Source organism: Marinobacter sp. SBS5, from assembly GCF_048285575.1.
Classification (GTDB): domain Bacteria; phylum Pseudomonadota; class Gammaproteobacteria; order Pseudomonadales; family Oleiphilaceae; genus Marinobacter.
In genome coordinates this window covers 459,716-575,058 of the sequence record NZ_JBLWAZ010000001.1, presented here as the reverse complement: position 1 = coordinate 575,058, position 115,343 = coordinate 459,716, and the positions used below count along the sequence as shown (strand labels likewise).

Below are 115,343 nucleotides of genomic sequence, written 5' to 3'. Positions count from 1 at the left end.
CCATCACGCCCTCTTCCAGCCCGGCGGTCAAAAAGTCTTTGGCACGGCCTTGCCACTGTTCAGTCAGCACGCAGCCCAGCAACAAACCAGCCCCACGCACTTCTGAGAAAACGCCATAGCGCTCGCCAATCGCCATCATGCCCCGACGCAGTTTTTCAGAACGCTCGTTCACGCCTTTCAGAATCTCAGGCTGACTCACTGTATCAATCACTTTCTGCGCCACAGCACAGGCCAATGCGTTACCGCCATAGGTGCTGCCGTGGGTTCCCACCGCCAAGCTGGCACCCACCTTCGCGGTTGTCAGCATAGCCGCAACAGGGAATCCGCCACCCAAGCCTTTTGCGCTGGTCAGAATATCCGGAATCACGCCGTACATTTCATAAGCGTACAAATGCCCGGTGCGGCCCACACCCGTCTGCACTTCGTCGAAGATCAGCAGCGCGTTGTTGTCGTCACACAGCTGTCGCAAGCCTTTAAGAAACTCTGGATCAGCTGGCATCACGCCACTTTCGCCCTGAATAGGCTCGATCACCACCGCACAGGTTTTCTCTTTGGAGATGAGGGCTTTTACCGAATCCAGATCGTTAAAGTCTGCATGGTGAATACCGCCCGGAGCAGGCTCAAAGCCCTCCAGATACTTCTGCTGGCCACCCACACTCACGGTAAACAAGGTACGGCCGTGGAAGGCGTTTTTGAATGAAATGATTTCGTGCTTTTCCGGGCCGAAGTTGTCCCAAGCATAACGACGGGCCAGCTTGAAAGCCGCTTCGTTTGCTTCGGCGCCGGAGTTCGCAAAGAACACACGCTCTGCGAAGGTATGGTCACACAGGGTTTTCGCCAACCGCAGTGCCGGCTCGTTGGTCATTACATTGGAGAGGTGCCAGACTTTCTCAGACTGTTCCTGAAGCGCACTCAGCAGCCCCGGGTGCGCATGGCCCAGACTGGTCACCGCAATGCCGCCCTGCAGATCCAAAAACTCTCGCCCTTCCTGATCCCAAACGCGGGAGCCCTCACCTCGCACCGGGATGATATTTCCGGGGGCATAGTTGGGCACCATTACTTCGTCAAACAATTCGCGGGATACGGGTTCTTTGTTCATGGATTTCTCTCAGTGACTCATTACTAAGTGACAGGTTGAATCCAATCATAATACGCCTCTGAACGTATAAGAACAGCCCGTTTCAAGCCAACATTCCATAGTTCCCCATCTACCGATTAGACGTTGGTCTATCTAATGCATTTTTTGTTTGAAATGTGACGTATCCGTTACTAAGTTGAAGTTGGTCCAACAAAAACAAATATGTGGAGACAACAACAATGCAGAACAATAAATTGCGAATGGCGATTCGTGCGACGGCGGCTGTGACAGTGCTGGGATTGGCTTCTCAGGCGCAGGCGTTCAGCTTTAATGCTGGTGGTTACGATACGAGTATTTACGGTTATGCACGTTTAAACGCAAGCTATGACATTGATAACAATCAGGCTCTAAGCACACGGTCCGGGTCTTATAGCGGCCTTGCAACGGACGATGGCAAAGATGGACACTTTGGTGCTGATGCGGTTCAGAGCCGTCTTGGCGTAAAAACCGTCACACCTGAAGGCGTCGCGGTTACTGTTGAAGGTGACTTCCGGGGAGGAAGCCTCCGCCTGCGTCACGCTTTTGGTAGCTATAACGGCGTGCTCATGGGGCAAACTTGGTCGAACTTCACCAGCTTCGTGGGCAACACAGCAACTCTGGATTTTGACTCGCTGCCCGGTTTGGCAGGTTATCAGGCGCGCACAGCACAGGCACGATATACCTCTGGCCCTCTGTCAATTGCGCTCGAACAACCAAATAGCTCCATCCTGTCGGCTGGAGGGGTTGACGAAAAGGACAGCATGCCAGCCTTCACCGCCCGAATTGAAGATTCCAATGACGGCATGAGCTACTCTGCGGCGCTTCTCGCCCATCAGGTTGGGTACGACACTGGCAGTGACGATGAAAGCTCCTTTGGCTTTGCAACCTTCGTTGCCGCCAAAATGATGCTGACCGACATGATTACGCTTCAGGGCACACTCTCCTACAGCGATGGCGCCAACAGCTACCTGTATCGCTCTGGTGACAACTTCGGTGCAGCCAGCGCCTACGTTGACGGCAATGGTGACGTAGAAACGATTGCGGGCTACGGTGGCTCGATCGGTGCCGGCATCAACCTTGGCGGTGGTCGCAGCATCAACATCGGCTACGGCATGGTTGAAGTAGATTGGGACGATGCTGAAGATGATGCAGCTGCGGCCGGTTTTGCGGGTGCTCTCGGCGGACAAAGTGAGACCAACTCTGCAGTCATGGCCAACTACAAATGGACTCCGGTCAAGAACGTAATGATGGGCGTTGAATATCAGTTCCTGAAGCGCGAAAACGTTGATGGCTCTGATGGTGATGCGAACCGCCTGCTGTTCGCAGCCCAGTACAACTTCTAACGGGTACTCCTTTAGCGTTAACTCTCCTTTAACCCCGGCTTCCGCCGGGGTTTTTTCGTTCTAGTTTGGTGCAACGTGCCCTGCGATGGCCCTTTCACTTCACTGCCTCACACCAAAACCTCCTCACCAACTTATTAACATCAACGAGTTACGTCTAGCATAAGAGCTGGCACAGCGAATGCAGTGATTCTTATGAAAGCAGCCGGCAGCGCCCCTGCCCTGCTTCAATCTGCTGAAACTTCACGAGGTGTCATCATGAAATTAGCCAAAGACCAAAGTCTGCTGTTCGAACTGACCCAGCCTGCAGAAGCCTATGCCATGCAAGATCTGCACAACTACTTCGATTGGATGTTTTTCGCGAACTGATTGCTCACTAAAAACAAAAGCCGGGTGACCTCGAAAGGCAACCCGGCTTTTTTGACTCTCACAAACTCGCCGTCAGAAGAACGCCTGAATGCCCGTTTGCGCGCGCCCCAATATCAGCGCATGCACGTCATGAGTCCCTTCGTAGGTATTCACCACTTCCAGGTTCACCAAATGGCGGGCAATACCAAACTCGTCGCTGATACCGTTACCCCCCAGCATGTCTCTGGCCAGCCGGGCGATCTCAAGGGCTTTTCCGCAGGAGTTACGCTTCATGATGGAGGTAATCTCCACCGCAGCCGTACCTTCGTCCTTCATTCGGCCCAAACGCAAGCTTCCCTGCAAACCCAGCGCAATCTCGGTCTGCATATCCGCCAGTTTTTTCTGGATCAACTGATTGGCAGCCAGCGGGCGGCCGAACTGTTTGCGATCCAGCACGTATTGCCGTGCCGTATGCCAGCAGTCTTCTGCAGCGCCCAGCGCGCCCCAAGAAATACCATAGCGGGCGGAATCTAGGCAGGTAAACGGGCCTTTCAAGCCCCTTACCTCGGGGAAGGCGTTTTCTTCCGGCACGAACACCTCGTCCATGACGATTTCGCCGGTAATGGACGCTCGCAACCCGACCTTGCCGTGGATCACCGGAGCACTCAGACCTTCCCAGCCCTTTTCCAGCACAAAGCCGCGAATCTTGCCGTCATCGTCTTTGCCCCAGACCACAAACACATCCGCAATTGGGCTGTTGGTGATCCACATCTTACTGCCTGTCAACCGATAACCACCGTCCACCTTGCGCGCACGAGTAGCCATGCTGCCGGGGTCGGAGCCATGATCCGGCTCGGTCAGGCCGAAGCAGCCTATCCACTCTCCCGAAGCGAGCTTGGGCAGGTACTTCTGACGGGTTTCTTCGTTACCGAATTCGTAGATGGGCACCATCACCAAGGAGGATTGCACGCTCATCATGGAACGGTAACCGGAGTCTACACGCTCGATTTCACGAGCCACCAAGCCGTAGCTGACATAGTTCAGGCCGCTACCGCCGTATTGTTCGGGGATGGTAGGGCCCAGCAGACCACTGGCGCCCATTTCCCGAAAGATTTCGGGGTCGGTGTGTTCGTTTCGAAAAGCTTCCTCCACGCGAGGGCGGAGTTTTTGCTCAGCGAACTGGCGGGCGCTGTCGCGCACCATTCGCTCATCGTCGGAAAGCTGCTGATCCAGCAGAAGAGGGTCTTCCCAATTGAAACTTGCTTTGTTGCCCATGGTTTTGTCGCCCACCAAAAACGGATTGTCCTGCCAATGCCTGCCGCTTCAACCATGGCTGATTGAAGCGGCAACAGACAAAGACTACAGCAACAAGGTTCGAATATCCCCAAGCAGCTGCGTGAGCAGGTTGGTGAATCGGGCAGCATCCGCACCGTTCACCGCCCGGTGGTCGTAAGACAATGACAACGGCAGCATCAACCGCGGCTGGAACTCGTTGCCGTCCCACACCGGCTTCATGGCCGCTTTAGACACGCCCAGAATCGCTACCTCCGGGGTGTTCACGATCGGCGTAAAGGCAGTTCCACCAATGCCACCCAGGCTGGTGATGGTGAAGCAAGCACCCTGCATTTCTGCCGGCTTCAGCTGCTTATCCCTCGCCTTCTGTGCCAGCTCGGCGCTTTCTGCCGCTAGGTCCCATAGACCTTTCTGATCTACGTCCCGGATCACCGGTACCATCAGTCCGTGAGGCGTATCCACAGCAATGCCGATATGAATGTACTTCTTGCGCACGACTTCCTTGCGTTCCATATCCAACGACACGTTGAACTGGGGCAGTTCAGCCAGCGCTGCAGCACACGCCTTCAGCAGGAACGGCAGCGGCGTCATTTTCACGCCACGTTTTTCGCCGGCCGCCTTTTGCGCTTTGCGGAAGGCTTCCATTTCGGTGATGTCGGCATCATCAAACTGAGTAACGTGCGGCACGTTCAGCCAGCTGCGCTGCATGTTGTTCGCGGTAGTGAACATCATGCGAGACATACTTTCCCGCTCAATGTCACCGAACTTGCTGAAGTCCGGTAGTTTCACGCTGGGAATGCCGCTACCGCCAGCAACCGATGAACCTTGCTGAACCTGCTGCAGTTGACTCTTCACATAATCGTGCACGTCGTCTTTCAGGATACGGCTCTTCGGACCCGTGCCCTTGATTCGAGTCAGGTCTGCACCCAACTCTCGGGCGAGCTTCCGAACCGCCGGGCCAGCGTGCACCTTGGTGCCAGGCGCAGGAGGTGCGTAAGTTGCACTTTGAGCCGAGCTTTCTTCCTGTTTTTCACGCTTGGAGCCGGACTTGGCCTCGGGCTGGTCCGCACCACCCTTCGATGGAGCCTTCTCTTCTGAGCCAGCAGGCTCTTCCGATTCACCGCCTTCGCCTTCGACAACCAGATCCAGCAAATCATCGCCTTCGGAGAGTTTGTCGCCCTCTTTCACCAGTATCTTGCTCACTTTACCGGCGAAAGGAGACGGTATCTCCATGGTGGCCTTGTCCGACTCCACCGTAACCAGCGGGTCATCCACACCAACCGTGTCGCCTTCCGAGATGTTAATCTCGATGACCGGGATGTCTTCCATGCCGTCAAGCGATGGCACCTTCACCCGCTCCGTGCGAGAGCCACCCGACTGTTTTTTCGGGGCTGGTTTGCTGTCTTCCGATTTGGCTTCCGACTTTTCGTCAGCTTCGGCTTTGCTCGCTTCCTCAGCACTCTCGGCGTCATCTTCCGAGTCGTCCGAGCCCTCACTGGCAACCAGCATACCGACCACATCGCCTTCTTTGATTTTGTCACCGACTTTGGCGGTGATCTTGCTGATCTTGCCGGCTGCGGGTGACGGTAATTCGACCGTCGCCTTGTCGGTTTCAACCGTCAGAATCGGATCTTCTTCCTGTACTGTATCCCCTTCACTGGCGATGATTTCGATCACTTCGACTTCATCAGCACCGCCGAGATCGGGAACTTTAATTTCCTGTTCACTCATAGCGGACTCCTTAGCTGTGCGCCGGGTTCGGTTTGTTGCGATCGATACCGTACTTGCGCATCGCTTCGAGAACCTGCTTCTGGTCGATTTCACCGTCTTTAGCCAAAGCGGCCAACGCATCAACCGTGACGTAGTAACGGTCTACTTCGAAGAAGTTACGAAGCTTCTCGCGGGTATCACTGCGGCCGAAGCCGTCGGTGCCCAACGTCATGTAGGTTGCCGGGATATAAGCCCGCAACTGCTCGGAGTGCAGCTTGATGTAGTCGGTCGATGAAATGACCGGCCCCTTCTGTTTTTCCAAGCACTGGGTAACGTAAGCCTTGCGTGGTTTGTCATCCGGGTGCAGGGCATTCCAACGTTCAACGTGCTGGCCATCTCGAGCCAGTTCGTTGTAGCTGGTCACACTCCAGACATCCGACGCCACACCCCAGTCTTCCTTCAACAACTGAGCCGCTTCGCGCACTTCGTTGAGGATGGCACCGGCGCCCATCAGCTGAACCCGCGGGGCCTTTTTCTTGCCTTTGGCTTCAACGGATTCGAACAGGTACATGCCTTTGATGATGCCTTCTTCACAGCCCTTAGGCATCGCTGGCTGCGCGTAGTTCTCGTTTTCCACGGTGAGGTAGTAGAAAACGTTTTTGTCTTCCTCAAACATTTCCTTCATGCCGTGATGGATCACCACGGCCATCTCATAACCGTAAGCCGGGTCGTAGGCCTTACAGTTCGGAATGGTGTTGGCCAAGACATGGCTGTGACCGTCTTGGTGCTGCAAACCTTCACCGTTCAGCGTGGTCCGCCCAGCGGTGCCACCGATCAGGAAACCACGAGCCTGCATATCGCCCGAGGCCCATGCCAAATCGCCAATACGCTGGAAACCGAACATGGAGTAGAACACGTAGAACGGGATCAGCGGGAAGCTGTTGCTGCTGTACGACGTAGCGGCTGCCATCCAGGTTGCCATGGCACCCGCCTCGTTGATGCCTTCCTGCAGGATCTGGCCCTGCTTGGCCTCGCGGTAGTACATGATCTGGTCTCGGTCCTGAGGTACGTACTTCTGCCCTTCAGAGGTATAGATACCCAGCTGACGGAACATGCCTTCCATACCAAAGGTACGGGCTTCGTCCGGCACAATCGGCACCACACGTTTGCCCACACGCTTGTCTTTAACCAAAGCCCCCAGCAGGCGCACAAACGCCATAGTGGTGGAAATCTCACGGTCACCGGAGCCTTCCAGCACCGCCTTGAAGATATCCAGATCGGGTATCTGCAAAGGCTGGCACTCTTTGTTACGTTTAGGGTAGAAGCCGCCCAGTTCCTGGCGCTTCTTCTTCATGTAAACCAGCTCAGGGCTATCCGGCGCCGGACGGTAGTACGGCACATCTTCCAGCTCTTCGTCCTTCAGTGGCACACCGAAACGGTCCCTGAACGCTTTAAGCGTGTCCAGATCCAGCTTCTTCAGCGAGTGAGCGGTGTTCTGCGCTTCACCCGCGGCACCAAAGCCGTAACCTTTGATGGTGTGGGCCAAAATGACCGTCGGCTTGCCGTTATTCTGGTTCACCGCCCGGTGATAGGCTGCATAGACCTTGTAGGGGTCGTGGCCGCCACGGTTCAGCTTGGCGATGTCTTCATCCGACAAATTCTCAACCAGCTTAGCCAGCTCAGGGTACCTACCGAAAAACTCTTTGCGGGTGGCGGCCGGGCCTTTGAACGCGTAGTTCTGCAGGTCGCCATCGCAAATCTCGTCCATGGCTCGCTGCATGATGCCGTCTTCGTCTTGCTCAAATAGCGGGTCCCACATGCGGCCCCAGACGACTTTAATGACATTCCAGCCGGCACCCCGGAAGACGCCTTCCAGCTCCTGCATGATCTTGCCATTACCCCGAACCGGGCCATCCAGACGCTGGAGGTTGCAGTTCACCACAAAGATCAGATTATCGAGCTTTTCGCGACCGGCTTTGGAGATGCAGCCCAAGGTTTCAGGCTCGTCACACTCGCCGTCACCCAAGAAGCTCCACACCTTCCGGTCGCCCATATCGATGAGTTCGCGGCTGTGCAAATACTTCATCACATGAGCTTGGTAAATGGACTGAATCGGCCCCAGTCCCATGGAGACGGTCGGGAACTGCCAGTAATCTGGCATCAACCATGGGTGCGGATAGGACGATAAGCCTTCGCCGCCGGTTTCTTCACGGTATTTGTCGAGCTGTTCTTCACTAAAACGACCTTCGAGGAACGAGCGCGCGTAGATACCGGGTGCGGCATGCCCCTGGAAATACACCAAGTCTGAATCCCGCTTTTCATCGCCACCGTGGAAGAAATAGTTAAAACCCACGTCATACAATGTGGCTGCAGAGGAAAACGTAGAAATGTGCCCCCCAAGATCGCCAGGGCGCTTATTGGCGCGTACCACCATGGCCATGGCGTTCCAGCGAATCAGTGAGCGAATCCGGCGCTCCATGAACAGGTCGCCCGGCATCCGAGCTTCCTGAGTCACCGGGATCGTGTTGCGGAATGGTGTCGTGATGGAATACGGCAGCTCAGTGCCGTCGCGACTGGCGCGTTCAGAAAGACGCTCCAGAATATACTTAACTCGGTCTATACCTTCATTCTCGATCAGAGATTCCAGTGCATCTAACCATTCTCTGGTCTCAATGGGATCATCATCCTCGTACATCTAACCCTCCCCTGAACCTAACGAATGCAACGTGCGCCACGATCAGCAGCCAGACACGATGCGAAATTGGAAACTGCAGTAACCGGCAGTTTTATTATTGAAATATCAGCTTGCGAGACATGCTGAGCGGCCTGCATGACTTCTCTCAAGCATAGAACAGCTTTCATTTTTTTCCTGCGCGGGCCGGAGCTATAGCTCTATTCGGCACGGCGTTGAAACGGCCTTGAACCGACGCTGATATCGAAACGATCTTCTTGATCAGAAAATTACGTACTTTTTATTAAAATGGAACGCGCTTTCGCGAGAATAATGAAGAAACAGCCGAATGACTCCGCCTTATTTCTGTTTATTTACGTAATAATGACCAAATCACCTCACTAAAACAACACACCCCCGACCAAGGTCTGATACTCTTATTTTTGCAACAAACCTTCGCGTTACTAAATACTTTCCCGCCCCCATACGATCGCGTGCACCTTGCAACTCCGCCCAACCACAGGCTTTTAACCTAAAGTCACCCAATGACAGGCGACCAAATGCAAGGCTCGGATTGATTAGACCTGAAAATAATTTCAGAATTCTGTATAATTTTCGGCCCGTTTTTAGGCAACCACGAAGGTGCTTTAGCCTTCTTTCTTTTTTATTACCCAACAGAGGGCGATCTATGAACTCCATCGTCACCTTTCCTAACCGTATTCCGGTGCAGGAATTCGAAGAACGCCGGTTCAAGGTGTTTACTGACCGCCAGCTCGACAAAATTGAAGCCATTCAGGACCTGCCAGAGGAAACCCTGTTTGAGATGAAGGTTGTGGCTAGCGTACTGCCCTTCCGAGTCAACGAATACGTCATCAACGAGCTGATCAACTGGGACAAGGTACCGAACGACCCCATCTACCAGCTGGTGTTCCCGCAAAAGGGCATGCTGAAGGACGAGCATTACGAACAGATGGCACAATTGCACCGGGATGGCGCAGACAAAAAAGACATTCAGACTCTTGCCAAGCAAATCCGCGATGATCTGAACCCGCACCCAGCCGGCCAAATGGAAATGAACATGCCGGAACTGGACGGTGAAGTACTGGACGGCGCGCAGCACAAGTACCGCGAAACCGTGCTGTTCTTCCCGGCGCAGGGCCAGACTTGCCACTCTTATTGCACCTTCTGCTTCCGCTGGGCGCAGTTTGTGGGCGATAAAGACCTGAAGATGGCCAGCACTGAAGCCGAGAAGTTGCACGGCTACTTGCAGGAACACACCGAAGTGACCGATCTGCTGGTGACCGGCGGCGACCCTATGGTAATGAAAACCAAAAACTTGATTCAGTATCTGGAGCCGTTGCTGCAACCGGAATTCGACCACATACAGACCATCCGCATCGGCACCAAGGCCCTGACCTTCTGGCCCTACCGCTTCGTGACCGACAAAGATGCAGATGAGCTGATCGAACTGTTCGCCAAGCTGGTTGATGCAGGCAAGCACGTAGCCATCATGGCGCACTACAACCACTGGCAGGAAATCACCACCGACATCGCAGAAGAAGCTATTCGCCGCATCCGCGCTACCGGCGCTGAAATCCGCGCGCAGGGCCCGCTGATCAAGCACGTTAACGACAACGCCGACGATTGGGCCAAACTGTGGAAGAAAGAAGTGAAGCTGGGCATCATCCCCTACTACATGTTTGTAGAGCGGGACACCGGCGCCAAGAACTACTTTGAAGTGCCGCTAGCGGAAGCCTACAACATCTACCGCGAGGCCATGAAACAGGTTTCTGGCCTGGCCCGCACTGCCCGAGGCCCCAGCATGAGCGCCGGCCCCGGCAAGGTTGAAATCCAGGGCATCGCCGAAATCCAGGGCGAGAAGGTTTTCGTGCTGCGCTTCCTGCAAGGCCGCAACCCGGATTGGGTACAGCGCCCGTTCTTCGCCAAGTACAGCGAAACAGCCACTTGGCTGCACGAGCTTGAGCCAGCCTTCGGAGAGGAGAAGTTCTTCTTTGAGGATGAGTTTGAGCAGATGAAGAAAGGGAATGGCTGAGGCCACCTCCTGAAGTAGATGTAAAAAGGCCAGATGAAGGAATTCATCTGGCCTTTTACTACAGCCTCAATGCATCAACGTATACAACTTCCTCCGATACGTCCGCACATCCGCATTGTTATTCCCCAGCTTTTCGAACAACTCCACCAACGTCGTCTTGGCCACGCCATCTTTGTAGGTGCTGTCCGCCTGCATTAGCCGTATCAGCAAGTCCATCGCCTCCGCATTCTCCTCTTGCAGCACTTTGTGCAGCGCTAACTGGTGCAGAGCTTCGGGGTCTTTCGGGTTAGCTTCCAGCGCTTTCTCCAAACCTTCGATGGCCGGCAATTCACTGGATTGCTTCAAAAACTTGATGCGGGCTGCCAGCTGTTTGGCTTTGGTTTGCAGTTTCTCTTCCGGCGGCAGGCTTTCCAGCACTTGCTCTGCGGTTTCCAGATCACCCTGCTCGGCTTTTAACTGGGCCAGGTCGATCAGTACGCTTAGATTCTCCGGGTCCTTCTGATTCATTTCCGTCAGAATCGCCAGAGCACCGTCCAGATCGCCCGCTTCCCAAAGCGCGTGGGCTTTTTCGTATGGGTCCTCTGCTGGAGCTTCCACGTGCTTTTCCAGCACTTTGCGGATTTCACTTTCCGGCTGAGCGCCGTTAAAACCGTCTACAGCCTGACCATCTTTCACCAGAATAACCGTCGGCAGGCTGCGCACGCCCAGTGAAGAGGTCAGCTCTTGCTGCTCATCGGCATTCACTTTGGCCAACAAGAAGTTCCCTTGGTATTCATCCGCCAGCTTTTCCAGTATCGGCATCAGCTGCTTGCACGGTGCACACCAGTCCGCCCAGACATCCACGAGAATGGGCGTTTTGGCAGAGGCTTCCATAACCTCCTGCGGGAAGTTGTCCATGGTGGCATCAAAGATATAGGGTGAAGCAGTCATAAAGTTACCCGGTCATAAGGATGTTTAATGGCTTTGGTAATGGGGGCCAGACAATAAAAAATCAAGGCAACTTGAAAACCCCGCCATCGCCGTTACATAGGATAGTAAACACTCACGCCTTTAGAGCGAACGGTATGAACGACGAGAACCGCAAAGACTCCCTGGACGAATTAGAAGACGTGACCGAATACATCGGTAAAGAGGACAATACCAAAGCCCTAGCGCTACCACAGCAAGCCCGACCGCAACGAATGTATGTGTTGCCGGTCACCAACCGGCCCTTCTTTCCGGCACAGGTACAGCCGGTCATGGTTAACGAAGACCCTTGGCAGGAAACCCTGAAACGGGTTGCGGAAACCGACCACAAAACGCTCGGCATCTGCTTTGTTGAAGACACGGCATCTGAATCTGGCGTTCCCGCCAGCGATGAACTGGAAGTGATGGGCTGCGCTGTTCGGGTACATCAGGCGCAACACGAGAACGGCAAGGTTCAGTTTATTGCTCAGGGCCTGCACCGCTTCAAAATCGTGCAATGGCTCCGCCGTCGCCCACCTTATCTCGTAGAAGTCGAATACCCGGAAGAGCCGGAAGAACCCGCTGACGAGCTTAAGGCTTACACTCTGGCCATCATCGGTGCCATCAAGGAACTGCTGCGCACCAACCCGCTTTATGGCGAAGACGTGAAGCAATACCTGTCTCGCTTTGGCCCGGATGACAGCTCACCCCTGGCCGACTTCGGTGCCTCCATGACCAGCGCCCCCGGCCAGGATCTGCAAGAAATTCTGGACACCGTGCCCTTGCTTCGCCGCATGGAGCGGGTGCTGCTGCTCATGCGCAAGGAACAGGAAGTCGCCCGGCTACAGACTGAAATCAACGAGGAAGTGAACGAAAAGGTACAAAAGCACCAACGTGAATTCTTCCTGCGTGAGCAGCTGAAGGTGATTCAGCGTGAACTGGGTATCGCCAAAGACGACAAAACCGCCGACGCGGAGCGTTTCGAAGCACGGATGGCCAAACTAAATCCGCCGGAAGCCGTGCAAGAACGCTTCAAAGATGAAATTCAAAAGTTGCAGATTCTGGAGCAAGGCTCACCGGAATACGGCGTTACCCGCAATTATCTGGACTGGCTTACCCAAGTGCCTTGGGGCGAATACTCACAGGACCACTTCGACTTAGCCGCGGCACGCAAAATTCTGGACCAAGACCATGACGGCCTGGACGATGTAAAAGACCGCATCATCGAGTTTCTTGCTGAGGGCTCTTTCAAGGGTGAAGTGAGCGGTTCCATACTGCTTCTGGTCGGCCCTCCAGGCGTCGGTAAAACCTCGATTGGCCATTCGGTGGCAGACGCCCTAGGCCGCAAGTTCTACCGTTTCAGCGTGGGCGGCATGCGCGATGAAGCCGAAATCAAAGGCCACCGGCGCACCTACATCGGCGCTATGCCGGGTAAGTTTGTACAAGCACTGAAAGAGGCCAAAGTGTCTAACCCAGTCATCATGCTGGATGAGATCGACAAAATTGGCTCCTCGTATCAGGGCGACCCTGCTTCCGCCTTGCTGGAAACCTTGGATCCGGAGCAAAACAAAGAGTTTTTGGACCACTACCTCGATGTACGAATGGATCTGTCCAAGGTACTGTTCATTTGTACCGCGAACCAGTTAGACACCATTCCCCAGCCACTGCTGGACCGGATGGATGTCATTCGGTTGTCTGGCTACATCAGCGAAGAAAAACTCGCCATCGCCAAGCACTTCTTGGTGCCTCGCCTGCTGAAACGCGCAGGGCTGTTGAAGAAACAACTGAACATTTCCGATGCCGCTATCCGCCAGGTCATCGAGGGCTATGCCCGTGAAGCAGGCGTGCGAAACCTCGAAAAACTGCTGCACAAAATCATTCGCAAGGGCATTGTGAAGCTACTGGAAAACCCGGACGAGCCGGTAAGAGTTGGCGTGGGCGACTTGACCACTTATCTCGGCCAGCCGGCCTTCCGAAAAGAGAAGTCCTTGAAAGGCACCGGCGTAGTTACAGGCCTTGCCTGGACCGCCATGGGCGGCGCCACACTGAGCATCGAAGCCTCACGCGTCCACACCAACCACCGAGGCTTCAAGCTGACTGGGCAATTGGGTGATGTCATGCGCGAGTCGGCCGAGATTGCCTACAGCTACGTCGCGTCCAACCTGAAGCGTTTCAAAGGTGACCCGACTTTCTTTGAAAAGTCTTTCGTTCACCTGCATGTGCCGGAAGGCGCAACGCCGAAAGACGGCCCAAGCGCCGGCGTCACCATGGCGACAGCGCTACTCTCCATCGCCCGCCGAGAAGCTCCCCAGCAGAATCTAGCCATGACGGGCGAGCTAACGCTGACGGGGCAGGTACTGCCTGTTGGCGGGATTCGCGAAAAAGTCATTGCCGCCAGAAGGCAGAAAATCAGCAATCTGATTCTGCCCGAGGCAAACCGGGGGGACTACGAAGAGTTGCCGGATTATCTCAAAGAGGGACTAAGCGTGAACTTCGCCAAGAACTACAACGATGTGTTTCAGGTGTGTTTTGGCAACAAGCCAAAGAGTGGGTCTAGCGTGCACTAAACCACGTCACTTCAAGAAGGGGGGCTGTCCTCGTAGGGACAGCCCACTCGCCAAACTCCAGCGACGCAATCATTAAGCTTCGATCGGTACTGGGTGGGGCGTGTGTTTTCTGCCGGAAAAAGATGTCTGAGCGAAGCGAGTTATTTTTCCAAAGAAAACACACGCCCCACCCAGTGCCAGCCCCGAAATTCAGGCCTTTTCCTTCCACCCGTCATCCTTCAATACAGAACCCACTGTCAGAACCGGCGAAGCATCAATGTCATCGGCATCCATCATATGGGCCACGCGCTGCAACGACGACAAAATCATCGTCTGCTCCCACTCTGCCAGATTCTGAAACTTCTCAATAAAATCTTCCTGCAAAGGATTCGGCGCGCGGGCCAGAAGATCGGCGCCACCTTCCGTCAAATGCGCATGCACCTTCCGCTTATCCTTGGTACTCCGCACACGATAAACCAGTTTACGGTGTTCAAGGCGGTCGAGAATAGTTGTTACCGTTGCCTGACTGAGACTGACATTCTCGGCAATCGTACCAATCGTCACCTCACCCAAGTCGCGGATGGTGCGCATGATCAGCAACTGAGGCCCGGTCAGCCCGGCATGCTTGCTCAACCGCTTCGAGTGCAGATCCGTTGCCCGGATAACCCGCCGAAGCGCTACCAACACCTGCTCGTAACTATCCAAAACTTGACTCCCAAGCCATATATTTATACCTCTAACTATTAGAGGTCTTCGAACTCCTCGATGCAAGTGGTGAATATTACCTAGCCTACCGAATGCGTCGCAGCGTTGCGGATACAGACGGCTGAGCGTCGCCGCACGACATTATTTCTAACAGTCACTGTGCTAAGGTCACTCACTATTATTGTTTCACTCACCTATAAAAAGCGGAAACCTTTAATGATCAGGTATTACCTCGCTTTCGTCCTCGCCATCATCGTTGCCGGAAATCTTCACGCGCAGGAACGGGAACTCGGCCCTGAGGAAGAGCTCACAGCCGAAAACTTGGAAGAAAGCATTAAAACGCTGGAAAAACCGATGTACACCCCATTCGTGGAGCTCTACCTGCTCGACGAAACCAAAGCGCTGCGACAAGACATGCAAAACACCCGCGCAGAGCTTATCGAAAAGGTCGTCGAGAAAGAGCTGTCGGTGGCCGACAAATCCATGTCTTATGCCGCCGACACAGTCACCTACTTTTTCTACCTGATTGCCGGCGCCACCTCCATTCTTGTTGTCATCGGCTGGAACTCGATCCGAGACATGCGCCACCAACTCACAGGCCTGGCAGAAGAACGGGTGAATGAGCTAGTAGTGGAATACGAAAAACGCCTGAAAGCGATCGAAGTGCAGTTGCAGCAAAAGTCCGAGATTATTCACCAAAACCAGGCTGAGATTGAGCTGACCAACGAAGTGCATGCGCTTTGGCTAAAAGCCAGTCAGGAAACCTCACAACAGAACAAGATCAACACCTACGACCAGATTCTGGAACTGCGCCCCGACGATGTTGAGGCCCTGAGTTATAAAGCCGACGCCGTTCTCGAGATACAAGAACCGCTTTGGGCCATCAGCCTATGTAACCGCGCTCTCAAGCTGGCACCGGACAATGGCCACGCCCTTTACCAGCTGGCTTGTGCTTTTGCCGAGATTGGCCGCTGGGAAGATGCCGTTGCCAATCTTGCCAAAGCCATAGAGATCTCCGAAGCCTATCGAGACGATGCATCTGTGGACCCTAGCTTTGAACAGCTACATGACCACGAAAACTTTAAAAATCTGGTCTTTATCGATCGCGACGACTCGGAAGGTGCATAAACTCGCAGAAGAAGAGCCTCTACTCACGCATTTGCTTGACAAGGCCTAGGCTGTGGTGTTTCTTAACTCATTGTGAACATAAGAATAACCCTGACACACACAGGAAAAACACGATGAAAATTTCCGCAAAAAAACTCGCTACCGCTGTAAGCGCCTCCGTTGCCCTGATGGCCGCCGGCCAAGCTGCTGCTGATATCAAAATAGGCATCGCAGGCCCTATGACCGGCCCTGTTGCCCAGTATGGTGACATGCAATTCTCAGGCGCCCGCATGGCGATCGAGCGCATTAACGCTGCCGGCGGTGTGATGGGTGAGAAACTGGTCGGTGTCGAAGTCGATGACGTCTGTGACCCCAAACAGGCTGTTACCGTGGCCAACCGCCTGGTCAACGAAGGGGTTCAGTACGTTATTGGCCACCTCTGCTCCAGCTCGACACAACCTGCCTCCGACATCTATGAAGACGAAGGCATTCTGATGATTACTCCGGCTTCTACCAGCCCGGAGATCACTGAACGCGGCTATGAACTGGTCTTCCGTACAATCGGCCTGGATAGCATGCAAGGCCCGGTTGCCGGTAACTACATCGCCAGCCAGAAGCCGGATCGCGTTGCCGTTGTCCACGACAAGCAACAGTACGGTGAAGGCATCGCCACTGCGGTTCGTGACACCTTGAAAAACGCCGGCATCGAAGTGGCCATGTTTGAAGGTATCACCGCAGGCGACAAAGACTTCTCCTCGCTGGTCACCAAGATCAAGCAAGCTGATGTGGATTTCGTCTACTACGGAGGCTACCACCCGGAACTGGGGCTGATCCTACGTCAGGCTCGCCAGACTGATGTCACGGCGAAGTTCATGGGCCCTGAAGGTGTGGGCAATAAAGACATCAACACCATCGCTGGTGAAGCCGCCGAAGGCCTCTACGTTACTCTGCCACCTAGCTTTGATGAAAAGGCCGAAAACCAAGAACTGGTTAAGGCGTTCAAAGACAAAGGCGAAGACCCATCCGGCCCCTTCGTTCTGCCTTCTTACACGGCGGTTCAGCTGATTGCTGAAGGCATCAAACAAGCCGATTCTAAAGACCCGTTTGACGTTGCTGCCGCCTTGCGCGCCAACAGCTTTGAAACTCCGATTGGTACCGTTCAATACGACAAAGCCGGGGACCTGAAGTCCTTCGAGTTTGTTGTCTACGAATGGCACTCTGACGGAAGCAAGACTCCGGCACAGTAAGCCAAATCCTCTACCGAGGTATGAATGAGAGCACCTTCCAACCGCGATCCGGGGGAAGGTGCTTTTCTGGCCGTATGCATTCGGAGCTCCCCAAGCATGCAAGACCTCCTCTATTTTTCACAACAGCTCGTTAACGGGCTCACGATCGGGAGCACTTACGCCCTGATCGCCATCGGCTACACGATGGTTTACGGCATTATCGGCATGATCAACTTCGCTCACGGCGAAATCTACATGATCGGCGCTTACACCGCGCTTATTGCCATTACCGGCCTTGCCACCCTCGGCGTCGCCTGGTTACCTGTAATTTTACTGGTTGCGCTTATTTGCGCGGTGATTGTATCCAGCTCTATGGGCTGGGCCGTTGAACGGGTCGCGTACCGCCCGGTGCGCGGACGACACCGTTTGATTCCGCTCATATCCGCGATCGGTATGTCGATCTTCCTGCAAAATTACGTCCATCTCGCCCAAGGCTCGCGCAACATTGGCTTCCCTGCGCTGATCGACGGCAGCTTTCGTTTTGGTCCTCCTGAAAGCTTCCAGCTTTCGCTTTCTTACATGCAGATCACCATCTTTATCACCACGCTTATCTGCATGACCCTGCTCTCCCTGTTTATCTCACGCTCACGCATCGGACGCGCCTGCCGGGCCGTTTCCCAGGATTTGGGCATGGCGAACCTGCTGGGCATTGATACCAACCGCATCATTTCTGCCACGTTCATCATCGGGGCCTCGTTGGCGGCTGTCGCCGGCCTGTTGCTCGGCATGTATTACGGCTCGATTGACCCACTGTTCGGGTTCATCGCTGGTCTGAAAGCCTTCACCGCCGCGGTACTGGGGGGCATCGGAAGTATTCCAGGCGCTATGCTGGGCGGATTGATCCTCGGGGTTTCAGAGAGCATGACTTCTGGGTACCTGAGCGGTGAATACAAAGACGTTGTTTCGTTCAGCTTGCTGATCCTGATTCTGCTGTTCAAACCCACCGGCCTGCTTGGCAAACCGGAGGTTGAGAAGATCTGATGGCAACACACAATTTAAAGCACGCTTTGTTCTGCGCGATCGTCACAATCGTGATCGCCTACCCGATCCTCGGGCTGAACCTGGTTGCCCAAGGCACCAAGATCGGCCTTGAGGGGGCAACCACAGCAACGGTTATCTCTATACTTTTGGCCGCCGTGGTGGTGTTTCTGTTCCAACTGTTCCGAGATAACATCTTGGGAAGCCTAGGCAACCTGCCCAAAATCAACCCCCTCAGCAACCGCGAGCCCATGCCTGCGGCAAAGCGGGCGAAGCTGGAAAGCTGGGTTCTCACTGGCTTCGTGGTGCTGGCCCTATTCTGGCCGTTTGTTGTTTCAAGGGGCTCGGTGGATCTCGCTACGCTGGTGCTCATCTACGTCATGCTGGCGCTGGGCTTGAACGTGGTGGTTGGCCTAGCCGGCTTGCTGGACCTCGGCTACGTAGCCTTCTATGCCGTTGGCGCCTATACCTTCGCTCTGCTGTACCAATATTTCGGGTTTACCTTCTGGATGGCGTTGCCGGTTGGCGCCTTGCTGGCTGCAACCTTCGGCATGGTCCTCGGGTTTCCGGTACTGCGATTGCGGGGCGATTATCTAGCCATCGTGACACTTGGCTTCGGTGAGATCATCCGTATTCTGCTGAACAACTGGACCGCGGTCACCGGTGGCCCTAACGGCATCGGCGGCATACCCGAGCCCACGCTTTTCGGCATGGAATTCGGGCGCCGCGTGAAAGGCGAAGGTAATACCTCCTTCCATGAGACCTTTAACATTGCCTACAGCGGTGAACACAAGGTTATCTTCCTGTACTTGATCGCGCTCGTACTGGCTGTGATTACGGCGCTGGTTATCCGCCGCCTGATGCGTATGCCGGTTGGCCGCGCTTGGGAAGCACTCAGAGAAGATGAAATTGCGGCTCGCTCCCTCGGCATCAGTCGTACCGCGGTTAAGCTTTCGGCCTTCACCATTGGCGCTTTCTTTGCCGGCTTTGCCGGTACCGTCTTCGCCTCAAAGCAGGGCTTTATCAGCCCGGAATCCTTTGTCTTCCTGGAATCCGCCATCATTCTGGCTATTGTCGTACTGGGCGGCATGGGCTCGCAAATCGGCGTCATCCTCGCGGCGATTGCCGTCACCATTTTGCCGGAACTCGCGCGGGAGTTTTCAGACTTCCGCATGCTGGTCTTCGGGGCTGCCATGGTACTGATGATGGTATGGCGCCCACAGGGCCTTATGCCCATGCGCCGAATTCCCATTGAACTGAAACGGCCGGAGTGACAGGTATGCTAGAAGTACAAGATCTGTCCATGCGTTTCGGCGGCCTACTGGCCGTAGATGGCGTAAATTTGGACGTTCAGAACCATGAAATTGTTTCGGTGATCGGCCCGAACGGAGCCGGAAAAACCACCGTTTTTAACTGTCTCAGTGGGTTCTACAAACCTACCGGCGGCAAGATTCTGTTTGAAGGTAAGGAAGTGCACGGCAAACCGGATTACAAAATATCTCGGCTCGGCATGGTGCGCACCTTCCAGCACGTTCGACTGTTCGGCCAAATGTCGGTGGTTGAAAACCTTCTGGTCGCTCAACACCGCCACCTGAACACCAACCTGCTAGCCGGCCTGATCAAAACACCGGATTACCGCGCCCGCGAGCAACGTTCTCTGGACAAGGCGGCGTATTGGTTGGAACGGGTCGGCCTGCTGGACCTCGCCAACCGGGAAGCCGGCAACCTCGCTTACGGCCAGCAACGCCGACTGGAAATTGCTCGCTGCATGGTCACCGAGCCCAAGCTACTCATGCTGGATGAGCCCGCCGCGGGCCTCAATCCGGCTGAAACGAAAGACCTCAATCAACTGATTGTCAGCCTGAAAGAGGATTACGACGTTTCGGTCCTGCTGATTGAGCACGACATGAGCCTCGTCATGGACATCTCCGACCGAATTACCGTGATTAACCAGGGCCGCCCCCTCGCCAGCGGCACACCCGCGGAAATTCGTCAGAACGACGACGTGATTAAAGCTTATCTGGGCGAGGCCTGAGGAAGAACTATGCTAGTACTGGAAAACGTTCATACTCATTACGGCAAAATCGAGGCGTTGCACGGTGTCTCTGTTGAGGTAAACAAGGGGGAAATCGTTTCGTTGATTGGCGCCAACGGTGCCGGCAAAACCACCCTGCTTATGACGGTATGCGGCAACCCGCAAGCCAGTTCCGGGCGCATTATTCTGGAAGGTAAAGACATCACCCACGATGCCACCTCCAACATCATGCGCTCCGGCATCGCGATTGTGCCCGAAGGCCGCCGGGTGTTCTCGGGCCTAACCGTGGAAGAAAACCTGCACATGGGCGGGTTCTTCAACACCAAGGCGGAGATTCGTAAAAGTCAGGACCACGTTTACGAGCTGTTTCCCCGACTCAAAGAACGGGAAAACCAGCGGGCCGGCACCATGTCAGGCGGTGAGCAGCAAATGCTCGCCATCGGCCGGGCACTGATGAGCAAGCCCAACATGATCATCCTGGATGAGCCGTCTCTGGGACTGGCACCGATCATCATCCAACAGATCTTCGAGATCATCGGCCACTTGCGAGACGAAGGCATTACGGTGTTTCTCGTTGAGCAGAACGCACATCAAGCGCTAAATCTGGCAGACCGGGGCTATGTGCTCGAAACCGGAAAGATCCGGCTGCACGATACAGGCAAGAACTTGCTGAACAATCCGGAGGTTCGGGAGGCGTACCTGGGAGGCTGACATGCGCTCATCAAAAAAGCCGGAGAGGGGTTACCCTGCTCCGGCTTTTTTTTGCTGATCACAAAGCTTATTTAATGCTTCGGATCGTGCCTTTGTAACCTTCAACTTTTACGTCGATGGTGCCAAAGAAACCGTAGCCTTCCTGCTTGATGGTGTAGCGAGGAGCTACAATTACATCAGCACCGGACTCGGTAATGGCGTTGTAGGCTGCTGCGGCTTTCACTTTTTCAGTCAAAGAAGCGCCACCCAGAGACAGCAGAGAACCGCCACCGTTAGCACCGTAGGCTACACCGTCAGCGTATTCGTGCTCGGCACCCAGAGTCAGCAGACCAAACAGCTGAGTAACGGAAGATTCGCCAGTGATTTTTTCGCCAACTTCGATATCAGCTTTAACGTCAGTGGCAACAGCACCGGTCAGGGGCAAAGAAGGGGCACTGGTGTTCAGGGAGCTACAACCAGTCAACGCGCCGGCCATTACAAGGCTTGAGGCAATAAGCAATTTTTTCACAATCATGTCTCCATGTGTCTTTATAGGTCGCCATCTTGGCGGGCGAAACTATACGCAACTCCCTTTTCCATGACAACTTAATATAACCCAGTATTTTATAAACGAATTTGTAATAAGAACCTGTTCATAAAATTAAGCTAAGTTCTTCGTATAGTTTGCGTTTTTCCAAACTTGTCTATACTTACGTGAGCGGTTTACGAGCTGGGCACCAACCCCACGGACCGTTCTCATCTAATAAATGATCAGCCTTACGTTTAGGCGTTTTGTGACGAGAGAAAAACCACAACAAGGAGTGGATAATGAAAAAACTGATCGCAGGTGCAATTCTTCTAGGTGCTTCCTCTATGGCATTTGCCCAGCCTGGCTGTGGTGTTGGCGCCATGATCTGGAAGGGACAGTCCGGCATCGCTCCGCACGTGCTAGCTGCCACCACCAACGGAACCTTTGGTAACCAGACCTTTGGTATGACAACCGGTACTCTGGGTTGCTCTACCAACCAATCTGTTCAATCCATGGCCATGTACATGGACAGCAACATCGACAAGGTTGCCCGTGACATGTCTCGCGGCGCCGGTGAAAACCTGGATACACTTGCCGTTCTTCTAGGCGTAGAAGAAGCGGATCGCGCTGACTTCCGCAAGGTTCTTCAGGACAACTTCGCAGCCATCTTCCCGAACTCCGAAACCACTTCTGGCGAAGCGGTAGACGCTATCGTAGCCCTGCTTGAGCAGAACAAGTCTCTGAGCAAGTACGTGGCGGCCTAATCGCCTAGCCCCGAAGGATTGAACCTGCGCCAAGGATGGCGCACTATCCTTTTCTTCACTCAAACCGGATGTACCAAACACCCATGGGCTACCTCTTGCGCACTGGGCAGGCTGCATTATGGCTTGCTGGCACCTTGGCAACCCACACTGCCTTCGCTTCAAATCTCGAAAACCTGCACGAACACCCCGTTTGGCTCACGCTCGGTCACTACCATGAAAACAGCTGGGGTTCGGGCCACACCAGCCAGGCCGATGATCCCGCGTTTTTCCTAAGCGAAGTTGGAAAATCAGACCCAAAGGCAGAGCTTTCCGCCACGCTGCAGGCAATCCAACAACCCGGTGAAGGTGATGAGCACGCTCGCTGCCGCTTCCCTGCCCGAGATGCCTGGTTAAGAGAACAGCTCGACTTGCCCAATGAACCGGTGAGCTGCCCGGCGTATGAAGACTGGGCAGGCACGCTGAATACCGAAAAGGTCACCCTGGTGTTCGCTGCCTCTTATCTAAACAGCCCGTCTTCGATGTTTGGCCATACCTTCCTTAGACTCGACCCACCGCAGGATGACAACGAAACAGACCTGCTGCTGGCCAACACCGTTTCTTATGCTGCCGACGCCGCTGAGCACGACAGCGAGCTGCTGTTTGCCTATCGTGGCATTTTCGGTGGCTACCCGGGCATTACAGCGATCAAGCCTTATTACGAAATGATCCGCCTGTACAACGACATCGAACACCGGGACTTGTGGGAATACACCCTGAACCTGAGCCAGGCCGAAGTCGACACCATGCTGGCCCACACCTGGGAAATCCAAGACAAAAACTTCGATTATTACTTTTTCGACGAAAACTGCGCCTACCGCTTGCTCGCACTCATTGACGTAGCCCGGCCGGGAACAGACCTTCTAGCGGAAGTAAGCACTCACGCCATACCTTCCGACACAGTACGCTGGGTACGCGACAAAGACCTGGTTGAAAGCATCCATTACCGGCCGTCCGCCGCGACAGCCGTTAGCCACAACCTCAAATCCCTGCCCGATGAGCACCAAACCATTGCAGCCGCGATTGCCAACGGTTACGTAAAACTGAACGACCCGGAAGTCCAAAACCTGCCTTCCGGCGAAAAGGCACGCTTGCTCGACGCCACCTACGACTACGTGCGCTACCAGAGCGAAGCCGACAATTGGCCCCGAGAGATTGCAGCGCCCTTATCGCACCAATTGCTGGTTACCCGCAGTCGAATCGACAACGCCAAACCGATACCACCGGTGGCAGAACCGACCGTCCGAGACGACCAGGGCCACGACACCTTCAGGCTCAGCCTGAGCTCCGGCCAACTGGCTCACAACGAATTCACTGAACTGACCATCCGGCCGGCCTACCATGACATCGTCGATCCACCAGAAGGCTACCGCACCGGCGCCCAACTCCAATTCCTGCGATTGGACGCACGGCTTTACCACGATAACGATGAACTGCAGATCGAACAGATCACCGGCGTTGAAATTCGCTCTTTAAGCCCTCGCAATCAGTTCTTCTCCCCCACCTCCTGGCAAGTCGGCTTTGGCGGCCGCCGGACGGATACTGGAACCGACAGAGTGCTCGCACCCTACCTGGAAGGTGGAGCCGGTGGGAGTTGGAGCCTTGGTGACAACAGCCAAGCCTTCGCCATGGCCACTGCTGACCTCGAAATCGACGACGACATCCGCCGCGGCTACGACTTCGCCCCGGGCGCAGACCTTGGCCTGTTACACCAAAGCCCCCATTTCAGCTTACTCGGCGGGGTCAAAACAAAAGCCTGGATCGTCAGCAGCCAACACCGGCAAGACCAGCTTTACCTGAAAGCCAACTACCACATCGGCCGCGAATTCAGCCTATTCACCGAATTCACCCGAGAAGACCACTTCGACAGGTACCAAAGCACATGGCAGGCAGGCATCCACGCGTACTTCTGAACTCGAAGGCGCTCACCACCCTACTCTTGGCATTCCTGATACTGCTGCAAACCGGTTGCAGCAGTGTCTTCTTCTACCCGAATAACACCACCTACATCACTCCAGACCGGCTTGAACTGGACTACGAAGACGCATTCCTGAACACCGCCGACGGAGAAACCCTCCACAGCTGGTGGCTACCAGCGAAAACCGACGAACCCGCCAAAGGCACCATCTACTACCTCCACGGAAACGCCCAAAACGTAAGCGCTCACATCCTCAACGTCGCCTGGCTGCCAGCCGAAGGCTACAACGTCTTCACCATAGACTACCGAGGCTACGGCCGATCCACCGGAGCCCCGGACATCGAAGGCGCCCTACACGACGTAGAAACCGGCCTACGCTGGCTAGCCGAACACCATACAGATCAACCGCTCTTCCTCCTCGGCCAAAGCCTCGGCGGTGCACTTGGGGTAGCCCTCGCCAGCGAATGGGTGCAACGCAACGAACAACCCGAACTCAACGGCGTCATCCTCGACGGCACCTTCTCCGGCTTCCGCTACATCGCCCGAGAAAAACTCAACAGCTTCTGGCTAACCTGGCCCTTCCAATATCCCCTGAGCTGGACCATCCCCGACGACTACGAAGGCACCGACCGAATTGCAGGTATAGCGCCCGTGCCGGTGATGATCATCCACAGCATCCGGGACGGCATCATCCCATTCCACCACGGCACACGGCTCTATGATGCCGCTGAACAACCCAAAGAATTTCTCCAGACGGATACCCCACACGCAGCCACATTCGTGATTCCTGCGTACCGTGAGGCGGTTCTGGAGTTTATGGGAAAGACGCTTTAACCCAGCGCATATTTAAGACGAGGCCCTACGCTACCACGAAACCACGACCGAAGTTCGCGCGGCTATTGGGGACACCTTTTCAAAAGTCTTGAGGGCCAAGGACGGCCCGAAAGAAGCGCACATGGATGTGCTCGTAGCGTCTTTTGAAAAGGTGTCCCCAATAGCCGCCAGGCACCCAATTCAAACTGCAGAAACGAAAAAACCCGCCAAAAGGCGGGTTTTCTGAAGACAAACCAAGAAATCTTAGTCAGCGAATTCAGTTGCCTGCTCGCCTTCCTTAACTTCCTTCATGGACAGCTTAACGCGGCCACGGTTGTCCACATCCAGAACCTTAACCAGAACTTCCTGACCTTCGCTCAGCTCATCAGTCACGTTCTCGATACGGCGCTCAGAGATCTGGGAAATGTGCACCAGACCATCCTTACCAGGCAGAATGTTCACAAACGCACCGAAGTCTACAATCCGCTCAACACGGCCCTTGTAGATAGCGCCCACTTCGATCTCAGCCGTGATTTCCTTAACACGATTCATCGCCGCCTGAGCCGCTTCACCGTTATCAGCGTAGATCTTCACGTTACCGTCATCATCCAGATCGATAGACGCACCGGTCTCGTCACAGATAGAACGGATTACAGAACCGCCCTTACCGATCACGTCACGGATCTTGTCCGGATGGATCTTGATAGTGGTAATGCTCGGCGCACGATCAGACAACTTAGAACGCGGCTCAGAGATAACTTTGTTCATCTCGTCCAGGATGTGCAAACGCGCAGCCTGTGCCTGCTCAAGAGCAAGTTCCATGATCTCGTCAGTGATACCGTTGATCTTGATATCCATCTGCAGAGCAGTGATACCTTCTTTGGTTCCAGCAACCTTGAAGTCCATATCGCCCAAGTGATCTTCGTCACCCAAGATGTCAGTCAGAACAGCGAACTTCTCGCCTTCCTTAACCAGACCCATCGCGATACCGGCAACCGGTGCCTTGATCGGAACACCAGCGTCCATCAGCGCGAGACTTGAACCACATACGGAAGCCATAGAGCTGGAACCGTTAGATTCAGTGATCTCGGAAACGGAACGGATAGCGTACGGGAATTCTTCGATGGTCGGCATAACCGCCAGAACGCCACGCTTGGCCAAACGACCGTGACCCACTTCACGACGACCCGGAGTACCTACACGGCCGGCTTCGCCGACAGAGTACGGAGGGAAGTTGTAGTGGAACATGAACGGATCTTTACGCTCACCTTCCAGTGCGTCGATAGTCTGAACGTCACGGGTGGTGCCCAGAGTCGTGGTAACGATCGCCTGAGTTTCACCACGGGTGAACAGCGCAGAACCGTGAACAGAAGGCAGAATGCCCACTTCCACTTGGATCGGACGAACCGTCTTGTTGTCACGACCGTCGATACGCGGCTTGCCATCGATAACCTGCTGACGAACAACAGTCTTCTCAACTTTGCCGAAGTACTTCTTCACCAAGTCTGCAGAAGGCTGGCCTTCTTCTTCACCGGCCAGTTTTTCAACGGCAGCGGCTTTGATTTCACCCAGACGCTCGTAACGAGCCATCTTGTCGCGAATGGCATACGCTTCTTCGATCTGACCAACGAAGTCGGCTTTGATCGCGTCCAGCAGTCCGGTGTCTTCCGGCTCTGGCTGCCAATCCCAACGCGGCTTGCCGTTCTCGGCAGCAAACTCTTTGATCGCATTGATCGCAGTCTGCATTTCTTGGTGAGCGTACAGAACGCCACCCAGCATCTGATCTTCAGACAGGCCTTTGGCTTCAGATTCAACCATCAGAACGGCTTCATCAGTACCGGCAACAACCATGTCCAGAAGAGAGGTTTCCAGATCTTCAAACGACGGGTTCAGGAAGTAACCTTTGTCGTTGGTGAAACCAACGCGAGCAGCACCGATCGGGCCGTCAAAAGGAATACCAGAAATAGCCAGTGCTGCAGAAGCGGCCAGCATGGCTGCGATATCCGGATCCTGCTTCTTGTCGGTCGACATAACCGTCAGAATCAACTGCACTTCGTTCATGAAGCCAGTCGGGAACAGAGGACGAATCGGACGGTCGATCAGACGCGACGTCAGAGTTTCTTTCTCGGAAGGACGACCTTCACGCTTGAAGAAACCGCCAGGGATTTTACCCGCAGCGTAAGTCTTCTCGGAGTAGTTAACGGTCAGAGGGAAGAAAGGCTGGCCCGGCTTGGCTTCACGGACACCAACAACGGTACCCAGAACGGACGTATCACCACAGGTAACTACAACAGAACCTGTTGCCTGACGAGCAACGCGGCCGGTTTCCAGTGTGAAGGTGTGTCCACCCATTTCAAATGTTTTCGTACGTGGTTGCAGATCCACAATTTACTCCTGCTTTTCAACTGTTTAATACGTGGCTGATGACTGAATAATTCATCATAGCCCGTGTTTTCCATTTATGCCGCAGCAGTCTGAACTGTGAACCAAAAGGCAGCCCGTCTGAAAGCTAACAGGCTGTCGCAAAAACCCGGCTATGCCCCGGCTTTTCGACAACCTGCTTTCAATATCGGCTTTCCATTACGACAGGGAAAATCCTTTGGTGTCACGGACAAATCAACTGCAGCAAACAGCTATCTGGTTGTCTCACTGACAAGCGCAGACGGCGGGGGAGAAAACTCGGCTGGCCACGGGAAACCCCGGGCCAGCCTTCAGGTCACTAAATCCGATTAGCGACGCAGACCCAAACGCTTGATCAACTCAAGGTAACGGTCAGCGTTTTTACGCTTCAGGTAGTCCAGCAGCTTACGACGCTGGTTTACCATACGGATAAGACCACGGCGGGAATGGTGATCCTGCTTGTTGGCCTTAAAGTGATCCTGCAGCTTGTTGATGTTAGCGGTCAGCAGAGCCACCTGAACTTCAGGGGAACCGGTATCGCTTTCACCTTGCTGAAAATCTGTAACGATTTGAGCTTTCTCGCTGGCAGAAAGTGCCATATTACACCTCATTGTTTGCGATGCTGATAAATCCGGCCGAACCGCGCATCTCTACAGCCCGGCTACACAGCGACAGCTTACCTGCCGTTGTTCTTGACCAGTCGACGAGGCACCAGCACGGTGTCTTCATCTTCCGGTTGAGCTTCAACCAACCCGACAAAAGAATGATCGCCATAAACGCGAACGAAACCTTCAAAGGGCTGACCGGGTATTCTAACTGGTTGCCCGTTCAATATCGATACCAACGCCGGGCCTGAAAGCCTGTGCTCCGGGAACATGGTCAAAGCGCTTTCAGGGGGCAACAACAACCCATCAAGACTTTCACCGCGCTCTCGCATGGCTTCCAGAGTTTCGACATTCTGAACATTTTCAAGGGTGTAACCCGCAGCCAAAGTACGACGCAGCGCCACCACGTGAGCACCGCACCCTAGCTGCTGGCCGATGTCCTCGACTAATGAGCGGATGTACGTACCCTTGGTGCAGGTCACTGCGAGATCGAGCTCGTTGTCACGAACCGCCAACAGCTTTAGCTCATAAATGGTAACGGGCCGCGCCGGACGCTCGATTTCAATGCCTTCACGAGCATACTCATACAGAGGCTTGCCCTGATGCTTGAGCGCGGAATACATGGACGGAACCTGCTGGATATCGCCGCGGAAGTTTTCCAGAACAGCTTCCACGTCGGCTTCCGTCAAAGAGGGAACCGGCTTTTCTTCAACAACAGCGCCTTCCGAATCTCCTGTCTCTGTGCGAACACCTAACCGGGCCGTGGTGATATAGGCCTTATCGCTGTCCAACATCGTCTGGGAAAACTTGGTGGCCTCACCGAAACACAAAGGCAATACGCCAGTGGCTAAGGGATCAAGAGCGCCTGTATGGCCCGCTTTAGCGGCACCGTAAAGGCGCTTGATCTGCTGAAGAATACCGTTAGAGGTGACACCCTGGGGTTTATCGATCACCAGGATGCCATTTACGTCACGACCTTTACGTCTTCGACTCAAGCGTCACGCTCCGAACTGTCCGTGTCAGATTCGTCATTGTCATCCCGAACAACGACAGGCTGATCGCCCACAGCTTCCCGGATCAAACGATCCAGCTTACGGCTGTGGCCAAGCAGACTGTCGAAGTGGAACCGCAGCATAGGCACGACGCGCAATTTCATCGCACGCCCCACGTGGCCACGCAAAAATCCGGATGCCTTATTCAGCACCTTCAGGGACTCCTGAACTTCCGGAGATTGCTCGGTTAGCTCTTCGGTCGACAACAGCGAAACGTAGATATCTGCATAACCCAAGTCACGACTTACTTTGACATCGTTCACCGTGATCATACCAACGCGAGGATCTTTCACCTCACGCTGGATGATCTGGGCCAGCTCACGTTGCATCTGATCGCCAATGCGATCTATGCGGCTGTAATCACGTGCCATCAGGCCCCCGTAGACTCGAGCTGACGTTCAACGCGAACGCGATCGAAGACTTCGATCTGGTCGCCCACTTTCACATCGTAACCCTTAACACCGATACCACATTCCATCCCGTTACGTACTTCTTGTACGTCGTCTTTGAAGCGGCGCAGAGATTCGAGCTCGCCCTCAAAGATCACCACGTTGTCACGCAGTACACGGATCGGTTTGTTGCGGTATACATTACCCTCGGTAACCATACAGCCGGCAACCTGACCGAACTTCGGCGAACGGAATACGTCACGCACATCGGCGATACCCACGATATCTTCGCGGAATTCTGGCTTCAGCATGCCGGTCAGGGCCGCTTTAACGTCATCCAGCATGTTATAGATGATGCTGTAGTAACGAAGATCCAGACCTTCTTTCTCGACCAGTCGCTTAGCCGCAGTATCGGCACGAACGTTAAAGCCGAAGATAACCGCGTTGGTCGCCATGGCTAGGCTGATATCCGTTTCAGCGATACCGCCGACACCGGAAGAAACCACCTTGACCTGAACTTCGTCGTTACCCATATCACGCAAGGCTTTGGTAATCGCCTCAAGAGTACCGCGAACGTCGGTCTTCAGAACAACGTTGAGGGTCTTAACCTCATCCTTGCCCATGTTTTCGAACATGTTCTCAAGCTTGGCCGCTTGCTGACGCTGCAGGCGGTTCTCACGCTCGCGGGTCTGACGAAGTTCGGCCAGTTCTTTAGCCTTCTTCTCGTCGGACACGGCGTAGAACTCGTCACCGGCATCCGGCGTACCGTTCAGGCCCAGAATCTCAACCGGGATTGAAGGGCCTGCCGACTTAACCGGCTTGCCGGCTTCGTTGGTCATGGCGCGAACCTTACCGAAGAAGGAGCCGGCAACAACCATTTCGCCTTGACGCAGGGTACCGTTCTGAACCAGAACCGTCGCAACCGAACCACGGCCACGCTCCAGACTGGATTCAACAACAACACCTTTCGCAGACGCATCTGGAGAAGCTTCAAGCTCAAGTACTTCGGCCTGCAGCAATACAGCTTCAAGCAGACTGTCGATACCAGAACCGGTATGCGCGGAAACCGGCACGAACTGAACATCACCGCCCCAGTCTTCCGGAATAACATCCAGAGCTGACAGTTCGGTTTTGATGCGATCAGGGTCCGCTTCTTCTTTGTCCATCTTGTTGATGGCAACAACCAAAGGAACACCGGCCGACTTGGCGTGTTCTACCGCTTCTTTGGTCTGCGGCATAACGCCGTCATCGGCTGCCACAACCAGAATGACGATATCGGTGCACTGGGCACCACGAGCACGCATCGCCGTGAAGGCTGCGTGGCCCGGTGTATCCAGGAAGGACACCATACCGTGATCGGTTTCAACGTGGTATGCACCAATGTGCTGGGTAATACCACCGGATTCGCCAGCCGCCACTTTGGTGCGACGAATGTAATCAAGCAGGGAGGTTTTACCGTGGTCAACGTGACCCATGACGCTCACAACCGGAGCCCGCTTGATCTTTTCTTTACCTTCGTCCTGATCGGTGATGTTGCTCAGCACTTCTTCTTCAAGCGCGTCATCACTGATGCTTACTGGCTTGTGACCCAACTCTTCAGTCACCAGGATCGCAGTTTCCTGATCCAGAGGCTGGTTGATGGTGGCCATCACGCCCATACCCATCAGAGTCTTGATGACATCAGCGGCTTTAACAGCCATACGCTGGGCGAGATCACCAACAGTGATCGTTTCTGGAATCTGTACTTCTCTAACCATGGGCTTGGTTGGCCTCTCGAAAGCATGACGCTTTTCTTTCGTTTTCTTTTTGGCCCGTAGCTGTTTACGAGGAACGGAATCGTCATCCTCGGAAATCACCAGAGGTTCCTCTGGGCGGCTACGTGGACCGCGATGGCCAGCCTGCTTCTTCTTAGGCTTGCCGTCATCATCATCGCCGCGTTCACGCCCTTTCTCTTTCTTCTTCTTAGGCTTGCGATCCCGACCATCATCTTCTGGCGGAGGCATCGGAATGTCCTCAGGCGCAGTTTCAACGACCGGCTCTGGCTCTTTAGCTTCAGGCGCTTTAGGCGCTTCTGCCACTTCAGCCTGCTCTTTCGGCGCTTCAGTTTCCGGCTGGGCTGGTGTTTGCTCGGCAGCCACTTGCGGCGCTTCTTGTGGAGCAGCCTCTTGTGCAACCGGCTGCTCTACTGGCTCTTCCTGCTTCGGCGCTTCGGCCTCCGGCTCAGGCTGCAGTTCGGCACGCTTGATATATGTACGACGCTTGCGCACTTCCACATTAACTGTTTTCGCTTTACCCGCTTTCAACGTGGTCGTTGTCTTGCGCTTGAGCGTGATCTTCGTCGGCTCTGCTTCGCCATCGCCGTGGCTCTTTCTCAGATAATCCAGCAACTGCTGTTTCTCATCGCTAGACACAGCATCGTTCTCGCTACGGGCTTTAAGCCCGGCTTCAACGATCTGCTTCAGCAAACGATCCACGGGAGCGCCTACATCTGCGGCCAGTTGTTTTACCGTTACATCACTCATACTGGTCCTCCTCTCCCGAATCAGGCCTGATCTTCAAACCAGGGTGCGCGTGCCGTCATAATCAACTGACCTGCACGCTCTTCATCCATACCTTCGATCTCAAGCAGGTCATCAACCGATTGCTCTGCGAGATCTTCCATCGTGCGAACGCCCATACCGGCAAGCTTAAACGCCAGCGCTCGCTCCATGCCGTCCATTTCCAGGAGGTCTTCGGCAGGCTCTGATCCTTCAAGTGCTTCTTCACCAGCCAAGGCCTGATTTAACAGGGCATCTTTGGCGCGCTTACGAAGTTCCGTCACGGTGTCTTCATCCAGACCGTCGATGGCCAACATTTCTTCCATTGGCACGTAGGCCACTTCTTCTATGGAAGAGAAGCCTTCTTCGATCAGGACACTTGCAAACTCTTCATCGACATCAAGATGCTTGGTGAAGTGCTCTAGCAGGCGGCCAAGCTCTTGTTCTTGACGCTCGCCGGCCTCTTCTTCGGTCATCACATTCAGTGTCCAGCCGGTAAGCTCAGTGGCCAAACGAACGTTCTGCCCGTTCCGACCGATGGCCTGGGCGAGGTTGTCTTCAGCAACGGCAACGTCCATGGTGTGGCGATCTTCGTCCATCACAATGGAAGCCACTTCCGCCGGAGCCATGGCGTTGATAACCAGCTGTGCCGGGTTGTCATCCCACAGAACGATGTCTACACGCTCACCGCCCAGCTCGTTAGAAACGGCCTGAACTCGCGAACCGCGCATACCCACACACGCGCCTACCGGATCGATGCGGCGGTCGTTGGTTTTCACGGCAATCTTGGCTCGTGAACCGGGATCACGGGCAGCGCCACGGATCTCGATCAGCTCTTCAGCGATTTCGGGCACTTCAATGCGGAACAACTCAACCAGCATCTGTGCGTCGGAACGGCTCAGGATCAACTGCGGACCACGATGGTCAACGCGAATTTCCAGCAACAGAGCGCGCACACGGTCGCCCATACGGAATGTTTCGCGGGCAATCAGGTGCTCGCGAGGCAACAGAGCTTCAGCGTTGCTGCCCAGATCCACGATCACGTTGTCGCGGGTTACTTTCTTAACCGTACCGGAAACCAGCTCGCCTACACGATCGCGATAGCTATCGACGATTTTGGAGCGCTCGGCTTCACGGACTTTCTGGAAGATAATCTGCTTGGCAGCCTGTGCACCGATACGACCAAAAGCGACAGATTCTGTCTTCTCTTCATACATATCACCCGGCTGCAGCGAGGAATCAATTTCTTCCGCCTCCTGCATGGTCAGTTCGGTGCCCAGTGCGGGAACCGCGTCGTTATCTACCACCAACCAGCGGCGGAAGGTTTCATATTCGCCGGTACGGCGGTCGATGGAAACGCGGATATCCGCCTCTTCATCTTCATAACGCTTTTTGGCAGCAGTGGCGAGCGCAAGCTCGATGGCCTCAAAAATCACGTCCTTGTCGACGCCCTTCTCGTTCGAGACGGTCTCCACTACCAGCAAGATCTCTTTACTCATGCGATTGCCCTGCCTTCAAAATAATCAATACATCTAAGAATTCTTGAATACACTTATTCAAAAACCGGAACGATATTGGCTTTATCAATACTGTCGAACGGCAACAGGTACTCGTGATCATCTACCACGATGACGACCTCATCACCTTCCACACCCTTAATCAGGCCTTGGAATTTTCTGCGCCCCTCAAAAGCCATACGGAGCTTGAGCTGAACTTTATGTCCAACATATGCCTGATAATGCTCAAGACGAAACAACGGACGATCCATCCCCGGAGATGAAACCTCCAGCGTATATTCACTCTGGATGGGATCTTCCACATCCATTACGCCACTGACTTGCCGACTCACTTTTTCGCAGTCTTCAATGCCAATACCGTTTTCGGCGTCATCGATAAAAACCCGAAGCATCGACTGATAGCCACGAGAACGAAATTCGATACCCCAAAACTCATATCCGAGCCCTTCCACTACCGGGCGCAGTATGTCTTCGAGTTGTTTAAGCTTGGCTGACAAGTGTCGCCGCCTCCGTCTTGAGAATTTTCAATGTACAAAAACAAAAAAAGGGCTGTTGATCAGCCCTTTTATGCACTAGGGCCCTTGCGCCAGGCCCCTTAATCAAAAAGCCCCTAAAAATGGGGCTTTTTGTTGCAAGAATTCGCAGAAAGCCAAACCCAAAACGGCTATCTGCCGACAGACACCTGGCCTGCCTGGAAGCCAGGACGAATCACTGACTCCAATATCCGCCGAAGTATAGAGATACGAAGCGGAGCGGTCAAGGACTGACCAAACAAAGACGGCCTGGATAAACCAAGCCGTCTTTGTTGAAAATTGGTGCCCAGGGCCGGACTCGAACCGGCACAGCTCTCGCTACCACCCCCTCAAGATGGCGTGTCTACCAATTTCACCACCTGGGCAAAAACTATTTACTCGAGCTCGGGAAGCCCGCTTTCTTTCGCCTCGCTGTTTGCACCCTCATCCAGAGCTGGAACCTGCTCTGCAGAGGATTCCTGAAGCATCGGGATGCCAGCTTCACCAGCCACTTCAGCGCGCTGCTTGGCGAAAATCGCCAGCGAAAAACTTGTCACAAAAAACACAACCGCCATCAAGGTGGTTACGCGGGTCAGAAAACTGCCACTACCCTGACTACCAAACACCGTCTGGGAAGCACCACCACCAAAGGCAGCACCGGCATCCGCACCTTTGCCCTGCTGAATCAGGACGACACCAACCAGTGCCACGGCGATAACGACGTGAACAACAACTACTAGTGTTTCGATCCAATCCATACAGACTCTCGTATTCGTTTCGGCTTAGTTGCCCGCCGGGAATGACCGACAGATACTAATAAACTCGTCAGCCTTAAGGGAAGCTCCACCTATAAGACCACCATCGATATCGGGCTCTGAAAACAGAGCGGCAGCATTATCCGCTTTTACACTGCCGCCGTAAAGTACCGAAATCTCTTCTGCGGGTGCATCCATCGCTTTCAGGACGCTTCGAATCTCCGCGTGCATCGCTTGGGCATCTTCAGCCGTAGCTGTTTTGCCCGTACCTATAGCCCACACAGGCTCATAAGCCACTACAACTCCTTCCCACTGGTCACCCGCAACACCGGCCAAACCACGCCTGACTTGCTCGGCAACCACTTGCTCGGCCTCGCCAGCTTCACGCTGCTCAAGCGTTTCACCCACACAGAGAACCGCCGTCAAACCGCTCTCGAGCACACGCTCAACCTTGCGGGCCGCCACATCATCACTTTCACCAAAAAGCTGACGACGCTCGGAATGACCTACAAGCACAAAGCCACAGCCCAGATCTTTCGCCATATCGGCAGACACTTCGCCGGTGTAGGCTCCAGACTGCCACTCACTAACGTTCTGCACACCCAAAGCAAGCTTGCCATCGGATTGCTGCTGAACCAGAGGCACGTATGGCGCTGGGGGAATAACAACCACCTCAGCAGCGTCATCCAGCCCGACAGCACGATCACAAATCACGCCAACCAGTTGCTGCACGAGATCTTTCGACCCGTTCATCTTCCAGTTTCCGGCTACAATTTTACGGCGCATATGAACTCTCAAACGTCCTGAGCGTAAGCGAGGGCGAACTATACAGCAGAGATTTCGTCTGCACAACCGCCCCGTTTTGAATCAGGCAGTTGACCGCTCAACCACCTCTGCAAGGCTCTCCGCAACCCGGGCAATTTCGGCCGCATCTTTACCTTCCGCCATCACCCGAATCAACGGCTCGGTGCCCGATGCCCGCAGGAGGATCCGCCCGGAATCTCCGAGATCTGCTTCGGCCTGACGCATGGCACTCACAATGTCGTCCCGGCTAAGGGGGTCAAAGCGCTGCGCGACTTTTACGTTAATCATGGTTTGCGGCAACTTATTCATGCCACTCCGCAGCTCTGACAATGTTTTGCCCGAGTTACCAATGGCCAGAAGCACCTGCAAGGCAGATATCACGCCATCGCCCGTGCCGATGCAATCTCGAATCACCATATGTCCGGAGCCTTCGCCGCCCACCAACCAGTCATTAGCCAGCAACCGCTCCATGACATAACGGTCGCCTACCTTTGCCCGTTCGAACGGTATATCCAGCTCTTGCAGCGCCAACTCGACACCCAAATTGGTCATTAGCGTTCCGACCACACCGCCCTCAAGGCGACCCTCAGCACGACGCTGGGAAGCCAGGATGTACAGCAACTCATCACCATCCACTTCCGAACCGTCCCGATCGACCATCAACACCCGGTCGCCATCGCCATCGAAAGCAATACCAAGATCTGCACCCGTGTCTTTGACAGTCCGTTTCAAGGATTCCAGATGCGTGGAACCCACATTCAAGTTGATATTCAAACCATCAGGCTCGGCACCAATAACGGTGAGCTTGGCACCCAACTCTCGAAACACCTTTGGTGCCACGTGATAGGTTGCGCCGTGCGCGCAATCAAGCACCACATGCAGACCGTCCAGCGAAAACTCATTCGGGACCGTACTTTTACAAAATTCGACGTAGCGCCCCGGCGCATCATCAACACGACTGACCTTGCCTAACTCTTTTGGCTCACAGACTTCAATCGGCTTATCCAGCCAGCGCTCGATCTCGGATTCCAGAGCATCATCCAGTTTGGTACCCGCAGCAGAGAAGAACTTGATACCGTTGTCATGGTGCGGGTTGTGGGAGGCACTGATCACGATCCCCGCCGATGCCCGAAAGGTACGCGTCAGGTAAGCAATCGCCGGCGTAGGCATGGGGCCCAGCAGCTTAACATCCACTCCGGCAGCAGAAAGCCCTGCCTCTAACGCAGACTCAAACATGTAACCAGACAGCCGGGTATCCTTACCGATCAACACACTGTTACGCTGACCCGTTTTTTTGAAGGCCTGACCGGCCGCCCACCCTAGATGGAGCATAAACTCCGGCGTGATTGGCTGCTCACCCACGCGACCGCGAATGCCGTCGGTACCAAAATATTTACGCTGGGACATTACATTGCCTCCTTAACTGCCGTTACCACTTTAACGGCGTCCACCGTTTCCCTGACGTCATGCACCCGCAGAATGCTCGCGCCTTTCATGGCCGATATTGTCGCGGCTGCAAGGCTCGCAGACAACCTTTCATTCACCTCGCGGCCCGTGATGACACCCAGCATCGACTTTCTCGAGATGCCGATTAGGAGCGGATGGCCGAGCATATGCATTTGCTCCATGCCGGCCAAAAGCTGCACGTTATGCTCAACCGTTTTACCAAATCCGAAGCCTGGATCCAGAATGATATTTTCCGGCAACACACCAGCCGCCTCCGCCACCCGGACGCGCTCGGTCAGAAACGAGCTCACTTCCCGGCGCACATTTCGGTAATACGGCGAATCCTGCATAGTATCGGGCTCGCCCTGGATATGCATAAGACAGACAGGCACACCGGCTTGGGCCGCCACTTCCGGCGCACCTTCACGCTGAAGAGCCCGAACGTCATTGATCAAGCCTGCCCCAACCTTAACTGTCTCTGCCATGACCACCGGATTGCTGGTATCCACAGAAACCACCACATCCAGCTCACGCGCTATGGCTTCCACAACGGGGCATACCCGGTCCAACTCTTGCTGAGTAGATACGGGGGCAGCACCTGGACGGGTTGACTCGCCACCCACATCCACAAAGGCGGCTCCGTCAGCAACCATTTGCTTCGCCCGAAGCAAAGCAGCATCCACGCTGTTGAACTGGCCACCATCCGAGAAGGAATCGGGCGTCACATTAAGAATGCCCATAACATGGCACCCAGATAGATCAAGTTGACGGCCAGCAAAGTTAACCTTCATAACGCAGGCTCCGGATACAAACTTTCAGGAGGACAAAAACAAACGCCGCCCAGAATATGGGCGGCGCTGACTACTACTCAGTGCTTCCGAGCGAATCAGTGCTCGCCAGCTGGGCGCCCTACTCCGGGCTGCTCACCATCATCGGAGCCTTTCGATTCTGGTGTTGGCTCCGCACTTTCGGGCTTTCCACCGGCAGACGGCCCGCTGTCACCCCAGTTTTTCGGGGGACGGGGATCACGACCTTCCATAATGTCGTCAATCTGGAAACGGTCGATGGTTTCATACTTCATCAAAGCATGAGCCATCATGTCGAGCTTTTCCCGATTTTCGACCAGAATTTGCTTGGCGGTCTCGTAGCAAGAATCGATGATGTTGCGAATTTCCTCATCAATACGCTGAGCTGTCTCTGGCGAGTAAACCGTATGCGTCTGACCGGCTGAGCGACCCAGGAACGGCTCTTCGCTATCGGTATCATACTGCAGCGGCCCCAACTTATCGGACAAGCCCCAGCGAGTAACCATGTTGCGCGCAAGACTGGTAGCACGCTCAATGTCGTTAGAGGCACCGGTTGTTACGCCATCCACACCCAACGTGAGCTCTTCCGCGATACGACCACCAAACAAACTGCAAATTGAACTGATCAAGTAACGTTTGGAATGACTGTACTTATCCTCTTCAGGGAGGAACATAGTCACACCCAACGCGCGGCCTCGAGGAATAATGCTCACCTTGTAAACCGGGTCATGCTCGGGAACCAGACGTCCCACAATCGCGTGCCCCGCTTCATGGTAGGCTGTATTCAGCTTCTCTTTCTCATTCATCACCATGGACTTGCGCTCAGCGCCCATCATGATTTTATCTTTTGCCAGCTCCAGCTCTTCCATGGAGACCAAACGCAGGTTACGGCGGGCCGCAAACAACGCTGCTTCGTTTACCAGGTTCGCCAAATCGGCGCCAGAGAAGCCAGGCGTACCGCGTGCAATCACAGCTGGCTCGATGCCATCTGCCAGCGGCACTTTTTTCATATGCACTTTCAGGATCTGCTCACGCCCCTTGATGTCGGGCAAGCTAACAACCACCTGACGGTCGAAACGGCCCGGGCGCAACAATGCAGGGTCCAGCACATCCGGACGGTTAGTCGCGGCAATCACGATAACGCCTTCGTTACCTTCAAAGCCGTCCATTTCAACCAGCAGCTGGTTAAGGGTTTGCTCACGCTCATCGTGACCACCACCCATACCAGCGCCACGATGACGACCAACTGCATCGATCTCATCAATAAAGATGATGCACGGGCTCTGCTTCTTGGCCTGCTCGAACATATCGCGCACACGAGAAGCACCCACGCCCACAAACATCTCAACGAAGTCTGAACCCGAGATGGAGAAGAACGGCACTTTGGCTTCACCCGCAATGGCTTTCGCCAGCAGGGTTTTACCCGTACCCGGAGGGCCAACCATCAATACGCCCTTGGGAATGCGTCCGCCGAGGCGCTGGAATTTACTCGGGTCACGCAGGAAGTCGACCAGTTCCTTGACGTCTTCCTTAGCCTCTTCAACACCGGCCACGTCGCCAAACGTCGTTTTGATCTGGTCTTCACTGAGTAGACGGGCTTTGCTTTTGCCAAAGGACATCGGCCCTTTGCCGCCGCCACCGCCTTGCATCTGGCGCATGAAAAACATGAACAACGCGATGATGATCAGAATCGGGAAGGCAGCCACCAACAGCTGGGTCCACAGGCTCTGACGCTCTGGCTCTTTGCCGATCACCTCAACTTGATTGGCAAGGAGATCGTCCATCAGCTTGTTATCTGGTACTTGAGGGCGAACTGTCTGGAACTGAGAGCCATCGCCTCGCACACCTTGAATTTCCAGCCCGTCTACCGTCACCTGACGAACCTGTCCTTGCTGGACCATTTCGACAAACTGGGAATAATTAACTTGTTGCCCGCTGGTGGTGGGCGTGAAATTCTGAAACACCATCAGCAGCACGGCGGCTATCACTAGCCAGAGAACTAAATTTTTTGCCATATCGTTCAAGGATCATCACCTGTGAATTGCAGAGTCGCGACCTAGCCGCTAACCCTTTTCGAACACCTTACACCAAATGTACGCTCGTAAACCAGAAGTGGCCTATCCGTAAAAGACACAGATTTCGGGAAAACGTTCCCGACCACTAAATCCACAAACCACACCTGTAAGTGATTACAGCCATTTGTAGCGGGCATCTATCTGTTACAATCATCCTATTATACGCCGTTGTCAGTCCTTAAGCCGCTGACCTTTTGTTAATAGCATTAATAAAGAGATTACATCATGAGTTTGTCACCGGAACAGCGCCGGGAATACCGGGCCATCGCCCACAACCTGAAGCCCGTCATCATTGTCGGCGACAAAGGCCTGTCCGAAGGACTGCAAGACGAGCTGGATCGCGCCCTGAACGATCACGAACTGATCAAAATCAAGGTCGCCAGCCAGGATCGCGAAGCGCGCCAAGAGGCCATTGAAGCACTGTGCAAAAGCGCGAAAGCCGAGCTAGTGCAAACCATCGGTAAAATCGCTGTGATTCTGCGCCGGTCCAAAAAGCCAAACCCAAAGCTTTCAAACCTGCTCAGAAACAAATAAGCATTCAGCAATAAAAAAGCCGGCCCGAGGTTCCCTCCGGCCGGCTTTTCTTTGCCTGCAATACCTTAGATGTACTGCACCTCGGCAATTTCGTACTCTACAGTACCGGACGGAATGCGGATGGCTACCACATCGCCCTCACTTTTACCGATCAGAGCCCGCGCAATGGGCGAGGACACTGAAAGCTTCCCGGCCTTAATGTCAGCTTCATCTTCGCCAACAATCTGGTAGGTCACTTCTTCATCGGTATCCATGTTCACCAACTCAACCGTGGTACCGAAAATCACCTTTCCGGTGTTTTCCATAGCGGTCACATCGATCACCTGAGCCACCGAAAGCTTGCCTTCTATTTCCTGAATGCGGCCTTCGATGAAGCTCTGCTGCTCACGAGCAGCATGGTATTCGGCGTTTTCTTTCAAATCACCGTGTTCGCGAGCATCAGAAATAGCCTGAATCACCCGTGGGCGATCTTCGGACTTCAGCTTTTTCAGTTCCTCACGCAAGCGGGCTTCGCCCAGCTTGGTCATAGGAACTCTATCATTAGACATATCGTTACTTCCCTGCGTGCAAGTCCTGGAGGCGACGCACTGCGCGCTCCGGACCAAACTTAATGGCTCGGCAGTAGGCTTCGCCACCTGCCAGAGTCGTTGTATAGGTTACCTTGCTCTGCAACGCCGATTGACGGATCTGCGACGAATCAGAGATAGCCTTGCGACCTTCGGTTGTGTTGATGATCAACTGCACTTCGCCATTCTTGATCGCGTCAACAATGTGCGGACGCCCCTCGCGAACCTTGTTGACGTGCGCAACCTGAATGCCTGCCTGCTCAAGAGCCTTCGCAGTGCCGGTTGTGGCAATGACCTTGAAGCCCGCATCAATCAGCTCACGCGCAACTTCGATGGCGCCTGGCTTGTCGACGTTTCTTACCGACATGAACGCAGTGCCTTCGGTCGGCAACTTGTCGCCAATGGCTAACGATGCCTTGGCGAAGGCTTCATCGAAGCTGTCACCCAGCCCCATCACCTCACCAGTCGACTTCATTTCTGGCCCAAGAATCGGGTCAACCGATGGGAACTTGTTGAACGGGAAAACAGACTCTTTCACCGCGTAGTAAGTCGGTACGATTTCCTGCGTGAATTCCAGTTCTTTCAGAGTCTTGCCAGACATCACCCGGGCTGCAACCGCCGCCAGAGACAAGCCAATGGCCTTAGAGACGAACGGCACGGTACGGGATGCTCGAGGGTTCACCTCGATCACGTAGATTTCGCCATCCTGCCAAGCCAGCTGAACGTTCATCAAGCCGATAACTTCCAGCTCGATGGCCATCTTCTTGACGGCCTCACGCATCGCGTCCTGTACATCTTTAGGCAAGCTGTAAGGCGGCAATGAACACGCGGAGTCACCGGAGTGAATACCCGCCTGCTCGATGTGCTGCATGATGCCGCCAATCACTACGTCAGTACCGTCTGAGATGGCGTCGATATCCACCTCGATGGCGGCGTTCAGGAAGTGGTCCAGAAGCACCGGGCTGTCGTTAGACACCAGCACCGCACTTTGCATGTAGCGAACCAGCTCGGTCTCGTCGTAGACGATTTCCATTGCACGACCGCCCAACACGTAGGAGGGACGAACCACCAGCGGATAGCCGATTTCGCGGGCAGCAACAATACCTTCTTCATGACTACGCACAGTGGCGTTTTCAGGCTGCTTCAGACCCAAGCGCTGGATCATTTGTTGGAAACGCTCACGGTCTTCCGCCCGATCGATGGCATCAGGGCTGGTGCCGATAATCGGTACGCCTGCCGCTTCAAGACCGCGCGCCAGTTTCAGCGGCGTTTGACCGCCGTACTGAACGATCACGCCCTTGGGCTTCTCAACTTCAATGATTTCCAGAACGTCTTCCAGAGTGATCGGCTCGAAGTACAAACGATCAGAGGTGTCGTAATCGGTAGACACGGTCTCCGGGTTACAGTTAATCATGATGGTTTCATAACCGTCTTCACGCATGGCCAGAGCCGCGTGAACACAGCAGTAATCGAACTCGATACCCTGACCAATCCGGTTAGGACCACCACCGATGACCACGATTTTCTCGCGATCCGACGGATCCGCCTCACACTCTTCTTCATAGGTGGAGTACATGTAAGCGGTGTCTGATGCAAATTCTGCCGCACAGGTGTCCACACGCTTATAGACCGGACGCACGCCAAGGTCATGACGCAGCTTACGCATGCTGGCTTCTGAAATGCCGAGCAGCTTGGCCAGTCGAGCGTCAGAGAAACCTTTGCGCTTCAGACGGAACAAAGTGGCGTGATCGATATCCGCTTTACCCGCGGTCTTCAGAGCACGTTCTTCTTTGATGATGTCTTCAATCTGTACCAGATACCAAGGGTCAACCTTGGTGTGCTTGAAAACTTCTTCAACGGTCATTCCGGCACGGAAGGCATCGCCGATGTACCAGATGCGCTCTGCGCCCGGCACATTGAGTTCCGTGGTTAGTGTTTCACGGGAGTTTTCGGAATCCAGGTCGTCCAGTTTTTCATCAAAGCCTTCGGAGCCAACTTCCAGCCCGCGCAGCGCTTTCTGCATAGACTCTTGGAAGGTCCGGCCAATCGCCATCACTTCGCCGACCGACTTCATCTGCGTGGTCAGGCGAGCGTCTGCCTGCGGGAATTTCTCGAAGGTAAAGCGAGGAATCTTGGTAACCACGTAATCGATGCTGGGCTCGAAAGAAGCCGGCGTTACGCCACCGGTGATTTCGTTCTGCAGCTCATCCAGGGTGTAACCAATCGCCAGCTTGGCCGCGACCTTGGCAATCGGGAAGCCGGTTGCTTTAGACGCCAGCGCCGAGGAGCGGGATACACGCGGGTTCATCTCGATAACGACCATACGGCCGGTGTCAGGGTTGATACCGAACTGTACGTTAGAACCCCCGGTTTCAACGCCGATTTCACGCAGCACCGCCAACGAGGCGTTACGCATGATCTGGTATTCTTTATCGGTCAGGGTCTGAGCCGGGGCTACGGTGATGGAGTCACCGGTATGCACGCCCATGGCATCGAAGTTCTCGATGGCGCAGACAATGATGCAGTTGTCGTTTTTGTCACGAACAACTTCCATCTCATACTCTTTCCAGCCGATCAGGGATTCGTCGATCAGCAGTTCATTGGTCGGAGAGAGGTCCAGACCACGAGTACAAATTTCTTCAAATTCGTCTTTGTTGTACGCGATACCACCACCGGAACCACCCATGGTGAACGACGGACGAATGATGCACGGGAAGCCGATTTCTTTGGAGATTTTCCAGGCTTCTTCCATGGAGTGCGCAATGGAAGCACGCGGGCACTCGAGGCCAATTTTCTTCATCGCCTGGTCGAAGCGGTTACGGTCTTCGGCTTTGTCGATGGTGTCGGCATTAGCACCGATCATCTCTACGCTGTGCTTCTCAAGCACACCGTACTTTTCCAGATCCAACGCGCAGTTCAGTGCCGTCTGGCCACCCATGGTAGGCAGCAAGGCGTCAGGTTTTTCTTTCTCGATGATCTTTTCGACCGTTTTCCAGTTGATTGGCTCGATGTAGGTGGCATCGGCCATAACCGGGTCGGTCATGATGGTAGCTGGGTTGGAGTTCACCAGAATAACCCGGTAGCCCTCTTCACGCAGGGCTTTACAAGCCTGGGCTCCAGAGTAGTCGAACTCGCACGCCTGCCCGATCACGATGGGGCCAGCGCCCAGGATCAGGATGCTTTTGATGTCGGTACGTTTTGGCATGTCTCGGTAAACCTGTCAGCAACTTTTGAATTCTTGCAGCGCAGAACGCGGCGCCTGTCGTTATCCGTGGTGATCCACCCTTAGGCGGATCGTGCTTCCATCAACTGGATAAACTCGTCGAACAGAGGTGCCACGTCATGAGGACCCGGGCTAGCTTCAGGATGCCCCTGGAAGCTGTACGCCGATTTATCGGTCCGGCGAATGCCCTGCAGGGTGCCGTCAAACAATGATTTGTGGGTCGCCTGAACCGTTGAGGGCAAGGTTGACTCGTCCACCGCAAAACCGTGGTTCTGGCTGGTGATCATGACCGTGCCTTTTTCCAGGTCTTGTACCGGGTGGTTGGCACCGTGATGGCCGTGGCCCATTTTCATGGACTTGGCACCACTGGCCAGCGCCAGCAACTGGTGACCCAAGCAGATGCCGAAAACCGGAATGTCGGTTTCCAACACGTCTTTGATCGCATTGATCGCGTAGTCGCATGGCTCTGGGTCGCCAGGGCCATTCGACAGGAAGATGCCGTCCGGGTTCATAGCCAGCACTTCGGATGCCGGAGTTTGGGCCGGCACGACGGTAATGTCACAACCACGAGAAGCCAGCATGCGCAGGATGTTGTACTTCACGCCGTAATCCCAAGCGACCACTTTGAATTTGGCATCAGCTTGCTCACCGTAGCCAGTAGCCAAATCCCATTCGGACTGATTCCACTGATACGATTTTTCGCAAGTCACTTCTTTGGCCAAATCCATGCCCTTCAGGCCAGGGAAGGCTTTTGCCAGTTCAAGTGCGCGCTCGGCTGTTGCGTTTTCGCCGGCCAGGATGGCTCCATTCTGGGAGCCTTTGTCCCGGAGAATGCGAGTCAGGCGGCGGGTGTCGATGTCAGCAATGCCAACAATGTTGTTGCTTCGCAGGTAGTCTTCGAGGCTGCCCTGACTACGCCAGCTGCTGGCAATCAGTGGAAGGTCTCGAATGATTAGGCCAGCGGCGTGTACGCGGTCAGATTCCACGTCTTCTTCATTAACGCCGGTGTTGCCGATGTGGGGATACGTCAAGGTGACGATCTGGCGCGAGTAGGACGGGTCGGTCAGGATTTCCTGATAGCCGGTCATGGCGGTATTGAATACCACTTCGCCGCTGGTTTCTCCGTCTGCGCCGATGGCGGTGCCGTAAAACAGGCTTCCGTCTGCGAGTGCAAGGATTGCTGGTGTGCTCAAGGCTTGTATCCTCATCGAGTGGCGTAAGTTCGTCACGAACAGGAACGCAAGCGCAAAGTCAGGTTGCAAAAAAGCGAGACTAAGTATGAACTCGGTCCCGCTTTCCTAGAAACTTTTCAAAGGTACGCTTGGTGCAAAAAAATCGACTTATTCTACGAAATTTGTCGATTTCTGTCCATCGCGAATTACTATCTGGCTTGATGTAGGGGGTCTCGAGCTCAATAAGCCTCGACAACGGCCGGCGTTCGCAGGTCCGCGTTCCGAAAACCGCTACGAGCACATCCATGTGCGCTTCTCTCATGCCATCCTTGGCCATCGAAATTTTCGGAACGCGGACCTGCGAACCCCAGTCTCAGAGCTAGCTGGCCAAACCTCTTTAGAATCAAGCCTTCAGATTTAGCACGTCCTGCATATCGTACAAACCTGCCGGCTTATCCTTCAGCCACAATGCAGCGCGCATGGCGCCTTTGGCGAAGGTCATTCGGCTACTGGCTTTGTGAGTCACTTCGATCCGCTCACCTTCGGTGGCGAACAGAACAGTGTGATCACCTACCACGTCGCCAGCACGAATGGTTTCGAAGCCGATTTCTTTGCGGGTGCGCTCGCCGGTGAAGCCTTCACGACCATAGACAGCGCACTCCTTGAGGTCACGCCCCAACGCATCAGCGACAACTTCGCCCATGCGTAGCGCGGTTCCAGAGGGTGCGTCTTTTTTGTGGCGGTGATGCGCTTCGATGATTTCTACGTCGTAGTCGTCACCCAGCGTTGCGGCTGCCGTTTTCAGCAGGTTCAGCACCACGTTTACACCTACACTCATGTTTGGCGCAAACACGACCGGAACCGACTCTGCCGCTTGGGCAAGCTGCTCTTTTTCAGCGTCGGTCATGCCGGTAGTGCCGATGATGAGCATTTTGCCGTTGGCTTTGCAGAATTCGGCGTTTTCGAGGGTCAGGTCCGGGAAGGTGAAGTCAACCAGTACGTCGAAGTCGTCTTTCACGTCCGCCAGACTGGCAGCCAGCTTAACGCCGGTTTTGCCTATGCCCGTCATGTCGCCGGCATCTGCGCCAATCAGGCTGCTATCCGGCTCAACAATCGCCGCGCCCAGCTCGAGCCCTTCGGTGCCATCCACTGCTTCAATCAACACTTTTCCCATGCGCCCGGCGGCGCCAATGATTGCTACCCGCATCTGTCTTGCCCTCAGAATTTCATTTCATCGAAGAAACTTTTCACACCCTCAAACCAAGAGGTTTTCTTCGGAGCATGATCGGAGCCATTGGAGTCGTCCAGTGTCTTTTGAAATTCACCCAACAATTCTTTCTGGCGCTTGGTCAGATTAACCGGCGTTTCAACCATCACGCGACACAAAAGATCGCCTGCAGGACCACCGCGCACAGGGCTAACGCCTTTGTTGCGCAAACGGAACAGCTTGCCAGTTTGGGTTTCGGCCGGGATTTTTAGCTTCACGCGGCCATCCAGCGTTGGCACTTCCAGCTCGCCACCCAAGGCGGCATCTACGATGCTGATGGGCACTTCACAGTACAGGTTGCGGCCGTCGCGGGTGAAAATCGAGTGTTCGCGCACTGCCACCTGAACGTACAAATCGCCAGGAGGCCCACCGTCGACACCCATTTCGCCTTCACCTGACAAGCGAATGCGATCACCAGTATCTACGCCTGGAGGCACTTTCACAGACAGGGTTTTCTCTTGTCTTACGCGGCCTTGCCCATGGCAAGATTTACACGGGTTCTTGATGATCTGACCGGAGCCACGACAAGTCGGACACGCCTGCTGCACGGTGAAGAAGCCCTGCTGCATACGCACCTGCCCCATACCCTGACATGTGCCACAGGTTTCGGGACGGGAGCCTTTTTCAGCGCCACTACCCTCACAGGTATCACACTCTTTGTGCCCGGGAATCGTGATTTTGACATCTTTACCTTTGACCGCTTCTTCCAGATCCAACTCGAGCGTGTAACGCAGGTCGGAACCTCGGGTGTTGCGTGCGCGACCACCGCCGCCTCCACCTCCGAAGATGTCACCAAATACGTCTCCGAAGATATCGGAGAAGTTACCACCGCCGCCGAAGCCGCCGCCACCGCCGGCCTGACCATCAACACCCGCGTGACCGAACTGGTCATAGGCCGCGCGCTTGTTGCCATCCATCAATACTTCGTAGGCTTCGCTGGCCTCTTTGAACTTGTTCTCGGCGTCTTTGTCGTCCGGATTACGGTCGGGATGGTATTTCATGGCGAGCTTACGGTACGCCCGCTTGATTTCTTTATCTTCCGCGCCCCGGGAGACCCCAAGTACTTCGTAATAATCGCGTTTGGCCATGCTTTAAATCCTGTTGCTATAACGCGGAAAACGCGGACATCGGCCCGCGCTTTCCAACTACCTGATGTACTTAGGATTTACTTCTTGTCGTCTTTGACTTCTTCGAACTCGGCATCGACGGCGTCGTCAGCTGCCTGAGCTTCTTCGCCTTCTTGGCCTGCGGCCTGTTCAGCCTGATCCGCGTACATCTTCTGCGCCAGCTCGGAGGACACTTCGGTCAACTTCTGAGTTTTGGCTTCGATATCGTCTTTATCGCTGCCTGTCAGAGCTTCCTCAAGATCCTTAATCGCTGCTTCGATAGACTCTTTCTCGCTATCGCTTACCTTATCGCCAGCTTCACTCAGAGTCTTGCGTACGGCGTGAACCATACCGTCGCCCTGGTTCCGAGCCTGAATCAGCTCTTCGAACTTGCGATCTTCCTCAGCATTCGCTTCGGCGTCCCGAACCATCTTTTCGATTTCGTCATCGTTCAAGCCAGAAGAGGCTTTGATCACGATGGACTGTTCTTTGCCAGTCGCCTTGTCTTTTGCAGACACGTTCAGAATACCGTTCGCATCGATATCGAAGGTAACTTCGATCTGCGGAACACCGCGCTGCGCCGGCGGGATGTCAGCCAAGTCGAAACGGCCCAGCGACTTGTTCTGCGCCGCTTGCTTACGTTCACCCTGAACTACGTGAATGGTCACCGCAGTTTGGTTGTCTTCCGCTGTAGAGAAAGTCTGTGACTTCTTGGTCGGAATCGTGGTGTTCTTGTCGATCAGCGGAGTCGCTACGCCACCCATGGTCTCGATACCGAGGGTCAGCGGAGTTACGTCCAGCAGCAGTACGTCTTTAACGTCGCCAGACAATACCGCCCCCTGAATTGCAGCACCCATGGCTACTGCTTCGTCCGGGTTAACGTCTTTACGCGGCTCTTTACCGAAGAACTCTTTAACCTTTTCCTGGACCAGTGGCATACGAGTCTGACCACCAACCAGGATCACTTCATCAATTTCAGAAGCGCTCAGGCCGGAGTCTTTCAGAGCCACTTTACAAGGCTCAAGGCTGCGCTGAACCAGATCTTCTACCAGAGATTCCAGCTTGGCACGGGTCAGCTTGACGTTCATGTGCTTAGGACCAGACGCGTCTGCAGTTACGTACGGCAGGTTCACGTCAGTCTGTTGGCTGCTGGACAGTTCAATCTTCGCTTTCTCGGCAGCTTCTTTCAGACGCTGCATCGCCAGTGAGTCGCCACGCAGGTCGATGCCGCTGTCTTTCTTGAACTGGTCGGCCAGGTATTCGATAACTTTCAGGTCGAAGTCTTCACCACCGAGGAAGGTGTCGCCGTTAGTGGCCAGAACTTCGAACTGGTGCTCGCCGTCTACATCGGCAATTTCGATGATAGACAAGTCGAAGGTACCACCACCCAAGTCATATACGGCTACTGTGCGGTCGCCGCTTTGCTTGTCCATGCCGTAGGCCAGAGCAGCTGCAGTCGGCTCGTTGATGATCCGCTTAACTTCCAGACCGGCAATCTTGCCGGCATCTTTTGTTGCCTGACGCTGGCTGTCGTTAAAGTAAGCCGGAACGGTAATAACAGCAGCAGTCACTGTTTCGCCCAGGTAGTCTTCTGCAGTTTTCTTCATTTTCTTCAGAATTTCTGCAGAAACCTGAGGTGGAGCCATTTTCTGGCCCTTCACATCAACCCAAGCATCACCGTTGTCGGCTTTGGCGATTTTGTACGGCACCATCTTGATGTCTTTCTGAACCACGTCGTCTTCAAAACGACGACCAATCAAACGCTTGATGGCGTACAGAGTATTGTCCGGGTTGGTTACTGCCTGACGCTTGGCAGACTGACCTACCAGCGTTTCGCCGTCATCGGTGTAGGCGATGATCGAAGGGGTGGTGCGATCACCCTCGGCGTTTTCAATAACCTTTACCTTGTCGCCGTCCATTACGGCCACACAGGAGTTGGTGGTTCCCAAGTCGATACCGATAATCTTGCTCATAGAATCACTCCAAATCTTGCTGAAATCTGCCCGAAGTGCTGCCACTCCGGCTGCTTCTGTTTAATCGCTATATTGGCGCTTTATTCAGTTTTTCAAGCCTGCTCGTCGATATTTGGTGCACTTTCTGCTTTCGCCACCACAACCATGGCCGGACGAACTACCCGCCCGTTTAGCAGATAACCTTTCTGCACAACCGCCACGACACTGTTTGGCTCAGCATCCGGTGCCGGCACCATCGACATTGCTTCGTGCTGCTGCGGATCAAACGGCTCGCCAACAGGGTTAAGCTGTTCCACGTTGAATTTTTTGAGACTGCCGAGGAACAGACTCAAAGTCATCTCTACGCCCTGACGGATCGAACCAACCAGCTCGCCCGCCGAATCCGCATGCCCTTCCGTGCTCTCAACCGCCTTCTCCAGACTGTCGGCAACCGGCAAAAGCTCCTTCACGAACTTCTCCAAGGCGAACTTATGCGCCTTTTCAACATCCAGCTCCGCCCGACGACGAACGTTCTGCATCTCGGCCTGAGCTCGCAAAGCCTGATCCTGATACTCCTGCAACTGAGCTTTCAGCGCATCCAGCTCAGAAACTTCACCAGCCTCAGCCTGATCTTGCTGCTCAGCGTTGGCCGCAGCCTCATCTACCTCAACCTGCTCTTCTACTTGCTCGTTGCGCTTGTCGTCAGCACTCATGATCACTCCCAATACGTTTTCCAGCGCCCGAAGGCACGCGGCGAATAGAGCCCACCAGTCAAATCGGCGGGAAAATATGCTTTGCGAACCGATATGGGGTTCCGAGATTCAGATTCAACCTTTTCAACAACGGTTTCTTTCGTTTTTTTGTCGTTCAAAATTTGCAAACCCAAAAATCACTGTATATATTCACAGCAACTGTATAGACGAACAGTATCGTTTTTTCTCGTTTCAAAAGCCCTCTCGGGGCCCAAGCAGAGGTGTCGGCATGCTTACACAACTTACCGTTTCCAACTACGCCATCGCCGAACGCGTTGAACTCCAGTTCAACAAGGGCATGACAGCACTGACCGGCGAAACCGGCGCTGGCAAATCCATTGTTCTGGATGCTTTGGGCCTCGCCATGGGCGGGCGCGCAGACGCAGGCGCCGTCCGCCACGGCGCCAAGCGTGCCGATATCACCGCTTGTTTCGACATTTCCGACATCCCCGATGCTGGCAAATGGCTGGAAAGCCACGATTTGGACGAGAAAAGCGAATGCATCCTGCGCCGGACCATCAGTAAAGACGGCCGCTCCAAGGCCTTCATTAACGGTCAGCCTTCGCCGCTGTCTCAACTAAAAGAACTGGGCGGGTTGCTGATGGATATCCACAGCCAGCACCAGCACCAATCTCTGCTTCGCAAAGACACCCACCGCAAATTACTGGATGAATTCGCCGGTGCTGAACAGCTGGCCGAACAAACTAAATCCGCGTGGAAAAACTGGCACCAAACCCAACAAAAGCTGCATCAACGCCAGCAAAACGCTGACGAAACCGAAGCGAAGCTTCAATTGCTGCGATATCAAGTGGAAGAACTCGATCGACTCGCACTGGAAGACGGCGAACAAGAAGCTCTAGAGCAGGAACAAGCCCACCTCAGTCAGGCCGACGCGATCCTGCACTGCAGTCACCAGGCTGCTCAACTCTGTACAGAGGAAGAATCCAGTGCAGCGAACAGTCTTCGCCAGGCGCTGCACCTACTGGAACAACTTCCGGTAGAAGTACCCGCATTGGCCGACACTTTGCAAATGTTGAACGAAGCCCAAATTCAGATTTCCGAAGCTGGCGACAACCTACGGCGCTTTGTTGATGACTACGAAGCTGACCCGGCACGACTGGCCGAAGTCGAGGAGCGTTTGAGCGCTGTTTATCAAATGGCGCGCAAACACCGTATCGGGCCCGAAGAACTGCCCGAACTGCACCAACGCCTGCGGGATGAGCTCGATGAATTGGACGGGGGCGCCGGCAGCCTTGAGCAACTTGAAGCTGAACTGGAAACCCAGAAAGCCGAATTTGACGCTGCTGCAGAGCAACTGTCGGCCAAACGCCAGCAGGCCGCCGCAGAGCTCGATCAGCGAATTGCCCACGAACTGGCACAATTGAGCATGCCGTCCGTGCAATTTGTCACCCACCTGAACAGCAACAATGGTGGCGAGCCTGCGCCTCACGGCTTAGAAGACATTGAATTTCTGGTCAGCGCAAACCCGGGACAACCCGCACGACCACTGGCAAAAGTGGCATCCGGCGGTGAACTGTCACGCATCAGCCTCGCCATTCAGGTAGTGGTGGCTCAAACCTCTACCACGCCGACACTGGTGTTCGACGAGGTGGATGTGGGTATCGGCGGCGGCACCGCAGAGGTGGTTGGCCGCTTGTTGAGATCACTCGGCGGTAACGGCCAAGTGCTCTGCGTTACTCACCTGCCACAAGTTGCGGCTCAGAGCCATCAGCATTTGTTTGTCAGCAAGTTTACCGAGAAAGAAGCCACCTTCTCTCGCATCGAAACGCTTAACGACCAAGGCAGAATTGATGAGGTTGCCCGCATGCTGGGCGGCGTAGATATGACAGAACAAACGATTGCGCATGCTAAAGAAATGGTGGTGAAGGGCCAGGCAACCCATCACTGACTAAAGAATCCCCTCTCGATTTCGAGAGTTTTTGGGGCCCGCCTATGCCGGCCCCTTTTTTTATTACGTGCGTTTATTTATCGTCAGACTTTACGGGCTTAACGTACAGGATCAGGCTGTGATCCACGATTTCGTAGCCATGCTCTGCGGCAATTTTCTTCTGACGCTCTTCAATCACTTCATCGACAAACTCGACAACCGCGCCGGTCTGGGTACACACCATGTGGTCATGGTGATCGTCTCCCGCCATTTCGAACACAGCGTGGCCGCCCTCGAAATTGTGCCGGAGAACCAGCCCTGCGGTTTCGAACTGAGTTAGCACCCGGTACACGGTTGCCAGTCCCACGTCGTCGCCTTGGTCTAACAGTTTTTTATAGACGTCCTCGGCACTCAAATGATGCTCTTTAGCATTCTCAAGGATATTGAAGATCTTAACTCTCGGAAGAGTTACCTTAAGACCGACTTTTCGTAATTCGGCGTTTTCAGATGACATGCTAGTATTCACTCTTTGGTGTGCCTTACGGCTTCCGGTATGATGAAGCCGCCGTTCAACGGTTAGCCCGTTTCACACCTGCTCCAGGCAGGCGAACTCAAGATAGAGGATTTCCCCAAGCGATGCAAAAGCTCACCGCTATCGTTCTTATTACCATTATATCTCTGGCGGGATGTGTTTTCCCTGGCGTTTACAAAATCAACGTCCAGCAGGGCAACATTGTAACTGACAAGGAGCTATCAAGCTTGTCGGAAGGCATGCAACGGAGCCAGGTCCACGCATTGTTGGGAACACCCTTGATGCTCAACCCCGTAGACCCGTCACAGGAATACTACATCTATACGTTCCAGCGCCGCGGCGGCGACATCGAAGAGCAGCGCATCGTCGTGCACTACGACGATGACACCTACCGCCATCACGAAGCGAAATTGCTGGACGAAACCCCAGCCTACTAAAACCCTTAGGCTTTTTTCTTTGCCCGGTTCAGCCGGGCTTGCTTGGGATCTATGATTAAAGGCCGGTAAAGCTCCACCCGATCACCCTCATTCAGGGCATGGGAATCCGGCTTTTTAATCACTTTGCCAAAGATCCCCATATCGATGTCATCGGGATTGATCTCCGGAAACACATCGACAATTCCCGATGCCTTCACCGCCTCCAGTGCCGTTGTTCCCTCTGGCACGGCGACTTCCAGGATCTGCTGTTTATCCGGCCGGGCATAGGCCACCTCAACTCGCATCAGCAAAGCTCTCCCGCTTTATACACTTCATCGGCACGTCGACAGAACGCATCCACCATCGTGTTCGCAGCCTGATTAAACACCGGGCCAAAGGTCATGCGAGCCAGTGAACCCGAGAACTCAAACTCCAAGCTCAGAATCACCTTGCAGGCGTTGGTATCCAACGGCCGAAAGTGCCAGCGGCCCGTCAGATTTTTTAGCGGCCCTTCCACCAACTTCATTTCAATAGATTCAGGCATTAACAGCTGGTTGCACGTGGTGAGCGTGTGTCGTACGCCACCTTTAGCAATTTCCAACGACGCCATAATCTCTTCATCAGTTTGCTTATGAACTTCGGCCCCGGCACACCAAGGTAAAAACTCAGGGTAACGGGCTATGTCATTGACCAAATGAAACATACGCTCCGCTGAGTGCATGACCAGCGCTGTCTTGTCTATCTGATGAGCCATAAAACCGGAATTCCTGCCTTTCGATGTAATCGCGCCAAGCTGGATGGAGCCAAGCCGCTAAACACTATGATAAAGGATATCGTCTTCGCTGGGAGCCGCCTGTTCCCGATTTATCTCTTCACCCGATGTTGTCGAGGTGGTTACGTTCGAGCCGGCGTCAACCTCGGCCCCGGACTCTGAGCCTGGCTCAAGCTCGGGCTCGAGCTGCTCCTCAACCACAGAGCCTTCACTCGCGGAACACCAAAGCGCGGCACTGCCATTTTCGCACAAATTCGCCAGCGAAAACGCCGTATATTGAATACCGATCCAAGCCACCACCAACGGCAGTATCAGGCGCATAGCCCAGAGCCAAGCCTTGCGGAATACAACAGGAGCGTCGCCCAACATGCGGGCAGAGTATCTTTTCGTCAGCCCCCATCCGGCAAAGGTCGCGATCAAAATAGCAACCACCGGAATTAACACACCGCCCGTAATCAGCTCTATCCAGCGATAGGTTGTCGCACCCGCGAGCCGGTAGTCAGACCACACGTTAAACGAAAACAATGAAGCCAATCCCACGAGCCAAACCGCCGCCCCCACAATGATGACCGACCAGGTTCTTGGTGCCCCCGTCCACTCCCGAAACCAAGCCACGACAGATTCCAACAAGGCAATAGACGTAGCCCACACCACCAGCATGACCGCCAAAAACACGGCCGTTATGACCACTTGGCTAAACGGCACGGGAGCCAGCGTGACCGGCAACGAAATAAACAACAGCCCGAACCCGTGCTGACCATCCAGACTGCCGCTGCCCGATGCCACGGAGAACATCATCACACCAACCACAATGGCAATTAAGGTATCCATCAGCACGACGGCCAGCAGTGACCGCTTCAATCGCGTATGTGAGGTGCTATAGGCACCAAAAATAGCCCACACACCCACGCCCAAGCCCAAAGTAAAAAACGCATGAAAAAACGCCGCCTGAAGACTGTCGAGCCCAAACTGCTCAGGGCGGATGACCAGAATACTGTCAACGCCCGACGCCAACTGCCCGTGCGTTGCAGCCACCACAAATAGCGCCAGCATCAAGAACAAACCGCCGGGGACAATCATCCGCAGCGAACGCTCCACCCCGTTCACCACACCACGCGCAGACACCCAAACCACCAACAATAAGAAGAAGGCATGCCAACCCATGAACTCTCGGTAACGACTCGAGCTCGACACCAGTTCCGCAAGAATCCCGGTAGCATCTGCCGCGTTGGCGCCTCCGAAACTGTCCGTTGCACCAAAAAAAATATAGGCAACAACAATCCCGCCAAACACGGCCGTAAACGAAAGCACCAGAAACGACGCAAGAATGCTTAATGGCCCAGCCAAACGCCACGCCGGGGAACTGCCTGCATTTTTAACCAACCCATCCATCGCCAACACAATGCCATGCCGGGAGTGCCGGCCGATCGCGGCCTCTGTAACCATAAGTGGAAGGGTGACCATGAGCAGGCAGACCAAATACGCCAGCACAAAAAGACCACCCCCGTGAACGCTGGCGAGGTATGGAAATTGCCACAAATTGGCAAGCCCCACGGTTGCACCCACCGAGGCCCAAAAGAACGTTGATTTTCGGGTAAACGACCCGATAGATGTCTGATACTTACTCGACATTTTGATCCCTAATGTCAAAAGGCTCGTTATTGTAGCCGACAGTGAGGTCTAGGTACGAATGCCGACAGGCCATTCCGGGTCAAATCGTGACCCGTCTGGCCCTACTGGGCTACAATGCCCGTTTTGCTGGTAACCATATACTTGGTCAGCAGATTCATTTTTCAGATTCCGAGAAGGTTTCATGAGCAAGAAAAAGCCTGGTATGCCCAGCAGCACCATCGCCCTCAACAAAAAGGCGAAACATGAATACCATGTAGAGGAACGCTTCGAAGCGGGCATCGCCCTGCTCGGCTGGGAAGTTAAATCGTTGCGGGCTGGCAAAGGCCAGATCACCGATGCCTACGTTCTATTAAAAGATGGCGAGGCCTTTTTGCTTGGCGCTCATTTTCAGCCGCTGACAGCTGCCTCGACTCACGTAATCGCCGACCCAACCCGCACGCGCAAGTTGCTTCTGCACGCCAAAGAACTGGCCAAGCTGATTGGCGAAACGAGCCAGGCCGGTCAGACCTGCGTACCTCTCGCGCTGTATTGGAAAGGCAACAAGGTGAAATGTGAAATCGCCTTGGTGAAAGGCAAGAAGCTGTTCGACAAGCGCGCCACCGAGAAAGAGCGTGACTGGAACCGCCAAAAGCAACGAATCATGCGAGAAAACACCGCCTGACCGTACAAACCGCAACAAACAAGCCTTGAAGTTATGCAAGGCGCCCACATATACTGTGGATAGGGGGACGACATGGCTTCGACGCTGGTGGCGAACCCTTGGGTGCATGTCGAGATGGCAGCGAATCTCGTTAATCCAAAGCTGCAATGCAATAGTCGCAAACGACGAAAACTACTCACTAGCAGCGTAAGCTGCTAGTCGTCCTGACCGGGTCGCCCGTAGCCCGGAAGCAACATCTCAGGACGTCATCGCTTACGGGATGCTCCGTTATCCAGAGTTCACTGGCTAGCGGCTAAGATTTAAAGAACTCGCCTCCTGCACCCTGGCCTTCGGGTCGCTTGAGGTTAAATCAATAGAAGGACATAAGCATGTAGATCTCAAGGCATAGTGCTGGCGGACGCGGGTTCAATTCCCGCCGTCTCCACCAACTTAACCGAACTAAGCCCCTAATTTTAGGGGCTTTTTTCGTTTCTAGCCCATCATTTTTCCTCAAAGTGTCAACCGAATGTCAACGGGCTCTATAGCGACCGTCAGATGCTGGCGACTCCTCTAGGTGGACACCCCGTATTATTCCTACAAACTAAATGCGACGTATCCTAGTGATCACAAATTGTTCTGCTATGCTTGAAGGTGCTGTTAAATAGTCCAAAAAGGAAGACTACATATGAAACGGATTCTAATCGTTTTAGCAGGCATTGTTCTTACTATGAGCATGGCAAACGCGAATGTTAGCGTTTCACAATCTGACGCAGAGATGCATAGCGGTGGAACAGATGGAAATGGCTGCCACCATGACCGAAAGCGAGGCGGGTATCATTGCCACTAGGCCTGTCAGAATGATGTTGAAGCTCTCATATTTGGGAGCTTTTTTCATTTAAGAGCTGGATGCTCAGCAAAAACTCACCAGAAATCGGCATTGCTTACCGGATTAAGTGATACCGCTTCTTCTAAATGATCCGGCGCCAAATGCGCGTAACGCATGGTCATCGTTATAGATGAGTGCCCAAGGATCTTCTGCAACGCAAGGATATTCCCCCCATTCATCATAAAATGACTGGCGAAAGTGTGCCGGAGAATATGGGCACATTGTCCTTTAGGGAGTTTAATTCCCGAACGATCGACAGCACGCCGGAATGCTGAAATCGTGGATGTACCAAAAGTGCCCCATTGTTCTAGGTGTTGCTTGATTGCCTTGTGAAGGTCCTTGGATATCGGTACCGAGCGTTTTTTCCCTGATTTCGTCTGATCATAGGTGACCCGATATGGTTTCACTTTGTCGAGCGTGAGGCTTTCCGCTTCTGACCACCTGGCACCGGTTTCCAAAGAAACTCGCGCCACCAGTAAGGCATGGGGATTGGTGGTTCTTTCTCGGAGTTCAGCGAAGATTGCTTTTATCTGGTCAACTTCCAGATAACCCATTTCCCGTTCTTGAATGCTGATAGGCCGGATATTGCGAAACGGGTTCTGAAAACTGATTTCACCTGTTCTGTGCAGTTCGCTGAAGACTGCATTGAGGTAGCCAAGTTCGTTGTTGCTGGTTTTCGGGGAGATCCCTTTCTCGGTGCGTAAGGCACGGTATACCAGGTACGCATTAGCGGTTAGTTTTGCTGCTACGGGGTTTCCGAAGGCCTCTGCCATCCGCTTCAAGTGACGGTATCGTCGTTCGCCATCCCGAAGGTATTTACCATGGGACAGATACCAGACTTTCGTAAGCTCAAGGAGAGTTCGGCGGTCTTTCTTGAGGTGAGGCACTAACGTTCCCGCATCGTGTTGGGTCAATGCCCAACGCTCAAACCTTTGTGCATCGGTTTTGGAGTCAAAAGATTTCCTTACGCGCTTTTGGCCACGGCCACCAGGTTGGATATCGACCTGCCAGCGTCCCGAAGCTAGCTTCTTGATCATGCGGCCACCTTTGTGAGCAGTCGTCGCCTTATGAGTCCATCCTGGACGAGCTGGAAGAGTTCGTTTTCATAGATATCCCTTCGTCGGTAATAAGCACAGAGATCTTCCCAGAGTCCGGATTTTTTGAGGCAGTCCCAAGCCTGTCTTGCGTTAAACCGGTTGCGGGCATAGATGGAAAGCAGGTTTCCGAAGGCCAGAGAGACGTTCTTTTCGTTGCCGCAACCGGGTTCCTTTTTTGCGCGTTTGTAGAGTAGGTCGGGGGCTGAGTAGCCAAAGCCGATGTCGTCTCTGAGCTTGGTCCAGATGGGGTGTACCCATTCCCTTTTGACCTCGTAGCGGTTGCCCTGCAGGGCGTACTGCCAGAGTCCTGTTAGGTGTGGCACCGCGTCCATGTAGGTGTAGATCGCTTTCATGTTGGGTGTGCCCTGGGAGATTTCGTTCACGATCCGATGATGGAAGCGGATTTCGAGACGCCAGACGGGTTTGTCTGGGTCGTAGCAGGTGTCCGGGAATGAATCCTCGTTAACGGCGCATTCCCAGATGGATTCCATGAAGGCGCGTTTGTCGCTGACGTCGATTTCCTTGGACTTGTCGTAGAGGCAGACCTGCAGGCTATTGGCTTTACCAAAGGTGTAGGTTTCTCCTTTGCCGTTGACGGTAGAGCCTTCTAAGCCTTGGAAGTGGAGGTCGCTCAGGCCGTTGTGCACGCTGATGGTTCTGGCCCTAGTCACGAATTTCTGAGCAAAGTCTTGGGGCGGTTCCCAACCTTGGAAGTCGACAGCCAAGTGTAAGGCGATTCCGACGGGTTTAATGCCCTTGAGGAAGTACATGCCCCACTCAGCTAGCTCGTCGTGGATCTCTTGGCTGGAGCGTTCGTAGAGCCAACGGGGAGAGGTTTCGATTTTCAGGTGCGTGCCTAAGTTGTCCGGCTCGGCGTAGAAGTTCTGCAACAGGATGGTGAGGCCGTATTCCCGGTTTTGCAGGATGTATTTAAATCCCCCACGTCTTCCGGACTGGAGACGGAACGGTATTTTATTGATGGTGAGGGTGGCGTCGTAGCCGGATTCGTATTCGGTGGCAATTTCCGCGAGGATTTCCGGTCTCAACCTTCCCTGGAACAATTGTCTGACGGTATCGACTCCCGTCCAAAGGACGTTAACGCCTTTGAGGTTCACTTGCTGGCCTTCGGGACCGATGAACAAATCCCCTTTTCCGATTTCGCCAGTGGTGGTATCCAGTCGTTCAAAGTCTTTGATTTTCATCTGTGGCTCACTGTGGTTCTGTGTGGTTTAAAATCGACTACCGTCGTTTTCTATGAGACGTGTTACAGGGACGTCTCAGGGCTTCGCCCGCGGCGCGCTTGCTCCTCGCGCATCGTCGCTAGCGCTCCGCGGGCGACGCATTTTGTGTGGAACTGATCAATGGCGGGAATACCGCCGCTTCAAAGGTTGGCCTGGGTTCCGCTTCATAACTGCGCATGCGTTGGCAGTAGAGATTCTGGACGGGCTCGCCTTCCCACCAGAGTTGGCCATGGCAATTTCGGATGTAGAGGACGCGATAGCCGAAGCTGGCCAGATCCCGCTGGGTAAGCGCGAATTCGCCCTGGGTGTCTTTCCCCTGGAAGAGGTAGAGGCGGTTAACGCTGCCGGAGATGCGCAGCTCGACGTCGGCAAACGGGTGTTCCAGGTGCTGGCGTGAATGGGGTGCGTTGTTCGGTGATGGGTTTACAGTACGCTGAGCCTCGCGATCAGTCGCAGTGCTGCCCCCATTAACACCATCAGGGTTAACGCTACCATCAATCGAATCACTCTCAGGAACAGCCACCGGATCGCCCGAGAGGCGTGCTTTTTCCCTTTCGATAATGTTGTACGCCTGATAACCGAGAAGCGTGAGGCTGCCGACGATAACCACAACTGCAAACTGCAACTTGCGATCTTTAAGCATTGAATGGCCCCCGACCACCCCTTTGGCTTTGCCGGTTTTGGTCGACTGATAGCACTCGAAGACCCGGAGGTCGACTTTGTATTCTTTTGGGACACCGATGCTATGGGAGGCAGCTTTTCCGCTGTTCTCAGGGTCATGTTCTAATTCCCTCCATTTGTTTTTCTTCCAGGGCACGATGTGCCCCATTTGCCAGTGTCGGTAGGCCTGCTGGGTACTCTGGCGAATTTCTTTGTGGATCTTTCCGATGTTGGGTGTGCACAGGAACAGATCCCAGTTGTAGTGGCGGTGCATGTCGAAGGCTAATAGGACGTCCGCTGGGCGGTTGTCGCGTTGGGCGGCATCTTTTCCGCCTGGATAATCCAGGTGTTCGATTCGAAAATCTCTTCGTGCTGCTGGGTAAACCGCCTGGGCTTCATCGAGGACGATCAGGGCACCGATCGGGGCCCAATGAAACCAGCGAGCTGCGTATTCAAGCGCGTCCCGGGTTTCGGTTTCGAGGTTGATGATTCTGGATTCCGGTCCACAGGTGACGCCGAAGGCTTCTTCCACGCGTTCAATGGAGTCCAGCCCTCTTATATTGGTGACGACGCAACGGCCATCCGGGTAGTCGCTGTCTTCGCCCGTTAAGGCGGGGATGACGTAGCGCTGTACGACGCCAGCAGATTTGTAGGAGCCGGGTGGACCGTGGTGGATGTTGATGGTCATTTCAGCACTCCCAAGACGTAACGGGTCAGGTGGGCGTTAAGGATGATGTTTAGAGCTTCGGGGATGCGAAAGTAGGTCAGCGCGCCCATGACTTTGGAGTCGATGGAGCCCCAGTACTGGTTGATCGTGCCGGAGATGTTGAGCTGGTTCAGGACTTCCTGGGCAACATCCCAGGCGAAGCCAACAAAGTAGATTTTGGCTTTGGTCACCCAGATGACGTACCAAGCGGAGAATTTGACCAGAGCATCGTCTAGGAAAGCGGGAATGCTTTCGAAGTAGGCCCAGATGGCGTTGAAGAAATCAGCGATGAATTCCATCAGTCTTTTGCTCCCATGATGATGCCGAGCGCGATGAAGGTGGCGGCAAACAGGATGATGGAGCCGAGGATGGAGAGGTCGGCCCCGAACTTGGACAGGCCGGCATTGAAGCTGTAGCCGAACAGGGTCACTTCGTTGTCTTGTAGGGTGCCGGCTCCGGTGAAGGAGCCGAAGGAGGCGGCCATTTCTGCGCGAATGTTGGCGATGAGGCTTTGGTATTCGCCTTGAACGGCGTTGAGTTCTTCCAGGCCGTCGCTGATCTTGAGGTCGATGGCGTCGCCGCTCCAGGTGATGGATTCGCCGTCTTCGCCAACGATTTCGGTTTTGCCACTGCCGTCTCCATTGCCACCGCCTCCCCCGCCGGGGATGTTTCCGATGGCGTCGGTGATGGACTTGGTGCCATCTTGGATCTGTTTGCCCAAACCTTTGAGGGTTTCGTTGATGTTGTCGGTGTGGGTGTTACCCCGGCCCAGGAGTTTTTTGATGTCCTGGAGCTGGCCAGTGATCCCGGTGATATCGCCCTGGCCGTCGCCGTCGCTATCGCCGTTGTTAGGGTCGTTGGGGCCGCCTGGCTGGTCGTTGTCACCGGGTTTTCTTAAGGGGAGACAAGCAAAACCGCCCCACTCGTTTTTAGTGAGTACGTCGGTACCGGAACATTGAGGCGGGTTGTAGGCATTCGGGAAGCAGGATTCAACGGTGGTGTTGCCTTTTTGGACAACACCCCAGGTGTAATCCGCTGGGCAGTTGTTCTGTGGGTCGCCGCAGATCAGGACAGCTTCACCACCGTAACCTGCCGTGCCTTTGTATTCAGGGTGATCCTGACTGCACTGTGGCTCGTCTGGATCCTTCGCGGCTTCGTCGATGCAGAAGCCATCGTCACCGATACCGGCACATTCATTTACGCAGAACGCCCCTTGAGCGGTTTCGACTTCGTACTTACCCAAGAATTTGCACTCGTTGGGTTCGCGGTTGAGCATACAATCGAAACCAGTGGCTACCGTAGACCCTGAATCCGGAGCATATACACCCGGTGTCGGAATGTAACCAATAGCACAGGTCCCGCAAGACGTGCCTTCAGGTCGACCACCCTCATGGGTTAACTGGTCACAGGAACACAGCTCGGTGCCAGTAAGGTCAACAAAATTAACAACTGGGTTTCCTGAGCCCACGTAATAAGCGATTACTCTTTTACCTGGTCCCGTATATCTCTGCCCATCGATGGTGACTGTTTTGGTTCCGGTTTCAAAAACATCAGACAAGGAATCGTATTTCTCAGGTGTTTGGCCGCCACTAGAACAGTAATGAGTGAGCGGTGGTATTTCTGAGACGGAGGAAATCCAAACGCCCTTAGTTTTTGAACAGGAGTTAGACTCAGGCGGCAGGTAATAGCAATTGTTGGCATGAGCAAGCGATGAAACGAGAAGCAGAGGAAGCGCCAATAATCTGTGAGAAAAAATCCGCATGGTATCCACCGACAAAAAAGGGCCGAGATCCGGCCCTTACACAGTCCTGTAACCGGACACGAAACAGCCTGTCCAGAGACAGGCTATTAGGATGCTCGTAAGCATTACCGGTTCATTAGGCGCAAGACGATGCCAACTCCGAATACCACGGCAGCTACCGCGATGACGGCTCCAACAGCCGCTGTGGTGTTGGTGAGGGCATCACCCTGCGCAGCGGTGATCTCTGCGGTGTGGTCCACGGCGAACGCGGTCACAGAGGTTCCAGCTGCTGCCAGTGCTGTGCCGATCTTGGCAGCGCGCTTGCCGAAGCGAGAGCGAGCCATGGCCCAGTTTTTACCGTTGTCTTGCTTTTCCATTTCGATTACGTCGTTCATGTCGTTTTCCTTTCGGTTTGGTTATGAGATCTTTCTCATGACTTGGATGACTCTTCCGGCACCGACTCCGGTGACGAAGAGAGCCAGGGCTATTCCTGATACCAGGCCGATGATGCTGGCGTCTGGTGCCAGGTATTCCTGAAACAGGACGTCGACGTCCTGATAAGGAATGCTTTGTAAGGTCCCAGTGCATTCGATGCCCTGGGTACCTTGTATCCATTCACCGTTGCAGGTGATGACGTTCATTCGGGGCTACCCTTTAGCCTTGGGTTGCCGGTTTTTTGGTGACGTCCTGGGGTTTCATGTCCAGGGCTTTGAAGGTGATTTTGCCGCCCTGCCCGGCTTTCATTTGGGCTTTGACGGTGAACATCGATGGCAAGCGATCGGCGTGGTTGCGGAGCTGGTCGATGTGTTTCCAGTCGCAGGCGATTTTCATGACTTCGTTGCCAACTCGGTTTTCATCGTCGGCTTCTGCTGGGGAGTAGGCCCACAGGGAGCCACCACGGTTGCCGTCGATGTCGTAGCGGGTGGCGCCGATGATCATGAGGTTCAGGTAGTTTTCCATTTCTTGTGTCCTCTGGTTTTGGTTTTCGGTGTTGCTGGTTGTCCGGCTTGGCCGGGGTGTTTTGCTTAAAGTTCGTTTCGTTTAATGCCTTTCCTGGTTCTGATGGTGGAAAGGGTTTGGCTTGTGTTGGCGACCCCTTCGGGGCGGGCTCTACTCGCAGGGCTCCTGGCCACTAAGGTGGCCACCCTTACGGGTAACGATCCCTGTCGTCTTCGGTCACGCCAGTGACCTGCGCGCTCCGCTTGCTGCCTGTGCTCATGGCTCGGAATCAAGGGGCGGCCGTCCTCCCCCGACATCCTCACCACTCTTTGTGCGCACTGTGGGCCACTCACTGACCGCCACAAGGCCAGGGGGCCAGAGGCCCTGGCGCTGCGCGCCAGCCTTGCAGCGCTCACTGAGCGTCCCCCTTTTCGTGCGCGAGTGGTGACGATGACGGGGGCGGACTCGATGGCTGTTCAAGGGGGTGGGCTTGAGGCCCAAAATTCGGGCAGCCGGCTTCTAGCCAACTGCGCAGGACACTGCCGCCGAGGGTCCATAGGTCGGTTCCACGGTGGATGGCTTCCTGTTGCAGTTGCAGGTAAACGGATGCGGGCGCAGACACGTAGAAACGGCGCTCTTTGTCTTCCACCTGGTCTTTTCTTGGGGGAATGTGGGTCATGGTTGGGTCTCCGTGACGTTGGGAAGGTCCAGTTGGCCGCAGTCCCAGGCATCCCTCAGTTGGATGAGGCGATCAAATGCTGGGCTGTGGTAGCCGCTGGCTTCCAGTTCTTGGATCAGGGCGTCGGTGAAGCCTGCTTTGCAGCGGGCCATGTAGTCGCACGGGTAGTCGGTGCGGACTTCCTGCAGGTGGCTTAACCGCTGCAGGAGCGTGTCGAAAAGGCCTTCCAAGGCTTGGGCAGTGAGCGCAGAGGACGGACGTGGGCCCTGGAAGGCGAAACTGGCCGCGTTGATGGCTTTGTGGGTGTCGTGGCGGTGGTATCTCATGCGGCAGCCCTCAGTCCGTTGCAGGCTTGACCGATGGCCCAAGTGGCGAAGTCCACCGCATTACGTTGCAGGCTGAATCGGGACAGGACGTTTACCCAATCCATGGCATAGTTATAGAGATCATCATCCAAACCGTTGAAGGCGGCTGCCATGCCCATCAGCTTTGTGATGCTGTCGCAGTAGATGTCCCACTCGCCGTATTCGTGGAAGCTCAGCGCTGCATCCACCACAACGCGAACTTCTTGGAGCTTCTGCAAACGCAGTTCGGGGGCCATCAGGCAGGGAAAATGGGTATGAAGGTTCCACATTATTGCCAATCCTCCTGGTCCAGAGCCTGCTGAGACAGTGCGGCAATGTTCACCATGCGCACCCGGCCGATCTTCAGGGATGGCAGATGCCCTTTTTCGATCTGCCCCCTGACCTGCCCTTCCGTTAAGCCCGTGAGTTGGGCGTAGCGGTCCTGGGTCATGACAGGTGTTGCGATCAGAATGATTTGCTTTTGCTCGTCCACTGTTTTGCACTCTGCTACACTGTTATACACGACTGCTTTGAATTATGTGCATTGCACTATCTACAATTTAAAGCCAATTTGCACTATGTACAAATGAAATAATGCAATGATAAGAGAGCGGTTAATTGAGTTCTTCAATGTGTCCGGCGTAACGTCTAAGGACATGGAAAAGCTGACAGGAATAGACCGGGACAAATGGAATGCGGTTCGGGCGAAGCGTCGTCGTGTGAATGAAGACGACATAGAAGCGTTCAATGGAGCTTTCCCGCAGTTCGCTTACTGGCTGACTACTGGTTTAACAATCCCGGAAGCAGGACAGATCAGCCCTGAGATCGAGAAGGCACGCACTGAAAACAATCTGAAAATCGGATAGGGTTCTGCCTGGCTGCACGCATCGCCCTGGCTTGGCATAGAGACCGACTAGACGAACAACAAGAACAGAAAGGCTGGTCGTCGTAATGTGTAGCGGCGATTTCAGGCGAAGTAAAAAATAGCTTTGAAAAGTTTAGGACTCATGGAATCAGTCGAAATGGACATTTAAAGTACTTAAAAATACAAAAGCAAGTAATAGACAGCGCCAAAACCCGCGTTAGAACATACAAATCAACTCTAAAACTCGATCCATAAAAAACACATCCAATCACACTTAAAAAATCAAACGACATTCAAAAAATAGATTAATCTCCCAAGAAAGGGTTCAATCATGAGATTCAACTCACTAGAACTAGAAAAATTCAAACGATTCGAAAAAGCAAAAATTAAGTTTGGGGATATCACAATTCTAGCAGGAGCAAATAGCTCGGGGAAATCCACCATTCTCAAAGCACTGACCACAATAGTCCAGTCATGCGAGCACAAAAACTTCCCTTTTGCAATTGACTTAAATGGGGAGCTTTGTGAGTTAGGGTCATATGGTGATGTTTGCTTTGGTTTAAAAGCGCAAGAGAACGTCAAAATCGCCGCAGAAATAAATAGTAATGGGGACGAATTTCTAGCTTCTGGAAAGTATAGATATGCATCTAATGGAAACTTGGTATTACCTCAGGAGATCACTTTCAAAAGCCCAAGACATGAACTCGATCTTAAATGGGAAGGAAAAAAGGTAGGCTACAAAGCACGAGGAAGAATAAGGCAAAATCAAGAAGGTTCATCAAAAAAATACGAAGAAGCAATGCGCTACGTTTTTAAGTCATTTTTTGATGTATCCAGTCGACTAGAATCCTTTGAAAACAATGATCCAAATCGACGAATTGATGCTGAGGAAGAAGGAAAGAAGATTGAAGAAATAATAAAAAGAATGAAGGGCTCTTCAGACTGGGAAGAAATAAAAGCAAAGAAGCCAGATGACATAATTGATGAGCTATCAATTGATCCAGCTTATTCAACGGGATTATCAGAACTAACAAAACTGAACAACGACATAAGAACACACTGCAACTATGTCGCCCCTATCAGAGCACACCCTCAGCGTCAATATTATGTTAACTCCTTCGAGCCTAAAGCAGACACTTTGGGAGACAACTCTCATCAAATACTTCAATACTGGAAATCACACCGAAAAGACAAATTCCAGAAGCTAAATTCCGCAGCAAAATCGCTTAATCTAGCTTCCGAAATTGGTGTAAAAAACATCAAAGGAAACCTAATTGAAAACTCGGTCATACCATTCGGCCACAAAAGGCTCATTAACATAGCTGACGTCGGTTTTGGACTATCTCAAGCCATACCAATGCTTGTATCTGACATACAGCTCCCCGACAATAGCTGTCTATTAATAAATCAGCCAGAGGTACATTTACACCCCTCAGCACAAGCACTTCTTGCAAACTACTTCGTGAACAATATTGATAAACGTCAATACATAATAGAAACCCACTCAGAATACATTATAAATAGACTTAGAATATTATGCATAAATGGAAAAATAAACCCAGAACGCATAAAGATATACTTCTTTGACAACACAAACAAAGATTTCATCCACGAAGTAAAAATAGAAAAAGACGGATCTTTAAGTGGTGCCCCTGAAGGTTTTTTCAAAACATACAAAGAAGATTCTTTCGAAATTGCGATGAGTGGATTTGATGATGACTGATATCAAAAGAAACTTGGACTTAGTCGTCGACGCCAATATAATGAGACTATACGACAAACCAAAGGACCCTAAGGTTCAAGAACTTTTCTTATGGATAAGAAAAGATGGCACTCTTACAATTTCACAGAAACTACTAAACGAATATATAGGCTCCCAGCGCGACTCCGGATTGATACAGGCATTAATCATGGAATTAATGGATAACCGAAGGCTAAAAAAAATAAAAAATAAGTCCCTAAAAGAGTTTTCTGGCGATAGAAGATACAACTATACATGTAACGGCGAAGACCATATGCATGCAAGATTAGTCTTCCTTTCTAAGCGAAAGAAACTATTAAGTTTTGACGAACCATTAATAAATGATGTTAATGGATTCAAAAAAATTGACGGAGTACATCCGAAAGCAACAAAAGATATAAATAAGACCTTCTACGCCTAATAATCAATGCATCAGACCTCTCCCTGTAGTCACACCACTATGCAGGTGTCGCGCTTGCCTGGCATCCTTGCCGGCGGTGAGCCCCGGTCTTCCTGACCAATCGGCTCACTGCCAGTGTACCGTTACACGCTGTTACGTTTAGGCGCTTTCTCTTAATCCGGTGTGAGACTTCTCCCACACTACCCTTTTTGTGATGCCGGTTAATCCGGCTCGATTCGTTCTACCTGGTCGGTTTGCTCCAGGGTGACGGGTGATTTTATGGACTCTACCAGGAGGGGTTGTCGGATTCGGGTTTTGAGTAAGTCCTGGAATGGGGCTGTGTTGGTCAGGCTTGGGTCTAGCCACATGTCGAAGTCTTCCCGGTTGAGCATGAGCGGTATGCTTTTCGGGTGGATGTGGCTGAACCTGGGGTGTGGTGGCAGGGTGATGATGGTGAACGACGGTACCACTTCTTCCTGGAAGTCCCACAGCTCATATAGGCCGGCAAAGGCTATGACGCTGTCGGCCGGGTGGATGTTGTAGCACTGTTTGTGGCCTTTCTCGCCTGTCCATTCATGGAAGCCGCTAGCCGGTATGATGGCCCGCTGGCTGTGAAAGCGTTTCTTCCAAAGCGGGCTGGTGCCCAGACTGCCCGACCGGGCGTTGAAGGTGCTGTACATTGGCGAGGGGCGGTAGCCGGTGCCGTCTGGTTTGCGTTCTATGAGCAGTGACCAGATGGCGTCTTGCAGTGTGCGGCCCTGGTTGGTTTCGTAGACGATCTGGGCTTTGGCTCCGGGGGCGATGTTAACGCGGGGCTGAATCCGAAGCGGGATGCCTAGGGCGTCGAGAAGGCCTTGGACTAAGGGGTCGTCGGATACGTTGAATCGGCCGCACATAGCCCCTTAACCGTTGTGGCATGGATGGCAGCAATAATAACAACCATCGGCATTTCGATATCCCTGTCGTTTGGCACCTAAAACAGCGTCGTGACAGGAAAAGTGGAACCCCAAGTCTTTAAGATTCCGCGATTGCTGAATAAAAGAGCAGGCCTTTTCATGGACTTCGTTATCTCGTGAGCCTGGTTGCGCATTTAGGTTTATAACGTAGAAAGGCATGGTTCCTCCTAAGTAGGTAGCTTCACTTTACAGGTAAGTACATAGTTGGCTATCTTTCAAGCAACACAGGAAAAAATATCAAGGAGGGAACCCATGCCAGACGAAAAGAAAATCGACTCAGTCATCAGGCAAGGCAAGTACGATTACTTCACCAAAAAGGGGGTCTACAAGAACCCCTACCGATCCGGGTCTGCGGAGTTCAATGCATACGAGCGAGGATGGATGCAGAGCTTGAAACAGGTAAAGCACCCGTTTCCTGGGAGCTCTAGTGTGGGGCCGTCTTTTGCTGACCGGTATCGGAATATGCCCAATTGGCGTGGGCCAGGAGATGATAAGGACTGAGAATTAAACGATTCCGGTAAAAGCAAAGCCAGCTTTGGCAGTCAAATTACTGACCCAGCCTTAATGGTACGGTTTTAAAGAACTGATATACTGAGCTGACCGGTTGAAACGTAAGAGCACGTATAGTCTTGCTGAAACCGATCAAATTTAGCTGACCAATATAGGGTTATTTCACGATGGCTCGAAACGCAGAAGCTAGAATGCCTTCAGACGAACAGAAAGCGGCACACGTCAGGAAGACTAGGATGGCCAACTATCAAGCCAGCATGCGCCTAGAAGGCTTTTACGTGCAGGAAGGCCCCAAAATGTCGAACAAAAAGACTTTGATCCGGAAATACAAAAAGCTGGCTATGAAGTGTGCTTGATAAGTATGGCGTCGGCAACGACAGTTACTGCTATGAAAACTCAGATGTTCTAATCAACCTTTTAGGCATAAGGGATGGTGCGCTTCTACACGAAGCGGAGCGCGACATCTCAAACTTCAATGCCGATACCATCGAATTCAACCCTCCCCCTTATGATTTAGACTACCTCAGATCGATTCATCAGGTGCTTTTCCAGGAGATCTACTCTTGGGCCGGTGAATTAAGAACGGTTGATATCTCGAAAGCAGAAACACGTTTCTGCACTGTCCGACGAATCGAAAAAGAATCGGAAAAAATCTTCGACTGCCTCAAGAATGAGGAATACCTAACTTCGCTCTCTAGGGATCAGTTGGTCACAAAGGCAGCAGAGTTCTACGGTGACATCAACATGATTCATCCGTTCAGAGAAGGCAATGGACGGGCTCAAAGGATCTTCTTCGAACATCTCATCGTGAACGCTGGGTTCGACATCTCATGGGGAGGAATAGATCCGGAAAGATGGATTAAAGCGAACGAAGCCGCCGTGGTTTGCAACTACACTCCCCTCGCAGATATTTTTGAAAACTGCATTGGCAAGTCATTGGTGCTCTAAAATTGCGTTTCTCGCCCAATATGCCGCTATGGATTCACGACTGAACGTGTCCACAAAGTGTCAACGCAACTGTGTTTTTGAGTGGTTATCTGTGGAATGCCGTTTTTGTAAGCATCTGTTTTATGGACTATTGTGGTTTTCTGTGGACTGCCAGATAGGCGCGGCATCGGGTTCAATTCCCGCCGTCTCCACCAAATTCAGAATTACCGGGAACGCCCCGGACTTCAAAACCTCTCTAAAAGCCCCGCCAGCCGGGGCTTTTTCTTACCCAGACTTCCAACCAGTTCCTCGCAATTCCTCCTAAATCCTGCAACACTCGGGGGTATCTTTGGGGGTATTTATAAGATTTCATTTCCACATACCCCCAGTCCTGCATGCCCCTTACACCGGAGGCTGGGCTATGAGCAGAGCAACCAACAAGCTAACCGAGACGACCACCAGACACGCATCGTTTGAGAAATTCGGCAAGCGCACGAAGCTGGCTGACGGTGGCGGTCTGTATCTGGACGTTCAGAAGGCCGGTAAATACTGGCGTCTGAAATACCGCTACGGCGGCAAGGAAAAACTGTTGGCCCTCGGCGTTTACCCCGACGTTACGCTCAAAACGGCCCGGAGCAAGCGTGATGAAGCCAAGCGACTGCTTGCAAAGGGCATCGACCCGACCATCCACCGCCACACCTCGAAAGCCGAATTCGTTGAAGCCTCAGCCAACACCTTCAAAGCCGTGTCCTTAGAGTGGTTAGAGAAAGTTCACAAAAAGAAAGTGAGCGAATCCCACTCCGGGCGCAATGAGCGGCGATTGGAGATGTATGCCTACCCTAAGCTCGGCCGCCTCCCCATCTCCGAGATAGAGGCCCCCATCGTCCTCACGGCATTAAGAGACATCGAAACAACCGGCCACCTCGAAACCGCCCACCGGGTAAAGACACTCATCGGCCAGGTTTTCAGCTACGCCATCAGCACCGGTCGAGCAACACGCAACCCTGCAGCAGACTTACGCGGCGTCCTTCCTCCCTCAAAACCCAAACACCACGCCTCCGTCGTCACGCCCACGGAAATTGGACAGGTGCTCAGGTTGCTCGACACGTACTGGGGTACACCGACCGTCTGCAAAGCCCTTAAAATCTCGCCCTATGTCTTCGTTAGACCCGGTGAGTTAAGAACCATGCGTTGGGATCAGATTGACTGGGACGAAGCCCTTTGGGAGCGCGAAACGTCAAAAAACGGACAACCTTTCATTGTCCCCCTTGCGCAGCAGGTCATTGAGCTGCTGAAGGAGCTGCGAGAAGTAAATGGCAAATCAGAATGGATATTTCCCAATGGGCACAGCAGAAATCGCCCGATGAGCGACAACGGAGTTAACTCAGCCCTGAAGCGCTTGGAATTACGAGACATCATGACGCCTCACGGCTTCCGAGCCATGGCCAGAACCGTGCTAGAGGAACGTCTCAACTTCCGACAAGAGATTATTGAATTGCAAATAGCCCACACCGTTAAAGACATGCACGGTAGAGCGTATAACCGCACAACGTGGCTACCGGAGCGCCGAAACATGATGCAACAGTGGGCAGACTACCTAGACAATCTTAAAGCAGGCTCCAACGTAGTGTCGATAAATGAGGCCGCTAGCAAGTAGAGCCTTTTTGCTATGTTTAGCTTCTAGGGGCAAATAGCGGCCATGCTAATAGACAGCCATTGACCTAACTGGACCGGAATAATAAGGAATCGCCATGTCACAAAAGCTGCTCAAACGGAAAAATTGGTTAACGCTCGAAGACTCCGCGCGATGCCTTTCGATAACGCTTTCAGAAGAAGTAAGCCCAGGGGACCTGATACAACTAGCACTTGAAGGGCATTTCAATCTCTCAGTTATGCTTCCACGCGAGACTCTCGCGGTTAAATACGAGCTCAATGAGTCTGCCCATGACCCTGCTCCAACGCTTGATAACACTCCAGACGGACTACTCGCAAGACTCGACCTGTTTAGCCGAAGCAGTTGGGCACTGATTCCAAGCACAAGAACATTGTATGAACCCAACTTTGATATGACGACCCACATTGCAGGCTTATGGGGCTTCCCCTGCTTCGAAAGCAGCGGAAATATGGACATACTTGGGCAGCGATTGTCTCAGACCCTGAGTTCACGCCCAATAAACGATAGCCCAAGCGACAGACTTCACCCAATCGTTGTTCAACACTCAGACAGTCAGGACATATACGCTCTGGTCACACTAAGCGATGAATTTAGGGTGGATTTCTCTGCCGAATTAGCACCACGGTCCAAATACACTCTATGCAGCTTGCCCGAAAACAGCTTTCTCGGGATAAAGCAGGATGAACTTCAACACTTCATCACTTCACTGAACGAACCCGAGAGTACCGACGACAAAGCTCTAAACCCACCAGACGACAGGGCTAACGATAAGGATATTATCCGTACGCAGAGAGCCTTAGCCGCACTAGCCATTGGACTATCAAAAAAACAGCCCGCTTACAGAACCGGCGATAAGCCTAACGCCCTTCGACTCGCGAAGCTGGCTACGGATCATTTACGTGACAGTGAAAGTGACCGAACTCCGTTTGGCTTCAGCGAAACCCTGATGCGCGAAACCATTTCCGCAGCTTTGAAAGCTTGTCCTGAACTTAAAGATTGACTCGTGACAACTGTCATCTACTTTTGACAACCGTCACCTGCCCCTCAAAAGAAATTAGAGGATTACCCCGAACCTAACCGGAACCAAGGGGTAATCCGATATGACCACACTAGCACCAACTTCAGAAACCTCCCGTCAGTGCATCGACCGCATGTTGCGCCGCAAGGAAGTGGAAACAATTACAGGCAGGAGCCGAAGCGCCATATATGAAGGCATTACCACAGGCACTTTCCCAAAACCCGTCAAAATCGGAAGCCGCGCTGTAGCTTGGCCAGAGTCGGTAATCCGCAATTGGATTGCTGAACGCATGGAAGGAGGCAAGGCATGAAGAAGGAAGCGCCAAGCAGTTCAACCATGAACTTAAAGAAATGCATCACTCCGAGGCAACGCCGTTTAATTGCCGCACTGCTCAAAGGGCCTTTGTCCCGAGAAGCAGCCGACCGCGTAGCAGGGGCAAGCAACAGCCCGCATCATATCGGGGAGCTACGAGTTAAGTTTCAACTGAATATCCACACCGAAAGGGTCGAACGAATCGACCGTGATGGCCATCGCACGCGCCCGGGCATCTATCACCTCCAAGCGGATTCATTCGAGTTGGCGGAAATGCTGATTTCAGCGGCATGTTATGACGACCATCTAGGGGCTAGAAATGGCTAAGGACAGCCGTGCCCGAGCCACCGGAAGGAAGGGCAACGAGCCCTTCCTCAACATCCCCCACAGCGTCCTAAACAGCGACGCCTATAAAGCTTTAGACGGTTGGGCGGCCAAACTCTTGGTAGATATTGCGGGGCAGTTCAAAGGCCACAACAACGGCGATTTGTGTGCCGCTTGGTCACTGATGCAACCGAGAGGCTGGAGATCAAAAGGAACACTTCACAGGGCGCTAAACGCACTACTGGAACATGGTCTAATCGAACAGACGCGGCAAGGAGGCCGCAACCGCTGTTCTCTCTATGCTGTTACCTGGCGAGCAATAGACGAATGCAAAGGCAAGTTAGATGTCTCACCAACGAAATCACCCAGCGCCCGATACCTAAACCTCGGGAGAATGATGGTATAAAAACAGAACCCCTACCCCGTATGAGGGCTAACTTACCCCGCATGAGGGCCAATTAGGTAAAAGTAACCTGCATGCGAGTGACCATTACCCCGTATGCGCACCAGTCAGGCTATTGCTGCATCACTCACTACCCCGCGTGAGTACACCTTTATAGTTTACCAAGGGCTGAGCCCGCTATAACAATATCTAGGGAAAAACAACATCTCCAGTTCGAATCACTGGCAAAAGGTACTCCCAAGAACCGCGAACTAACGGGTAACGTTGAGCCCTAACGTCCACTGCTTAAGAAAATCCTGACGAAGGGTTGTTGTTTTATCGTTGACCAGAAACACAGCCCCAAGTGGCACTACTCTCCATTTATTACTATAAAAAGTTAGAACCTACTTATCACGGACGATACTCATGAAATACTACCTCCCGATATTTTTCTTTTTGGCTCTTTCCGCATGTGGTGGTGGAGGCGATAGCGACAGCAAATCTGAAACCAACAGAATTATATGCGAGCCTGCCAAAACAAAATTTGCGAGCCCAACAGCGCAAGGGGCTGGAATCTACAGAGGATTCCTTGAAAACGGCTTTGACGATGGGGTGTTGGGAGAAAGTTCCGAATCATCAACCACTGCAGAAGGGATCGGACTTCTCTCGCCTTCAGGGCGCATCGCCTTTGTCGCAGGCAACGGTGTAGTAACTGGATTCTTCACTCTCCTTTCTCCTTCTGCCTTAGATGGCACTTCGACTCTTGATGGCAACATAAAGCTGTGGAATTCACCCACCGAGTCCGACAACTTGGACCTTGACGGTTACTTAACCGCTGAAAGGGACGTTATGGGCTACTGCATGACATGTAACTACTCCAGTCTTGGCGGCCCCTTTTACCAGTTCGACGCCCAGTATCAGGTACCAAAAGCCGATATTTGCTTAGCAAGCGTGGATGCGACCGGCTCTTGGTCCCAAGTCGATAATGGTGAAACAACAACCTTAACAATTGATGGTGATAACGATTTTACGGGCTCAGATTCTAGCGGCTGCGTTTACTCAGGCTCTTTAAGGGATGGTAACATCGAGGGCGGAATAATGGAGATAAACACCACCATCAGCAATTGCGACAAAGCAGGTCAATACATCGGGGTTGGTAGCATTCTTGGGCCAAGCAAAGAGGAAGTAAAAAACATCATAGGCGCAATCTGGTCCGATTCGAGAGTGATCCCAATTGCTCTAGACAAGTAACCGGCACGTTTTGAATTCAACCAACTGACCAGCCCGCGTACAAGCGGGCTGGTTTTTATCGCCTCCCTATCGGCCCGTGACTAAAATCATATCGCTCAACACGGTCGGGGTATGCCCTCTGGCAGGCAAAACCTTACAAACCTTCTGCAAGCTAACAATTTCGGCTAACCTATAGCCACAAAACCAAGCAAAACCAGATGGTTGCAAACAGAAAGTAATTACGGTGTGCGCATGGACAAGAAGAAGCTGACGGAACGGGATATTTGCACCAAGTTCATCAACCCTGCCTTGGTACAAGCTGGCTGGGACATTCTGAGCCAAGTACACGAGGAATTTCCCGTTACCAACGGTCGCATCATCGTCCGTGGACGCATGCACACCCGTGCCCGCCCTCGCCGTGCGGATTATGTTCTGAGTTACCAAAAGAACATGCCCATTGCCATCATCGAGGCGAAAGACAACAAGCACAGCCTGGGCGACGGCATGCAGCAAGCACTGGCCTATAGTGACGCTCTCGACGCTCCCTTTGTGTTCAGCAGCAACGGCGACGGCTTCCTGTTCCATGACCGTACCGGCCTGTTTGGCCAAACCGAAACCACTTTGGAGCTGAACGAATTCCCCTCTCCAGAGACGCTCTGGCAGCTTTACTGCCAATATAAAGGCATAGGTCCGGCAGCACGCAAAGCGGTGGAGCAGGCCTACTACGATGACGGCAGCGGCCGCACACCACGCTATTACCAGTCCGTTGCCATCAACCGCACCGTAGAAGCCGTTGCCAAAGGCCAGAACCGCATCTTGTTGGTTATGGCCACCGGCACCGGCAAAACCTTCACCGCCTTCCAAATCATCTGGCGGCTTTGGAAGTCCAAACAGAAGAAACGCATCCTGTTTCTTGCTGACCGAAACATTCTGGTAGACCAAACGAAGAACAACGACTTCAGACCCTTTAGCGATGTCATGACCAAGGTCACTAATCGCAAAGTTGACCCGTCCTACGAGATATATTTGTCGCTGTATCAGGCCGTGACCGGCAGCGAAGAAGACCAGAACATCTACAAGCAGTTCTCACCAGACTTCTTTGACCTCATCGTTATCGACGAGTGCCACCGCGGCAGTGCCTCTGCAGACTCAGCTTGGCGGCAGATACTGGATTACTTCTCCAGCGCCACGCACATCGGCATGACCGCCACGCCAAAAGAAACCAAAGAAGTCTCGAATATCGACTACTTCGGCGAGCCGGTTTACACCTACTCGCTGAAACAAGGCATTGAAGACGGTTTTCTGGCCCCATACAAAGTGGTCCGCATCGACCTGGACCGGGACCTTCAAGGCTGGCGACCCAGCAAGGGCCAAACCGACAAGCACGGCGAACTCATCGAAGACCGCATCTACAACCAAAAGGACTTCGACCGCCAGCTGGTACTGGAATCCCGCACCCAACTGGTTGCGGAGAAAGTCACGGAGTTCATGACACGAACAGACCCGTACCAGAAAACCATCGTGTTTTGCGAAGACATCGACCATGCCGAACGCATGCGCCAAGCCCTTGTGAACCTGAACCCCGAACGGGTGAAGGAAAACCGGAAATACGTGATGCGCATTACCGGCGATGAACAAGAAGGCAAGGCTGAGCTCGACAACTTCATCAACCCTGAAGAGCGCTACCCAGTCATCGCCACCACCAGCAAACTGATGACAACAGGCGTGGATGCCCAAACCTGCAAACTCATCGTGCTCGACCAACGCATCCAGTCCATGACCGAGTTCAAGCAAATCATCGGCCGCGGTACGCGCATCAATGATGATTACAACAAGCACTGGTTCACGATTCTGGATTTCAAAAAAGCCACCGAACTCTTTGCAGACCCCGACTTCGATGGCGAACCCGTCAAAGTGTACGAGCCTAAAGGCGGTGCCCCGGTCAACCCGGACGACGTTTACGATGACGAGCCACAAGACGGCGAGATACCTGAATGCTCAGATGATGAAGGTAGTTATGACATTCCCCCAGGCTCAGACTGGCACTCCGATGATGGCGACGCTTCAGACGATACAAGCACCAAACGCATAAAGTACGTGGTGGATGGCGTAGACGTTAGCGTTATCGCTGAACGGGTTCAGTACCTAGGCCCCGACGGCAAGCTCATTACCGAAAGCCTGAAAGACTTCACTCGCAAACAAGTGAAACAGCAGTACGCTACGCTCGACGACTTCCTGCGCCGCTGGAACGAGGCCGACCGCAAGCAAGCCATCATCGACGAACTGGCTGAGCAGGGTGTCATTTGGGATGACCTCACTCGTGACGTGAGCAAAAAGCTCGGCGAAGAGCCAGACCCCTTTGATGTCATCTGCCATATTGTTTACGACCAGCCACCTCTGAGCCGCAAAGAGCGGGCCGAGCAGGTACGCAAACAGAATTACTTCAGTAAGTACGAAGGGGCCAGCAAAGAGGTCCTGAGCGCTCTGCTGGACAAGTACACGGATGCTGGCATTGAACCTATCGAGAAGGTCGCTGTACTCAACACCGCTCCCTTTAGCCAAATGGGCTCTCTGATGGAGCTCGTGAGTGCCTTCGGTGGCAAGCCAGGCTACACCGAGGCTGTCAAAGACCTCGAAGACGAACTCTACCGCCAAACATCATAATTACCTCTACCTTTTTCCATACTTTCGCTGAAATCAAGAGACTCAATTTCTATGTCAATTAGCACCACTATCAAGTCCATCCAAGACATCATGCGCAAAGACGTTGGCGTAGACGGCGACGCCCAGCGCATAGGCCAGCTCGTCTGGATGCTGTTCCTGAAAATCTTCGACGACCGGGAACAGGAATGGGAGCTGATTTACGACGAGTACAAATCGCCGATTCCCGAAAACCTACGCTGGCGCAACTGGGCTGCCGACCCGGAAGGCATGACCGGCGATGACCTGAAAAACTTCATCGACAACACCCTGTTCCCGGGCCTGCAGAACTTGGAGCCAGCCGGAAACGACTACCGTGGCGTGGTTATCCGTAACGTATTCGAAGATGCCTACAACTACATGAAGTCTGGCCAACTGATGCGCCAGGTCATCAACAAGCTGCAGGATGGCATCGACTTCAACAAATCAGCCGAGCGCCACGAACTCGGCGATATGTACGAGCAAATCCTCAAAGACCTGCAAAGCGCCGGCAACGCTGGCGAGTTCTACACCCCTCGGGCGGTGACGGAATTCATGGTCAATCGGGTAGACCCGAAACTCGAAGAAAAAGTGATGGACCCGGCCTGCGGTACTGGCGGCTTCCTGACGTGCACCATCGAGCATAAACGCAAGAACTACGTACAGACCCCCAAGGACGAACAGACCCTGCAGAAAAGCATCCACGGCGTAGAGAAAAAGCCTCTGCCGCACCTGCTGGCCACCACCAACATGATTCTGCACGGCATCGAGGTGCCGGACCAGATTAAGCACGACAACACCCTAGCTCGCCCTCTCATCAGCTGGGGCCCGAAAGAACGGGTAGACGTTATCGTGGCCAACCCGCCCTTCGGCGGCATGGAAGAAGACGGCATTGAAACCAACTTCCCCAGCGCCTTCCGCACCCGGGAAACCGCCGACCTGTTCATGACACTGTTTATCCATCTGCTACGGGACGGTGGCCGCGCTGCCGTGGTGCTGCCCGATGGCTTCCTGTTTGGCGAGGGCATGAAAACCCGTCTCAAAGAAAAGCTGTTGGAAGAGTGCAACCTGCACTCCATCGTGCGCCTGCCCAACGGCGTTTTTAACCCCTATACCGGTATCAAGACCAACCTGCTGTTCTTCACTAAGGGCAAGCCCACCGAAACCGTCTGGTATTACGAACACCCTTACCCGGAAGGCTTCAAAAGCTACAGCAAAACCAAGCCCATGAAGTTCTCCGAGTTCCAGACAGAAATCGACTGGTGGGGCAACGAGGGCGACGGCTTCGCCAGCCGCGAGGAAACTGAGCAGGCCTGGAAAGTGTCCATCGACGACATCAAGGCTCGCAACTACAACCTGGACATCAAGAACCCCTGGCAGGGTGAAGAAGTGAATCACGACCCAGACGAACTGCTGGCCAAGTACGAACAGCAGCAGGCCGAAATCCAGGAACTCCGACACCAATTGCGGGACATCCTCGCCGATGCGCTCGCCCACAACAGCGATGAGAGTAGCGACGGAGGTGCGGCGTGAGTGCGCGGGAGCGATTACAAGCGACCGCCAGGGAGGGCGGAAGTGTCGATGTCGCAGGAGCCGTCATCGACCATCTGGATTTGTGGACCGGGGCGGTGACCCAAAAAGCCACCCGTGGCCGGGGGAGTAATGGCAAGGTCGAGCTGACTGGGGTTAAGAAGCTGCGGGAGCTGATTCTGGAGTTGGCGGTGCGAGGCAAGCTCGTGGAACAAATCGCTGGCGACGTGCCAGCCCATCAACTAATAGACGCAATTTCCGACCTCAAACGACAGAAGATTCGCGAGGGCGCACTCCCTAAGCCCAAAATATTCAAACTCGATACTGAACATGTTCCCGAGTATGACGTTCCGAATCTTTGGACTCTCACACCACTTGGCTACCTCACTCTTCAGATAACGGATGGGGTGCATCACACGCCGAAATACCTCCCCTCCGGGGTGCCATTTATCTCGGTTAAAGATATTGACGGGCGGAGTGTCTCGTTTCGCGACTGCAAGTACATTTCGGAAGAACAGCACAACGAGATAAACAAACGTTGCAACCCAGAGCGAGGTGACATTCTTCTCTGCCGAATTGGAACATTAGGCCGAGCGACAATTGTCGATACCGATACACCTTTCAGCCTATTCGTTAGCGTCGGCCTATTGAAAATGCCGACGACTCTAATTTCATCCAGGTATGTTCACCTAGCATTGCATTCCCCATTCTCACTTCAGCAGATGGATCAGATAAAGGCAGGGGGAAGCCACACAAACAAGCTTAATTTAGGAGCGATACCAACGCTTCACATCCCTGTCCCGCCGATGGAGGAACAACACCGCATCGTCCAAAAAGTCGATGAACTCATGGCCCTCTGCGACCGGCTGGAACAGCAAACCAGCGACCAACTCGAAGCCCACGAAACCCTCGTGGACACCCTGCTCGGCACCCTCACCCAATCCGAAAACGCCACCGAACTGGCCGACAACTGGGCCCGCCTCGCCGCCCACTTCGACACCCTGTTCACCACCGAACAGAGCATCGACAAGCTCAAGCAGACCATCCTGCAACTGGCGGTGATGGGGCGATTGGTGGAGCAGGATGCGGGGGATGAGCCTGCCAGCATCCTACTTAATAGAATAGAAGAAGATAAAAATCGGCTCGCGGCAGAAGGCAAAATCAAAAAAAATAAGCGCCCGCCAGAAATCAGGGAAGACGAAACGCCGTTTAACATACCTCGAAGCTGGCAATGGGCACGAATACATCAAGTTTCAGAATTCATAACTTCCGGGTCGCGCGATTGGGCCAAGTATTATTCTGATTCAGGCGCAATATTCATCACAATGGGAAATCTTTCTCGAGGAAATTACCGCCTCCGGCTTAAAAACATAAAACATGTTTCACCACCTACCGGAAGCGAAGGCGCAAGAACCTCACTGCGAGCTGGTGACATGGTGGTGTCAATCACTGGTGATGTGGGCAACTTGGGGCTTATACCCGAAGGTTTTGGCGAAGCATATATCAACCAACATTCTTGCCTAGTTCGTTTTAGCTCACTTTGCAGAAACAGGTACTTTGCTGAGTTTTTGAGAAGCCCATTCGCAAAAACTCAGTTCAATGAACCACAGCGAGGCATCAAGAATAGCTTTCGTTTGAGCGATATGGGTGAGATGACCGTCCCGTTGCCGCCATTGCAAGAACAACACCGCATCGTCCAAAAAGTCGATGAACTTATGGCTTTGTGCGACCAGCTCAAGGAACGCCTGCATCAAGCCAACGAAACGCGCTGCCAGCTGGCTGAAGCCATAGTTGAAAAATCACTACGCCTAGAACACTAGGCTGGGCTGATAAAACTCCTTACCCATGAAGCACAGTCAACACTGGACAACAAAAAACAAAACAATTAACCTAATAGGTTAATGGAATCTTTAAATATATGGAAATAACCTTCGCCAACAAAAAGCTGATGAAGCAAATGAACGACGGCCGAGAGATGGTTAAGGTTCATGGGTCCAAAAGAGCCAAAAAGCTTCAAATTGTCCTAACACAGCTGTTCGCCGCCCCGAACTTAGGAGCGTTCGCGCCGCCCTACAGCCCTCCGCATCGGTGTCATGAACTAACCGGCAACCGGAAAGGCCAACTGAGTGTAGACCTAGACCATCCTTACCGGCTTGTTTTGAAGCCGAACCATGACCCAATGCCTGAACGCAGTGAAGGCGGGCTGGATTGGCAAGCTGTTACAGAGATTAAAATTATTGGAGTGGTGGATACACATGGGTGATTCGGTAAAGAACCAATACAAACCCAACTACGCAGTCTTGCCTGGCGACGTCCTCAGCGATGAGCTGGAAATTCGTGATATGAGCCAGCAGGAGCTTTCCAAGCGAACCGGGCTGTCTGCAAAACATATTGTGTCAATTGTTAAAGGCAAAGCCACAATTACGCCAGAAACAGCAATAAAGCTGGAAAGGGCCATTGGCATGCCAGCCAATTACTGGCTGAATCTTGAGAGTAATTATCAGGAGATAAAGGCCCGCCTGGACGAAGAGGAAAGGCTTGAAAACGACCTGAATTGGTTAAAGCGTATCCCAGTAGCCCAAATGGTCAAACTCAACTGGATTAAGCGCCATAAAGCAAAAAAAGATCAGCTCAAAGAGGTCCTGCAGTTTTTCGGAATCGCTAGTGTTGACCAGTGGAGCCAGATGTGGCCGCGACTCAGTGTTGCTTACCGTCAAAGCAATCAACATATGGTCTTGGCGGAAGCGGTATCAGCCTGGTTGCGAAAAGGGGAGCTTGAAGCAGCATCCATTCCCTGCGCTCCCTACAACAAACAAAGCTTCCGGCAGTCCCTAAACAGAATTCGCTCTCTAACGGATATGAGCCCCCAAGAGTTCGTTCCGAAGATGCAAGCGCTTTGTGCCGAAGCCGGGGTTGCCGTTGTCTTTGTCCCATCCTTACCCAAAACCGGAGTGAGTGGGGCAACAAGGTGGATTCATTCGAACAAAGCGGTCATTCAGCTCAGCCTGCGGTATCGTTCAAACGACCATTTGTGGTTCACTTTCTTTCACGAAGCTGGTCACATTTTGCTCCATGGGAAGAAAGATTTGTTCATTGAACGAACAGACAAAAGCTCCAATGGCCTTGATGACGAGAAAGAGGCTGAAGCAAACCACTTCGCCCAAAATGAATTGATACCGGCAAAGGCCTTGGAGCAGTTCATCCGAAAGGGCTCGCGAACCAAAGCAGACATTAGCTCCTTTGCAGAGCAAGTCGGAATTGCACCTGGCATCGTGGTCGGCCAGCTACAACACAAAGGCATTTTGGACTATCAATTCTGCAACGACCTTAAACAGTTTTATAAGTGGAACCATGAACAGGACTCATAACGAGACTTCAATCAACGCACCTAAGAACAAACAATGAGGCTCAGTGTTAAAAAGCGCCGAAGATAGGCAAATAATCCATTGTGTGTCTTGAGATATCGAACCCGCGCAAACAAAGCGTTTCAAGATTTCTTTTGTTACATTGAAAAATAGTTTTTAATTTTACATTCGACATTGTTCAGCTGTACGCAAAAAAAAACACCTACCGCAGACGCCTTCAGCTCATCTGAAGCTTTATCGGCGCCCTCAAAGGGGGATACCGACGCTTATTCGTGAGCAATGGCGGCTTTACTCCCACAGTTCTACATTAAGCGCAGAGCATGCAGGCGCCCTCCGCAGCTCGGACGTGAATCACCTTAGATTCCTCTTAAAACCTAACAACACTTCGGAGCAGTTCGGGGGTACTTATGGGGGCATATATCTAGCAAATAATATAAAACCGCATTAAAATCATAGCTATATATTATCAGTTTCGTGGACGCCGTCTCCACCAACTAAGAGTTTTAGGGGATCCAGAGAGGTCCACTAAAACACCAAAAGCCCCGGTTTCGGGGCTTTTTTATGCCCACTCATTCCAAATTGATCCAATGGCATCCAAACACTCTTGTGGCTTACAGCTTCAGTTCCACAAGGTTATCCCCGCAGACATTCCCATGAGTATTTGTTGCTCACCTTCCGGCGCTCACCGCGCCAGTATGTCATGTAGCTACCATCACCACCGGCTCTGAGTTTGGCGTCATAATATTCGATTTCTTCCTTCAACCTTTCACAGTTGGCCTCGCGCTGGCGATCATTACTGTTCTTTTGAGACGTGCGGTTGGAACTGATTTTCTGGGAGGTTGTTTTACGCTGAGGAGCTCTTGCTAGAGAAAGAATGGTACCGATATCATTTCCACTTAGACTCTCGTACCTGCTGCACGCTGCATCACGAAACCCTCTACTACGATCAGTGCCGTCTTTGCGGTATTCATCATTCCAAAATCTACATGTATTCAATGTCGTTTGGATGGCATGACGGTCGGGTGTTTTGTCGACGATTTTCGGTGCCGGCTTGGACTTCGCAAGGGCTGATTGATTAGTGTTGGGTGTAATTTCGATTGGCGTCATACGGCCGGCTCTAGGGCCTTTCCATTCTTGGATTCGGCTTTGATGGTAGGCAGACACCAAAGGAGATATGTCATAACCTAGGTGACGCATGAATGCCTGTCCCTGGTCTGAGATCAACATAGCAACCACAATGGCGATGAAGACGAGCGTTATCAGGTTAGCGACAAAAACAGCGGCAACTCTTCCTAGAAACCTCAAAACCAACTCCTTTGATTTAGACCGTTAGAACAAATTGTGAAGGTAGCTTACTTATTGATGATTGGCTACAGGCATCACCATATGTCCACAAAGCCTCAACGAGCTCAACTCCCGGCGCCTACACAAACTCAATCCCTCCGCCCCTGCTGCCTAAACTCATTCGGGGTCATTCCAGTCCAACGAACAAAGCTGCGAGTGAAAGCACTGTGCTCCGAGTAGCCCAACACCAATGCGATATCGACCAGCCCCAAATTGGTTTCCCGCAAATAGCGTTCAGCCATTTCACGCCTTACCGCAGCAACCTCATTTAGAAAGCTGGTCCCTTCCCGGGCCAGCTGGCGCTGTAGAGTGCGGGTGGACACCCCCATACTGGCCGCTACTGTCGCAATATCCAGCTGCTGCTCCGATAACAACCGCCCTATGCGCCGGCGAACGTCGTCCACCAATGGCGATTCAAGTGGCAGGCGGGCCAGCAAGGCATCAGCCTGAGCTTCCAGCATGGTCAGCATGGCCGGGTCAGAGGTTTGCAATGGGTGGGCCACGGTATCCGCAGATACGCTGATCACGGTTTCCGGCTGCTCGAATCTCACCGGGCAACCAAAATAATCGGTGTAAGCCTCGATATTCGCGGGCGTGGGGTTAATGAAATCCACTCGCTGCGGCACAAGGCCCGAAAAAGTCAGGCGCCGAAAGAAGTTGACCAGCGCGGTTACCGCGGTTTCATCCACCAACGGCCCCGGGCGGCCATGTTCGGCATCCCAGACCAACTCCATCGCGCTGTCATTTTCCCGAACGATCAGCGGGGTCACGTCATAGATCAGTCGTTGATAATGATGGAAGTGAGCGATGGCCTCGCCGAGATTTTGAGAAGCCATAATGACGTATCCGAGCACACCGGCATGGCGAGGTATGACGGTTTGCCCCAGATGCAACCCCAGCAGTGGGTCGTTCAAATGCTCCGCCGCACACTCAAGCAGCTGGCGCCAAAGATCGATCGGCATGTCGGCATTGAGCAAGGTATCCTGCGGCGGCCGGGGCACCGGCAGTAGCTGATCGGTGTCGACGCCGTGCTGATCAAGATACTCGTATAGCGCGAGGGCAAAGCTGGCCGGAATAGATCGGCGGCGAACGGTCATATAACTCTCGACATCGATGGGCTGGCGTAAAGTGTTAAAAACGTGGCAGCCCGTGTCAAGCGAGTGACGAGGCACTTTGTCACCGTTGTCGTTAGAAATCCGTCGAACAGTAATGTCCAACCCGGTCGAGAGGAACATCGATGTTAATAATGGTAACGGGTGCCGCATGCGGCATAGGCGCTTGCATCATTGAGCAAGCCGTTAAGGAAGGCCACAAGGTGATTGCAGCCGACCTGAACGCCGAGGGGCTCGCTAAACGCTGGGAGAATCAGAGCGCGGTACGCTGCGAAACGCTCGATGTGCGAGACAACGGGCAGTGGCAGGCATTATTCGAACGCCTTGCCTCCGAGCATGTAAAGGTGGATGTGCTGATCAATGTGGCCGGCGTGCTTCGCAGTGGCCGTACCGGCGAGCTGGACAGCAAAGATGTCGACCTGACTCTGGACGTAAATGTAAAAGGCGTCATTTTCGGTACCAACGCGGCCGCCGCTCACATGCTGGCCAGCGGGCATCGCGGGCACATTATCAACATCGGCTCGTTGGCATCCTTGTGCCCTGTACCGGGCAATGCAGTCTACGCCACCAGCAAATTTGCGGTGCGCGGCTTCAGCATTGCGGCAGCCGGCGATCTTTGCCGTCATGGTATTGCCGTGTCACTGGTCGGGCCCGGCCCGGTTAAAACAGCCATGCTGGAACAGCAGCGTGGCGATGATAACTCCGCACTGACCTTCGCCAGCAGCCGTGCACTAACTCCAGAGGAAGTCGCCCAAGCGGTGTTGGGGCCGGTTCTTAAAAAACAGCCTCTGGAATACTACCTGCCCTGGCAAGACAAGCTGCTGGGCAGACTTTCCAATGCGGTGCCGACCTTTTTCCTGCGCATGACTCGCAGCGCCATGGAACGTGGCCGTAAGAACTTTGAATCCGACAGTTTTCGCTGAGAACAACAAGAGATAACCCATGACACATTTCAAACAGATCACAGACTTTGACGGTTCACGCAGTGCATACGGCCAGCAAGCTCGTGTTGAAGACACTCGCGCCGCCGCGGAGGGTTTCCGAAAGACTATGTTAGCCGGGCCAAAAGCGCGCTATTTCCGGTCGTTTGATCTCGTGAAGGTGCCCTACCCCGCCCGTTACGGGTTGCGCAATGCGTTCTCTCGTGAACGACTGGTGGAGTACGTTCATATCCAGAACCGTGTCTTTGTGGTGCAGTTCGATACCGAAGAAGGCGTGAAAACCATGCTGGTTTCACCTTCCGACTACGAGCGAAACGGTGAAACGCCGTTTTTCCGCCGACTGCAGGACACCACCCCAAGCTTTGTCGCCGATAGGATCATCGACCGGCAAACCACCGCGCCGGCCATTGTCGCCAGTCTTGGCCTGAAGCCAGAAGACATCGACTACATCACCTACGACCACCTGCACACTCAGGATGTGCGCCGCTGGCTGGGCACCGACAAGGAGCCGTCGATATTCCCCAATGCCAAGCTGCTGGTGCATTGGCGTGAATGGGAATCCGCTCTGGACCTGAACCCTTATCAGGCAGACTGGTATTGCCCATCCGGCATCGCCGGAATCGCCGAAGATAAGGTCATCAAGTTTGACGGCTCGATCATGCTGGGCGACGGTGTGGCACTGGTTCACACGCCGGGCCATACCGAGGGCAACCACTCGATTGTTGTCCACACCGACGAAGGCCTGTGGGTAACCAGTGAAAACGGTGTCAGCGTGGATTCTTACGCCCCCCACCTGTCTGCCGCCAGCGGCGTGGCTGACTACGCCAAGACCATCGGCACCGAGGTCATCATCAACGGCAACACCCTCGAAAACTCCATCGACCAGTACATTTCAATGGTGCAGGAAAAGACCATTGCAGGCCCCTCCCAGCGCGATCCGCGCTTCCCGAACATCTTCCCTTCCTCCGAGATGACTCCGTTCTGGGCATTTCCAGGTGCCAAGCCAGCGTTTTACGTGGGTGAAGCCCGTCACGGCAAGTTGCACGTCCCCACCTAAGTTGTGGGATGGCCTTGTTTTGCGGGCCAAAGCACCTCACCACTTTGTGATCGGGCTGGGGGAATACGAGCTGGAGTGGCAGGGTGATACGCGTTTAAAGCGAAGCCTGGAGCTGCCCGGCATTGTGGTTGACGACGTAGTAACGTTCGAAGAAAACCGGTCGGTGCATTATGAAATCACACCCACGGCCCTAATGCCTGGCGGCAGCCTGACGATGACCATTGAAGAGCCTGAACCAGACTCATTGTTCGTGCGGTTCAGCTATTGCGCCCGGTATCTGGACGAGCTCAGCGATGAACTTCCTTACGATCTTTTCGTACAGCAGGCGTATATCGCAGCAGACATCGACACCATCCGCATCATTCGTAATCGCATAAAAAGCCACTAAAAAATGGGGCCTGATCAGGCCCCATTTTTCGAAGGATTATCGATTATTTACCTTCACTGGCATTAAACATCTCTTTCGAGATATCAGTAACGGCAGCGTAAGTGCCTGTTCTCGCCAAGTCACGCTGAAGCTCAGGAAAAATAGGACCGCTGAACGACTTCTCTGCAACAGTAGTCAGGATGGTCGGTACGTTAAAAGCCTTAGCGGCTTTCCCCAGACCGGTAACGTTGTTGCGAACGTCCTCGATGCTATGGGAGCGGGTCGCAAACGCCATCTGCGGCTGATGGTCGATCAAAATCAAACTGTGGTTATCCGGAGTCAATAGACTATCGCTTGGCTCTCCGGCCATCGCCAGGCCAGAGCCTAGAATGGCTAGAACGGCAGTAAAAACAGCTAACATTCGATCATATAGGTTCATTGCGTTGCTCCTCTTGGCTTGTGAATCCGCTCCACATAAACGCTGGGAGTATGCTCGCCGCTTTAACCTCGAAAAAAATGCCTTTAATTCGAGCAAATCATTGTTCGAGATTCGGGTATGCATAAAAGCATGAACGCCGGCTGACTTGGCTCTGAACAACACGGGACTGTCAGTAACGTCCACGCCTCCGTGGAGATTGTCTGCCAAGGGTTTGGCTTTGCCTGGCTGCCCCACCCTTCAATTGCCGAGCACCTTGAAAGCGGACATTTGCAGGTTTTACCCCTGCAAGAAGGAAGGCATCGCACGGTCAGTTTTTTATCTTCATTACTTGGGCGATGAGCATATCGGGATCGCCGCACGGAAGTTCATCACAGAACTACGTAAGCAGATTTCCAATAAATAACTACACTGAATTGTGTTAACTGACGCTAACCGTGCCATTTGCCCTTCGTATTGTGCGTATGTGGAAAGTCCTGCTAAGCGTTGGTATTAGCAGGAAAATTATGGCACTGTCGCGCGCCAAGTTTTAAAGATGCATTAAAAAAGGTTTATGTTATGGCTCAGGGTAACCAAAAATCAGGCGGAGACTATTCGATAGCTCAGCTTGGTGACCCAGTAGTACTTACGCTCAGTGTTGGTTTTATTGCGTTGTTTGTAGGCTTTTCTTTGTTTGACCTCAAAGGCGTCGCCGACGCGATCGGTAGCGGCTTCACTTGGACCGCCCGGGTCTTTGGTACATACTTCCAGCTGTTACTGCTGGCTACCTTCTTTATTGCTATCGGCTTGGCTTGTACTCCCGCCGCAAAAGCGAAAATCGGTAATCTGGACCGCCCGGAAATGAGCACCTTCCGCTGGCTCTCCATCATTATGTGCACACTACTGGCCGGGGGCGGCGTATTCTTTGCGGCCGGCGAGCCGGTTTACCACTTTGTGGTCACGCCACCGGCATTTGACACTGAGCCCGGCACCGTTGAGGCAGTGGCCAGTGCCATGGCGCAATCGTTTATGCACTGGGGTTTTTTGGCTTGGGCTGTACTCGGCACGTTGGCGGCCATTGTGCTGGCTCACACCCATTACGTGAAAGGCAACCCTCTCCAACCCCGCACTCTGCTTTACCCGATCTTCGGTGAACGCATCATGAGCGGCTGGGTAGGCAGCGTTGTAGACGCATTCTGCGTGATTGCCATTGTCGCGGGCACCGTTGGCCCGATCGGCTTTTTGGCGACTCAGATGAGCTTTGGCCTCAGCGAACTGTTCGGTCTGACCGATGGGCTTGGAACACAAATGGCCATCCTGGCAGCGCTGGCCGCCATTTACGTAACATCAGCCGTTACCGGCGTGCACCGCGGCATTCAGTTTTTGAGCCGGATGAACGTCTTCCTGGCGCTGGCGATCGCAGCCATCATTTTTGTCTTTGGCCCGACGCTGTTCCTCACGAACACCTACATGCAAAGCATGGGTCAGTACGTGTCGTCCTTCCTCGACATGGCGACCATGACTGCGGATACCGCACCTAACTGGTGGATGAAGTGGTGGACGGTGTTCTTCTTCGCCTGGTTCATCGGCTATGCGCCGCTCATGGCCATCTTCGTTGCTCGTATTTCTCGCGGCCGAAGCATTCGGGAAATGATTCTTGCCGTCGCGGTTATGGCCCCGATTGCGACCACCGTATGGTTCACCCTGCTGGGTGGCTCCGGCATTTACTACCAGATGACCGGTGTGATCGATCTGGCTGAAGCATTGAACAACTTCCGCTTTGACGTGGCGACACTGACGGTCGCTCAGGCCCTGCCCGGCGGTGGATTTATGGCGCTGGCCATTCTGATACTGACCACGATTTTTGTGGCGACCACTGGCGACTCCATGAGCTACTCCATTGCGGTCGTCAGCTCTGGTCACGACCAGCCGAAAGCATTCGTCCGAGCCTTCTGGGGTATAGCTATGGCGGCCATGGCCGGAATTCTGCTGTACATGGGCGCTGGTCAGATCAGTGTATTGCAGCAGTTCATTGTGATCACAGCCATCCCGGTTTCTCTCATTCTGCTGCCGTCACTGTGGCTCGGCCCTAAAGCCGCCTACGCGATGGCCCGCGAGCAGAAGATCATTGAAGAAAAAGTCGTGCTGCAGCACAGCTAAGCTTAAGCTGTATAGATCCGTGGGCAAAACCTTTTAGCTTTGCCCCNNTGGCCAAGCTCTTTGAGCTTGGCCACGGCATCCCTTCCTTATTCCGGCTCGTCTTTCAGCCTTTCCAGCAAAAACCCTTCCATGATTTGCGCGGCCGGCGCCAAGGTTCGATTACTCGCCTTGACCAAGCCAATCCGGCGCACCACATCGGGCTCCTGAAGCGGAATAAAGCAGAGGTTCGCGTTATGTTCCGGAAACGCGAGCTGCGGCAAGGTCGTAACGCCTGCCCCTGCTTCCAACATGGCGATCAGAGAAATCATATTGGAAATGTAGAAAGCGCTGTTTTCAACCAGCTCTGAGGCATCCGTGCCCATTAATAACCGCGAGGTGCCGTTACGTATCAGCTTTTCGCCCTGCAAACTGCGCCAATCGATCGATGACCGGCTAGCCAGCGGGTGACTTCGATGACACACCACGCCGACCTTATCTTCGAATAAATGGGTGTAATCAAGGTCGTCATCACTTTGCCATAAGCTGGTAATGCCCAGATCCACCTCGCCATTGGCCACCATCTGACACACGTAATGGGCATTCTCATCGTGCAGACTGATGGTCAAATCCGGAAATCGGTCTATAAAATCCGCCAGCAACGGCGGCATGATGCGGCTGGCCACCGACGGTACCGTTGCTATGTGCACGTGACCCTGCCGGCCATCCGCCTGGCCAACCACGTCTTTCACCACACGGTCATGCTGCCCCAATAACTCGCGAAACCTAGGCAGGCAGAACTTGCCAAACGGCGTCAGCTGGCTTTTACCACCCCGTTCAAAAATGTCCTGCCCCAGCCGTTGCTCAAGCTCCCGAACCGCCATCGACAGCGCGGGCTGAGTGCGATGCACCCGTTTGGCGGCGGCATTGAACCCACCTTCGTCGACCACCGTAATCACATAACGTAACTGCTGGATTTTCAGCTCCGGCAACATGGCCACCACCTCATAAGGATTGCTTATCTTTTAATCTTTTTTATTGATTATCCTTATTATTGCATCTTGACTAGCATGAGTGCATCGAAAATAAGGAGGCTCTCATGACCAATTCTCACCCGCTTTACATCAATGGCCAGTGGGTTACCGGCACAAAAACCGTAACCAACGTTAACCCGTCGGATCTTAGCGACATTATCGGCGAGTTTGATCAGGCCAGCGCAGAACAAACCCAGCAAGCTATTAGCGCTGCTCAGAGCGGCTTCGCGCAGTGGAGCAAAAGCGGGCTTGAGCAACGCTACAAAATTTTGATGGCGATTGGAGATGAACTCATTGCCCGTCAGGACGAGCTGGGCGAACTCTTGTCCCGCGAAGAAGGCAAACCCTTGGCGGAAGGTAAAGGCGAAGTCTACCGCTCCGGCCAGTTCTTCCACTATTACGCGGCAGAAGTGCTCCGTCAGATCGACGAGCGCGCCGACTCGGTCCGGCCGGGCGTTGAAATCGACATCCGGCGCGAGCCACTGGGCGTGGTTGGCGTCATCAGCCCCTGGAACTTCCCGATGGCGACCGCCGTTTGGAAAATCGCCCCCGCACTGGCCTTTGGCAACGCGGTTGTGTTCAAGCCCGCTAATCTGGTGCCAGCCAGCGCCTGGGCTCTGACCGAAATCATCAGCAAGCAGGATCTGCCTGCCGGCACCTTTAACCTGGTAATGGGGTCCGGCGGTGAAACCGGCGAAACCCTGATCAGCAGCCCGAATGTCCAAGCCATTACCTTTACCGGCTCTCTGGAAGTGGGCCGCCGAGTAGCCTCTGCCACCGTGGGCAATTTGGTCAAATGCCAGCTTGAAATGGGCTCCAAAAACGCCCTGATCGTGCTGGACGATGCCGACCTGGATCTGGCTGTTGAAGCCGCATTTAACGGCGCCTATTCCGGCAGCGGGCAAAAGTGCACCGCATCGTCCCGCCTGATTGTGACTGATGCCGTTCATGATGAGTTCGTGTCCAAGCTGAAAGCACGGTTGGAGCTCGCCAAAGTCGGGCACGCGCTGGAAGACGGCGTACAAATTGGCCCCATCGCCGATAAAGGCCAGCTGGAATCCAACCTGGCCTGGATCGAGCGGGCCAAAGCTGACGGCGCAACCCTCGCGTTCGGTGGTTCGCGAATTGAAGCGGAAACCGATGGCTACTACATGGCGCCAACGCTGTTCACCGACACCACGAACTCCATGGCGATTAACCGGGACGAAATTTTTGGACCAATTGCTTGTGTGATCCGTGTACCCGATTACGAAACTGCACTGGCCACTCTGAACGACACCCAGTATGGGCTCACCGCCGGCATAATCACTAACTCTCTGAAGATCGCCTCGGACTTCAAAGCGCGCGCTCAAACCGGGTGCGTAATGGTGAATCTGCCCACCGCAGGCACCGACTACCACGTACCCTTCGGCGGCCGTAAAAACTCCAGCTTCGGCCCTCGGGAACAGGGTCAGTACGCTCGTGAGTTCTACACCGTTGTAAAGACCTGCTACGTGCGGGCCTGATCCGAGGAGAAGCGCCATGCTGACAATCGATGGACTGCAATACTCCAATTGGTCCCGGGAGATATTTGAACAGATGCACGCTGGGGGAGTCTCGGCAGTGCACGCCACCTTGGTGTACCACGAAAACACCCGCGAGACGCTGTCACGCTTTGGTGACTGGAACCGCCGCTTTGAGCAACACAGCGACCTGATCATGCCGGTGTACGAAGCTGAAGACATCCGGCGGGCTCAGGAATCCAACCGGGTCGGCGTGTTCTTCGGTGCGCAGAACTGCTCGCCCATCGAAGATGACATCGACATGATCGAGGTCATGCGCAGGCTCGGCTTGATGATCATGCAGTTAACCTACAACAACCAGAGCCTGCTGGCCGCCGGTTGTTACGAAGCAGAAGACAGCGGTGTGAGTCGGTTTGGCAGGCAGGCCATCGAGGAGATGAACCGGGTTGGCATGATCATCGACATGTCGCACAGCTCTGAAAGATCGACGCTGGATGCCATCGAACTCTCCAGCCGGCCGGTGATTATTTCCCACGCCAACCCGGCTTCGTTTCATCCGGCCAAGCGTAATAAATCGGATACGGTGCTGAAGGCCATTTCGGAAAGCGGCGGGTTACTTGGTTTCTCCGTGTACCCGTTCCACCTAAAAGACGGGCCCGACTGCACACTGGAAAGCTTCTGCAACATGGTGGCCGATACTGCGGAGCTGATGGGGGTTGACCACATCGGGATCGGCACCGACTTGTGCCAAGGGCAACCCCAGTCGGTTCTGGACTGGATGCGTAACGGCCGGTGGTCGAAGCAAATGGACTTTGGTGAAGGCAACAAAAACAACGCCGGTTGGCCCAGACCTCTGTCTTGGTTCAAGGACAACCGGGACTTCCCGGCCATTATCGAAGGCCTGCGCCGCAAAGGATTTAGCGAAAAAGAAGTCGAAAAGATCATGGGTCTGAACTGGCTTAGGCAACTGGAAATTGGCACCCGGGCTCGAACCTGAGCCCGCAGGGCGCCCATATAGGGTGCCCTGCGTAACGGACAAGCGCTAAAACAACAAAGGTACGCGTGATGAAAAACAACAACATCAAGTCAGGCGGAGACTACTCCATAGCCCAACTTGGCGATCCGGTAGTACTGACCCTCAGCGTTGGCTTTATCGTGCTGTTCGTCGGGTTCTCACTGTTCGACCTCAAAGCTGTTGCCGAGGTGATTGGCGAAGGTTTTGGCTGGACGGCAAAAGTCTTTGGTACCTACTTCCAGCTATTGCTGCTGGCCACCTTCTTCATTGCCATTGGCGTAGCCTGCTCATCAGCAGCTCGGGCTAAAATCGGTAATCTGGATCAGCCTGAAATGAGCACCTTCCGCTGGCTCTCGATCATCATGTGCACCTTGCTGGCCGGGGGTGGTGTGTTCTTTGCCGCGGGCGAGCCCATTTACCATTATGTTGTCACCCCACCCGCGTTCACCTCTGAGCCCGGCACGGCCGCGGCCATTCCTCATGCTATGGCGCAGTCGTTTATGCACTGGGGCTTTCTGGCATGGGCGGTACTCGGCACCCTGGCTGCGATTGTTCTGGCCCATGCCCACTACGTAAATGACAAGCCGCTGCAACCACGCACACTGCTCTATCCGGTGTTTGGCGAACGTATCATGAGCGGCTGGCTTGGCAGTGCCGTGGACGCTTGCTGCGTAATCGCGGTAGTGGCCGGTACCGTGGGCCCTATTGGTTTTCTGGCCACTCAGATGAGCTTCGGTCTCAGTGAACTGTTCGGTCTGACCGACGGTTTGGTTACGCAAATGGCCATACTGATCGTGCTCGCCATAATTTACGTAACATCCGCCGTAACCGGCATTCACCGCGGCATCCAGTTCCTGAGCCGCATGAACGTCTTTCTGGCACTGGCTGTCGCCGCCATTATTTATGTGTTCGGGCCGACGCTGTTCCTCACCAACACATATATCCAGGGGATGGGCGAGTATCTGTCCTCTTTCCTGACCATGGCTACCATGACCGCGGAAACCGCTCCCGGCTGGTGGATGCAGTGGTGGACCGTGTTCTTTTTTGCCTGGTTCCTCGGATATGCCCCTCTGATGGCGATTTTCGTCGCGCGGATTTCCCGTGGCAGAAGCATACGCAGCATGATTCTGGCGGTTGCAGTAATGGCCCCTATCGCCACCACCATCTGGTTCACCTTGCTGGGCGGCTCTGGCATTTACTACCAGTCAACCGGTGTGATCGATCTGGCAGAAGCTCTGAACAACTTCCGGTTTGATGTGGCGACACTGACCGTAGCCCAAGCGCTTCCTGGCGGAGGCTTTATGGCGCTGGCCATCCTGATCCTCACAACTATTTTCGTGGCCACCACCGGAGACTCCATGAGCTATTCCATCGCAGTAGTCAGCTCAGGGCACGATCAGCCGAACACCTTCGTGCGAGCCTTCTGGGGCATTGCGATGGCCGGCATGGCAGCCATCCTGCTCTTCATGGGGGCAGGCCAGATCAGTGTGCTGCAACAATTTATCGTCATAACCGCCATTCCGGTTTCACTCATTCTGCTGCCATCACTGTGGCTCGGTCCAAAAGCGGCCTATGCCATGGCCCGCGAGCAGAATCTCATCCAACACTAGCTAGAATAAACAGTAGGCCGAACAGGCAAGGGTGACATCATGATTTCAGCAACCTCTGCATTCGTACCCAACAACTTACGCCCTGCCAGTGAAGTAATGAAGCTGGAACGACTGGGCAGCATGTTTGCCAGCCGACTGAGCTTTGTTCGGTCGCTGATGCGCAAAATGATTGCAGAACGGTGGCAGGTTGCGAACACGGTGTTTGATCTCGATACCAACGGCCACGGGCTGGCGGTGTATCGCATCACTACGCCGGCCAATTGCTACCACTGTGTCATTTTCTCCCGAGAGTTACCGGCCGAACTTCGCTCAGACCGGGTGATTGCAGAAGCCTGGGATGTCACCTTTGCCGTGGTGGAAGGCGAAGTCGAGAACTCTTTGCTGGAGCAAATGGAGGCCAACGTCCCCTTGCAGGAGGCGGGGCGCCAGCACCCACGAGTGCTGGTGCTTTCACGCGCCAACAAAAGCCTGCGCAACTTTAGCCAGTTTGTCGAAGCCTTGTCGTCTGGCCGCCAGCCCGACCCGGCCTGGCTGACCGCTGTCGGTTACCTGTACCGCACCACAGCCGTTTACGGTAACGGCAAGTTCGGCATCGCCGATTTTGCCCGGCTTGAACGTAGCTCGGACTTCAACCGACCGTTTGCTGCACAAATGCTGGCCGTCTATGTGCTGCGCAAATTCTCAATTGATCAGCTCAACCATCTGGCCAAAGTAAAGTCTCCGGATCAGGCCGTGCCTCTGCACCCGGAGCTCGAGCGCTACCTCGGCATCGGCAACTCTACGGGGCTGGGTATGGCACCTTTTTTGATCAACCATCCACAGCTGATCCAGCAGTGGGTCTATGGCCGGGAACGCGCCCTCGCCTTCGCCCTTGAGAAAACCGCCAACGAACAGACGCACGCGAAATTAAGGGCACTGATGGCACGCGCACTCACGCACCTGCAACAAACCAAAACCGAAGACCCCGAGCAAACCTTGCGCAACAAGAGCACCGCCAAATCCATCGCCGAAACTGTCGCGTGGCTGGACCGTACTCTCGCGCACCCACACCTCTACGAGGAGCTCATTTCATGGGCTAACAAACACTGTTCCCTGGAAGCTCAAGAGCTTATTAACACCCTGCTGATCGAGCTTTACCCCGATTTGGTGGACAAACTGGATGATGAGCTGGGCTGTCAGGAAACCATGGACTTACAGCCAGATATGAAGGCCCGAAAACTGATGGATTTGATTGATCAGAACTTCGGCTGGGCCCTTAGTTATCGCGAGGATTGCCCCGATGATAACTACTGGTTTTGGTATCGCTCGGTTGAGAAAGAAGAGCCAAGGCTCGGTGTGCGGGGGTCCGAATCCGGCGCGGAAAAAGAAATGGCCCTAGCCATTGGCCCGCGTATCAGTCGTTGCCGCGCCAAGCTTGAGCAATTTATAGCGCAGAACCCAAATGCCATGGTGGTGGAATTCCTGATGGCGCACCCGGAGCAGAAAGAATGCGTCCGCCGAATTCAGACCATGGGCGAGACCCCATACGGAGAAATCCGCGCCAACTTATGGCACCGGGATATGAAGCCGATGCACTTGCTACGAACCAAACTGTCGTTCTTTGGCGCCAGCCGGTTTGACCCGAAATCCGACCGATGGGTGCGCATTACCCTGTTCCAGGGCGCGCCTTTACCACGCGAACTGTGCAGCCCGGAGCGTTCTCTTGAGCAACTGGACGACTGGGGTTTCCCTGTGGAGCCGATCCTCGATAACCACCACGTTGTGCAAGGTGAACAACCATGAAAGTCTCGTTCAACGAACTGCAGGGGCTGTCTCGAAAAGCCTTCATCGCCATCGGTTTTGACGAAGGTGATGCCAACGATGCGGCCGATATGGTGGCCTGGATGGAAGCCCATGGGCTCGACGGCATAGCCGCGCTCAGGAAAGGCCTGGATTTCTTGCAGAACGAGGATAAATCCCAGTCGCCGAAACTGATCTACCAAGACGCGGATTTGTGCGTGGTCGATGCCGAAAACAAAACCGTACTTGGCCACGCCAGCTTGGCGATTGAGTTGGGTTATGCAAAGTGTCGTGCCCGAGGACTTTCGGTCACCAAAATACGCCATTGCCACAACCGCATGTTGATTGTGGGCTACCTGTCTCGCATTGCTCGTCGTGGCATGAGCGTGACGGCCTTCTGGCGCAACTCTCACGAACCCCTGACCGAAATTCTGGTGAGCTTTAAATCCGGAGAAGCAGAACCTGAAATCTGCATGTACGGGTTGCCATCGACACCTGACGACACAGAGCCCAACAACGGCATCACGCTGGTGATGGTGAACCATGTGGATCTGTTACCCAACCTCAAACCCGATGCACCAGCCAATGATCTTATTCTGCAAAACCGCGCCGCCATGCTGGACTGGCATGAACGGTCATTGGTTGACGGCATCGAGGTAGACCCCGAACTTTGGGAGCGCTTGAAACAGCTGGCAACAAAGATGCTGGTAGAAGCCTCTGAAGACTCACGCCAAGGCGCTGGCGCCGGCACCAACGACAACGACTAAGGAGCTTTATATGAACCCGTACCCGGTAACTACCGATCTGCCTGCATCAAAATCCCCACTCGCGTGGGCAACGGTCGGTAACGGCCTGCTGTTTACCGCGCAGATTCCCATTGATGCCGAAGGCAAAGTGGTTGATGGCGGGATAGAGCCCCAAATTACCCAAACGCTGGCTAACCTGAAGCACACACTGGAAAGCGCGGGCAGTATGGTTTCTGATCTTACCCAGGTTGTGATTTACGTGACCAACCGTGAAGATCTTGCCACGGTTAACCGCGTGTACGCCGATTTTGTGTCCGAGCCCTATCCTAACCGGGCCGCCATCATTGTTTCAGGATTTGCCCGAGAGGAAATGCTGGTCGAAATTCTTGCTTATGCAGTGGTGCCATAGCCTGATGCCATAACCGGTCGACTGGAGGCGGGAAAGACAAATCGTTATGCTAAACCCGCCTGCCAACAGCCGGTTGAGCATCCCTCATCGTCATCAGGAGCCTGACACAGTGGCAATCAAACTTTCGAAAAGCGAACTAGGCAAGTACCGTCAACTTCTTCAGATTGATCAACACGAAATTGGTGCGGACGCTAGAATTGACGCCGACACCGATACAGCGCCTGATCCTCATGATCTCTATGACTCTGCACTAGCAGCCTGCAAAGCCATCACCTTGCTGATGTATGCGGAAAAGGCCAACATCCCTCTTGAAGATGTCGAGATTGATGTTACCAGAGACAACTCCGAGGAACGCTCCGGGACTTACCGCTTGCACGTAGACTTGCGTTTGAAGGGCCCGCTGGAGAAGTCCCATCTAGGGCGCCTCGAAAAAGTCGCGGAAAAATGCCCGGTCCACAAACTGATGACCGCCGCAACAACCGTTGTGACATCAAGCTGCAAGATCGTCGAATAAAGAGCTAGGACTATCCGGAAACGCTTGGGCCAGCAATAGCGTAAAGAGAAACGACGCAGCACTGGCCATTATTTGCACAATCAAAAACCCTGTGCTTGTATGAATAAATCAGGCTTGCCGTAGAACGCTTGCGTTCGTTTGCCTGTCAGCATTGAAGCCATCAGGCTTTGAGCGACTGTTTTCAATGTTAAATGGAGTTGGCTTTGTTATGGCTTACGAAACGATTGATGGTAAAAAATACGAAAAAGAACTGCTGGAACTCGCGCGCAAGCACACGACAGGAAAGGGGGAAGGCAAGCTATCAAAAGACGAAGTGGCTGATCTGTTCAAATCGGCTCAAGACGGACAAGGCGTGACCGACACAGAAAAAGCAACGCTGGGGTATATTCGGAATAACTTCGAGTTTACCGATGCAGCCGCCAAAGATTTCGACAAGGCTTTCGGCCAACTCTGACCAAATCACACCGTTAGTTATCAACAAGCCCGATGCCATCCGGCACCGGGCTTGTTCCAAAGCCTCAGCCCAGCTGAAGCGTCTTCAGAGTCCGCTCGCGAACGGCGTTCAAGAGCTCTTCGTTTTCCACCAATGACTGACCATAAGACGGCACCAGCGTTCTCATACGCTCCTGCCACTCTTTCGTCTGCATCTTTTCAGGGAAGCAACGCTCCAGCACATTCAGCATCGCGTTGGCTGCAGTGGATGCGCCCGGGGATGCGCCCAGCAGGGCCGCCAGCGACCCATCTTTTGCGGCCACAATCTCCGTACCGAACTCGAGCTTGCCGCCGCCTTCTTTGGTTTGCTTGATGATCTGCACGCGCTGGCCAGCCATCTGCAAGGTCCAATCATCTTCCTTGGCATCCGGGAAGAAGTTACGCAGAGCCTCAACACGGTCTGCATGAGACTGGAACACTTCACCAATCAAATAGCGGGTCAAATCCATGTTGCTCTTACCCACCGACAACATGGGGCGCAGATTAGTGGCCCTAACCGAGCCAAACAAATCAAACATGGAGCCCTGCTTGAGGAATCGGGTGGTGAAGCCCGCGAAAGGCCCAAACAGCAAAGCCGGCTCGCCGTTGATAATACGGGTATCCAAATGAGGCACCGACATGGGGGGCGCACCAATCGGTGCTTTGCCGTACACCTTGGAGTGGTGTTCGTTAACAATTTCGGGTTTCTGACACACCAGCCACTGGCCACTCACCGGGAAGCCGCCGTATCCGCGTGCTTCATCAATGCCGGACTTCTGCAGCAGTGGCAAAGCGCCACCACCCGCACCCAGGAAGACAAAGCCGGCTTCCAACTTGGTGGTTTCGCCGGTTTTCTGATTCTTCACCCGCAACTTCCATCGACCGTTGTCACGCTGATCAATGTAATAAACCGGCGAGTTAACCATCAACTCAAAGTTCGGCTGGGATTCCAGCCACTTGACCATGCTCCGGGTCAGGGAGCCAAAATCCACATCCGAGCCATGTTTGATGCGGGTCGCCGCCACTTTCTCCATCGGATTCCGGTTGCCAACCACCAACGGCATCCACTCGGCCAGTTCTTGCGGGCTCTCGGTGTATTCCATTTCCTGGAAGAGATGGTGTTCTTTCAAGCGCTCAAAGCGGCGTTTCAGGAAGGCAACATTTTCTTCACCCCAGACAAAGCTCTGGTGTGGGGTGCGATTAATAAAGGAGGTTGGTTCCGGAAGAATGCCCTGCTCAACAAGATATGACCAAAGCTGCAGAGAAACTTCGAACTGGGCGTTGATTTGCAGCGCTCGCGCTATTTCTACATCGCCGTCGTCCGTTTCAGGTGTGTAGTTCAGTTCACAGTAACCCGCATGGCCAGTACCTGCGTTGTTCCACCCGTCTGTGCTCTCATGAGCAACGTGGTCCAGACGCTCCAGCATGACAATATCCAGAGACGGATCAAGCTGCTTGAGCATCACGCCGAGGGTTGCGCTCATGACGCCCCCACCGACCAGCACTACATCTGCCTGTCTAACGGCCATTGATTCCCACCTTAGCTAGTGTTGAGCCTGAAACCGCTCCACGATCAGCAAAGCGGCCTATCGAAAGCCGGCACTGCGCGAGGTAAAAGGCGCAGCCTTGTGCTTCCTGTCGAAATTGCGCGCATTATCCCGTTTTTTGCCGGAATAATAAATTGCGATTGCCAACTGCATGCAAATTGGTATGGAACATGCCAGCTGAGCTGAAGATAGTAACAAAACGCGATTCTCTCGCCTTTTGTTAACAATATCAGCGCAACTTTAGTCTGATACCGCGTTTATGTTAATGCGGATCATTGCTTATATGGGGAAATCCTACGCTTTCGGGGCTGACCTGAAATACAGACTTGCTGTATCTTGTGCGCCATCCCTACTTCGCCCGCGATGTCGTGGCATGTTCTGACAGCTGAATCGAGGTTTATTTATGTTGATGGCTATTGGCGCCATTATTCTGGGGCTGATTTTACTGGTCTGGAGTGCTGACAAGTTTGTTGAAGGCGCTGCGGCTACCGCCAAACATTTAGGCATGCCCACCTTGCTGATTGGCATGGTGATCATTGGCTTTGGCACCTCGGCTCCCGAGCTTGCGGTCTCCGCGATGGCAGCTTCCGACGGCAACCCGGGGTTGGCCCTCGGTAACGGGTACGGCTCGAACATCACCAACATCGCCCTGATTGTTGGCCTGACAGCCCTCATAGCGCCTATTGCCGTGCACTCTCAGGTTATTCGAAAGGAACTCCCCCTGCTGGTGGTACTCACGCTGATTGCAGGTGCCCAATTGTTGGACGGCGAACTATCACGACTGGATGGCTGGGTACTGCTGGCGGTATTCGCGGCGGTGATGGGCTGGTCCATCTATCAAGGCATCAAAGGCAAGGACGATCCCTTGGCGGAGGGCATCGACTCCGAACTGGTTACGCACCCGATGCCGATGAAAAACGCAGTCATTTGGTTGGTGATCGGGCTGATTCTTCTGATCGTCAGCTCCCGGATACTAGTCTGGGGTGCGGTCACTATTGCCCAAGCTCTCGGCATCAGTGATCTGATCATCGGTTTGACGATCGTCGCCATCGGCACATCGCTGCCAGAACTGGCTTCAGCCTTAGCCGCAGTCAAGAAGAACGAGCACGACCTGATTCTGGGTAACATTCTTGGTTCGGGAATTTTCAACACCTTGGCGGTGGTCGGTCTGGCGGCAACCATCCAACCTTTGTCGGTCGATCCTGAAGTGCTGTATCGGGACTGGACACTGATGCTCGGTTTGACCATCGCACTTCTGGTGATGGGATTCGGCATCACCGGGTGGCGCAAGTTAATCTCTCGAGTCGATGGGCTGCTGCTCCTGACCGTTTATATTGCTTACACCGGCTACCTGTTTTCTACCGTGGTGTCCGCTGCTGCCTAACCGATCCAAGCATGGCGAGAACAGACGTTATTCTGCCTCGCCATCGCCCAGCAATTCCAGCATACGCGCCCTCACTTCCTCCATCACTTCCGGAAGCTGCTCTTTGCTTTTACCTGACGTATCGATGGTGGCACCGACCCGCACATCAACCGGCTGCCCCAGATTGATCTGAAGGCTACGGGCCGGCAGAACCTTGTGAACACCTCGAATGGCGACCGGGACAATCACCGCTTCCGTATCAAACGCCAAGTGAAAGCAGCCTTTTTTGAACGGTAGCAATTGACCATCGGGTGAACGCGTGCCCTCCGGCGCAGCCCAGAGCACAATCCCACTCTCCATCATGGCTTTGGCTTTTTCCAGATCACGGACCGCTTCCGCGCGATTGGAGCGATTGATCCACGGAAATTCAGCCGCCGCCATAGCCTGCCCGAGCAAAGGAATGCGCGACAATTCCTGCTTCGACAGCATTCGGATGGAGCCTGGCAAGGACACAAAACTGATAGGGATATCGTAGTGGCTGGCATGGGTACACATGATGATGTAGCGCCGACCATCGTTGAAATCTGGCACCGCGCCCCGAACAGTCAAACTGGCGCGTACCAGTTTGAGCAAAGTGGCCGACCACTCACGACAGTACTTGTCGACAATCGGCCGATTAAGCTGGCCAAACAAGGCCCGCAGCAAAATCAACAATGAGTAGATCGCCGTCAAACCTGCAGAACCCAACACCACGGCCACGCGTCGCAGCATGGTTGCGGATTCGGTTAACGGACTCAAGTTCAGTCGATTCATCACAAACACCCTTCCCAATACGCCAATACCCAGGCCATAACGTCAGATTATACTGGCTCGGATGTTTGCTGGATAACGCACAAAGGTCTTAGCTGTTGCTCATAGCAGCTAAGGAAGGGGCTGCACGGCAGCGCCGAAGCACTGCCGACACGGGCATCAATCGGCTTCGTGAAACACCATGGAAATGGAGTTCAAGCAGTACCTCTGCCCGGTGGGCGGCGGACCATCAGGGAACACATGGCCTTGATGGCTGTCGCAGCGGGCACAACGAATTTCCGTGCGGGTCATGCCAAAACTGGTGTCTTCGATATAGCGCAGATGCTCGGGATCAAAGGGCTGGAAGAAACTCGGCCAACCGGTCCCGGAATCAAACTTGGCATCGGAACCAAATAACGGAAGATCACACAGGCGACAGTGATACACGCCGGTTTTCTTGTTATCCAACAAGGTACCGCAAAACGGATGCTCAGTGCCGTGATCCAGCAACACCCGCTTTTCTTCATCGGTCAGCCCCACGGCTTTTTCTTCAATCTGGGCTTTGCTCAGGGGCGTTACGTCATAGCCCGCGGCAGACATACTCATAGGGTTCTCCTCACGCCAGATCAGGATCATCCTGACTGGATTCGGGTTTTAGTCGGTCTGGCCAGGCTGCAGCCAGCTTTTCCATCTTGGGTGCCGCAACCGCCATGATATAGGGCTGCCAGGGGTTTCGTGCGGCAAAGTTCTGATGCTGGGCCTCTGCGGGATAGAATGCCTCAAGGGGCTCCAGTGTGGTTGCTACCGGCGCCGAATAAACGCCAGACTCATTCAACTGACGAATGTATGTCTCAGCCAGCTTCTTCTGCTCTTCGGTTTCATAAAACACCGCCGACCGATACTGGGTGCCCACATCGTTACCCTGACGGTTGACCTGAGTCGGATCGTGAGCCACCGAAAAGAACACCCGCAACAATTCACCAAAGCGGACTTTCGCAGGGTCGTAATGCACGTCCACCACTTCCGCATGCCCGGTGGTGCCCGTGCAAACTGCTTCGTAGTTCGCTGTGTCGGCTGAGCCGCCTGCGTAGCCAGATTCCACCCGGGTTACTCCGTCGATCGCCAGGAATACTGCCTCAACACACCAGAAGCAGCCACCGGCAAGAACGACATGAGCGCTACCCTCACGTTCTTGTAGCTCATGTTCCGGCGCTGGAAACCGGCTACGCGGCACGTTCAGTCCAGGGATATTGCATGCTTCGCTCATAATCTCATCCACCCATCAAAAAATGACTGCTCCCAGTATGGCACTTACCGGGGCAAGGCCCCAAACGGGCCAGCGCAGAACTGCCAACGCTAACCAGAGCCCCAGAACAATGGCCAAGTCCATCGCCCCATGCACCGCCGAAGTCCATACCGGATCGTACAGCGCCGCCAAGAGCAGACCAACAACACCGGCATTGACGCCTGCCAACGCTGAGCGAGCCTTTTCGTGCTTACGTATCCAGCGCCATAACGGCAGACCGGCAAATACCAAAAGGGTTCCTGGTAAAAACACCGCCAGCACGGCGATCATCGCCCCAGAAACACCTGCTTCGACAGCTCCGAGGAACGCCGAAAAGGTGAACAACGGGCCGGGCACCGCCTGAGCGGCACCGTAACCGGCAAGGAATGTATCGGCAGCCATTTGGCCTGACTCAACAAAGCCCTCCTGCAGCCAGGGCAGAACTACATGGCCCCCACCAAACACTAAAGCGCCGGCTCTGTAGAGCTCAGCTCCGACCCAGGTCAAGGAGCCAGCTTGCTGTGGCAGTAGCGAAAGCACCAGCAAACCGGCGAAGCCCACGGCAAACCACCACGGCTTGCGCACATGCAAGGCCACATTCATCGTCTCGGCGGCTTTGCGTGAACTCAAGCTGAGATGCGCCCCCGCCAAGGCAGCCAGCGCCAAGGTCAGTATTTGCATCCATGCTGCGCCAACCAACAGCAACACACACGCCACCAGCAAGGCGATCACCAGACGAGACCGGTCTGGACAGAGGACCCGTCCCATCTGCCACACGGCTTGCGCCACCACAGCCACAACAAACAACTTCAAGCCGTGAATCCAACCGCCTGAACCGACTTCAGGCCAGAGCGTAAGCCCGAACGCAAACAACGTCATCAGCAGCGCTGACGGCAATGTAAAGCCTAACCAAGCCGCAAAAGCACCTTGGTAACGCCCACGCAATAAACCGATGGTCAGCCCGACCTGACTCGAAGCCGGCCCCGGCAACAACTGGCACAGCGCCACAACTTCGCCGAACGCCTCAGCAGACAACCATTTTCGACGCGTGACAAACTCGTCATGGAAAAACCCCAAGTGCGCAGCCGGGCCACCAAACGAGGTCAGCCCCAAGCGCAGAAAGATTTTGAATATCTGCCAGCTAGACACCGAATCAGACTGGTCAGCTTCAGTCATCGCCCATCTCCCGATAGCTCCCTAATAAGTTCCCGTTAAACATGAACATTGTATCGCTACAGTTGCAGATGCCCAGTGACCAACCATAATGACAACAGGGATCAGCATAAGGTCCCGCTCGGCATCAGGGAATTAGCATGACAGCGAAGGTTCGCGAACCCAAGAATCAGGAAGAACTCCTACTCTACAGGCTGAGCCTGCGGTTAGGACCGGTTCACGCCCGCCAGCGCCTGGGTATCGAGCAGGAATCTGAAGCTCTGTTGCTGGGGCGAGACAAACGTTCCTTCCACCTGGAAAATCTCACTAACGCGCCGCGATTGATCCGTTTTTGCCTTAAAGCCCTAGGGCTGTTTGGCCGGGCACAGGCCAACAGCCGCAAGCTTAAAACCGCAACGAACACCTTCACGGTGCCAAACCTGCCAACGGCGTTCGAGGGCTTTCGTATCCTGCACTTAACGGATCTGCACGTAGATATGGACGAGCAGAACCTGCAAGCGGTCATCCAGCAGATCCAACCGCTGGATTATGACCTGTGCGTTCTGACCGGCGATTACCGCCAGCTCACTTGGGGGCCGATAGACGCTTCGCTGGACGGCATGGCACGCCTTCGGGAAGCGATCCGGGGCGATGCCTACGCGGTGTTAGGAAATCACGACAGCGTGTGCATGGTGCCCGCACTGGAGGACATGGGCTACCGGTTGCTGATGAACGAGATGGCCCAGCTGGAACGCTCGGGCGATACGCTTTATCTCGCGGGCATAGATGACGCGCACTATTACAAAGCACACAATTTGCATAAAGCCGGCGACGACATTCCGGTCGGCGGCGTGAGCTTGTTGCTTAGCCATACCCCGGAAGTCTGGCGCGAAGCCGCTCACGCCGGCTACGATTTATTCCTGTGCGGTCATACCCACGGCGGTCAACTCTGCCTGCCCGGAGGCATTCCCGTGACGCTGGATTCGGACTGCCCTCGGCACCTTGGACGGGGCTCCTGGCGCGTCAACGGCATGCAGGGTTACACCTCGCCGGGCGCTGGCACGTCAGTCTTGAATGTGCGCCTGAACTGCCCACCGGAAGTGACGCTTCATACCCTCACTCGAGGACCAGCCTAGGCCTTAGTGGGGCTGTTTGCGGATACCCAAACGGTACAACAGAGGTGAGAAAAGCATATTAGACAGGGCGAAAAGCACTGCGATCGCGGCAGCTTCCCAGAGCGGCAATGGAAACCAGAGCCAAGCCATGAACATGGGTAAAACGGCCTCAGGCAGCTGATCAAGCCAAACAGCCCGGGCACTGGACCCCATACCCACCCGGCGTTTGATGAAGCTGCTCAGCAGATCACCTAACAAAGACAACGCGCCGAAAAACGCACCGAAAAACCAACCCAACTCAAACCAAATCGAAAACAACGAACCTGCCAAGGTGCCAGACGCAAGCCCACGCCAGGTTTTGCTGGGCCCCAGCAACGGCCGGCCATCACCCCACGTCAGGCCGGCATCCACCGGCCAGTCACCATGATGCTGAAACAGCCTCGCCACCACCACCGGAACACCGTTGGCCATCACCAACAACACGAAGAGCTCTAGCGATAACAACAAGAACTCACCTCCGGCCGAGGGCGCTTAGGCCAGACCTCCACGAGTCAATTTCAACGGGTCCATCAACTCTTCGAGCCGCGCTCGGCTCAACCCGCTTCGCTCTTCTGCCACATCAATCACCGGGCGCCCCGTGCTGTAGGCTTCCTTCGCAATCTCGGACGCCAGGGCATAACCAATCTCCGGGTTGAGTGCGGTCACAAGCACCGGATTGCGGCTCACACCGTCGCTCAGATGCTCAGCATTCACGGTGAAGCCTTGGATCGCTTTATCCGCCAGGATGCCAGCGGCACCGGTCATCAGTTGAATCATGTCCAGTAAGTTACCCGCGACCAGTGGCAACATCACATTGAGCTGGAAATTGCCAGACTGGCCGGCAATGGCCACGGCGGCATCCAAACCCATCACTTGAGCAGAAGCCATAGCGACTGATTCCGGGATAACCGGGTTAACCTTACCCGGCATGATGCTACTGCCCGGTTGCAGTGCCGGCAGGCTGATTTCAGCCAGACCATGAATCGGACCACTGTTCATCCAGCGCAGGTCATTGGCGATTTTAGTGAGCACCACCGCAACGCCTCGAAGCTGGGCCGACAGTGCCACCGGGGCATCCACCGCACTCTGGCCCACGAACTTGTGTTCAAGGGACCGGAACGAGAAGCCTGTGTTTATTTTCAAGAACTTGACGAACTGCTTGGCAAACTCCGAAGCGGCATTCACCCCGGTCCCCACAGCGGTTCCGCCTTGCGGCAAATACGCCATTTCCTCAAGAACAGTTTCCAAACGTTTTTCTGCCGCTACGAGCTGCTCACGCCAGGTTCGCAGTTCTTGCCCGAGGGTTACCGGCATGGCATCCATCAGGTGTGTTCTGCCGGTTTTCACCTGTTTACTGAATTCCGCTTCGCGCTCGTAAATCACACCTTGTAGATGCGACAGAGCCGGTAATAGCTGGCCTTTGACCGCCAGCAGAGCACTCACGTGAATGGCTGTCGGTATCACATCGTTGGAGCTCTGACTCATGTTGACGTGATCGTTGGGGTGAACCACATGCCCCTGCTTGGCCGCAATCGACGCGATTACTTCATTCAGGTTCATGTTGGTGCTGGTGCCCGAGCCTGTCTGATACCGATCAATCGGGAACTGGTCGGCGAACTCACCCAGAATCAGCTTCTCGCAGGCATCCGCAATCGCATCCCGGCGCTGGCCATCCAACAGCCCCAGTGAAGCATTGGCCTGAGCCGCCGCGCGTTTCACCTGAGCCATCGCCTTGATAAAACTGGCAGGCAAGGGCTGACCGCTCACTGGAAAGTTATCTATGGCGCGCTGAGTCTGCGCCCCCCAAAGAGCCGTGGCTGGAACCATCACCTCGCCCAAGCTGTCCTTTTCTAATCGGTAATCGCTCATCACACCCTCCTTTTAGTTACCTTGCCACGCCTGACCAACCTACGAGGCTAGTGCTAGCCTCCACTTGCGGGTGGCTTTAACCTAACATGGTCGCAAATACCGGTAACTTGCTCAAAGTTGAGGATCAGGGTGTGCACCGTCAAGGTGTAGGTATCGTGCAGATGGAATTTGAAACGCCGCTGTTTCTCCCCTTGGAGGAACGCATCGTATTCACGCACCAGTTCCCGGACATCGCCCCCCTCATTCTGACTCCATGTGGCGTTATAGGGTCCTAGAACGGCACCGCCTGCGAGACAGACGGTGACTTCGTGATTGGTGAGACTACCGTTTTCCGTTGCCATAAGTCGCTCCTCCCAAAGATGCCTTCTATCAGTGTAGTCGCTATAAAGCCCCAGAAAGGCGTCACAGTTATGTCCAACAGAAGCGCAGCCGCACCAAGTGAACTATGACGTGACGAGACTGGTCAATAGAGCCCTAAGCCGATTGGGTTTAACGGGTTTATTCAACACCGGCAGGTACTGAGCTCGCAGCAAAGTACGGACCTCATCGGTTCGATCCGCCGTGATGATTGCTCCCGGCACATCTTCCCCCAGGTATTTCCGAACTCGATGAATGGCATCAAACCCTGTCTGCTCATAATCCAGATGGTAGTCTGCAAGTATGGCTTGCGGGCGTTTTCCGGTTCGTTCAAGTTCTGCCAGAGCCTGGTCGCGGCTGAGTGCAAGCATTACCTCGCACCCCCATCGTTCGAGCAACATCTGCATGCTTTCGAGTACGGCCGGTTCATTATCAATCACCAGTACTAAGGCACCACCAAATCCTTCACGCAAAGCCAAAGGGACAGCGGGTGATAGCACTTTCTCAAATCGCGGCGCTGAGGCTCGCGGTAAAGTCAGCGTAAACCGCGAACCTTGACCTAGCTTTGACGCCACATCAATTCGACAACCCAACACACCAACCATCCGCTCCACTATGGCCAACCCCAGTCCAGCACCTTGGCGCCCTCCTGCGCCCTTCGGCAGCACTTGATGGAACTCCGCAAAAATATCCTTGAGCTTATCGGGGGCGATTCCCACACCGGTGTCCCAGACTTCCAGCCGCACGCTTTCGTCTCTCACACGCACCGCCAGTAAAACGCCGCCTTGCTGGGTGTAACGAAACGCGTTGCTTAGTAGATTTCTGATAATGCGGGCAAGCATGCGCTGATCGGTAAAAACCAGAGCTGGCGTGCTTCTGACCCGAAATTCAAGGTCAGCATTGGAGGCGACGGCTGAAAACTCTTCCCCCAGATCCCGCACAAGCTCGTTGATATCGGTATGAATAAGATCTGGCTTCATGGCCTGCTGGTCCAGTTTGGAGATATCCAGAAGATCGGCCAGTAGCTCCTCCGCCCCTTCGAGCGCCCTATGGGCTTGCTGAATCATTCGGCTTTCTTTTTCCGGCAAGGAACCCTCCTGAAGCGCTGACACCATCAACCTCGCAGCATTCAAGGGTTGCAACAGATCATGACTGGCTGCAGCCAAATACTTATCTTTACTTCGATTTGCTTCCTCGGCGGCCTCAATGGCGACCACCAATTCCTGTTCGATTTTTTCGCGTTCTTCAATCTGATATCGCAAATCCACATTGGCGTTTTGTAGAGCTTCAGTACGCTCCGAAACTCGATGCTCCAGCTCTGCATTTAGCTGTTCAAGCCTTTGGCGGCCATGTACACGTTCCGAAATATCAGCAACGAAGGTTTCTACAACCTCGGGCCCCAAGTCAGGGCGCCGTAGCATGGTGATTGCGACATGAACCGGAGCTTGGTCAGAGCGTCGAAACCGGGTCTCCCGTGCATTCAGACTTCCCCGATCCAGCAATTCCTGCCTAAGTACGTCAAATTCTGAGGCACTGAAAAAAAGCTGTTCCCTCAACCGGATGATGCTCTTTCGTAGCTGTTCCGCGCTGTCATAACCGCAAATACGCGCCATGGCTGGGTTACATGCCAAAAAACCGCCTCTGAGATTAGCCTGAAAAATGCCATGAAGTGCATTCTCAAACAGCCACTTGTAACGGTTACGTTCCTGCTCAAGTTCGTCAATACGCTGCTGGAGCGCAGGGTAGTAGTTCTTTCGAACGGATTGGCGGCCCAAACCTAACAAATCGCCTATGCCGTATTCGTTTTGATCCGTGTCAGAGTGCTTCTTCATAGACTACCTGCACATCCCTCAGAGACGACTTCCGAGGATTAGTCAGTATGCAGGGGTCTTTCAATGCATACCCCGAGAGGTAGGGAATGTCGGACACACTCACCCCCAACTCTTTCAAACACGCTTCCAACCCCAGTGTTTTCTTGAGCGAGACGATCCTAGAAATCAAACGCTTTTTAACCTGCGCATTGGCCATACCACGAGTATCGATATCCATTGCCTCAGCCACCCGCCGAAAGCGATCCTCCGCCGAGGTGAAGTTATAGCCGACCACATGTTCAAGCAGAAGCGCATTGCACAAGCCGTGCGGAAGGTCGAGAAAACCGCCCAAGCTATGGGACATGGCATGCACGGCGCCAAGGATCGCATTGGAGAACGCCAGCCCCGCCTGCATGGATGCCAGCATGATTCGTTCCCGAAGCACCGGGTCTGACGGGTTCGCCACCAAAGGTTCGAGGTTGCGGTTGATCAAGCGAATGGCTTCCAGTGCGTGGGTATCGGTGAGCGGCCCGCTGCCCGTAGACACAAAGGCTTCAATCGCATGCACTAAGGCATCGACCCCCGTGCAGGCTGTAAGGTAAGCCCCCATGGTTTCTGTGACCTCGGGATCGATAAGGGACACATCCGGAACCACCGCTTTGCTGATAATGGAGAATTTGAAACGACGATCTGGATCCGAAATGATAGCGAACTGCGAGACGTCCGCCGAGGTACCGGCTGTGGTCGGTATCAATATGAGCGGAGGCGGCGGGTTGGTAATGGTATCCACGCCTTCAAACTCCAGAATACTGCGCCCGTGAGTCGCGACAATGCCAATGCCCTTGGCACAATCCATTGGGCTACCACCGCCAATTGCCACAATAACGTCGCATTGATTGGCCAAGTACTGTTCAGCGCCGGCCATCACCTCATCCACTTTTGGGTTGGGGGAAATTTCAGTAAAGGTCGTGCTATCGAGCCCAGCTTCTGCCAGCAGCGCTTCTATCTCGCTCACCCAACCCGCAGCTTTTACCCCGGGATCAGAGACTAAAAAGACATGCCGTGCTCCAAAGTTGGCGGCAAAGTTCGTGACCGACCGCCTAGAGCCAGCCCCGAATACGATTTCTGGCGAAACAAACTTACGCAGTGACGAGACGTCATAACTCATGGCGGTCTGATGAACCTGATTGTTGTTATAGATGTTGCAGACATACTACCCCATGTTGAAGGACGCTACACCGGCCTTTTGGGTAACGCAGCCTCAGGCTTCCGCCAAGCCTGAGTAAAACTGCCAAAGTGCATCAAGCACTTTAGTCTGGCTCTCCAATGACCGGAAGCCGTGCCCTTCTTCGTCAAACCATACGAGTTCTGCAGTCTGGCCCGACCGTTGCAGTGCCTCGACCATACCAAGTGTTTGCTCCGGCACAACCACACGGTCCCGCCCGCCTTGAAAGAACATTGCAGGGCAAGTAATGCGACTTGCCAACCGCCCCGGAGTCCGGGCTTGCCAGTAACAACCACCCAGCCCCGGCTCACCAAGAAGCCAGTCCAGATAACCGGACTCAAAACGGTGAGTGGCCGCCTTTAACGTTATCGGGTCGGTGACGCCATATAAACTCGCAAGCCCTCTGACCGGCTGCTCCGGCACCATCGCAGCCATGAGTGCGGTGTAGCCTCCCGAGCTTCGGCCTTGAATAAACACGTTCTCGGAATCAACCAATCCAGCTTCGCTGAGCGCATCCTTCATTCGGAACATATCGGCCACATCGGCTTTACCCCACTGGCCTGCAAGTGCTTGCCGGAAATCGCGGCCGAACCCAGTGCTGCCTGTGTAATTCACTTCTGCAACCGCAAAGCCCCGCTGGCACCAAAACTGCGCTTGGGGATTGAAGGTTGCGTAGGCTGCCGAGGTTGGCCCTCCGTGGGCGATCAGAATGAGAGGGGGCTTATCGACAGGCTGAACCGGCAAATACAGGAACCCCTGTAACGCACGCTCATACTTGCCATCGGGAGGTAGCACAATGCTCTCCGGCCAAACACAGTCCCTGCCTGCCATAGGTGCAGGCGTATCGAACAGCGGATGAGCGCGCTGCCCCGTCATTACATTCAGCCGTAAAATTGTATCGCTCACATCCGGCCTACGCGCAACACAGAAGAGTTCATCGCCGTTCACGACGAGATAACGAAAATCGGTGTAAGCGCCAGCAACTTGCTTGATTTCGCCCTTCTGTTCAAGCCATAGCTCACCAATTCCTTGGCGATAACGGACTCGAGCCCACCCCCCTCCCGGAAGCGGGCACGCATGCTTTTCCCCGAGCTGCCAAGGCGCGTTGGCATGATCGTTATTGGAAGCAAGTACCGGCAGCCACTGTAATTGCCCTTCCTGCCGGACCACCTGAAACGGTTGCCACCAACCGCCATGGTCCGAGACGACCCACAACCGTTGTGCCGAAAACTGAGGTTGTTGAACGCTGCCGCCCCCGGGCGGGGTCGCTTTCATCACATTAACCGGCTGACCGGAGCTCCCCAACTCGGCAAGACAGACCCAGGATTGGTCCCATGGCATATGGGGTAAAAACCAACCTGTCCACGCAATTTGCTTCCCATCCTGACTGACGGCAGGGGCCCCGTAGAAGTCGAATTGGTCATCCAGAACTGACAGACGGCCCTGGCAATCAACCGCCATCAACGCTTGCTGGCCGTGCTTCTCACGCACGGCGATCCAGCGCTGTCGCGCCGGGTCTGGCGTAAGCCCGCCCCAGACCACGTCCGGGTCCTGCACCAATAGCTGTCGCTGCCCCGTCTCTAGGTTCATGTTCCAGAGGTTTTGATCCTCCGACACCCAGCAGGCACGCCCCGGCATCACGGCATAAGCGCCGCCTCCGTAGCCGTTGAGCCGGCTGCGTATGCTGACGCCGGTGTCCAGCCGCTCACAGTTTTGGCCATCGAATCGCCAAAGGCTGACAAAGCCATCGTCAGGCTCTGTCACTAACCAGTAAACCGATGCGCCGCTAACGCGCAATTCCGTATACTGCCGAGCCACGGCACAGGCTTCACGCGCTGAAATCAGGTCACTTTCGGAAAAAGACACGGGAGTTCTTGGTGTTTCGATAAACGAGATCATCCAGCCCAGCCGTGGCATGCTCGGCCGCCGTTCGCGCAGCCAGAATCCGGTCATGATGAGGCGACTTTCCGCACACCGGGTCCGCATTATCGGCATCCCCAGTCAACAGGTAGGCCTGACAGCGACAACCGCCAAAATCCTTGTCTTTTTCATCACAGGAACGGCACGGTTCCGGCATCCAGCTATCGCCCCGGTAATGGTTAAAGCTGGGGCTTTGGTACCAGATTTCTTCAAGCGACATCGACTGTACGTTCGGAAATTCGATGGAAAGTAACCGTGCACTGTGGCACGGCAAGGCCGTCCCATCGGGCGCTACGGTCAGAAACAGACTTCCCCAACCGTTCATGCAGGCCTTAGGGCGCTCCTCGTAATAGTCCGGAGTGACAAAAATCACTTTCATGGGATGCGCTCTCTCCCGGAGGTCATCCCGGTATTGATTCACCGTCGCCTCGGCCGTCTCTAACTGACCTCGCGAGGGCATCAACCCTTCACGATTGGCGAACGCCCAGCCATAGTATTGGCAGGTCGCCAGCTCGACATAATCCGCCCCGAGACTTTCACAGAGCGTGAGAATATCCGACATCTGATGAATGTTGTGGCGATGGATGACGAAGTTGAGCACCATCGGATAACCCGCTTCTTTCACCGCCCGAGCCATGGCCAGTTTTTGTTCAAATGCCTTTTTGGAGCCTGCCACCGCATTGTTCAACTCCGGGTCTGAGGCCTGAAAACTTACCTGAATATGATCCAGCCCAGCCTCCGCGAAGGCCTGAACCTTGGCTTCGGTGAGCCCTAATCCAGAGGTGATCAAGTTGGTGTAATAACCCAATTCACGGGCACCCGCGATCAGCTCAGGCAAGTCTTGGCGCACCAACGGCTCACCGCCGGAAAAGCCCAGCTGGGCTGCGCCCATGGCGCGCCCCTGTCGAAGCACATCCAGCCACTGTTCGGTCGAGAGTTCTTGCTCACGGTCGGCGTAATCCAGCGGGTTCGAGCAATACGGACACTGGAGTGGGCAGCGATAAGTAAGTTCCGCCAGTAACCATAATGGCGGTCCGGCAGTAGCATCGGAGCAGCTCATAACCATTCAATCCAATGTTGGTTTGTGGCATCGGCCAGAAACTGCTCGACATCACCCGACAGAGAGCCGGCCTCTGGAAACTTGCTTTCAAGCGATGCGATAATTTCCTGCTTAGACTGAACACCATCCACCTCTGCCAAAATGGCGCCGGCACTGGCATTCAATTTAACCATGCCTTCGGGATACAACAGCACATGACTTTGTTGAGCCGGCTCCCACTGAAAGCGAAAGCCTCTTCTCACATTCGGGATATCAGCCACAAAAATCTCCTTACACGCCACGATGCCAGACCTGCTTATCAGTCACGGTGTGATAGGGCGGCGTCTTGTGAACATAGGCCATGGACATGGCATCTAGCATGGTCCAGAGAATATCGAGCTTGAACTGTAATATCTCGAACGCCCGCTGCTGCTGAGCCTCCGTCACGAAGTGATCCAGGGTAATACCCAAGCCATGCTCCACATCTCGTCGCGCCTCAGACAAACGCTTACGAAAATAGCGATAGCCGCCTTCTTCAATCCACGGATAGTGAGCCGGCCAACTGTCCAACCGGGACTGGTGAATTTCAGGTGCAAACAATTCGGTTAATGACGAACAGGCCGCTTCCTGCCAGGTCGCTCGGCGGGCAAAGTTAAGGTATGCATCCACGGCAAACCGCACACCCGGCAACACGTGCCGCTGGTCAATCACCTCTTCCCGCGTCAGCCCTACGGCTTCAGCCAGCTGTAACCAGGCCTCAATGCCGCCGGCCGAATCCTCGTCACCGTCATGGTCCAGAATTCGCTGCAACCATAACCGTCGGACCGCTGCATCCGGGCAGTTGGCCATAATGGCCGCATCTTTTTGGGGAATGTTAATCTGATAGTAATAACGGTTAGCCACCCAGCCTCGAATTTGGTCCGGTGTGCAGGCACCGCT

At 53.9% G+C, this 115,343-nt stretch carries 105 protein-coding genes, 1 tRNA gene, 1 other RNA gene and 2 pseudogenes (2 of these 109 running past the window's edge); 47 read left to right on the top strand and 62 right to left on the bottom strand.

The window, feature by feature from the left end; all coding sequences use genetic code 11:
- On the bottom strand, positions 1-1,099 hold the 5' portion of the coding sequence (locus tag ACNQ6O_RS02710) for an aspartate aminotransferase family protein (RefSeq protein WP_418051702.1). The gene continues 116 nt to the left of window position 1, outside the view; the window shows 1,099 of its 1,215 coding nt (coding positions 1-1,099); it begins with the start codon at positions 1,097-1,099; the stop codon falls past the left edge of the window.
- 218 nt (positions 1,100-1,317) lie between these two features.
- Here ACNQ6O_RS02710 and ACNQ6O_RS02705 point away from each other — a divergent pair, with 218 nt between their 5' ends.
- A complete protein-coding gene (locus ACNQ6O_RS02705) occupies positions 1,318-2,460 on the top strand; it encodes a hypothetical protein (protein WP_418051701.1) in 1,143 nt (380 codons plus the stop codon).
- Between the two features lie 438 nt (positions 2,461-2,898).
- Here ACNQ6O_RS02705 and ACNQ6O_RS02700 read toward each other — a convergent pair whose 3' ends face one another.
- The 3 genes from ACNQ6O_RS02700 to aceE form a co-directional block, all read right to left on the bottom strand.
- Positions 2,899-4,080, bottom strand: a complete 1,182-nt coding sequence (locus ACNQ6O_RS02700) for an acyl-CoA dehydrogenase (protein ID WP_418051700.1) — start codon at positions 4,078-4,080, stop codon at positions 2,899-2,901.
- An 84-nt stretch (positions 4,081-4,164) separates the two neighbouring features.
- Positions 4,165-5,829, bottom strand: a complete 1,665-nt coding sequence (aceF, locus tag ACNQ6O_RS02695) for a dihydrolipoyllysine-residue acetyltransferase (RefSeq protein ID WP_418051699.1) — start codon at positions 5,827-5,829, stop codon at positions 4,165-4,167.
- Positions 5,830-5,839: 10 nt separating this feature from the next.
- Positions 5,840-8,503 carry a pyruvate dehydrogenase (acetyl-transferring), homodimeric type gene (gene aceE / locus ACNQ6O_RS02690; protein ID WP_418051698.1) on the bottom strand — a complete coding sequence of 888 codons (2,664 nt, stop codon included), beginning with the start codon at positions 8,501-8,503 and terminating at the stop codon, positions 5,840-5,842.
- Positions 8,504-9,167: 664 nt separating this feature from the next.
- On the opposite strand from aceE, the gene ACNQ6O_RS02685 reads away from it, so the two are divergent.
- On the top strand, positions 9,168-10,532 hold the full coding sequence (locus ACNQ6O_RS02685) for a KamA family radical SAM protein (protein ID WP_418051697.1): 1,365 nt from the start codon (positions 9,168-9,170) through the stop codon (positions 10,530-10,532).
- Positions 10,533-10,598: 66 nt separating this feature from the next.
- Here the strand turns inward: ACNQ6O_RS02685 and trxA are convergent, their stop codons facing one another.
- Positions 10,599-11,462, bottom strand: coding sequence for a thioredoxin (gene trxA, locus ACNQ6O_RS02680; protein WP_418051696.1), 864 nt, complete (start codon positions 11,460-11,462; stop codon positions 10,599-10,601).
- Positions 11,463-11,596: 134 nt separating this feature from the next.
- Here trxA and lon point away from each other — a divergent pair, with 134 nt between their 5' ends.
- On the top strand, positions 11,597-14,044 hold the full coding sequence (gene lon / locus ACNQ6O_RS02675) for an endopeptidase La (protein ID WP_418051695.1): 2,448 nt from the start codon (positions 11,597-11,599) through the stop codon (positions 14,042-14,044).
- A gap of 189 nt (positions 14,045-14,233) precedes the next feature.
- On the opposite strand, the gene ACNQ6O_RS02670 is transcribed toward lon, so the two are convergent.
- Complete coding sequence (locus ACNQ6O_RS02670; protein WP_418051694.1) at positions 14,234-14,728, bottom strand: MarR family winged helix-turn-helix transcriptional regulator; 495 nt, start codon at positions 14,726-14,728, stop codon at positions 14,234-14,236.
- Positions 14,729-14,944: 216 nt separating this feature from the next.
- Between ACNQ6O_RS02670 and ACNQ6O_RS02665 the strand changes: the two genes are divergently transcribed.
- The 6 genes from ACNQ6O_RS02665 to ACNQ6O_RS02640 all read left to right on the top strand — a co-directional run bounded on the left by ACNQ6O_RS02665 (position 14,945) and on the right by ACNQ6O_RS02640 (position 20,845).
- A complete protein-coding gene (locus ACNQ6O_RS02665) occupies positions 14,945-15,856 on the top strand; it encodes a tetratricopeptide repeat protein (protein WP_418051693.1) in 912 nt (303 codons plus the stop codon).
- A 113-nt stretch (positions 15,857-15,969) separates the two neighbouring features.
- Positions 15,970-17,082, top strand: a complete 1,113-nt coding sequence (locus ACNQ6O_RS02660; RefSeq protein WP_418051692.1) for a branched-chain amino acid ABC transporter substrate-binding protein — start codon at positions 15,970-15,972, stop codon at positions 17,080-17,082.
- A 96-nt stretch (positions 17,083-17,178) separates the two neighbouring features.
- Positions 17,179-18,102, top strand: a complete 924-nt coding sequence (gene livH, locus ACNQ6O_RS02655; RefSeq protein WP_418051691.1) for a high-affinity branched-chain amino acid ABC transporter permease LivH — start codon at positions 17,179-17,181, stop codon at positions 18,100-18,102.
- On the top strand, positions 18,102-19,373 hold the full coding sequence (locus tag ACNQ6O_RS02650) for a high-affinity branched-chain amino acid ABC transporter permease LivM (protein WP_418051690.1): 1,272 nt from the start codon (positions 18,102-18,104) through the stop codon (positions 19,371-19,373). The genes livH and ACNQ6O_RS02650 overlap by 1 nt, the downstream gene beginning before the upstream one ends.
- A 5-nt stretch (positions 19,374-19,378) precedes the next feature.
- The gene (gene livG, locus ACNQ6O_RS02645; RefSeq protein ID WP_418051689.1) at positions 19,379-20,134 is read left to right on the top strand and encodes a high-affinity branched-chain amino acid ABC transporter ATP-binding protein LivG; all 756 of its coding nucleotides are present in this window, start codon (positions 19,379-19,381) and stop codon (positions 20,132-20,134) included.
- Between the two features lie 9 nt (positions 20,135-20,143).
- Positions 20,144-20,845 carry an ABC transporter ATP-binding protein gene (locus ACNQ6O_RS02640; protein ID WP_418051688.1) on the top strand — a complete coding sequence of 234 codons (702 nt, stop codon included), beginning with the start codon at positions 20,144-20,146 and terminating at the stop codon, positions 20,843-20,845.
- A gap of 67 nt (positions 20,846-20,912) precedes the next feature.
- Here ACNQ6O_RS02640 and ACNQ6O_RS02635 read toward each other — a convergent pair whose 3' ends face one another.
- On the bottom strand, positions 20,913-21,359 hold the full coding sequence (locus tag ACNQ6O_RS02635) for a hypothetical protein (protein ID WP_418051687.1): 447 nt from the start codon (positions 21,357-21,359) through the stop codon (positions 20,913-20,915).
- Between the two features lie 293 nt (positions 21,360-21,652).
- Here ACNQ6O_RS02635 and ACNQ6O_RS02630 point away from each other — a divergent pair, with 293 nt between their 5' ends.
- The 3 genes from ACNQ6O_RS02630 (at position 21,653) to ACNQ6O_RS02620 (ending at position 24,905) form a co-directional block, all read left to right on the top strand.
- Positions 21,653-22,117 (top strand): DUF3015 domain-containing protein, encoded by a 465-nt coding sequence (locus ACNQ6O_RS02630; protein WP_418051686.1) that lies wholly within the window; start codon positions 21,653-21,655, stop codon positions 22,115-22,117.
- 83 nt (positions 22,118-22,200) lie between these two features.
- Entirely contained in the window at positions 22,201-24,066 is a 1,866-nt protein-coding gene (locus ACNQ6O_RS02625) for a DUF4105 domain-containing protein (RefSeq protein ID WP_418051685.1), read from the top strand.
- A complete protein-coding gene (locus tag ACNQ6O_RS02620) occupies positions 24,036-24,905 on the top strand; it encodes an alpha/beta hydrolase (protein WP_418051684.1) in 870 nt (289 codons plus the stop codon). The genes ACNQ6O_RS02625 and ACNQ6O_RS02620 overlap by 31 nt, the downstream gene beginning before the upstream one ends.
- A 243-nt stretch (positions 24,906-25,148) precedes the next feature.
- Here the strand turns inward: ACNQ6O_RS02620 and pnp are convergent, their stop codons facing one another.
- The 13 genes from pnp to ftsH all read right to left on the bottom strand — a co-directional run bounded on the left by pnp (position 25,149) and on the right by ftsH (position 39,731).
- Positions 25,149-27,263: a polyribonucleotide nucleotidyltransferase gene (gene pnp / locus ACNQ6O_RS02615; protein WP_418052259.1), complete on the bottom strand. Its 2,115-nt coding sequence runs from the start codon at positions 27,261-27,263 to the stop codon at positions 25,149-25,151.
- Between the two features lie 350 nt (positions 27,264-27,613).
- Positions 27,614-27,883: a 30S ribosomal protein S15 gene (gene rpsO / locus ACNQ6O_RS02610; protein ID WP_133007442.1), complete on the bottom strand. Its 270-nt coding sequence runs from the start codon at positions 27,881-27,883 to the stop codon at positions 27,614-27,616.
- Positions 27,884-27,960: 77 nt separating this feature from the next.
- A complete protein-coding gene (gene truB / locus ACNQ6O_RS02605; RefSeq protein ID WP_418051683.1) occupies positions 27,961-28,884 on the bottom strand; it encodes a tRNA pseudouridine(55) synthase TruB in 924 nt (307 codons plus the stop codon).
- Positions 28,881-29,312 carry a 30S ribosome-binding factor RbfA gene (rbfA, locus tag ACNQ6O_RS02600; protein ID WP_418051682.1) on the bottom strand — a complete coding sequence of 144 codons (432 nt, stop codon included), beginning with the start codon at positions 29,310-29,312 and terminating at the stop codon, positions 28,881-28,883. The genes truB and rbfA overlap by 4 nt, the downstream gene beginning before the upstream one ends.
- On the bottom strand, positions 29,312-31,852 hold the full coding sequence (infB, locus tag ACNQ6O_RS02595) for a translation initiation factor IF-2 (RefSeq protein ID WP_418051681.1): 2,541 nt from the start codon (positions 31,850-31,852) through the stop codon (positions 29,312-29,314). Before infB ends, rbfA begins: the two co-directional genes overlap by 1 nt.
- A gap of 20 nt (positions 31,853-31,872) precedes the next feature.
- The gene (gene nusA, locus ACNQ6O_RS02590; protein ID WP_418051680.1) at positions 31,873-33,366 is read right to left on the bottom strand and encodes a transcription termination factor NusA; all 1,494 of its coding nucleotides are present in this window, start codon (positions 33,364-33,366) and stop codon (positions 31,873-31,875) included.
- A gap of 53 nt (positions 33,367-33,419) precedes the next feature.
- A complete protein-coding gene (gene rimP / locus ACNQ6O_RS02585) occupies positions 33,420-33,881 on the bottom strand; it encodes a ribosome maturation factor RimP (protein WP_418051679.1) in 462 nt (153 codons plus the stop codon).
- A gap of 316 nt (positions 33,882-34,197) precedes the next feature.
- A tRNA-Leu gene (locus ACNQ6O_RS02580) sits at positions 34,198-34,282 on the bottom strand.
- A 9-nt stretch (positions 34,283-34,291) separates the two neighbouring features.
- The gene (secG, locus tag ACNQ6O_RS02575) at positions 34,292-34,654 is read right to left on the bottom strand and encodes a preprotein translocase subunit SecG (protein WP_418051678.1); all 363 of its coding nucleotides are present in this window, start codon (positions 34,652-34,654) and stop codon (positions 34,292-34,294) included.
- 24 nt (positions 34,655-34,678) lie between these two features.
- Positions 34,679-35,437 (bottom strand): triose-phosphate isomerase, encoded by a 759-nt coding sequence (gene tpiA, locus ACNQ6O_RS02570; RefSeq protein ID WP_418051677.1) that lies wholly within the window; start codon positions 35,435-35,437, stop codon positions 34,679-34,681.
- Between the two features lie 81 nt (positions 35,438-35,518).
- Positions 35,519-36,862 carry a phosphoglucosamine mutase gene (gene glmM, locus ACNQ6O_RS02565; protein WP_418051676.1) on the bottom strand — a complete coding sequence of 448 codons (1,344 nt, stop codon included), beginning with the start codon at positions 36,860-36,862 and terminating at the stop codon, positions 35,519-35,521.
- Positions 36,862-37,692: a dihydropteroate synthase gene (gene folP, locus ACNQ6O_RS02560; protein WP_418051675.1), complete on the bottom strand. Its 831-nt coding sequence runs from the start codon at positions 37,690-37,692 to the stop codon at positions 36,862-36,864. The genes glmM and folP overlap by 1 nt, the downstream gene beginning before the upstream one ends.
- Before the next feature lie 95 nt (positions 37,693-37,787).
- A complete protein-coding gene (gene ftsH, locus ACNQ6O_RS02555; RefSeq protein ID WP_418051674.1) occupies positions 37,788-39,731 on the bottom strand; it encodes an ATP-dependent zinc metalloprotease FtsH in 1,944 nt (647 codons plus the stop codon).
- A 276-nt stretch (positions 39,732-40,007) separates the two neighbouring features.
- Here ftsH and yhbY point away from each other — a divergent pair, with 276 nt between their 5' ends.
- The gene (gene yhbY, locus ACNQ6O_RS02550) at positions 40,008-40,316 is read left to right on the top strand and encodes a ribosome assembly RNA-binding protein YhbY (protein WP_418051673.1); all 309 of its coding nucleotides are present in this window, start codon (positions 40,008-40,010) and stop codon (positions 40,314-40,316) included.
- 65 nt (positions 40,317-40,381) lie between these two features.
- Here yhbY and greA read toward each other — a convergent pair whose 3' ends face one another.
- From greA to grpE, 7 genes are all read right to left on the bottom strand, one after another.
- A complete protein-coding gene (gene greA, locus ACNQ6O_RS02545; RefSeq protein ID WP_114334537.1) occupies positions 40,382-40,864 on the bottom strand; it encodes a transcription elongation factor GreA in 483 nt (160 codons plus the stop codon).
- A gap of 4 nt (positions 40,865-40,868) precedes the next feature.
- The gene (carB, locus tag ACNQ6O_RS02540) at positions 40,869-44,087 is read right to left on the bottom strand and encodes a carbamoyl-phosphate synthase large subunit (RefSeq protein WP_418051672.1); all 3,219 of its coding nucleotides are present in this window, start codon (positions 44,085-44,087) and stop codon (positions 40,869-40,871) included.
- An 80-nt stretch (positions 44,088-44,167) separates the two neighbouring features.
- Positions 44,168-45,298 carry a glutamine-hydrolyzing carbamoyl-phosphate synthase small subunit gene (gene carA / locus ACNQ6O_RS02535; protein ID WP_418051671.1) on the bottom strand — a complete coding sequence of 377 codons (1,131 nt, stop codon included), beginning with the start codon at positions 45,296-45,298 and terminating at the stop codon, positions 44,168-44,170.
- A gap of 382 nt (positions 45,299-45,680) precedes the next feature.
- Entirely contained in the window at positions 45,681-46,484 is an 804-nt protein-coding gene (gene dapB, locus ACNQ6O_RS02530) for a 4-hydroxy-tetrahydrodipicolinate reductase (RefSeq protein ID WP_418051670.1), read from the bottom strand.
- 11 nt (positions 46,485-46,495) lie between these two features.
- A complete protein-coding gene (dnaJ, locus tag ACNQ6O_RS02525) occupies positions 46,496-47,632 on the bottom strand; it encodes a molecular chaperone DnaJ (protein WP_418051669.1) in 1,137 nt (378 codons plus the stop codon).
- 77 nt (positions 47,633-47,709) lie between these two features.
- Entirely contained in the window at positions 47,710-49,623 is a 1,914-nt protein-coding gene (gene dnaK / locus ACNQ6O_RS02520; protein ID WP_418051668.1) for a molecular chaperone DnaK, read from the bottom strand.
- A gap of 92 nt (positions 49,624-49,715) precedes the next feature.
- A complete protein-coding gene (gene grpE / locus ACNQ6O_RS02515; protein ID WP_418051667.1) occupies positions 49,716-50,315 on the bottom strand; it encodes a nucleotide exchange factor GrpE in 600 nt (199 codons plus the stop codon).
- 268 nt (positions 50,316-50,583) lie between these two features.
- On the opposite strand from grpE, the gene recN reads away from it, so the two are divergent.
- A complete protein-coding gene (gene recN, locus ACNQ6O_RS02510; RefSeq protein WP_418051666.1) occupies positions 50,584-52,263 on the top strand; it encodes a DNA repair protein RecN in 1,680 nt (559 codons plus the stop codon).
- 73 nt (positions 52,264-52,336) lie between these two features.
- Here recN and fur read toward each other — a convergent pair whose 3' ends face one another.
- A complete protein-coding gene (gene fur, locus ACNQ6O_RS02505; protein WP_418051665.1) occupies positions 52,337-52,756 on the bottom strand; it encodes a ferric iron uptake transcriptional regulator in 420 nt (139 codons plus the stop codon).
- Positions 52,757-52,878: 122 nt separating this feature from the next.
- On the opposite strand from fur, the gene ACNQ6O_RS02500 reads away from it, so the two are divergent.
- Entirely contained in the window at positions 52,879-53,211 is a 333-nt protein-coding gene (locus ACNQ6O_RS02500; protein ID WP_418051664.1) for an outer membrane protein assembly factor BamE, read from the top strand.
- A 5-nt stretch (positions 53,212-53,216) separates the two neighbouring features.
- Here the strand turns inward: ACNQ6O_RS02500 and ACNQ6O_RS02495 are convergent, their stop codons facing one another.
- From ACNQ6O_RS02495 to ACNQ6O_RS02485, 3 genes are read right to left on the bottom strand one after another with little or no spacing between them, the layout of a single operon-like run.
- The gene (locus ACNQ6O_RS02495) at positions 53,217-53,495 is read right to left on the bottom strand and encodes an RnfH family protein (protein WP_418051663.1); all 279 of its coding nucleotides are present in this window, start codon (positions 53,493-53,495) and stop codon (positions 53,217-53,219) included.
- A complete protein-coding gene (locus tag ACNQ6O_RS02490) occupies positions 53,495-53,944 on the bottom strand; it encodes a type II toxin-antitoxin system RatA family toxin (RefSeq protein ID WP_418051662.1) in 450 nt (149 codons plus the stop codon). Before ACNQ6O_RS02490 ends, ACNQ6O_RS02495 begins: the two co-directional genes overlap by 1 nt.
- Before the next feature lie 57 nt (positions 53,945-54,001).
- A complete protein-coding gene (locus ACNQ6O_RS02485; RefSeq protein ID WP_418051661.1) occupies positions 54,002-55,594 on the bottom strand; it encodes a sodium-dependent transporter in 1,593 nt (530 codons plus the stop codon).
- A 181-nt stretch (positions 55,595-55,775) separates the two neighbouring features.
- On the opposite strand from ACNQ6O_RS02485, the gene smpB reads away from it, so the two are divergent.
- The 3 genes from smpB (at position 55,776) to ACNQ6O_RS02470 (ending at position 57,081) form a co-directional block, all read left to right on the top strand.
- The gene (smpB, locus tag ACNQ6O_RS02480; RefSeq protein WP_418051660.1) at positions 55,776-56,255 is read left to right on the top strand and encodes an SsrA-binding protein SmpB; all 480 of its coding nucleotides are present in this window, start codon (positions 55,776-55,778) and stop codon (positions 56,253-56,255) included.
- Between the two features lie 63 nt (positions 56,256-56,318).
- Positions 56,319-56,682, top strand: a transfer-messenger RNA (tmRNA) gene (gene ssrA / locus ACNQ6O_RS02475).
- Between the two features lie 237 nt (positions 56,683-56,919).
- Positions 56,920-57,081, top strand: coding sequence for a YHYH domain-containing protein (locus tag ACNQ6O_RS02470; RefSeq protein WP_418051659.1), 162 nt, complete (start codon positions 56,920-56,922; stop codon positions 57,079-57,081).
- 74 nt (positions 57,082-57,155) lie between these two features.
- Here the strand turns inward: ACNQ6O_RS02470 and ACNQ6O_RS02465 are convergent, their stop codons facing one another.
- The 12 genes from ACNQ6O_RS02465 to ACNQ6O_RS02410 form a co-directional block, all read right to left on the bottom strand.
- Positions 57,156-58,157, bottom strand: coding sequence for a tyrosine-type recombinase/integrase (locus ACNQ6O_RS02465; RefSeq protein ID WP_418051658.1), 1,002 nt, complete (start codon positions 58,155-58,157; stop codon positions 57,156-57,158).
- Positions 58,154-59,419: a hypothetical protein gene (locus tag ACNQ6O_RS02460; RefSeq protein WP_418051657.1), complete on the bottom strand. Its 1,266-nt coding sequence runs from the start codon at positions 59,417-59,419 to the stop codon at positions 58,154-58,156. Before ACNQ6O_RS02460 ends, ACNQ6O_RS02465 begins: the two co-directional genes overlap by 4 nt.
- Before the next feature lie 118 nt (positions 59,420-59,537).
- Positions 59,538-60,806, bottom strand: coding sequence for a zonular occludens toxin family protein (locus ACNQ6O_RS02455; RefSeq protein ID WP_418051656.1), 1,269 nt, complete (start codon positions 60,804-60,806; stop codon positions 59,538-59,540).
- Positions 60,803-61,123, bottom strand: a complete 321-nt coding sequence (locus tag ACNQ6O_RS02450; protein WP_418051655.1) for a DUF2523 family protein — start codon at positions 61,121-61,123, stop codon at positions 60,803-60,805. Before ACNQ6O_RS02450 ends, ACNQ6O_RS02455 begins: the two co-directional genes overlap by 4 nt.
- On the bottom strand, positions 61,123-62,100 hold the full coding sequence (locus tag ACNQ6O_RS02445; protein WP_418051654.1) for a hypothetical protein: 978 nt from the start codon (positions 62,098-62,100) through the stop codon (positions 61,123-61,125). The genes ACNQ6O_RS02450 and ACNQ6O_RS02445 overlap by 1 nt, the downstream gene beginning before the upstream one ends.
- A 590-nt stretch (positions 62,101-62,690) precedes the next feature.
- On the bottom strand, positions 62,691-62,960 hold the full coding sequence (locus ACNQ6O_RS02440; protein ID WP_418051653.1) for a hypothetical protein: 270 nt from the start codon (positions 62,958-62,960) through the stop codon (positions 62,691-62,693).
- Between the two features lie 21 nt (positions 62,961-62,981).
- Positions 62,982-63,206 (bottom strand): hypothetical protein, encoded by a 225-nt coding sequence (locus ACNQ6O_RS02435; protein WP_418051652.1) that lies wholly within the window; start codon positions 63,204-63,206, stop codon positions 62,982-62,984.
- A gap of 13 nt (positions 63,207-63,219) precedes the next feature.
- Positions 63,220-63,525, bottom strand: a complete 306-nt coding sequence (locus tag ACNQ6O_RS02430) for a hypothetical protein (protein ID WP_418051651.1) — start codon at positions 63,523-63,525, stop codon at positions 63,220-63,222.
- Positions 63,526-63,916: 391 nt separating this feature from the next.
- Positions 63,917-64,183: a hypothetical protein gene (locus ACNQ6O_RS02425; RefSeq protein WP_133007408.1), complete on the bottom strand. Its 267-nt coding sequence runs from the start codon at positions 64,181-64,183 to the stop codon at positions 63,917-63,919.
- On the bottom strand, positions 64,180-64,509 hold the full coding sequence (locus tag ACNQ6O_RS02420; RefSeq protein ID WP_418051650.1) for a hypothetical protein: 330 nt from the start codon (positions 64,507-64,509) through the stop codon (positions 64,180-64,182). Before ACNQ6O_RS02420 ends, ACNQ6O_RS02425 begins: the two co-directional genes overlap by 4 nt.
- A complete protein-coding gene (locus ACNQ6O_RS02415; RefSeq protein WP_418051649.1) occupies positions 64,506-64,817 on the bottom strand; it encodes a hypothetical protein in 312 nt (103 codons plus the stop codon). The genes ACNQ6O_RS02420 and ACNQ6O_RS02415 overlap by 4 nt, the downstream gene beginning before the upstream one ends.
- Positions 64,817-65,020, bottom strand: a complete 204-nt coding sequence (locus ACNQ6O_RS02410; RefSeq protein ID WP_041646358.1) for a hypothetical protein — start codon at positions 65,018-65,020, stop codon at positions 64,817-64,819. The genes ACNQ6O_RS02415 and ACNQ6O_RS02410 overlap by 1 nt, the downstream gene beginning before the upstream one ends.
- Before the next feature lie 106 nt (positions 65,021-65,126).
- Here ACNQ6O_RS02410 and ACNQ6O_RS02405 point away from each other — a divergent pair, with 106 nt between their 5' ends.
- From ACNQ6O_RS02405 to ACNQ6O_RS02395, 3 genes are all read left to right on the top strand, one after another.
- On the top strand, positions 65,127-65,393 hold the full coding sequence (locus ACNQ6O_RS02405) for a DNA-binding protein (protein WP_418051648.1): 267 nt from the start codon (positions 65,127-65,129) through the stop codon (positions 65,391-65,393).
- A gap of 330 nt (positions 65,394-65,723) precedes the next feature.
- Positions 65,724-67,115 carry a DUF3696 domain-containing protein gene (locus tag ACNQ6O_RS02400; RefSeq protein ID WP_418051647.1) on the top strand — a complete coding sequence of 464 codons (1,392 nt, stop codon included), beginning with the start codon at positions 65,724-65,726 and terminating at the stop codon, positions 67,113-67,115.
- Complete coding sequence (locus ACNQ6O_RS02395) at positions 67,108-67,554, top strand: hypothetical protein (RefSeq protein WP_418051646.1); 447 nt, start codon at positions 67,108-67,110, stop codon at positions 67,552-67,554. The genes ACNQ6O_RS02400 and ACNQ6O_RS02395 overlap by 8 nt, the downstream gene beginning before the upstream one ends.
- Positions 67,555-67,754: 200 nt before the next feature.
- Here ACNQ6O_RS02395 and ACNQ6O_RS02390 read toward each other — a convergent pair whose 3' ends face one another.
- The gene (locus ACNQ6O_RS02390; protein ID WP_418051645.1) at positions 67,755-68,429 is read right to left on the bottom strand and encodes an SOS response-associated peptidase; all 675 of its coding nucleotides are present in this window, start codon (positions 68,427-68,429) and stop codon (positions 67,755-67,757) included.
- Between the two features lie 737 nt (positions 68,430-69,166).
- Here ACNQ6O_RS02390 and ACNQ6O_RS02385 point away from each other — a divergent pair.
- From ACNQ6O_RS02385 to ACNQ6O_RS02335, 11 genes are all read left to right on the top strand, one after another.
- Complete coding sequence (locus ACNQ6O_RS02385) at positions 69,167-69,355, top strand: YhfG family protein (protein ID WP_418051644.1); 189 nt, start codon at positions 69,167-69,169, stop codon at positions 69,353-69,355.
- Complete coding sequence (locus ACNQ6O_RS02380) at positions 69,348-69,947, top strand: putative adenosine monophosphate-protein transferase Fic (RefSeq protein WP_418051643.1); 600 nt, start codon at positions 69,348-69,350, stop codon at positions 69,945-69,947. The genes ACNQ6O_RS02385 and ACNQ6O_RS02380 overlap by 8 nt, the downstream gene beginning before the upstream one ends.
- 400 nt (positions 69,948-70,347) lie before the next feature.
- Positions 70,348-71,583: a tyrosine-type recombinase/integrase gene (locus ACNQ6O_RS02375; RefSeq protein ID WP_418051642.1), complete on the top strand. Its 1,236-nt coding sequence runs from the start codon at positions 70,348-70,350 to the stop codon at positions 71,581-71,583.
- Between the two features lie 94 nt (positions 71,584-71,677).
- A complete protein-coding gene (locus ACNQ6O_RS02370) occupies positions 71,678-72,601 on the top strand; it encodes a hypothetical protein (RefSeq protein ID WP_418051641.1) in 924 nt (307 codons plus the stop codon).
- Between the two features lie 100 nt (positions 72,602-72,701).
- Complete coding sequence (locus ACNQ6O_RS02365; RefSeq protein ID WP_418051640.1) at positions 72,702-72,929, top strand: helix-turn-helix transcriptional regulator; 228 nt, start codon at positions 72,702-72,704, stop codon at positions 72,927-72,929.
- The gene (locus ACNQ6O_RS02360) at positions 72,926-73,258 is read left to right on the top strand and encodes a hypothetical protein (RefSeq protein WP_418051639.1); all 333 of its coding nucleotides are present in this window, start codon (positions 72,926-72,928) and stop codon (positions 73,256-73,258) included. Before ACNQ6O_RS02365 ends, ACNQ6O_RS02360 begins: the two co-directional genes overlap by 4 nt.
- A gap of 805 nt (positions 73,259-74,063) precedes the next feature.
- A complete protein-coding gene (locus ACNQ6O_RS02355; RefSeq protein ID WP_418051638.1) occupies positions 74,064-74,888 on the top strand; it encodes a hypothetical protein in 825 nt (274 codons plus the stop codon).
- Between the two features lie 231 nt (positions 74,889-75,119).
- Entirely contained in the window at positions 75,120-77,531 is a 2,412-nt protein-coding gene (gene hsdR / locus ACNQ6O_RS02350; protein ID WP_418051637.1) for an EcoAI/FtnUII family type I restriction enzme subunit R, read from the top strand.
- Between the two features lie 51 nt (positions 77,532-77,582).
- Complete coding sequence (locus ACNQ6O_RS02345) at positions 77,583-79,079, top strand: N-6 DNA methylase (protein ID WP_418051636.1); 1,497 nt, start codon at positions 77,583-77,585, stop codon at positions 79,077-79,079.
- Entirely contained in the window at positions 79,076-80,896 is a 1,821-nt protein-coding gene (locus ACNQ6O_RS02340; RefSeq protein ID WP_418051635.1) for a restriction endonuclease subunit S, read from the top strand. Before ACNQ6O_RS02345 ends, ACNQ6O_RS02340 begins: the two co-directional genes overlap by 4 nt.
- A 435-nt stretch (positions 80,897-81,331) precedes the next feature.
- Entirely contained in the window at positions 81,332-82,444 is a 1,113-nt protein-coding gene (locus ACNQ6O_RS02335; RefSeq protein ID WP_418051634.1) for a HigA family addiction module antitoxin, read from the top strand.
- 630 nt (positions 82,445-83,074) lie between these two features.
- On the opposite strand, the gene ACNQ6O_RS02330 is transcribed toward ACNQ6O_RS02335, so the two are convergent.
- Together ACNQ6O_RS02330 and ACNQ6O_RS02325 are read right to left on the bottom strand one after the other, a co-directional pair.
- Positions 83,075-83,746 (bottom strand): hypothetical protein, encoded by a 672-nt coding sequence (locus ACNQ6O_RS02330; RefSeq protein ID WP_418051633.1) that lies wholly within the window; start codon positions 83,744-83,746, stop codon positions 83,075-83,077.
- A gap of 128 nt (positions 83,747-83,874) precedes the next feature.
- A complete protein-coding gene (locus ACNQ6O_RS02325) occupies positions 83,875-84,882 on the bottom strand; it encodes an AraC family transcriptional regulator (protein WP_418051632.1) in 1,008 nt (335 codons plus the stop codon).
- Between the two features lie 140 nt (positions 84,883-85,022).
- Between ACNQ6O_RS02325 and ACNQ6O_RS02320 the strand changes: the two genes are divergently transcribed.
- Genes ACNQ6O_RS02320 through ACNQ6O_RS02310 form a run of 3 tightly spaced genes read left to right on the top strand, consistent with a single transcriptional unit; the run spans position 85,023 to position 87,283 of the window.
- Complete coding sequence (locus ACNQ6O_RS02320; RefSeq protein WP_418051631.1) at positions 85,023-85,820, top strand: SDR family NAD(P)-dependent oxidoreductase; 798 nt, start codon at positions 85,023-85,025, stop codon at positions 85,818-85,820.
- Between the two features lie 19 nt (positions 85,821-85,839).
- Entirely contained in the window at positions 85,840-86,895 is a 1,056-nt protein-coding gene (locus ACNQ6O_RS02315) for a hypothetical protein (RefSeq protein ID WP_418051630.1), read from the top strand.
- 19 nt (positions 86,896-86,914) lie between these two features.
- Entirely contained in the window at positions 86,915-87,283 is a 369-nt protein-coding gene (locus tag ACNQ6O_RS02310) for an AtaL-like protein (protein WP_418051629.1), read from the top strand.
- Positions 87,284-87,410: 127 nt separating this feature from the next.
- On the opposite strand, the pseudogene ACNQ6O_RS02305 reads toward ACNQ6O_RS02310, so the two are convergent.
- Positions 87,411-87,632 (bottom strand): annotated as a pseudogene (locus ACNQ6O_RS02305) (hydrolase); the annotation flags it as partial.
- A gap of 246 nt (positions 87,633-87,878) precedes the next feature.
- Here ACNQ6O_RS02305 and ACNQ6O_RS02300 point away from each other — a divergent pair.
- Together ACNQ6O_RS02300 and ACNQ6O_RS02295 are read left to right on the top strand one after the other, a co-directional pair.
- Positions 87,879-88,040: pseudogene (locus ACNQ6O_RS02300) on the top strand (hypothetical protein); the annotation flags it as partial.
- A 216-nt stretch (positions 88,041-88,256) separates the two neighbouring features.
- Positions 88,257-89,837 (top strand): BCCT family transporter, encoded by a 1,581-nt coding sequence (locus ACNQ6O_RS02295; RefSeq protein ID WP_418051628.1) that lies wholly within the window; start codon positions 88,257-88,259, stop codon positions 89,835-89,837.
- 86 nt (positions 89,838-89,923) lie between these two features.
- On the opposite strand, the gene ACNQ6O_RS02290 is transcribed toward ACNQ6O_RS02295, so the two are convergent.
- Complete coding sequence (locus ACNQ6O_RS02290) at positions 89,924-90,808, bottom strand: LysR family transcriptional regulator (RefSeq protein ID WP_418051627.1); 885 nt, start codon at positions 90,806-90,808, stop codon at positions 89,924-89,926.
- Between the two features lie 104 nt (positions 90,809-90,912).
- On the opposite strand from ACNQ6O_RS02290, the gene ACNQ6O_RS02285 reads away from it, so the two are divergent.
- From ACNQ6O_RS02285 to ACNQ6O_RS02250, 8 genes are all read left to right on the top strand, one after another.
- Entirely contained in the window at positions 90,913-92,352 is a 1,440-nt protein-coding gene (locus ACNQ6O_RS02285) for an aldehyde dehydrogenase family protein (RefSeq protein ID WP_418051626.1), read from the top strand.
- Between the two features lie 16 nt (positions 92,353-92,368).
- Positions 92,369-93,346: a dipeptidase gene (locus ACNQ6O_RS02280; protein WP_418051625.1), complete on the top strand. Its 978-nt coding sequence runs from the start codon at positions 92,369-92,371 to the stop codon at positions 93,344-93,346.
- A gap of 68 nt (positions 93,347-93,414) precedes the next feature.
- A complete protein-coding gene (locus tag ACNQ6O_RS02275) occupies positions 93,415-94,974 on the top strand; it encodes a BCCT family transporter (RefSeq protein WP_418051624.1) in 1,560 nt (519 codons plus the stop codon).
- Positions 94,975-95,013: 39 nt separating this feature from the next.
- Positions 95,014-96,756: a hypothetical protein gene (locus ACNQ6O_RS02270; protein ID WP_418051623.1), complete on the top strand. Its 1,743-nt coding sequence runs from the start codon at positions 95,014-95,016 to the stop codon at positions 96,754-96,756.
- Positions 96,753-97,520, top strand: a complete 768-nt coding sequence (locus tag ACNQ6O_RS02265; RefSeq protein WP_418051622.1) for an Ldh family oxidoreductase — start codon at positions 96,753-96,755, stop codon at positions 97,518-97,520. The genes ACNQ6O_RS02270 and ACNQ6O_RS02265 overlap by 4 nt, the downstream gene beginning before the upstream one ends.
- Positions 97,521-97,530: 10 nt before the next feature.
- Positions 97,531-97,908, top strand: coding sequence for a RidA family protein (locus tag ACNQ6O_RS02260; RefSeq protein ID WP_418051621.1), 378 nt, complete (start codon positions 97,531-97,533; stop codon positions 97,906-97,908).
- Between the two features lie 109 nt (positions 97,909-98,017).
- Positions 98,018-98,422 carry an OsmC family protein gene (locus tag ACNQ6O_RS02255; RefSeq protein ID WP_418051620.1) on the top strand — a complete coding sequence of 135 codons (405 nt, stop codon included), beginning with the start codon at positions 98,018-98,020 and terminating at the stop codon, positions 98,420-98,422.
- Positions 98,423-98,630: 208 nt separating this feature from the next.
- Positions 98,631-98,876: a hypothetical protein gene (locus ACNQ6O_RS02250; RefSeq protein ID WP_418051619.1), complete on the top strand. Its 246-nt coding sequence runs from the start codon at positions 98,631-98,633 to the stop codon at positions 98,874-98,876.
- A gap of 64 nt (positions 98,877-98,940) precedes the next feature.
- On the opposite strand, the gene mqo is transcribed toward ACNQ6O_RS02250, so the two are convergent.
- The gene (gene mqo / locus ACNQ6O_RS02245; RefSeq protein ID WP_418051618.1) at positions 98,941-100,422 is read right to left on the bottom strand and encodes a malate dehydrogenase (quinone); all 1,482 of its coding nucleotides are present in this window, start codon (positions 100,420-100,422) and stop codon (positions 98,941-98,943) included.
- 421 nt (positions 100,423-100,843) lie between these two features.
- Between mqo and ACNQ6O_RS02240 the strand changes: the two genes are divergently transcribed.
- Positions 100,844-101,824 carry a calcium/sodium antiporter gene (locus ACNQ6O_RS02240; RefSeq protein ID WP_418051617.1) on the top strand — a complete coding sequence of 327 codons (981 nt, stop codon included), beginning with the start codon at positions 100,844-100,846 and terminating at the stop codon, positions 101,822-101,824.
- Positions 101,825-101,851: 27 nt separating this feature from the next.
- Here ACNQ6O_RS02240 and ACNQ6O_RS02235 read toward each other — a convergent pair whose 3' ends face one another.
- From ACNQ6O_RS02235 to chrA, 4 genes are all read right to left on the bottom strand, one after another.
- Positions 101,852-102,616, bottom strand: coding sequence for a lysophospholipid acyltransferase family protein (locus ACNQ6O_RS02235; protein ID WP_418051616.1), 765 nt, complete (start codon positions 102,614-102,616; stop codon positions 101,852-101,854).
- 156 nt (positions 102,617-102,772) lie between these two features.
- Positions 102,773-103,198 (bottom strand): peptide-methionine (R)-S-oxide reductase MsrB, encoded by a 426-nt coding sequence (gene msrB / locus ACNQ6O_RS02230; protein WP_418051615.1) that lies wholly within the window; start codon positions 103,196-103,198, stop codon positions 102,773-102,775.
- Between the two features lie 10 nt (positions 103,199-103,208).
- A complete protein-coding gene (gene msrA / locus ACNQ6O_RS02225; protein ID WP_418051614.1) occupies positions 103,209-103,859 on the bottom strand; it encodes a peptide-methionine (S)-S-oxide reductase MsrA in 651 nt (216 codons plus the stop codon).
- 15 nt (positions 103,860-103,874) lie between these two features.
- Positions 103,875-105,053, bottom strand: a complete 1,179-nt coding sequence (gene chrA, locus ACNQ6O_RS02220; RefSeq protein WP_418051613.1) for a chromate efflux transporter — start codon at positions 105,051-105,053, stop codon at positions 103,875-103,877.
- Between the two features lie 137 nt (positions 105,054-105,190).
- On the opposite strand from chrA, the gene ACNQ6O_RS02215 reads away from it, so the two are divergent.
- Entirely contained in the window at positions 105,191-106,165 is a 975-nt protein-coding gene (locus ACNQ6O_RS02215) for a metallophosphoesterase (protein ID WP_418051612.1), read from the top strand.
- 3 nt (positions 106,166-106,168) lie between these two features.
- Here the strand turns inward: ACNQ6O_RS02215 and ACNQ6O_RS02210 are convergent, their stop codons facing one another.
- The 9 genes from ACNQ6O_RS02210 to pqqC all read right to left on the bottom strand — a co-directional run.
- Positions 106,169-106,651, bottom strand: a complete 483-nt coding sequence (locus tag ACNQ6O_RS02210; protein WP_418051611.1) for a CDP-archaeol synthase — start codon at positions 106,649-106,651, stop codon at positions 106,169-106,171.
- A 24-nt stretch (positions 106,652-106,675) separates the two neighbouring features.
- A complete protein-coding gene (locus ACNQ6O_RS02205) occupies positions 106,676-108,052 on the bottom strand; it encodes a class II fumarate hydratase (RefSeq protein ID WP_418051610.1) in 1,377 nt (458 codons plus the stop codon).
- A 53-nt stretch (positions 108,053-108,105) separates the two neighbouring features.
- Positions 108,106-108,393 (bottom strand): hypothetical protein, encoded by a 288-nt coding sequence (locus tag ACNQ6O_RS02200; protein ID WP_418051609.1) that lies wholly within the window; start codon positions 108,391-108,393, stop codon positions 108,106-108,108.
- Between the two features lie 102 nt (positions 108,394-108,495).
- Positions 108,496-110,241: a NahK/ErcS family hybrid sensor histidine kinase/response regulator gene (locus ACNQ6O_RS02195; protein WP_418051608.1), complete on the bottom strand. Its 1,746-nt coding sequence runs from the start codon at positions 110,239-110,241 to the stop codon at positions 108,496-108,498.
- Complete coding sequence (gene ercA, locus ACNQ6O_RS02190) at positions 110,225-111,388, bottom strand: alcohol dehydrogenase-like regulatory protein ErcA (RefSeq protein ID WP_418051607.1); 1,164 nt, start codon at positions 111,386-111,388, stop codon at positions 110,225-110,227. The genes ACNQ6O_RS02195 and ercA overlap by 17 nt, the downstream gene beginning before the upstream one ends.
- A gap of 93 nt (positions 111,389-111,481) precedes the next feature.
- Positions 111,482-113,398 (bottom strand): prolyl oligopeptidase family serine peptidase, encoded by a 1,917-nt coding sequence (locus ACNQ6O_RS02185; protein ID WP_418051606.1) that lies wholly within the window; start codon positions 113,396-113,398, stop codon positions 111,482-111,484.
- Positions 113,292-114,425: a pyrroloquinoline quinone biosynthesis protein PqqE gene (pqqE, locus tag ACNQ6O_RS02180; protein ID WP_418051605.1), complete on the bottom strand. Its 1,134-nt coding sequence runs from the start codon at positions 114,423-114,425 to the stop codon at positions 113,292-113,294. The genes ACNQ6O_RS02185 and pqqE overlap by 107 nt, the downstream gene beginning before the upstream one ends.
- Complete coding sequence (pqqD, locus tag ACNQ6O_RS02175) at positions 114,422-114,706, bottom strand: pyrroloquinoline quinone biosynthesis peptide chaperone PqqD (RefSeq protein ID WP_418051604.1); 285 nt, start codon at positions 114,704-114,706, stop codon at positions 114,422-114,424. Before pqqD ends, pqqE begins: the two co-directional genes overlap by 4 nt.
- Positions 114,696-115,343: the 3' portion of a pyrroloquinoline-quinone synthase PqqC gene (gene pqqC / locus ACNQ6O_RS02170; protein WP_114334580.1), read on the bottom strand. It continues 108 nt past the right edge of the window; 648 of the gene's 756 nt are visible here — the last part of the coding sequence; its start codon lies off the right edge, out of view; its stop codon occupies positions 114,696-114,698. Before pqqC ends, pqqD begins: the two co-directional genes overlap by 11 nt.

What these genes read in the sequence shown, in the direction of transcription:
- ACNQ6O_RS02705 (WP_418051701.1), top strand. Translation starts at nt 1,318, where the DNA reads ATGCAGAACAATAAATTGCGAATGGCGATTCGTGCGACGGCGGCTGTG.
- ACNQ6O_RS02700 (WP_418051700.1), bottom strand. Translation starts at nt 4,080, where the DNA reads ATGGGCAACAAAGCAAGTTTCAATTGGGAAGACCCTCTTCTGCTGGAT.
- aceF (WP_418051699.1), bottom strand. Translation starts at nt 5,829, where the DNA reads ATGAGTGAACAGGAAATTAAAGTTCCCGATCTCGGCGGTGCTGATGAA.
- aceE (WP_418051698.1), bottom strand. Translation starts at nt 8,503, where the DNA reads ATGTACGAGGATGATGATCCCATTGAGACCAGAGAATGGTTAGATGCA.
- ACNQ6O_RS02685 (WP_418051697.1), top strand. Translation starts at nt 9,168, where the DNA reads ATGAACTCCATCGTCACCTTTCCTAACCGTATTCCGGTGCAGGAATTC.
- trxA (WP_418051696.1), bottom strand. Translation starts at nt 11,462, where the DNA reads ATGACTGCTTCACCCTATATCTTTGATGCCACCATGGACAACTTCCCG.
- lon (WP_418051695.1), top strand. Translation starts at nt 11,597, where the DNA reads ATGAACGACGAGAACCGCAAAGACTCCCTGGACGAATTAGAAGACGTG.
- ACNQ6O_RS02665 (WP_418051693.1), top strand. Translation starts at nt 14,945, where the DNA reads ATGATCAGGTATTACCTCGCTTTCGTCCTCGCCATCATCGTTGCCGGA.
- ACNQ6O_RS02660 (WP_418051692.1), top strand. Translation starts at nt 15,970, where the DNA reads ATGAAAATTTCCGCAAAAAAACTCGCTACCGCTGTAAGCGCCTCCGTT.
- livH (WP_418051691.1), top strand. Translation starts at nt 17,179, where the DNA reads ATGCAAGACCTCCTCTATTTTTCACAACAGCTCGTTAACGGGCTCACG.
- ACNQ6O_RS02650 (WP_418051690.1), top strand. Translation starts at nt 18,102, where the DNA reads ATGGCAACACACAATTTAAAGCACGCTTTGTTCTGCGCGATCGTCACA.
- livG (WP_418051689.1), top strand. Translation starts at nt 19,379, where the DNA reads ATGCTAGAAGTACAAGATCTGTCCATGCGTTTCGGCGGCCTACTGGCC.
- ACNQ6O_RS02640 (WP_418051688.1), top strand. Translation starts at nt 20,144, where the DNA reads ATGCTAGTACTGGAAAACGTTCATACTCATTACGGCAAAATCGAGGCG.
- ACNQ6O_RS02635 (WP_418051687.1), bottom strand. Translation starts at nt 21,359, where the DNA reads ATGATTGTGAAAAAATTGCTTATTGCCTCAAGCCTTGTAATGGCCGGC.
- ACNQ6O_RS02630 (WP_418051686.1), top strand. Translation starts at nt 21,653, where the DNA reads ATGAAAAAACTGATCGCAGGTGCAATTCTTCTAGGTGCTTCCTCTATG.
- ACNQ6O_RS02625 (WP_418051685.1), top strand. Translation starts at nt 22,201, where the DNA reads ATGGGCTACCTCTTGCGCACTGGGCAGGCTGCATTATGGCTTGCTGGC.
- ACNQ6O_RS02620 (WP_418051684.1), top strand. Translation starts at nt 24,036, where the DNA reads ATGGCAGGCAGGCATCCACGCGTACTTCTGAACTCGAAGGCGCTCACC.
- rpsO (WP_133007442.1), bottom strand. Translation starts at nt 27,883, where the DNA reads ATGGCACTTTCTGCCAGCGAGAAAGCTCAAATCGTTACAGATTTTCAG.
- rbfA (WP_418051682.1), bottom strand. Translation starts at nt 29,312, where the DNA reads ATGGCACGTGATTACAGCCGCATAGATCGCATTGGCGATCAGATGCAA.
- infB (WP_418051681.1), bottom strand. Translation starts at nt 31,852, where the DNA reads ATGAGTGATGTAACGGTAAAACAACTGGCCGCAGATGTAGGCGCTCCC.
- nusA (WP_418051680.1), bottom strand. Translation starts at nt 33,366, where the DNA reads ATGAGTAAAGAGATCTTGCTGGTAGTGGAGACCGTCTCGAACGAGAAG.
- secG (WP_418051678.1), bottom strand. Translation starts at nt 34,654, where the DNA reads ATGGATTGGATCGAAACACTAGTAGTTGTTGTTCACGTCGTTATCGCC.
- tpiA (WP_418051677.1), bottom strand. Translation starts at nt 35,437, where the DNA reads ATGCGCCGTAAAATTGTAGCCGGAAACTGGAAGATGAACGGGTCGAAA.
- glmM (WP_418051676.1), bottom strand. Translation starts at nt 36,862, where the DNA reads ATGTCCCAGCGTAAATATTTTGGTACCGACGGCATTCGCGGTCGCGTG.
- folP (WP_418051675.1), bottom strand. Translation starts at nt 37,692, where the DNA reads ATGAAGGTTAACTTTGCTGGCCGTCAACTTGATCTATCTGGGTGCCAT.
- yhbY (WP_418051673.1), top strand. Translation starts at nt 40,008, where the DNA reads ATGAGTTTGTCACCGGAACAGCGCCGGGAATACCGGGCCATCGCCCAC.
- greA (WP_114334537.1), bottom strand. Translation starts at nt 40,864, where the DNA reads ATGTCTAATGATAGAGTTCCTATGACCAAGCTGGGCGAAGCCCGCTTG.
- carB (WP_418051672.1), bottom strand. Translation starts at nt 44,087, where the DNA reads ATGCCAAAACGTACCGACATCAAAAGCATCCTGATCCTGGGCGCTGGC.
- dapB (WP_418051670.1), bottom strand. Translation starts at nt 46,484, where the DNA reads ATGCGGGTAGCAATCATTGGCGCCGCCGGGCGCATGGGAAAAGTGTTG.
- dnaJ (WP_418051669.1), bottom strand. Translation starts at nt 47,632, where the DNA reads ATGGCCAAACGCGATTATTACGAAGTACTTGGGGTCTCCCGGGGCGCG.
- dnaK (WP_418051668.1), bottom strand. Translation starts at nt 49,623, where the DNA reads ATGAGCAAGATTATCGGTATCGACTTGGGAACCACCAACTCCTGTGTG.
- grpE (WP_418051667.1), bottom strand. Translation starts at nt 50,315, where the DNA reads ATGAGTGCTGACGACAAGCGCAACGAGCAAGTAGAAGAGCAGGTTGAG.
- recN (WP_418051666.1), top strand. Translation starts at nt 50,584, where the DNA reads ATGCTTACACAACTTACCGTTTCCAACTACGCCATCGCCGAACGCGTT.
- fur (WP_418051665.1), bottom strand. Translation starts at nt 52,756, where the DNA reads ATGTCATCTGAAAACGCCGAATTACGAAAAGTCGGTCTTAAGGTAACT.
- ACNQ6O_RS02500 (WP_418051664.1), top strand. Translation starts at nt 52,879, where the DNA reads ATGCAAAAGCTCACCGCTATCGTTCTTATTACCATTATATCTCTGGCG.
- ACNQ6O_RS02495 (WP_418051663.1), bottom strand. Translation starts at nt 53,495, where the DNA reads ATGCGAGTTGAGGTGGCCTATGCCCGGCCGGATAAACAGCAGATCCTG.
- ACNQ6O_RS02490 (WP_418051662.1), bottom strand. Translation starts at nt 53,944, where the DNA reads ATGGCTCATCAGATAGACAAGACAGCGCTGGTCATGCACTCAGCGGAG.
- ACNQ6O_RS02485 (WP_418051661.1), bottom strand. Translation starts at nt 55,594, where the DNA reads ATGTCGAGTAAGTATCAGACATCTATCGGGTCGTTTACCCGAAAATCA.
- smpB (WP_418051660.1), top strand. Translation starts at nt 55,776, where the DNA reads ATGAGCAAGAAAAAGCCTGGTATGCCCAGCAGCACCATCGCCCTCAAC.
- ACNQ6O_RS02470 (WP_418051659.1), top strand. Translation starts at nt 56,920, where the DNA reads ATGAAACGGATTCTAATCGTTTTAGCAGGCATTGTTCTTACTATGAGC.
- ACNQ6O_RS02465 (WP_418051658.1), bottom strand. Translation starts at nt 58,157, where the DNA reads ATGATCAAGAAGCTAGCTTCGGGACGCTGGCAGGTCGATATCCAACCT.
- ACNQ6O_RS02460 (WP_418051657.1), bottom strand. Translation starts at nt 59,419, where the DNA reads ATGAAAATCAAAGACTTTGAACGACTGGATACCACCACTGGCGAAATC.
- ACNQ6O_RS02455 (WP_418051656.1), bottom strand. Translation starts at nt 60,806, where the DNA reads ATGACCATCAACATCCACCACGGTCCACCCGGCTCCTACAAATCTGCT.
- ACNQ6O_RS02450 (WP_418051655.1), bottom strand. Translation starts at nt 61,123, where the DNA reads ATGGAATTCATCGCTGATTTCTTCAACGCCATCTGGGCCTACTTCGAA.
- ACNQ6O_RS02445 (WP_418051654.1), bottom strand. Translation starts at nt 62,100, where the DNA reads ATGCTCAACCGCGAACCCAACGAGTGCAAATTCTTGGGTAAGTACGAA.
- ACNQ6O_RS02440 (WP_418051653.1), bottom strand. Translation starts at nt 62,960, where the DNA reads ATGAACGACGTAATCGAAATGGAAAAGCAAGACAACGGTAAAAACTGG.
- ACNQ6O_RS02435 (WP_418051652.1), bottom strand. Translation starts at nt 63,206, where the DNA reads ATGAACGTCATCACCTGCAACGGTGAATGGATACAAGGTACCCAGGGC.
- ACNQ6O_RS02430 (WP_418051651.1), bottom strand. Translation starts at nt 63,525, where the DNA reads ATGGAAAACTACCTGAACCTCATGATCATCGGCGCCACCCGCTACGAC.
- ACNQ6O_RS02425 (WP_133007408.1), bottom strand. Translation starts at nt 64,183, where the DNA reads ATGACCCACATTCCCCCAAGAAAAGACCAGGTGGAAGACAAAGAGCGC.
- ACNQ6O_RS02420 (WP_418051650.1), bottom strand. Translation starts at nt 64,509, where the DNA reads ATGAGATACCACCGCCACGACACCCACAAAGCCATCAACGCGGCCAGT.
- ACNQ6O_RS02415 (WP_418051649.1), bottom strand. Translation starts at nt 64,817, where the DNA reads ATGTGGAACCTTCATACCCATTTTCCCTGCCTGATGGCCCCCGAACTG.
- ACNQ6O_RS02405 (WP_418051648.1), top strand. Translation starts at nt 65,127, where the DNA reads ATGATAAGAGAGCGGTTAATTGAGTTCTTCAATGTGTCCGGCGTAACG.
- ACNQ6O_RS02400 (WP_418051647.1), top strand. Translation starts at nt 65,724, where the DNA reads ATGAGATTCAACTCACTAGAACTAGAAAAATTCAAACGATTCGAAAAA.
- ACNQ6O_RS02395 (WP_418051646.1), top strand. Translation starts at nt 67,108, where the DNA reads ATGACTGATATCAAAAGAAACTTGGACTTAGTCGTCGACGCCAATATA.
- ACNQ6O_RS02390 (WP_418051645.1), bottom strand. Translation starts at nt 68,429, where the DNA reads ATGTGCGGCCGATTCAACGTATCCGACGACCCCTTAGTCCAAGGCCTT.
- ACNQ6O_RS02385 (WP_418051644.1), top strand. Translation starts at nt 69,167, where the DNA reads ATGGCTCGAAACGCAGAAGCTAGAATGCCTTCAGACGAACAGAAAGCG.
- ACNQ6O_RS02375 (WP_418051642.1), top strand. Translation starts at nt 70,348, where the DNA reads ATGAGCAGAGCAACCAACAAGCTAACCGAGACGACCACCAGACACGCA.
- ACNQ6O_RS02370 (WP_418051641.1), top strand. Translation starts at nt 71,678, where the DNA reads ATGTCACAAAAGCTGCTCAAACGGAAAAATTGGTTAACGCTCGAAGAC.
- ACNQ6O_RS02365 (WP_418051640.1), top strand. Translation starts at nt 72,702, where the DNA reads ATGACCACACTAGCACCAACTTCAGAAACCTCCCGTCAGTGCATCGAC.
- ACNQ6O_RS02360 (WP_418051639.1), top strand. Translation starts at nt 72,926, where the DNA reads ATGAAGAAGGAAGCGCCAAGCAGTTCAACCATGAACTTAAAGAAATGC.
- ACNQ6O_RS02355 (WP_418051638.1), top strand. Translation starts at nt 74,064, where the DNA reads ATGAAATACTACCTCCCGATATTTTTCTTTTTGGCTCTTTCCGCATGT.
- hsdR (WP_418051637.1), top strand. Translation starts at nt 75,120, where the DNA reads ATGGACAAGAAGAAGCTGACGGAACGGGATATTTGCACCAAGTTCATC.
- ACNQ6O_RS02345 (WP_418051636.1), top strand. Translation starts at nt 77,583, where the DNA reads ATGTCAATTAGCACCACTATCAAGTCCATCCAAGACATCATGCGCAAA.
- ACNQ6O_RS02335 (WP_418051634.1), top strand. Translation starts at nt 81,332, where the DNA reads ATGGGTGATTCGGTAAAGAACCAATACAAACCCAACTACGCAGTCTTG.
- ACNQ6O_RS02325 (WP_418051632.1), bottom strand. Translation starts at nt 84,882, where the DNA reads ATGACCGTTCGCCGCCGATCTATTCCGGCCAGCTTTGCCCTCGCGCTA.
- ACNQ6O_RS02320 (WP_418051631.1), top strand. Translation starts at nt 85,023, where the DNA reads ATGTTAATAATGGTAACGGGTGCCGCATGCGGCATAGGCGCTTGCATC.
- ACNQ6O_RS02315 (WP_418051630.1), top strand. Translation starts at nt 85,840, where the DNA reads ATGACACATTTCAAACAGATCACAGACTTTGACGGTTCACGCAGTGCA.
- ACNQ6O_RS02295 (WP_418051628.1), top strand. Translation starts at nt 88,257, where the DNA reads ATGGCTCAGGGTAACCAAAAATCAGGCGGAGACTATTCGATAGCTCAG.
- ACNQ6O_RS02290 (WP_418051627.1), bottom strand. Translation starts at nt 90,808, where the DNA reads ATGTTGCCGGAGCTGAAAATCCAGCAGTTACGTTATGTGATTACGGTG.
- ACNQ6O_RS02285 (WP_418051626.1), top strand. Translation starts at nt 90,913, where the DNA reads ATGACCAATTCTCACCCGCTTTACATCAATGGCCAGTGGGTTACCGGC.
- ACNQ6O_RS02280 (WP_418051625.1), top strand. Translation starts at nt 92,369, where the DNA reads ATGCTGACAATCGATGGACTGCAATACTCCAATTGGTCCCGGGAGATA.
- ACNQ6O_RS02275 (WP_418051624.1), top strand. Translation starts at nt 93,415, where the DNA reads ATGAAAAACAACAACATCAAGTCAGGCGGAGACTACTCCATAGCCCAA.
- ACNQ6O_RS02270 (WP_418051623.1), top strand. Translation starts at nt 95,014, where the DNA reads ATGATTTCAGCAACCTCTGCATTCGTACCCAACAACTTACGCCCTGCC.
- ACNQ6O_RS02265 (WP_418051622.1), top strand. Translation starts at nt 96,753, where the DNA reads ATGAAAGTCTCGTTCAACGAACTGCAGGGGCTGTCTCGAAAAGCCTTC.
- ACNQ6O_RS02260 (WP_418051621.1), top strand. Translation starts at nt 97,531, where the DNA reads ATGAACCCGTACCCGGTAACTACCGATCTGCCTGCATCAAAATCCCCA.
- ACNQ6O_RS02250 (WP_418051619.1), top strand. Translation starts at nt 98,631, where the DNA reads ATGGCTTACGAAACGATTGATGGTAAAAAATACGAAAAAGAACTGCTG.
- mqo (WP_418051618.1), bottom strand. Translation starts at nt 100,422, where the DNA reads ATGGCCGTTAGACAGGCAGATGTAGTGCTGGTCGGTGGGGGCGTCATG.
- ACNQ6O_RS02240 (WP_418051617.1), top strand. Translation starts at nt 100,844, where the DNA reads ATGTTGATGGCTATTGGCGCCATTATTCTGGGGCTGATTTTACTGGTC.
- ACNQ6O_RS02235 (WP_418051616.1), bottom strand. Translation starts at nt 102,616, where the DNA reads ATGAATCGACTGAACTTGAGTCCGTTAACCGAATCCGCAACCATGCTG.
- msrB (WP_418051615.1), bottom strand. Translation starts at nt 103,198, where the DNA reads ATGAGTATGTCTGCCGCGGGCTATGACGTAACGCCCCTGAGCAAAGCC.
- msrA (WP_418051614.1), bottom strand. Translation starts at nt 103,859, where the DNA reads ATGAGCGAAGCATGCAATATCCCTGGACTGAACGTGCCGCGTAGCCGG.
- chrA (WP_418051613.1), bottom strand. Translation starts at nt 105,053, where the DNA reads ATGACTGAAGCTGACCAGTCTGATTCGGTGTCTAGCTGGCAGATATTC.
- ACNQ6O_RS02215 (WP_418051612.1), top strand. Translation starts at nt 105,191, where the DNA reads ATGACAGCGAAGGTTCGCGAACCCAAGAATCAGGAAGAACTCCTACTC.
- ACNQ6O_RS02205 (WP_418051610.1), bottom strand. Translation starts at nt 108,052, where the DNA reads ATGAGCGATTACCGATTAGAAAAGGACAGCTTGGGCGAGGTGATGGTT.
- ACNQ6O_RS02200 (WP_418051609.1), bottom strand. Translation starts at nt 108,393, where the DNA reads ATGGCAACGGAAAACGGTAGTCTCACCAATCACGAAGTCACCGTCTGT.
- ACNQ6O_RS02195 (WP_418051608.1), bottom strand. Translation starts at nt 110,241, where the DNA reads ATGAAGAAGCACTCTGACACGGATCAAAACGAATACGGCATAGGCGAT.
- ercA (WP_418051607.1), bottom strand. Translation starts at nt 111,388, where the DNA reads ATGAGTTATGACGTCTCGTCACTGCGTAAGTTTGTTTCGCCAGAAATC.
- ACNQ6O_RS02185 (WP_418051606.1), bottom strand. Translation starts at nt 113,398, where the DNA reads ATGACCGGATTCTGGCTGCGCGAACGGCGGCCGAGCATGCCACGGCTG.
- pqqE (WP_418051605.1), bottom strand. Translation starts at nt 114,425, where the DNA reads ATGAGCTGCTCCGATGCTACTGCCGGACCGCCATTATGGTTACTGGCG.